Genomic DNA, 115343 nt, shown 5'->3' with positions numbered 1-115343 from the left:
CGCGCTGCAGTGCGTCAAGGACACCGATATTCATGAAAACATCGAGCCGGTGGACCTCAATGCACTGCTTGATTGCCTGGTCGAGCCCTGGCTGCTTGCTGACGGCAATGGGCGGGTCACGCAGCAAGGCGAGGCTCAGGCTGCCTATCCCGGCAAGCCGTTGGCGCTGCGGCGCTGTATGGGCAACCTGATCGACAATGCCCTTAAATATGGCCATCGCGCTCATCTGAAAGTCGAGGATAACGCCACGGCTTTCGTCCTGCATGTGGATGACGAAGGGCCTGGTGTGCCCGAACAACGTCTCGAACACGTTTTCGAACCGCATTTCCGTCTGGCAGGCAATCAGCAGCAGGGCTACGGTCTGGGCCTGGGTATCGCGCGCAACATTGCCCACAGTCACGGTGGCGAAGTCAGCCTGCAGAACCTGCGTGAGGGTGGGTTGCGGGTAACGTTGTACCTGCCGAGAACTGCGGAATGACGCGCTGCACAGTGGCTTTTAGCTAGCGATTGCACCGGGAGTTCAATTGTCACCATCCTGTGACAATCGCGCGTCCCTTCGTTACTGTCGGCGCTTCAGGCTTGGTTAGACTCCTACGAAGCGCAAGCATCAGACTTGCTCATGCATAACAACAAGAAAGGTCAATTCGATGAATTCCATGTCACGTCTCGCTGTTGTCATCTCTCTCGCTTCGTTGTTCCCTCTGAGCGCTACTGCCGCTGAATCCAAAGGCACTGTAGAAGTTGTGCACTGGTGGACGTCGGGTGGCGAAAAGGCTGCGGTCGATGTTCTGAAAGCTCAGGTTGAAAAGGACGGCTTTACCTGGAAGGGCGATGGCATCAGTGGTGGCGGCGGTGCCGCTGCCATGACAGTGCTTAAAAGCCGAGCAATGGCAAGTAACCCTCCCGGCGCTGCGCAGATCAAAGGACCGGATATTCAGGACTGGGCCAAAATGGGATTGCTCGACACTGACGCGTTGAAAGACGTCGCCAAAGCCGAGAAGTGGGACTCTCTGCTGGATAAGAAAGTCTCCGACACCGTTAAGTATGACGGCGATTACGTTGCCGTGCCGGTGAACATCCACCGCGTCAACTGGCTGTGGATCAACCCTGAAGTTTTCAAGAAGGCTGGCATTGACAAGGCTCCCACCACCCTAGAAGAATTCTACGCTGCGGGCGACAAGCTGAAAAAAGCCGGTTTCATTCCGTTGGCACACGGCGGTCAGCCTTGGCAGGACAGTACCGTGTTTGAAGCCGTTGTACTGTCGGTCATGGGCGCTGATGGCTACAAGAAGGCGCTGGTCGACCTCGACAAAGGCGCACTGACCGGCGAGGGCATGGTCAAGTCGCTGACTGAGCTGAAAAAGGTCGCCACCTACATGGATGTCGATGGCAAGGGCCAGGACTGGAACCTGGAAGCTGCCAAGGTCATCAACGGCAAGGCTGGCATGCAGATCATGGGTGACTGGGCCAAGAGCGAATGGACCGCCGCCAAGAAAGTCGCCGGCAAGGATTACCAGTGCGTAGCCTTCCCGGGTACCGACAAGGCATTCACTTACAACATCGACTCGCTGGCGGTGTTCAAGCAGAAAGACAAAGGCACCACTGCCGCTCAGCAGGACCTGGCCAAGGTCGCGATGGGTGAGGACTTCCAGAAAGTCTTCAGCATCAACAAGGGTTCGATCCCGGTTCGCCAGGACATGCTAGCCGACATGGACAAGTATGGCTTTGATTCCTGCGCCCAGACCGCTGCCAAGGACTTCCTGGCCGACGCGAAGACCGGTGGCCTTCAGCCAAGCATGGCGCACAACATGGCGACTTCGCTGGCAGTTCAGGGTGCCTTCTTTGACGTGATCACCAACTACATCAATGACCCGAAAGCCGACCCGGCAGAAACAGCCAAGAAGCTCGCTACCGCGGTCAAATCAGTCCAGTGATTGGTCTTTAATAGCCTGTAACCGCCGTCCGTGGTGTTGAAATCCGTCGTTGATTTCTCCCACGGCCTCGGCCTTGATTCGACACACCTGATGGGAAACGCCCGATGAGCTCTGTCGCTGCGATCAGCAAAGCCTCGCCAATGGATGCGCTGCAACGCTGGCTACCTAAACTGGTGCTGGCCCCCAGCATGTTCATCGTGCTGGTTGGTTTTTACGGGTACATATTGTGGACGTTCGTTCTGTCGTTCACTAACTCGACGTTTCTGCCTACTTACAGTTGGGCCGGTCTGGCGCAATATTCGCGACTGATGGACAACGACCGTTGGTGGGTGGCGAGCAAAAACCTCGCTGTGTTTGGCGGTATGTTCATCGCGATCAGCCTGGTGATCGGTGTACTGCTGGCAATTCTGCTGGATCAGCGTATCCGTCGTGAAGGCGTGATTCGCACTATTTATCTGTACCCGATGGCGCTGTCTATGATCGTCACCGGGACCGCCTGGAAGTGGTTGCTCAACCCCGGCCTGGGCCTGGACAAGATGCTGCGCGACTGGGGGTGGGAAGGCTTTCGTCTGGACTGGCTGATTGATTCCGACCGGGTTATTTATTGCCTGGTCATTGCTGCGGTGTGGCAATCGTCCGGCTTTGTAATGGCTCTGTTTCTGGCAGGGCTGCGCGGTGTGGATCAGTCGATCATCCGTGCTTCGCAAATGGATGGCGCCAGTTTGCCAATGATCTACTGGCGCGTGGTGCTGCCAAGTCTGCGTCCGGTTTTCTTCAGCGCAATCATGATTCTGGCGCACATTGCCATCAAGAGCTTCGATCTGGTAGCCGCTATGACGGCCGGCGGCCCCGGCTATTCTTCGGACCTGCCCGCTATGTTCATGTATTCCTTTACATTCAGTCGTGGCCAGATGGGTATGGGCTCGGCGAGTGCGATTCTGATGCTCGGCGCGATTCTGGCGATTCTGGTGCCGTACCTGTATTCCGAGCTGAGGGCCAAGCGCCATGACTAGTCATGTTGAAAAACCGGGCATCAGCGTCAGCCGTGTTCTGATTTACGCCGTGCTGATACTGGCCTGTCTGATTTATCTGGTGCCGTTGGTAGTGATGTTGCTGACAAGCTTCAAGACTCCCGAAGACATCGGCACCGGTAACCTGCTGAGCTGGCCAAGCGTGATCACTGTCATTGGCTGGATCAAGGCCTGGGATATCGTTGACGGCTACTTCTGGAACTCGATCAAGATTACGGTCCCGGCGGTGGTCATTTCCACGTCGATCGGCGCACTCAACGGTTATGTGCTGTCGATGTGGCGCTTCAAGGGCTCGGAGTTGTTCTTCGGCCTGTTGCTGTTCGGCTGTTTTCTGCCCTTTCAGACCGTACTGCTGCCAGCGTCCTACACTCTCGGCAAGATGGGGCTGGCCAGTACGACCGTCGGGCTGGTGTTCGTCCATGTGGTCTACGGGCTGGCGTTCACCACGCTATTCTTCCGTAATTACTACGTCAGCATTCCTGATGCACTGGTCAAGGCGGCGCGTCTGGACGGTGCCGGGTTTTTCACGATCTTCGGCCGCATCATTCTGCCGATGTCCACGCCCATCGTGATGGTCTGCCTGATCTGGCAATTCACCCAGATATGGAACGATTTCCTGTTCGGCGTTGTGTTCTCCAGCGGCGATTCTCAGCCGATCACTGTGGCTCTGAACAATCTGGTCAACACCAGCACAGGTGCCAAGGAATACAACGTTGACATGGCGGCGGCGATGATTGCCGGCCTGCCGACACTGCTGGTCTACGTACTGGCTGGCAAGTATTTCCTGCGTGGGCTCACTGCCGGCGCGGTCAAGGGGTAATCATGGCGACTCTCGAATTACGCAACGTCAACAAGACCTACGGCAGCAACTTGCCGGACACGCTCAAGAACATCGACCTGTCGATCAAGGATGGCGAGTTTCTGATTCTGGTCGGCCCTTCCGGCTGTGGCAAATCCACCTTGATGAACTGCATTGCCGGTCTGGAAAGCATCAGCGGCGGTGAGATTCTCATCGATGGCCAGGACGTCAGCAGCACCAGCCCCAAGGACCGCGACATCGCGATGGTCTTTCAGTCCTATGCCCTTTACCCGACCATGAGCGTGCGTGAAAACATCGCGTTCGGGCTGAAGATCCGCAAGATGCCGCAAGTCGACATCGACGCGGAAGTGGCTCGTGTAGCCAAGCTGTTGCAGATCGAGCACTTGCTCAATCGCAAGCCGGGCCAGATGTCCGGTGGCCAGCAGCAGCGTGTCGCGATGGGTCGTGCCCTGGCGCGTCGTCCCAAGATCTACCTGTTCGATGAGCCGTTGTCCAACCTCGATGCCAAGTTGCGCGTCGAGATGCGTACCGAAATGAAACTGATGCACCAGCGCCTTAAAACCACCACCGTCTATGTGACCCATGATCAGATCGAGGCCATGACGCTGGGCGACAAGGTCGCGGTCATGAAGGACGGTATCGTTCAGCAATTCGGTACGCCCAAGCAGATTTACACCGATCCGGCCAACCTGTTCGTCGCCAGTTTCATCGGTTCGCCGCCGATGAACTTCATCCCGCTGCGTCTGCAACGCAAGGATGGCCAATTGATTGCGCTGCTCGACAGTGGTCAGGCGCGTTGCGAGCTGCCGGTCGGGGTATCCGATGCCGGGCTGGAAGATCGAGAAGTCATTCTCGGTATCCGGCCGGAACAGATTATGCTTGCTGGCGCTGAGTCGAATGGCATGCCGACCATCCGTGCCGAGGTCCAGGTGACCGAGCCTACCGGGCCGGACACGCTGGTGTTCGTCACGCTCAATCAGAGCAAGGTCTGCTGTCGCCTTGCGCCTGATGTCGCACCGCAGGTGGGCGAAAGTCTGACCCTGCAGTTCGACCCTTCCAGGGTGCTGATTTTCGATGCTCAGAGCGGTGAGCGTCTTGGAGTTCTGGGAGCACCACCTTTGGCTGAACGTGCAAACAATGTTCCAGTTGAGCCGCAAGTGATAAATTGATTCAGCACCGAGCATCGCTGGCCGGCTGTCTACTGCCACAATGACGCGGCCGACCGGCGAAAACGAAGCAGTGAATGAAGCAAAACGTCTACCAAAGCTAATAACAATAAAACGAGGATTGATGGGATGAAGAAGATCAACAAAGGTAAATCGCTTTCCCGGTTCCAGTTGGTAAGCACGCTGTCGGTGTTGGGTGCGATGGGGCTGGCAGGCAGCGTTCATGCTGCCGACGCATTTTCTGTCGATTCACCGTGGATGACCGGCGACTGGAACGGCAAGCGTACCGAACTGCTCGACAAGGGCTATGACTTCTCGCTGGAATACGTTTCCGAGATGGCCAGCAACATCAAGGGCGGTTACAACGACGACAAGACCGGCCGCTACAGCGACCAGTTCGCGCTGGGCATGAAAGTCGATTTGCAGAAGGCTTTCGGCTGGCAGGACGCAGAGTTCAAGCTGGCAATCACCGAACGTAGCGGGCGCAACATCTCCAACGACCGGATCGGCGACCCTCGTGCCGGTACCCTCAGTTCCTCCCAGGAAGTCTGGGGTCGCGGCCAGACCTGGCGTCTGACGCAAATGTGGATCAAGCAGAAGTACTTTGACGGCGCGCTGGACGTCAAGGCTGGTCGTTTCGGACCGGGCGAAGACTTCAACAGCTTCCCTTGCGATTTCCAGAACCTGTCGTTCTGCGGCTCGCAGGTCGGTAACTATGTGAACACCTGGTACAACTGGCCAATCAGCCAGTGGGCCTTGCGCGTGAAGTACAACATCACGCCGGAAGTGTATGCACAGGTCGGCGTCTATGAGCAGAACCCGTCCAACCTCGAAACCGGTAACGGCTTCAAACTCAGCGGCAGCGGCACCAAAGGTATGATCCTGCCGGTTGAACTGGTCTGGACCCCGACCGTCAATTCGTTGCCCGGTGAATACCGTGTCGGCTTCTACAAGAGCACGCCCAACGCCGACGATGTCTATGAAGACGTTAACGGTCAGCCACAGGCAGCTACCGGCGCTGCGTTCAAGTCGCATGACAGCAAGCACGGCTGGTGGGTTGTTGCTCAGCAACAGCTGACGACTCACGATGGCGATGCATCGCGCGGCCTGAGCATTTTTGCCAACGCTACCGTGCACGACAAGGCCACCAATTTCGTCGATAACTACCAGCAGATCGGTTTCACGTACAAAGGTCCGTTCAACTCGCGTCCGAAAGATGACATCGGTATCGGTATCGCCCGTATCCACGTCAACGACGATGTGCAGGATCGTGTGCGTCTGGCCAACCAGATCAGCGGCATCAACGACTACGACAACCCTGGCTACCTGCCGGTCCAGAGCACTGAGTACAACTCGGAAATCTACTACGGCTTCCACGTTACCAACTGGCTGACCGTGCGTCCCAACCTGCAGTACGTCAAGCACCCTGGCGGTGTAGATCAGGTTGATGACGCGATTGTGGCGGGCATCAAGATCCAGTCGAAGTTCTGAGTACTGATTGACGCGTAACGCGATCAAAGGTCGTGTGTGCTTTGCGGGCAGCCTGGCTGCCCGTTTTTTTTGGCTTGATCCTTTTATTTTTCAGGGACGCGATTGGCGATGACCTCTCTCGACGCGCAACTGCCTGAACATCCATTGCAACGCTTCTTCCGATCCCGACGTGCCAGACCCACTTTCGAGTGGGAGCGTCACCAACTGCGCGATGTACTGGTTATCGATCATCCGCAGTGTCAGGCGGTCTTCAGTCGCCAGGGCGCGCAGTTGCTGCATTTTCAGCCGCAAGGCCAGAAACCCTGGCTCTGGTGCGCTGCACAATGGCCGCAGGTGGGGGCGATTCGGGGTGGCGTGCCAGTGTGCTGGCCCTGGTATGGCCGACACCCCGGTGAAAGCGGCTGGCCGGCACACGGCTGGGGACGCTTGCTGGACTGGAAACTGATCGACAGCAGCGAGAGCGAAAAGGGCGTCAGCCTGCACTGGCGCTTGCAGCTGTGGGACTGGCAGGTCGACCTGCATGCCGAGCTGGGGCAGGGCATGGAGTTGCGTCTGAGCACACGCCACGAGGACAGTGAGCCGTGTCATTTCAGCCATGCGCTGCATGCGTACTGGCGGATTGGCGATGTGGCTGAAGTCGCGCTTGAGGGCCTTGATGGGGCGCAGGGTTATGACGAACTCAGCCGACAGGTCTGCCAGCAACAAGGCGAATTACGTGTGGCAGGCGGCTGCCAGCGAGTCTTCGAACATGCCGGTGCCTTGCAACTGCAGGACCCGACCTGGCAGCGCAGGCTGAACATCGACACCGGCGACAGCGCCAATACCGTGGTCTGGCACCCCGGCAACAGACCGCTACTGGGAGTGTGTGGCAGCGAGACCGCAGGCTTTGTGCGCGTGGAAGCCGCTTCGGCTTCCGGCGACGCCTTCAGCCTGCAACCGGGCGAGCAGGTGCAACTCAAATTGCAGGCCAGCCTGGCGGGGTGATTTGCGTGTGACGCGGAGCGTCACGAACTGCATGCCGACGCGGAGCGTCGGCACGATAGTCAAGACCGCAGTCATTGCCGAAAAAGCGCTTTTCTATCGCGATGGCACAGACAACGCAGAGTGCGACGTTAGTGACGGCTGAGTCCTGGCGCTGATCCGGGGGATGCGAGGCAGGACGCCGAGCAAGCCGCATCGGGCCAAGGATGGCCCGTTGCGGCGACCCCCGGATCAGTGACAGGGCGAAGGAACCCGACGAAGTCGGGCCGGAAACAGGAGCGAGGGGATTTGCCTACTTTGGCCCCATCAAAGTAGGTCGCCGAGGGGCGAAAAGGTGAATCGAGTCGAGCCGAAATCTCGCTGAATCGCAGAACTGTGTGACGCAGAGCGTCACGAAGGGCATTACCACGCGGAGCGTGGGAACGAGAATCTGAGTCGAACGCCAATCCATTTGATGTCACAGATAGTGATATCTGAATCGTGCCTTTAACAAACTGCTCTAAGCGCTTTTCAACCACGATGGCACAGACAACGCAGAGTGCGACTTTAGTGACGGCTGAGTCCTGGCGCTGATCCGGGGGATGCGAGGCAGGACGCCGAGCAAGCCGCATCGGGCCAAGGATGGCCCGTTGTGGCGACCCCCGGATCAGTGACAGGGCGAAGGAACCCGACGAAGTCGGGCCGGAAACAGGAGCGAGGGGATTTGGTTACTTTGGCCCCATCGAAGTAACTCGCCGAGGGGCGAAAAGGTGAATCGAGTCGAGCCGAAATCTCACTGAATCGCAGAACTGTGTGACGCTGAGCGTCACGAACTGCATGCCGACGCGGAGCGTCGGCACGATAGTGATATCTGAATCGTGCCTTTAACCAAACTGCTCTAAGCGCTTTTCAACCACGATGGCACTGACGACGCAGAGTGCGACGTTAGTGACGGCTGAGTCCTGGCGCTGATCCGGGGAATGCGAGGCAGGAGGCCGAGCAAGCCGCATCGGGCCAAGGATGGCCCGTTGCGGCGACCCCCGGATCAGTGACAGGGCGAAGGAACCCGACGAAGTCGGGCCGGAAACAGGAGCGAGGGGCTTTGGTTACTTTGGCCCCATCAAAGTAACTCGCCGAGGGGCGAAAAGGTGAATCGAGTCGAGCCGAAATCTCGCTGAATCGCAGAACTGTGTGACGCAGAGCGTCACGAAGGGCATTACCACGCGGAGCGTGGGAACGAGAATCTGAGCCGAACACCAATTCACCTGAAGTCACAGAACCGCTGTGTGACGCTGAGCGTCACGAACTGCATGCCGACGCGGAGCGTCGGCACGATAGTGATATCTGAATCGTGCCTTTAACCAAACTGCTCTAAGCGCTTTTCAACCACGATGGCACTGACGACGCAGAGTGCGACGTTAGTGACGGCTGAGTCCTGGCGCTGATCCGGGGAATGCGAGGCAGGAGGCCGAGCAAGCCGCATCGGGCCAAGGATGGCCCGTTGCGGCGACCCCCGGATCAGTGACAGGGCGAAGGAACCCGACGAAGTCGGGCCGGAAACAGGAGCGAGGGGCTTTGGTTACTTTGGCCCCATCAAAGTAACTCGCCGAGGGGCGAAAAGGTGAATCGAGTCGAGCCGAAATCTCACTGAATCGCAGAACTGTGTGACGCAGAGCGTCACGAAAGGCATTACGACGCGGAGCGTGGGAACGAGAATCTGAGTCGAACGCCAATTCACCTGAAGTCACAGAACCGCTGTGTGACGCAGAGCGTCACGAAAGGCATTACGACGCGGAGCGTGGGAACGAGAATCTGAGTCGAACACCAATTCACCTGAAGTCACAGAACCGCTGTGTGACGCAGAGCGTCACGAAAGGCATTACTACGCAGGGTGAACGATAGTCAACGACACCCAGTCAGCCCTGATCCTCAATCGGATAGCGGCTGTCATTCAGGCTTTCCTTGATCTTGCGCAGGTGCGGCTGGAAGTCAACGCCGCGGCGCAGGGTCATGCCGGTGGCCAGCACATCAAGAACGGTGAGCTGGATGATCCGCGAGGTCATCGGCATGTAGATGTCCGTGTCTTCCGGCAATGGAATGTTCAGGCTCACAGTGCTGGCCTGCGCCAGTGGCGAGCCAGCGGCGGTCAGGCCCAGCACCGAAGCGCCATTTGCACGGGCGATGCGGGCCACTTCCACCAGCTCGCGCGTGCGCCCGGTGTAGGAAATGATCACGAACAATTCGCCGGTATGGGCCACCGACGCAATCATCCGTTGCATCAGCACATCGGCATGCGCCGTGACCGCCAGGTTGAAACGGAAGAATTTGTGCTGCGCATCAAGCGCCACCGGCGCCGAGGCACCCAGCCCGAAAAAGTGGATCTGCCGTGCCTGGATCAGCATGTCCACGGACTTGCTGATCAGCGCCGGGTCCAGTTGCTGGCATGCGCTGTCGAGCGAAGCAATGGCGCTACCGAAAATCTTCTGGGTATAGGCCTCGGGATTGTCGTCGGCTTCCACAGCGCGGCTGACATAGGCTGCGCCGCTTGCCAGGCTCTGGGCCAGTTGCAGTTTGAGCTCCGGATAACCGCTGACGCTGAACGAACGGCAGAAGCGGTTGACCGTCGGTTCGCTGACCTTGGCGGCCTGGGCAAGCGCTGCAATGCTCAGCCGCGTTGCCATCTGCGGGTTGAGCAGGATCACTTCGGCCACCTTGCGCTCGGCCTTGTTCAACTCATCGAGTCGGCCCTGGATTTGCTCCAGGAGGTTTCTTACGCGGTCCATTCAAAGTCCTTGTCGGGGGCTGATTCACCAACGGTTTTGGCCTGAGCTTTTTTTAGCTCTTTAGCCTGTAGCAAAGGTGGCCTATCGTACTGAGGGCCTGTGTTGATCACCACTGGAATATGCTTTTAGGCAGAATGTTGTGGTTATTACTACATATGGCCTTGAGTAACGCCTTTAAAAAAGGTATTTGTAGCCTAACTTGATAAAAGAACCAACATTATGCCCTTGATTACGGTTGAACCGTGCACATTTGCCCTGTTTGGTGCCCTGGGGGACCTGGCGGTACGCAAGCTGTTCCCGGCTCTTTATCAGCTTGATCGCGCTGGACTGCTGCACGAAGACACAAAAATTCTTGCCCTGGCGCGTGAACCCGGCGACGAACAGTCGCATCTGGCGTATATCGAAAAATCCATGCGCCGCTTCATTCCCGAGGCCGAACTCGAGCCCGACAACCTGGGCCGGTTTCTGGCGCGCCTCAGCTACCTGCATGTCGACTTCCTCAAGGCCGAGGATTACGTCGCACTCGCCGAGCGCGTCGGCAATGCCGAAACCTTGATCGCCTATTTCGCCACACCCGCCTCGGTCTACGGTGCCATCTGCGAGAACCTTGCGTCGGTCAACCTCGCTGAGCGCACGCGTGCCGTACTGGAAAAACCCATCGGTCACGACCTGGCCTCTTCGCGCCGGGTCAATGACGCTGTTGCGCAGTTTTTCCCGGAAAACCGCGTTTATCGTATCGACCACTATCTGGGCAAGGACACGGTACAGAACCTCATCGCTCTGCGCTTCGCCAACAGCCTGTTCGAAACCCAGTGGAACCAGAACCATATTTCGCACGTGGAGATCACGGTGGCCGAGAAGGTCGGCATCGAGGGCCGTTGGGGCTACTTCGATCAGGCCGGTCAATTGCGCGACATGATTCAGAACCACTTGCTGCAACTGCTTTGCCTGATCGCCATGGACCCGCCCAGCGATCTGTCGGCAGACAGTATTCGCGACGAGAAGGTCAAGGTGCTCAAGGCGCTGGCACCGTTCACGCCCGAGCGTCTGGCGACCCAGGTGGTGCGTGGCCAGTACACCGCTGGCTACAGCGAAGGCAAGGCGGTGCCGGGTTATCTGGAGGAAGAGAACTCCAACACCCAGAGCGATACTGAAACCTTCGTCGCGCTGCGTGCCGATATCCGCAACTGGCGCTGGTCGGGTACGCCGTTTTATCTGCGTACCGGCAAGCGCATGCCGCAGAAAATGTCGCAGATCGTGATCCATTTCAAAGAGCCGCCGCACTACATCTTCGCGCCTGAACAGCGTTTGCAGATCAGCAACCGCCTGATCATTCGCCTGCAGCCCGACGAAGGTATTTCCTTGCAGGTGATGACCAAGGACCAGGGGCTGGACAAAGGCATGCAGCTGCGCAGCGGGCCCTTGCAACTGAATTTTTCCGACACCTACCGCAGCGCTCGTGTCCCCGACGCTTATGAGCGGTTGTTGCTGGAAGTCATGCGTGGCAATCAGAACCTGTTTGTCCGCAAAGATGAAATCGAGTACGCCTGGCAATGGTGCGATCAGTTGATCGCTGGCTGGAAGAAGGCGGGCGACGCGCCCAAGCCTTATCCGGCCGGAACCTGGGGGCCAATGAGCTCCATTGCCCTGATTACTCGTGACGGGAGATCCTGGTATGGCGATATGTGACCTTGAGCTGCCAGCAGGGCTGGTAGCACGTGATTTCGACACACCGCAGCAACTGGCTGATGCGCTGGCTGCCAACGTCGCCGAGCGCCTGAAGCAGGCAATTGGCGAAAACGGTCTGGCGACCCTGGTGGTGTCCGGTGGTCGCAGTCCTGTGGCCTTTTTCAAGAGCCTGGCCGTGCAGCCGCTGGACTGGTCGAAAGTAGTCATCAGCCTGGCTGACGAGCGTTTCGTGCCGACCGAGCATGCCGACAGCAATGCGGGCCTGCTGCAGCGCCACTTGCTGCAGGGTCCTGTGGCGAAGGCGAAGTTTCTGGGGTTGTACAGCGTGGCGGGCAGTGTCGAGGAGGCAGCGCTGGCTGCCGATCAGGCGCTGGCCGAGCTGCCACCGATTGATGTATTGATTCTGGGCATGGGCGACGACGGGCATACCGCGTCGCTGTTCCCTGGTAGCCCGAACCTGAAAGAAGCCCTTGATCTGCAAGGTGAGCGCCGCTGCCTGCCGATGCTCGCACCGAGCGTGCCGCATCAGCGCCTGACCCTGACCCGCCGCCTGTTGGCGTCGGCACGTTCGCCGATCCTGTCGGTGTCCGGCCAGGCCAAACTCGACACCCTGCGCACCGCGCTGGCGGGCGATGACCTTGCCGAGATGCCGGTGCGTGCGTTTCTCAACCCGTCTCTCGAGATTTACTGGTGCCCATAAGCAAAGGAAACGTCGCCATGACACAGAACGAAAATAATCAGCCGCTCATCAGCATGGCGAACAAGATTGCCCAGATTGACGAACTCTGCGCCAAGGCAAAGATTCTGCCGGTCATCACCATTGCCCGTGATCAGGATGTGCTGCCTCTGGCCGATGCTCTGGCCGCTGGCGGCATGACTGCACTGGAAGTTACGCTGCGCTCGGCGTTCGGTCTGAGCGCCATCCGTATTCTGCGTGAGCAGCGCCCGGAGCTGTGTGTGGGCGCCGGCACCATTCTGGACCGCAAGATGCTGGCGGACGCCGAGGCGGCAGGTTCGCAGTTCATTGTGACCCCTGGCAGCACGCAAGACCTGCTGCAAGCCGCAGTCGACAGCCCGCTGCCCCTTTTGCCGGGCGTCAGCAGTGCTTCGGAAATCATGATCGGTTATGCCATGGGCTATCGCCGCTTCAAGCTGTTTCCGGCCGAGATCAGCGGCGGTGTGGCGGCAATCAAAGCCCTGGGCGGACCTTTCAATGAGGTGCGTTTCTGCCCGACTGGCGGCGTCAACGAGCAGAACCTGAAGAGCTACATGGCCTTGCCCAACGTCATGTGCGTGGGCGGGACCTGGATGATTGATAACGCCTGGGTCAAGAATGGCGACTGGGGCCGCATACAGGAAGCCACTGCGCAGGCAATGGCGTTGTTTGACTGATTTTCAGGATTTCGGAGTCAGCCCCTTTGCGGCTGACTCCGGCAAGGAAGTTGTTGTTGGTTGTATGGCTTTTCGGTGCTCCCTGGTCCGGAGCACCGTTTTTTTCTCCCCCGGACCGCCTCTTTGTTTATCCCTTGTCCTTGAACGACTGACGCGGACGTGTGCGCAATGGGTCCAATAGCGCGCCAAGGCCGTTGTGATCGATTTCCTGCATCAATGCCAGCAAACCTCCCAGTTCACCTTTCGGAAAGCCTTCTCGCGCGAACCAGTTCAGATAATGACCTGGCAAATCGGCGATCAGCCGTCCTTTATATTTGCCAAACGGCATTTCCTGCGTCACCAATAACCTGAGTTTCTCCGGGTTCACCTGCAAGCCTCCCATCAATACATGTCGAACAGCACGATACGTGCATTCTGCATGCAGGCCAAACGACAGATCATGCAGAAGTCACGAACAGCCAATTGTGAAAATTTCATAACTCATTGATTTTAAACAATTATCTCCATATAAAAAACTGGCACGGTGTCTGCAATTACCTATACATCGAACACTTTCGTATCAACCTGCCATTAGGTAATTATCAAATGACTGATATCAACAAAGAAACGATCTCTATCCTGAATGACCTGATCGAAACCAGCAAAGACGGTGAAGAAGGTTTCCGTACCAGCGCAGAACACGCAAAAAGCGCTCAGGTAAAATCGTTCCTTGCCAATCGTTCCACTGAAGTGGCTGCAGCCGTTCGTGAACTGCAAGCTGAAGTGACCGCACTGGGTGGCAAGCCTGAAGATTCTTCCAGCGTGTCTGGCGCACTGCATCGCGCATGGGTCAACCTGAAGTCGATGGTGACTTCGGATGACGACAAGGCTGTACTGGAAGAAGTCGAAAAAGGCGAAGACGTTGCCAAGAAGGCTTATCGCGAAGCGCTGGAAAAAGCCCGTGCCAAGAACGTTTCCCCTAACGTTATTGCGCTGATTGAAAAGCAGCAGGCTGGCGTTCTGGCCAACCACGACAAAGTAAAAGCACTGCGTGACGCAGCACGTGCAGCCCACGCCGCATCGTAATTCGATGTTGCAGCGGTAGCCGAAAACGCCAGCCAGTCTGGCGTTTTTTTATGCCCGCCGGTAGCTCATCAAACCTGATCAGTCATCTCTCTGGCAACCGAACTGCGATGCTCTACGCGGTTACGACCCTTGTGTTTGGCCTGATAAAGCGCCTTGTCGGCTATTCCGAAAAACGCCTCCAGTTTGTCTCCCTGACGCACCATCTCTGAAACGACACCGATACTCACGGTGATGGGCTGTTGTGCACCCGGAAACAGCGGCAGTGATTCAGCTGCCTTGCGGATCTGTTCGGCAATCATCATGGCTCCCGGCAAGTCGGTTTCCGGCAGCACTACCACAAACTCCTCGCCGCCATAGCGTGCAACCCGGTCACCGGGGCGACGGATATTGAAGGAGATGGTTTGTGCAATCAGGCGCAGTGCTTCGTCACCGCCCTGATGACCATGACGCTCGTTGAATGCCTTGAAATGGTCTACGTCGATCATCAGTAAAGACAGCTGTTTGCCTGAGCGCTGTGCCCGCGCCCATTCGGTTTCCATGGCTTCGTCAAGCTGGCGACGATTATCGAGCCCTGTCAAACCGTCCGTTGCAGCCAGGCTGGCCAGTGCATCCTCAGCGCGATGGCGTCGTCGCAACTCGCGACACAGCAGCCATGTCAGCCACAGGATTCCGAGACACAGTACGCTGGTAGCGGAGCCGACCAGCCAGGCATTGCGCCGCCATACGGCATACACCTCATCCTCGGACTGACCGATCACGACAACCAGCGGCAGATTGCCGACCCGGGAAAACGTATACAGCCGACGAGCGTTCAACTGCGTCGACATGGCAGCAAAGCTGCCATGTCCTTCCTGAAGTATGCGCTGAAAGTTGGGGCTGTGGCTGTAATCCTTGCCAATCAGATCTTCACCCTCCAGATCGGGGTAGCGGACGATCAGGATGCCTGCGGTATTGATCAGGTTGATACTGCTGCCGACGCCCAGATTCTGGCTCATGAACAAGTGTTTGAAATACACCAGTCGCATGGCCGCACTTACCATTCCGGTGAACTCTCCATTGGGGCCTGACATGCGACGGCTGAAACTGATGCACCAGTCCTTGTAACCCCAACGGCTTTTTTACGGTGCACTGACGTGCAGACCCAGCGAAGGGTCCGCCTTGTGGTCTTTGAAATAGGAGCGGTCGGAGAAGTTGTCGTTTCGAGGGATGACGGACAGTGAGTCAGCCAGGATGGCGCCCTTGTTATCGAGCAATACCAGATCGCCTTTGAAAGACGCCGCAGTGGAGCGATCAAACAGGACAAGTTGTCGCAGTTCAGGTGACAGGTCCTGAAGGTCCGGACGCTGCCATGCGCTGATCATGCCTTGCAGGGACGAGTCGTAAAGTTCTGCGTTATGCATGACGTCGGCATCAATCAATTGCACGATATTGGCCGCCGCACGCGCGGCAGTCTGCGCTGCGTCGTCACTCTCCCGGGCCAGTAAAGACGCCACAATCCCCAGTATGGCGAACATTGACAGTGAGCTGCCAAAGATCAGCATGAGTTCCGGTCGGGTCCATTTGAGCCGGTCTTGCCGAGATGACGCAAACAACATCATTGGTTGTTCTACCTGCAGACGAATGAATCTTGATAAATGGTTAAGACAGTTATCATTATTTTTATGCTTTGAATGCTGGGTGTATAGCACGCTCCTTATAGCCTCATATGAATGGAATGTGAATAAAGCAAGTGTATTTAAAATGATGCGAACAGACGCACACGGACGACTGTAAAAAACAGGGGGGAGTAATTTATTTCTTGAAGGGATCAGCGGGGCAGCTGTATGCCGAACGTATTGACACCCTTGTCGCTGTTCACGAACACGGTGCCGCCGTGCATCAATGCAATGGCCTTGACGATGGCCAGCCCCAGGCCATGATTGGCGCCGCTGTTGCTGCGTGAGGCATCGACCCGATAAAAACGCTCGAACAGCCTGGGCAAATGTTCCGGGGCTATCTGCACGCCAGGATTGGTCACGCTGATACTCACATCGGCATCGCGCGACTCGATAGTTACCTCGATGACCTGACCGGCGTCGGTATGTTGCACGGCGTTGTGCAGCAGGTTGATCAACGCGCGGCGCAAGTGGGGCTTTTCAATCGGCGCGCTGGCGTCGCCCTGAACCTGGACTTGTACGTGGGCATCTTCCAGAATGAAATCCAGGTAATCCAGCGTGGTGGCGACTTCGTCTGCCAGTGACGCGCAGGTCTGTGCTTTGACCTTGGTGCCTTGATCCGCGCTGGCCAGAAACAGCATGTCGTTGATGATCGAGCGCAAACGCTCCAGCTCTTCGAGGTTTGATTGCAACACCTCGAAATAATGCTCGGCAGAGCGGCCGCGGGTCAGCGCCACCTGGGTCTGGCCGATAAGGTTGGTCAGCGGTGAGCGAAGCTCATGTGCCACATCGGCATTGAACGACTCGAGTCTTGAGTAGGCCTGCTCGACCCGTTCCAGCGTGGAGTTGAACGAGGCTACGAACTGTTCAAGCTCCGGTGGCAGCGGCGACAGCTGCAAGCGTCCGGACAGCCGTGGCGGGGCGAGCTTCTGGACTTCCTGCGATAGGCTGGTCAACGGACGCAGGCCAATACGCGCGACCCAGTAACCAAGCGCCGAAGCCAGCAAAATACCCAGCGTGGCCAGGCTGATCAGCGCGACCAGCAGCGAGTGTTGGGTATGCCAGAATGTCTCGGTATCGATGGCGGTCAGAAAACGCAGTGCCGGGCGCTGTTCCTTGGCCGGGAATTCGCTGACCAGCACCTTGAATGCGAACGGGTGATCGGCCAGCTTCAGGTCATGCATACCCGGTGCGCCTTGCGCGAAACGACGAATGTTCGCGTCCGGGTTGCCGAATTCGTACAGCGGGTTGTCGCTGACTACCCAGAAACGCAAGCGCTTGTCTTCCTCGCTGAGCAACTCCAGTTTTGCCTTGATCTTGCCCCAGTGCTCCGGGTTGCCGAAACGTCCGACAGCCGATTCCAGAACACTGTAGCGCGCATCGACTTCGGCACGCGGCAACAGGTCCAGGCTCTTGTCGACCTGCAGGTACAAGGCCCAGCCGATCAGCAGGAATACCACCAGTGCCACCAGCGCGAACAGCCCGCTGAGGCGCAGGGCGATCGAATCAACCCGCACTGCGGTTCTCCAGCACGTAGCCCATGCCACGAATGGTGTGCAGCAGTTTGTGTTCGTGAGGACCGTCCAGCTTGGCCCGCAAGCGTTTGATCGCGACTTCGACCACGTTGGTATCACTGTCGAAGTTGATGTCCCAGACCATCTCGGCGATTGATGTCTTGGAGAGGATGTCGCCCTGGCGTCTGGCCAGCACGCTGAGCAGCGAAAACTCCTTGGCGGTCAGGTCCAGACGCATTCCGGCGCGGGTCGCCTTGCGGCTGATCAGGTCGATCCACAGGTCGGCGATGGTGATCTGCACCGGTTCGTGGCCGCCGCTGCGGCGGGTCAGGGCCTGCAGGCGGGCGACCAGTTCCAGAAAGGAAAACGGTTTGCCGAGATAGTCATCGGCACCTTCGCGCAGGCCGCGAATGCGGTCATCGACCTGCTCGCGAGCGGTCAGCATGATGACGGGCGTCTGCTTGCGCGCACGCAACGCACGCAACACGCCAAAGCCGTCCAGGCCGGGCAACATCACATCAAGAATGATGATCGCGTGGTCGTTCTCCAGCGCCAGATGCAGACCTTCGATGCCATCGCGCGCCACGTCGACGGCGTAGCCCTGTTCGGTCAGGCCGCGACGCAGGTAGTCTGCGGTTTTCTCTTCGTCTTCGATAATCAGCACGCGCATCGGGTGACTCTCACTTGTGAAGGACCAGCGCGGGTGCGGCGGGCGCCGGGTGGCGTTTATGAAACAGCCGCTCCAGTTGCAGGTAAATGACCGGCGTAGTGAACAGGGTCAGCATCTGGCTCACCAGCAGGCCGCCGACCACTGCGATACCCAGCGGTTGACGCAGTTCGGCACCGACCCCGAAACCCAGCATCAGCGGCAGTGCGCCGAGCAGGGCGGCAAGGGTGGTCATGATAATCGGTCGGAAGCGGGTAATGCAGGCCTCATAAATGGCCTCCTGTGGCGACAGGCCCTGCTCACGCTGCGCTTGCAGGGCAAAGTCCACGAGCAGAATGCCGTTCTTCTTGACGATGCCGATCAGCAGCACGATGCCGATCAGGGCCATGATCGAGAAGTCCTGCCCCATCATCCATAGCAGCAACAGCGCGCCGATACCTGCCGAGGGCAGGGTGGAGATAATGGTCAGCGGATGCACGAAGCTTTCATAAAGCACACCCAGAATGATGTACACCGCCACCAGCGCGGCGAGAATCAGCCACGGCTGGTTGGCCAGCGAACTCTGGAATGCCTGCGCCGCACCCTGAAAACTGCCGATGATCGAGGCGGGCATGCCGATCTCTTTCTTGGCCTGATCGAGCATGCTTACCGCGTCGCCCAGCGCGACTCCGGGCGCCAGGTTGAATGACAGGTTGGCAGCCGGGAACATACCGTCGTGGCTGATCGACAGCGGGCCCATGCGCGGCGCACTGACTTTGGCCAGCGCCGAAAGTGGCACCATTTCATTGGTCAGCGGTGAGCGCAGGTAGAAGTAAGCCAGGCTTTCGGCCTTGCCACGCTGCTGGGCGTCCAGTTCGAGGATCACCTTGTACTGGTTGACCTCGGTCTGATCTGCCGCTGGCCGAACGCATCGTACAGCGCCTGATCGACGTCGGCGGTGGTCAGGCCGAATCGCGCGGCAGCACTGCGATCAATATCGATATGGGTGACGCTGCCGCCCAGTTGCAAGTCGTTGGACATATCGCGAAACGCCGGATTGCTACGCAGCTTTTCAGTCAGCCGTTGCGTCCAGGTGTTGAGCAATTCGCCGTCGTTGCTCTTGAGCACGTACTGATACTGACTGCGACTCGGCCCGGAACTCAGGTTGATGTCCTGCCCGGCGCGCAGATACAGAACGATGCCGGGGACCTTTGCCAGTTTGGGGCGCAGGCGGTCAATGAACTCACTGACCGACACATCGCGTTCAGAGCGCGGTTTGAGCGAGATCCAGAAGCGACCGTTGGCGATGGTCTGGTTGCTGCCTGACACACCGACTGAATGAGAGAACGCCAGCACTGCCGGGTCTGCACCGACGATTTTTGCCAGTTGCAGGTGTTTTTCCACCATGTCCGGGTAGGAAATGTCGGCAGCGGCCTCGGTGGTGCCGAGTGCAAAAGCAGTGTCCTGAACCGGAAAGAAGCCCTTGGGTATGAGGATGTAGCCGACCACCGCAAGCGCCAGGGTCAGGCCGAACACGCCGAGCATCAGTCGCTGATGGGCCAGCGCCTTACGCAAGCCTCGATCGTAGGAAGCCAGCAAACGTTCACCGAAGCCCGGTTTCTGATGCGGGTTGTGCGTGGGGGCGCGCATGAACAATGCCGCAAGGGTCGGCGCCAGGGTCAGGGAGACGACCACCGAAATCAGAATGGTCGCAGTGGCGGTCAGGGCGAATTCCTTGAACAGTCGCCCGACCACGCCGCCCATGAACAACAGCGGGATGAACGCCGCCACCAGCGAGAAACTGATCGACACCACGGTAAAACCGATTTCCCCCGAGCCTTTTATGGCAGCCTCGCGCATGCCTTGTCCGGCTTCAAGGTGGCGATGGATGTTCTCCACCACCACGATAGCGTCGTCCACCACGAACCCGACCGCGACCACGATGGCTACCAATGTCAGGTTGTTCAGGCTGAAGCCGAACAGGTACATCATCGCAAAGCTGGCGATCAGCGATACCCCGAGCACCGCGCTGACGATCAGCGTGGCCGACAGCTGGCGCAGAAACAGTGCCATGACCGCCACCACCAGCAGCACCGCGATCATCAGGGTCAGTTCCACTTCGTGCAGCGAGGCACGAATGGTGCGGGTCCGGTCGTTGAGTACCGAGACGTCAACGGTGGCCGGGAGCATTTCCTGCAACCGTGGCAGTTCACGCTGGATGCGGTCCACGGTGTCGACAATGTTGGCGCCCGGCTGACGAAAAATAGCGATGTTGACGCCTTGCTGGTCGCCGGACCAGGCCTTGACGTAGGCGTTTTCCGAACCCGCGACCACCCGCGCCACATCCTTGAGCTGGACGGGGGCGCCGTTCTTGTAGGAAACGATCAGTTGCGCGTAGTCCTGCGGCTTGAACAACTGGTCGTTGGACGACAGTGTCGAAATGCTGTCCTTGCCGTATAAGGCACCTTTGGCCAGGTTAAGGCTGGTCTGTTGCACCGCCAGGCGAATGTCGGCCAGGGTCAGCCCCAGCGCGGCCAGTTTTTCGGGGGCGGCCTGCACACGAATCGCTGGCCTTTGCTGGCCGGTGATGAACACCTGGCCCACGCCTTCGATCTGGCTGAGCTGGCGCGCCAGGATGGTTTCGGTGACGTCGCTCAATTCGGTGCCGGGGATCAGACTGGAACTCACACTGAGGATCAGCACCGGGCTGTCGGCCGGGTTGACCTTGCGCCAGGTTGGCAGACTGGGCAGATCGGCCGGCAGGCGTCCGGCTGCGGTATTGATGGCGGCCTGGACTTCCTGGGCCGCAGTGTCGATGCTTTTGTTGAGGGTGAACTGCAGCGTAAGGTTGGTGGAGCCCAGTGCGCTGCTGGAGGTCATCTGGGTCATGCCCGGTATCGCACTGAACTGCACTTCCAGTGGCGTGGCAACCGAAGACGCCATGGTTTCCGGGCTGGCACCGGGCAGCTGCGCGGTAACCTGTATGGTCGGGAACTCCGCTTCCGGCAACGGCGCAATCGGCAGTCGTGGAAAGGCAATGCCCCCTAGCAGTACCAGTGCGAAGGTCAATAACAAGGTGGCCACCGGGTGGTCGATGCACCACGCCGATACCGAGCCTCGGCCACTCATCGTGCGTGCTCCACTTGCGCGCTTGCCACATCCGGGGCGGGTGCGCTGACCACTTCGACAGTTGCCCCCGGCCGCAGCCGCGACTGGCCGTCGCTGACCAGTACATCTCCGGCGTTTGGCCCGCTGATCAACGTCTGCTCGCTGTCCTGATAAAGCACCTTGACCGGTACGACTTCCACTTTTTTATCAGCAGTCAGTCGATAGACGAAGTGCTGATCGATGCCGCGCTGCACTACTTGTGGCGGTACCTTGAGCGAGTTGAGTTCGACACCGGTCTGGATCTTCACCGTGACCAACTGCCCAGGCCAGAGTTGTTCGCCGGGGTTTTTGAATTGAGCCTTGGCGCGGATCGTGCCGGTGGTTGCCGAAACCTGATTGTCGATCAGCGAAAGCGTGCCTTCACCCAAAAGCAGTCCGTTGGCCGCACCGTCGCCCTGATACGCCTTGACAGTCGCAGCGCTACGCTCGGCAATCAGCCCCTGCAGGGTCGGTAACATCTGCTGAGGCAGAGAGAATTCCACCGCAATCGGGTCAATCTGTGTCACCGAAAACAGACCGGTAGCATCGCTGACGCGCAGGAAGTTGCCTTCATCGACATTGCGGATGCCGACCCTGCCAGTGACCGGCGAGCGAATCTGGGTGTAGGAGAGCTGCACCTGTGAGGCGTTGATGCTCGCTTCGTTGCCTTTCGCTGTGGCTTCGAGTTGCCTGACCAGTGCCTGCTGCTGATCGAATGTCTGGCGCGAAATGCCATTGTCCTGAGTGAGTTGGCGATAGCGCTTCAGGTCCAGTTGCGCGACATCAAGCTGCGCCTTGCTCTGCGCCAGCTGCGCGCGTGCCTGCTCCAGCGAGGCGCGGATCGATCGATCATCCAGCGTCGCCAGCAACTCGCCGGCCTTGACCTGTTGACCTTCCTTGACCAGCACGCGCGTCAGTACGCCATCTACCTGAGGACGGATCACCACACTTTGCAGTGACAGCACCGAACCGATACCTGTGACGAAACGTGGTACGTCCTCAATGCTGACCGTGATCACCTTCACAGGCACCGCAGTCACGGAGTTTTTCGGGAGTGTAGCGGGGCGTGTCAGTTTCCATCCGGCAATGGCCGCGCAGGCTATCAGCAGGACTACAGCGGTGACGGTCAGGGTCTGTCTGCGCATATGAAGAAAACGCCAAATGTCGGTACGGGAGTAATATTTTTTTAGGGCTTCCTTATAGCCTGCAAACCCGGTCAGCAGAATGACTTTTAGCTGTCAGGTTTGTCAGGAAGCCTCCACCGCGCATGGCGTGCAGTCAAGAAAATCCGCTAACGGACGATATCTATGTTGAAGAGATATTTGTCCAGATGTTTATAAAGTCCTAAGAGTTTTCCTACATTTTCCTAGGTCGGCTTCTGGCAGCTAATTCTCCCATCAACTTAACTCACTGTATGAGCCTATGAGTGGAGAACGCCATGAACAGTAAAAAATCGACCTGGAAATTTATGTTGAGGTGTTTGTTTCTTCGTCAAGGTTTGGGGGCCGTCATGGTGTCGATTCCCTTGCTGGCTGCGCCTGCTTTTTCATGGGCAAAGGACGGCGCATTGACGTTGCATGGCAGTATCGTCAACAGCAGTTGCGTGATTTCCGACATTAATGTGAATACGCCTGTTGCTCATGCGCGCATTTTGCAAGTTGCACCGGGCATCAATATGCAGGTGAGCACTGAACACAATGCATGTGGTGATCAGGCCGTGCCCTTTGTCGCGCAGTATCAGGTACTTCCGGTCGCCGAGACCGACGGCGAGGCCCTGCAGGCCCGCGCTGGAGTCATCACGTTGAGCTATCAATAAATACAGATCTGTATTATTTTTTCGACCGGACTGTCACCCACGCTTAAGTGACGGTCCGGTGTCCGGTCAGCCCTTTCAAAACTGAAAGCGCCGTGATTTAAAACATCGGCGCCACACTGTTTAACAGCCGTAATTAGACTACTTGCGCAAGACGCCTGGTTATTCCTACAGACCTGTCCTGCGTGTCGTGTTGTGTTGTCTGCGGGTTAAAAGTTATCCAGCTGACAGCATCGAAATAGGTCTGGATCTATAGTGCTCACCGTCCGATAGCGGGCACACACGACATAACACAAGGAAGGTCGTTAGCATGAAAAAGCTTTCTCTTACATTGGCAGTTCTGGGCGTAATGGGCGTTGGCATGGCGGGTAACGTCAGTGCAGCGAACAACGGAAAAATGGTCTTCAATGGGACACTGACCAATATCTCCTGCGATGTGGGACCGGGCACAGGCGTCAGTTCGGGCACCAACCCTGGCGAAATCAATGTCGACCTGGGTAACGTTTCCTTCTCCGATATTGGTGTATCGAGTGAAAGTCGATTCGAAACGGCTGCGCCTATTCAGCTGCTGGTCAACTGTAGCGCGGGCGCAGATCAATACAGCATGGTCAAGATGCGCCTTACTGCCCGTAACGGCAGCGGCCTGGACAATAACGATGCCAAACTTCTGCGCACCACCGGCGCGGCAGATGGTGTCGGTATCGGCCTGCTCAATACCTCCAGCGTTCTGATGGACCTGAGCGGTGCTGAAACCGTCGACACCACGCTCATCAAGGATGGTGCCGGCGGCGCGACTGCTGAAATAAATTTTGGCGCGGTCTATGTGCTTAACGGCACGCCGACCAATCCGGGTAATGCCGATGGCTTCCTGCCGTTCGTGATGGATTACGAGTAACCGTGTCGGACAGGGCGGGCACGGCTCGCCCTGTCCCTTATCGAATTCAAGGCGAACGCCAGTATGTTTCCTGTTTTTTTTCGCTACACGATGCTTGTTGCGCTAGGGTCTGTTCCCGTTTCGACGTAACCCATTGATCTCTATGAGAACAGGCCCGTATTGTTGGAGTTCTCACACAACACCAATACGAGCCTGCAATGCCCCGATTAATGCTCAGTGATGAGCACTGGCCGAAGCTTCGAGAAATTTTGCTGCACGAATCGATCTACAACAAGCGAGATTTGCGCACCACGGTTGAAGGCATGCTGTACCGCATGCGTGTGGGTTGCCCTTGGCGAGACCTGCCGAAAGCGTTTGGAAACTGGAGCAAGGTCTACAAGCGGTTCAATGCCTGGTCTGCTTCAGGCAAGTGGGTCAAGGTGCTTGAGGTGCTGATGACCGATCCTGACATGGAGTGGGTTTTCATTGATGGCAGTTATGTAAAGGCTCATCAGCACAGTGCAGGTGCTGCCAGCACGCAGGACCAGGCCATCGGAAAAAGCCGAGCCGGTAACACCAGCAAGATTCACCTGGCTGTAGACGCTTGTGGGCTGCCCATTGCATTTGACGTGACCGGAGGCCAGACCAATGATTGTTCGCAGGCGGCCTCGTTGATTGCCAAGATGCCCAATGCAGAAGTGATCATTGCGGACAAGGGCTACGACACTGAAGCGATACGCGCTCAGGTCGAGCAGCAAGGCAGCAAAGTGGTGATTCCACGAAAGCGCAATTCTCTGAAAGGGAACGCAGATCTGGACAAAGGGTTATATCGCAATCGACATCTCGTAGAAAACGCCTTTGCCCGGTTGAAGCATTTCCGGGCGGCGGCTTCTCGGTTCGACAAACTCAAGAGAAACTATGAAAGCGTCATAGCAATGGCCTGCGCTTTTCTGTGGCTGCCAATGTGAAACGGGAACAGACCCTAGGGTCTGTTCCCGTTTCGACGTAACCCATTGATCTCTATGAGAACAGGCCCGTATTGTTGGAGTTCTCACACAACACCAATACGAGCCTGCAATGCCCCGATTAATGCTCAGTGATGAGCACTGGCCGAAGCTTCGAGAAATTTTGCTGCACGAATCGATCTACAACAAGCGAGATTTGCGCACCACGGTTGAAGGCATGCTGTACCGCATGCGTGTGGGTTGCCCTTGGCGAGACCTGCCGAAAGCGTTTGGAAACTGGAGCAAGGTTTACAAGCGGTTCAATGCCTGGTCTGCTTCAGGCAAGTGGGTCAAGGTGCTTGAGGTGCTGATGACCGATCCTGACATGGAGTGGGTTTTCATTGATGGCAGCTATGTAAAGGCTCATCAGCACAGTGCAGGTGCTGCCAGCACGCAGGACCAGGCCATCGGAAAAAGCCGAGCCGGTAACACCAGCAAGATTCACCTGGCTGTAGACGCTTGTGGGCTGCCCATTGCATTTGACGTGACCGGAGGCCAGACCAATGATTGTTCGCAGGCGGCCTCGTTGATTGCCAAGATGCCCAATGCAGAAGTGATCATTGCGGACAAGGGCTACGACACTGAAGCGATACGCGCTCAGGTCGAGCAGCAAGGCAGCAAAGTGGTGATTCCACGAAAGCGCAATTCTCTGAAAGGGAACGCAGATCTGGACAAAGGGTTATATCGCAATCGACATCTCGTAGAAAACGCCTTTGCCCGGTTGAAGCATTTCCGGGCGGCGGCTTCTCGGTTCGACAAACTCAAGAGAAACTATGAAAGCGTCATAGCAATGGCCTGCGCTTTTCTGTGGCTGCCAATGTGAAACGGGAACAGACCCTAGTGTGCTGTGCGTCCTCTGTTCAGGCGGGCATCGTATTGAATACGACGCGTGTCATTTATCAGGGTAATGAAAAAGAGGTCAGTCTGGGTGTTCATAACAGTGGCGGGGGAGAGATTCTCCTGCAGTCCTGGCTTGAATCTCCGACAGTGGCGACCAACAAGACTGATAACAACGACACCCCAGCGTATTTGCCTTTTATCGTCACGCCTGCGCTGACGCGCATGGCCGGAGGTGGCAAGCAACTGTTGCGCATCATTCATTCCGGTGCAGACATGCCCACTGATCGTGAATCAGTGTTATGGCTCAATGTGCAGGAAATCCCCCAGACTGCTGCCGAGAACACACTGCAGATTGCGATACGTCAGCGCATAAAAGTGTTCTTTCGGCCTGACGGTTTGCAGGGCGATCCGCAGCAGGCACCTGAACAGCTGAACTGGCAATCAATCGATAACGCGGGTGTGCAGGTGGAAAATCCAGGGCCCTATCACGTGTCCATGCTGAGGATTTCCATACGCCAACACGATAGTGAACTTGCCCGTCTCGACAGTCAGATGCTTGCCCCCCATCAACAGCTGCGTATCCCGTTGCTGCACACACCGGGAAGTGCGCCGTTGCTGGTGAGTTTCGTGAGTATCAATGACTACGGCGGGCAAGTGCCTTATCAAGTGACACTGGCCGATAAAGAACCGGGTCATGCCCACAAGGCCTTGCCTCGGTAACCTGCCACATCACACATCAGCGTTAACTGTTCAAACCGTTGGGCCTGCGTGACAAACCGGCCCGGCAGACCTGCGTCTGTGTAAAGGATTGCGCGGCGCGCGCGACAGCCGAAGTAGAGTGAAGACCGCTATGGAATGGCGCAAAAAAGATCACAAGGGAGTCATTGCACAGTTCGCTCTGCCTCACCCACGACACTGTCCGCTGGGTATCGGCCTGGGGTTGACGTTGATGTTTTCGCTCAGCGCGTTCGCAGCCTCGCCTGGCGGTACTCGGGCTGACGGGACAGTCAAATTCAATACGGCATTTATCCAGGGAAGCGATCAACCACCTGACCTCCAGGAGTTTCTGCGTACCAACAGCGTACTGCCCGGCACTTATCGGGTTGATATTTACGTCAATCGCAAACTGAGCGGCAGGCGAGATATCGCCTTTTCAAAAAATCGGGTGTCAGGCCTGATTGAACCCTGTCTGTCGCTTGAAATGCTACAGAGCTTCGGTCTGGACCTGAGTCGCCTGCCTTCAGATGAAGGCGCTGCTCAGGGCTGTTTCGATTTGCCTGCGCGTGTCGAGTTTGCGCGCGTCGACTATCAGTCCGGTGCGCTGCGACTCACTATCAGTGTGCCGCAAGCCGTTATGTCGCGGGGCGCTCGCGGTTATGTTTCACCGGAGCTTTGGGATCAGGGTGAGACGGCAGGTTTTATCAATTACAACGCCAATGGCAGCAGACGCCGTAACAAGGGTCTGGAAACGGACCAGTATTATCTCGGGATGCGAAATGGCCTGAACCTCGGGGCCTGGCGATTGCGCAATGAGTCCTCGCTGGTCGGCGGCAGTGATCGGCCCTGGCGTTATCGCAGCAATCGTACTTTCGCGCAGCGTGACATCACTTTCCTGAAAAGCCAGTTCACGGTGGGGGAGACCTTCAGCGACTCGCAGGTTTTCGACAGTGTTCGCTTCAAGGGCGCAGCACTGGCTTCTGACGATGGCATGCTGTCCGACAGCGAGCGCGCCTATGCCCCGGTCATCCGCGGGATTGCCGAGACCAACGCGACGGTGGAAGTTCGTCAGAACGGTTTTCTGCTGTACAGCGGCAGTGTTTCACCGGGGCCTTTCGAAATGGCCGATATCTACCCCAGTGGTTCCAACGGTGATTTGTCGGTGTCGGTCATTGAGGCCGATGGGCGCGTACGGACTTTTACCCAGGCCTACGCATCGCTGCCGATCATGGTCCCCTGGGGATCCTTGCGCTACAGCCTGGCCGTCGGGCAGGTCGATAACAGTAATGATGTTCAAGCCTCTCCCGACTTTGCCAGCACAGCCCTGATCTATGGGCTTTCCGAGCGGATTACCGGGTTTGGGGGGCTGCAGCTGGCCGAAGATTATCAGGCCGCGAATATAGGTGCCGGGATCAATACCGGCCAGAGCATACGGGTGCGCTATGCCAACACGCTGGACGTTACCGACACCACTCTGGCCGTGGCAGGTTACCGCTATTCCACTGAAGCGTACCGGACCCTGAGCCAGCACATCAGCGATACCGACCCGCAGAGACATGCGCTGTCCACTGGCCTGGCTCGGGATCGGCTTGAGCTAAGTGTTACCCAGATAGTGTCGAGCCACGCCGCATCGCTGAGTCTGACCGCTTCCGAGCAGCGCTACTGGAATCTGCCCGGCAAGACCCGGCAACTTTATCTGTCCTATAACGCTGCCTGGCAGACCGTCAATTACAGCCTGTCCATTGAACGCAACGAGGACTTCGGGCGAAACGGTGAAGCGAGCACCGACAATCGTGTTGCCTTGAGCGTGACCCTGCCACTCGGATCGAGCCCTGGTTCGTCGCGACTGTCTTTCAATGCCGTGCGCGACAGCACCGGTGAGTACAACGCTCAGACCGGGCTCAACGGCCAGGTGCTGGGGGATCGTGATACGTTTTATTCGGTACAGGCCGGGCATGACAGCAGCTCCGGCAGTTTCGGTGCCGGGAAGATCAGTACCACCACCGGGTTCGGTCGCTTCGAGGCAGGTTATAGCCAGGGCCAGGACTACGATGCATTCAGCCTGTCTGCGGCGGGTTCGCTGGTGGCTCACCCCGGAGGTGTGAACCTGGGGCAGGCGCTGGGTGAAACCTTCGCCCTGGTTCAGGTTCCGGACGTCAGCGGGGCTCGGTTGAAGTCCTTCAGTAACGTCGAAACCGCAGGCAACGGCTATGCGGTTCTGCCCTATGCGCAGGCCTACCGAACCAATTGGGTCAGCCTGGATACCCGCCAGTTGGGTGCTGATGTCGACCTGGAAAATGCCATCACCCAGCTCGTACCGCGCCGGGGAGCGATACCGTTGGTGCGCTTCAAAGCCGTTGTGGGCCGCCGGGTCCAGTTTGAACTGGTGCGCGCCGACGGCAGCAAGGTACCGCTGGGTGCCAGTGTCGAGGATGAACAGGGCAGGGCGCTGGCGGTGGTCGACCCTGGCAGTCAGGCGCTGGTGCTCAGTGAGCAGGATGTCGGCAGCTTGCGGGTTCGCTGGTCTGATCAAAGTTGTCAGGCAGCATTCTCGCTGCCGCCCAGAGATCCGACCCGTGCCTACGAGCGGATCAGGGTGACATGCCAATGAGCGCCCTTGCTGATTCATGCCCGGCAATGTTGGCGGTGCTGCTGATGGGCAGCGTTGGCGCACAAGGGGCTATTTCGCTGAGCGGAACACGGCTGGTCTTTGATGGCCAGTATCACGAAGCCAGTATCGAGGTGCGCAATCGAGGTGATTCGGAGGCGCTTTTTCAGGCCTGGCTAAGTGATGCCCAGGATGACGACGACACTCCACTGGTTCGGCGTAGAACGCTGCCGTTCGTGGTCACGCCGCCGCTTTCACGTCTGCCGGGCGGCGGCAGGCAGGTCCTGCGCGTTTTATATCAGGGCACAGGCATGCCGCAGGGGCGCGAGTCGCTGCTGCATTTGTATGTGCTTGAGGTGCCTCGACGGCAGGCAGGCACTCGTCAGTTGAATGTCGCCGTGCGTCAGCGCATCAATGTGTTTTACCGGCCCGTTGGTCTAGAGGGGGATCCGGCTGACACTGGCGCAAAGTTGCAGTGGACACTGACCCATGACGAGGCAGGCGTTTCCTTGCTGACGGTCCGTAACCCAATGCCTTATCACGTGTCTCTGCAAGCGTTGCGCATTGACGCTGTTTAACTCAGCGAGTACCTGCTGCTGGCACCGGGCGCCCATTTTGAAATGGTTGTACCAGCGAGCGTTCTGCCCTCCGCAACCCATCGTTTTTCATACAAGGCGCTGACCGACTATGGCGGTCAGCGTACTTATTGCACACCGCTCAAGGGGCAGGCGGCCTTTACGGCCCGCTTGCTGGAGCCCCATTCCTTTCAGGACGAATGCTGATATGAAACGACTGTCTGCCAGACGCTGGCTGCTATCCACTGTGGTGTTGCTGATGCTGAATCCGGCCTCCGTCTTCGCGTTGGTCTGTACCACTCAAGGGGGCGGTGAAACCGAAATTCACGATGATCTGGGCAGTACGGTGGCGATTCCGGAGTCGATTCCCAACGGGGAAGTGGTGTGGCGTTCCGAGCCTGTGAATGTTCAGGTCGAATGTGCCAAGGACGGCTCGCAGTCTGTCGAGGAAGAGATTTTCATCTACCTGAACCCGGACAATCGTTTGATCGGTCAGGGTATCCGCGCTGGCATGACACTTCAGGGTACCGATCATCTGCAAGGCAGCGGACGGGTCAGTACCGGGAGCTACTTGCCGGCCTGCCATGAAGGCGACAGCAATATCGAAAATTGTCCAAAGGTGCGCTTCAATCTGGCGTTTTCCGTGTTTATTCAGAAGTTCGGCGCAACACCACCCTCTGGCGTGGCAAGTGATCTGCTGGATTACCGGTTTTTTCAACTGGGTGGTGCGACGGACTCAAGCCGGGTGCCGGGGCGCAGCCTCAGTTACGTGATCAACAACCTGCGGGGCCTGCGGTTCGTGGCCTGCGACGCCGACCTGCAAGTGCTCCCCGAAACCGTGGAGTTCGGCGACGTTGCCATACACCAAGTGACCATTGGCAAGGTAATCGCCACGCAGACATTTTCTTTGCTGACCAGTCGTGCGTGCGATTCGCCGTTCAGCATTGATGCGCGTTTCAGGCCGGTGACAGGCAATCTGTCCGGCGAACTGCTCGTTCCCTCCGGCAATGACTCGCTGGGGATTCGTATTGCCAGCGCTGTCAGTGGCCAGCCATTACGTTACAACGAGCCGTTCCATCTGGCAGAACTGCTGGGTGAAACCAACGCTGCCAGTGCTGACTTCAATGCGCAGTTGCTGTGGAATTCCAATACACCGACGCCGGGACCTTTCAATGCCGAGATCATGGTCGATCTGTTCTACAAATGACGGCGACAGGAGGCTCGGGCGGTTACGCGGCGATTGATGTATGCTGCGCGACCGCGGGCATGTGCCCGGCCAATTCGACTTTCTGGTGACACCATGACCACTCCTGAACAACCCCCTGTTCAAGACGCCGCAGCCGACTCCGTCGCAGACACTGAAAAGAAGGCTGTCATTGCGCCTTTCAGCTTTCCGTTCAAGCCTTCGGAGTTTGCTCAGGCCAAAAAGGAACCCGCATGGCATCAGAAAGCCAACAAGCATGGCCATCACAAGACCCCCGGCGGGCACGCGCAGATCGATGGGCAAGCGCTGATCGCGTGAGTAATCCTGTTCAGGCTGCCTGCAAGGGTATGAACAGGTAGGAAACCGGCTCCCGATCCGTAACGTCGGCACCCTCCTGTTGCAGGGTGTCCAGAACCTGCTTTCCCGCCACATGAAATTCCCAGTGCGAGTCATTGGGTTGCATATCATGCGCACGGTTTGCGACCTCCGCGATGGCGGTCGCAAATGCGTTCATGTCTGGCAGATACGCGACGAAGCCGTTGCCCTTGAGGGCGGTGGTGCGTATGCCCAGTTTCTGGCAGATCAACTGTTTGGTCTCTATCTCATCCCGATCGGCCTGACGGGATTGTTCGATCAAGTCCATCAACTGCGTATCAACCAGCCTGTCGCCAATGATCAGGTCGGGGCCCTGCTCCCAGGACTCTGGCGGGCAGCCCTTGGTTTCGGGGCGCAAGGGAATGTGCGGATTGATTTCCATCGGATAGATCCGGCACACCAGCGGCCTGCGCTCGTAAATGCGACACAGGTTTTTCTCGTCAAGATTACGGCAACGCCCAACGTTGTAGGCCGCGAAGGTGATCGCCACAAAGGCTGTGGTGCTGCCGCTGTTCACCTGCGTCGAGCGACGGCTGGCATGGGTCAGTTGGGTCTCGGACACGCCATAGCCATTGCTTAGAAACGCTTCGGTCAAGACAATCACGTTGCCGCCGTCTGCCGCCCATTGCGCGGCTTCGCCGAGCGTGAGAGGCACGTGGTGGTCGGTGCAGCAACCGCCGCAACCCACACAGGAAAACTTGGTGTCCATTGTCTCGATGACCCTTTCAGAGCTGCGCGCCGAGCGACAACAATTGGTCACTCTCCCGGCTGATGCAGCTCGAGAAGCAAGTTGTGCGCCAGTCGCTGGTTGAGTCAACGGGCCCGTCAGGCTTCGGGGATATCGAAACGTTTCAGGTAGGACATCCCTGATTTCTCGTAAAGACGCCGTGCCTTGAGGTTGTTTTCCATGACGTGAAGATCGACCGCTGCTTCGCCACACTTACTCAAATGGGCGAACAGGTGGTTGAGCAGAGCGGAACCGATCCCGCTATGTCGCACATCGGGATGCACGACCAGGTCTTTGATGAATGCGCTGGTCCAGCAGACGATCACGCCCACCACTGTTTCGTCGAGCATGGCCAGAAAGCACCGCGACGTGTCGAATTCAGGGTCTTGTTCGAAGGCAGCTCGCCAGTGCGGATAATCCGGCACACTGCCTGTCGCGCTGGCATGACCCAATTTCAGCAGGCGGTGAACCTCTGGGGCTTGCTCAAGGGTGAAAGGTCGCGGCAGGACGCGCGGTGGCCAGACCGCGGATGGTACTGGCAAGGCGAGAGTCCGACGCATCAGCCAGTAGTGTCCGGCAGATGCATCGGTCAGGTTCGGACGTTGCGTCGGTGCGCGCTCCGGGATCAGAGCCCTTGGGCGACCACCGTACGTGCGGCCTCGATCAGGCATTTGGTCAGCTCGGGTGACGAGAACTTGGTCAGCACAGCGTTGGCACCGGCGATCTGCGACTTCTCGCTGTTCATCGCGCTGTCGAGCGAGGTGTGCAAGAGGATATACAGATCGCTGAAGTCGGGCGTGTCGCGAAGAGTACGGGTGAGCGCGTAGCCATCCATCTCCGACATCTCGATGTCGGAAACCACCACGTTGATCTGCCGATCAGTACCTTGAAGATCCAGCAGAACGTCGATGGCTTCCTTGGCACTGCGCGCCGTGTGGCATTCGATGCCCAGATTGCGCAAGGTGATGATCGACTGCTGCAGGGCAACCTGGCTGTCATCGACGACCAGAATTCGCGCCTTGCTGAGCATTTCGGCATCCTCTTTGGCCAGCTCCGTCGACTGCACGACGATTTGCCCCGGAGCAATACCGTGAATCACTTTTTCGATATCCAGAACCTGTACCAGCACGCCATCGACCTGAGTGACCCCGGTGATGAACGATTTGCTGCTCGACCCATAGGGTGGAGGACGGATATCGGTGGTCAGGCAGTGCACAATCTTGCTCACGGCCTGAACGTGCAGGCCCTGTTTGGAGCGGCTGACGTCGGTAACGATCAGGCAGCCACCGTCGGGATCGGCCAGAGGGCGCTCACCGATTGCACGACTCAGGTCAATGACCGACAGTGATGAGCCGCGCAACGTGGCGATACCTTTGACGTGCGGGTGCGATTCGGGAAGATGGGTCAGGGGAGGGCAGGGAATGATCTCACTGACCTTGAGCAGGTTGATCGCCATCAGCTTGCCGCTGCGCAACGTGAAGAGGAGCAGCGAAAGTGAATCTGCTCGGACGTTCTTGGACATATGAACCTTCTGGCTGTAGGTGTTTCGTCGCCTGGAAGCGGCAAACAACTTTCTATGACAGGTTATCGACCTGCGACGAGCAGGCTTGAGGATTTTTAACGGACGGCTGGCCGCGCCGCTCGCTGGTCCTTGAAAGTTGTTTCAACACGTAACGGCAGCCGGCATGAGCTGCCAGTGCAAGCGTGAATAGTGGCAGTCTGGCTCCGGTCCAGTCAAACCGGGCGAGATGCGGCACACTGTCGCTCTGCGCATTCCGACAGTCAGCGTCGCAGGTTCGTACGCGACTGTGCTTTGACATCAGCATGCCCTGCGGCAAAATACCGCAGCTATATATAGAAGAGGTGGTGCGACATAGTGACGCACCCTCTATATATAGAAGCGTTTTTCATCCAGCCCTTGGCGAAGACCGCCTGGTTGATCGCACAGGCACTACTCAGACCATCCAGCGGGCAAATGTGCCCGTATAGCTGGCGAGCGCTTGAGTTGCAGAATCAGACAGATGATCATCGCGCACGCTTCGGTACGGTCGGGCCGTGCACTCCTGTTTCAGGCTTCGCCCTTACATTGCAGGGCGTTGACCAACCACCTCATCAGTTCAGTAAGGTATGTGAATGAGCGACAACACGTTGTACCTGGGACGCGAAAAGCGCTTTCTGGTTTTGCTGGGGATTATCTGCCTGGCTCTGATCGGCGGTGCCCTGTACATGCAGATCGTGCTGGGCGAGGCGCCTTGCCCGCTATGCATCCTGCAGCGCTACGCACTGCTGTTCATCGCCATTTTTGCGTTCATCGGCGCTGCCATGTCCGGACGTCGCGGCGTTACGGTGTGTGAAACGCTGGTCACCCTCAGCGCATTGGGCGGAATTGCCGCGGCCGGTCGGCATGTATGGATACTTGCCCATCCGTCCGACAGTTGCGGTATCGACGTCCTGCAACCGATCGTTGATGGCCTGCCATTGGCTACACTGTTCCCAACAGGGTTTCAGGTCAGCGGTTTCTGTACGACGCCGTATCCGCCGGTCCTCGGATTATCACTCGCGCAATGGGCGCTGGCAGCGTTTGTCCTGACTGCAGTTCTGGTACCGGCGTGCATCATTCGTAACCGCCGCAAACCTTACTAAATACAGGGGCTTTCGAGAAAAAAGCCCAGTGATTACGGGGCTTTTTTTGGGTGAAATGACGTGTTTGGAGGGTGATTGTTACGAATTGAGAGAATAACTGTTACAAAATTAGGCATAGTCATTAAAAATTTACGTATCTACAATCCCCACCACTTGTCGTCCAGCCTGGCTGAACGATCAGCATTTTGAGGCTTGGAGCGTCCCCTGTGCACTCTGAACAGGCAGCGCAACGCTTGCCTCTGAGGGCGTATGATGGCCGCGTCGAAAGCGTCTGCCCGATATTTTGGGCAGTTCCAGCAACTCAAAAAACAAGAATCCATAGCTAAACCCGGACTTGTCGATATGCCGCTGTGCGTACTGGCAGGCCCTTGTTCAATTCAAAAAAATTAGCCGGCACTGGCAGGGCGAAGTGTTGGCGGTCGAAACCCAACTGCACCGCGCAAGCTGCTTTTAGAGGTCGTGAAATGAGTAAAAAAAGGTACCCCAGGTTTTTTGGCTTCTTGGCCCTTTTCTGTATGCTTTTGCTCAGTGGATGCGATGGCGTACCTCTGCTCGATCCAAAAGGGCAGGTGGGTATCGAGCAGCGGAACCTGATCGTAATCGCTACGTTGCTGATGCTGATTGTCGTGATCCCGGTCATTCTGATGACCCTGATCTTCGCATGGAAGTATCGCGCTTCGAACAAGGCCGCCAAGTACACGCCGGACTGGTCCCACTCCACCAAGATCGAAATCGCAGTCTGGGGCGTACCCATGCTGCTGCTGGTCTTCCTGGGGTACATCACTTACGTCTCTACTCACTCGCTGGACCCTTACCGTCCGCTTGAGTCGGACGTGAAGCCGATCACCATTCAGGCGATCTCGGTCGACTGGAAGTGGGTATTCGTCTATCCGGACTACGGCATCGCCACGGTCAACAAGATCGTGTTCCCGGCCAAGACCCCGATCAATTTCCAGGTTACCTCGGACAGCGTGATGAACTCCTTTTTCATCCCTGGTCTGGGCGGTCAGATCTACGCAATGGCGGGCATGCACACCAAGCTGCACCTGATTGCCAACGAAAATCACGAATTCAACGGTATTTCGGCCAACTACAGTGGCGCGGGCTTTACCGGTATGAAGTTCAAGGCTATCGCCACCAGCCAGGCTGATTTCGACAGCTGGGTCAGCGAAGTCAAGAGCTCACCTAAAAAGCTTGGCACGGCCGAATACGCCGAGTTGATCAAGCCGAGCGAACGCAACCCTGTCGAACTCTTTTCCTCGGTCACCCCGAACCTGTTCCAGATCGTCATCGACAAGTATGAAGGTATGAATCCAGGCAAGAAGGTTGTTGCTGGTGAGAAGGAAGTGGCCGGTGACGCTGGTGCGGAAAAAGGCAAAAATTCAGCTGCTGGGGCAGAGGAGTAAACGATGTTTGGCAAATTAAGTCTGGAAGCGGTGCCGTTCCACGAGCCGATAGTCATGGTGACACTTGCCATGATCGCGCTCGGCGGCATTGCGGTTGTCGGGTTGATCACCTATTTCCGCAAGTGGACGTACTTGTGGTCTGAATGGCTGACCTCTGTCGACCACAAGAAAATCGGCGTGATGTACATCGTCGTTGCCATGGTCATGCTGCTGCGCGGTTTTGCCGACGCCATCATGATGCGTACCCAACTGGCGATGGCCCAGAACGGTTCCGAAGGGTTCCTTCCGCCTGAGCACTATGACCAGATCTTCACCGCTCACGGTGTGATCATGATCATCTTCATGGCGATGCCGTTCTTCACAGGTCTGATGAACATCGTTCTGCCTCTGCAGATCGGCGCTCGCGACGTGGCGTTCCCGTTCCTGAACTCCCTGAGCTTCTGGCTGCTGGTCGCAGGTATGCTGCTGATCAACATCTCCCTGGGTGTCGGTGAATTCGCCAAGACCGGCTGGGTTGCGTATCCACCTCTTTCCGGGTTGCAATACAGTCCTGGCGTAGGGGTTGACTACTACATCTGGGCGCTACAGTTATCCGGGTTAGGTACGACGCTGACGGGGGTCAACTTCCTCGTGACCGTTCTGAAGATGCGTACCCCTGGCATGAAACTGATGGACATGCCGATCTTCACCTGGACCTGCACCTGGGCAAACATCCTGATCGTGGCTTCGTTCCCGATCCTGACCGCTACCCTGGCGTTCCTGACCCTTGACCGCTACCTGGACTTCCACATTTTCACGAACGAAATGGGCGGCAACCCCATGATGTACGTGAACCTGTTCTGGGCGTGGGGTCACCCTGAGGTGTACATCCTGATCCTGCCGGCTTTCGGCGTGTTCTCGGAAGTCATCTCCACGTTCTCCGGCAAGCGTCTGTTCGGCCACAAGTCGATGATCTTCGCCTCCGGTGCGATCTGTATCCTGGGCTTCATGGTCTGGCTGCACCACTTCTTCACGATGGGTGCGGGTGCCAACGTCAACGCCTTCTTCGGCCTGGCGACGATGCTTATCGCGATCCCGACGGGTGTGAAGCTATTCAACTGGCTGTTCACCATGTATCAAGGGCGTCTGCGCTTTACCGCGCCAGTACTCTGGACCCTGGGCTTCATGGTCACCTTCTCGATCGGCGGTATGACCGGCGTTCTGTTGGCGATTCCAGGTGCTGACTTCGTACTGCACAACAGCCTGTTCGTAATCGCTCACTTCCACAACGTCATCATCGGCGGTGCGGTATTCGGTTACATCGCCGGCTTCGCGTTCTGGTTCCCTAAAGCGTTCGGCTTCACCCTGAACGAGAAGTGGGGCAAGGCAGCGTTCTGGTTCTGGATCGTCGGCTTCTTCGTCGCGTTCATGCCGCTTTACGCGCTGGGCTTCCTGGGCATGACCCGTCGTCTGAACGCTACCGACATGCCAGAGTGGAACATCTACCTGGACGTCGCGCTGTTCGGTGCCGTGCTGATCGCCATGGGTATAGCTTCGCAGCTGATCCAGCTGTTCGTGAGTATCCGTGACCGCGACAACAACCGCGATCTGACCGGTGACCCATGGAATGGCCATACCCTGGAGTGGTCCACTTCTTCGCCACCGCCGTTCTACAACTTTGCCGAACTGCCAAAGGCTGACGACATCGACGCGTTCACCGATGCAAAACGTGCCGGCACCGCTTACAAGGTTCCTGCCCGCTACTCGGCGATCCACATGCCTAACAACACTGCAACCGGCCTGTACATGGGTATGTTGCTGACGGTCTTCGGCTTCGCATTCATCTGGCACATCTGGTGGCTGGTAGGCGCAAGCCTGGTGGCGACCATTGCAGTCTTCGTTGCTCACGCTGTCCGTGACGACCAGGGTTATATGGTGCCGGCTGAAGATGTAGCGCGTATTGAAGGTGAGCATCACAAGGTCCTGGCGGCCAACGGTGCATACACTCCTGTCAAGTCCTCGCTGGAACAGGTTTAAACAATGTCAAATATTGCAATCAACTCCGGAGCCCACGATCACGGTCACGACCATGATCATGGGCATGACGATCACCACGACAGCGGTGGCATGACGGTCTACGGCTTCTGGCTGTACCTGATGACTGACTGCGTGTTGTTCGCCTCGTTCTTCGCGGTGTACGCCGTGATGGTCAACAGTGTCGCGGGTGGCCCGTCGGGCCAGGACATCTTCCTGCTGCCATTCGTGGCTGTGGAAACCGCGTTCCTGCTGGTCAGTAGTATCACCTACGGCTTCGCCATGCTGGCGTTGTACAAGGGCAAGAAAAGCCAGGTTCTTGGCTGGCTGGCCCTGACCTTCCTGTGTGGTGCTGCGTTTATCGGTATGGAAATCTATGAATTCCATCACCTGATCCACGAAGGCTACGGTCCGAGCCGCAGCGGCTTCCTGTCAGCGTTCTTCGCGCTGGTAGGCCTGCACGGCGCACACGTGACCAGCGGTCTGATCTGGATGGCGATCATGATGTTCCAGGTCCAGAAAAAGGGCCTGACCAACACCAACAAGACTCGCCTGAGCTGCCTCAGCCTGTTCTGGCACTTCCTGGACGTTGTCTGGATCGGCGTGTTCACCGTTGTCTATCTGATGGGAGCTTTGTAATGTCAAATTCGCATCACTCCGCTGAAGACAATAGTCACGGCTCAGTGAAGTCGTACATCATCGGTTTCGTACTGTCGATCATCCTGACCGCCATTCCGTTTGCCCTGGTGATGTCGCCGTCGCTGCCGAAGGACATGACGATTGCAATCGTTCTGGTCTTCGCGATCATCCAGATCCTGGTGCACCTGCATTACTTCCTGCACCTGGATTTCACGAGCGTGCAGCGCAACAACGTGATGGCCTTCGCCTTTACCACGATGGTTATCGTCCTGCTGGTTGGCCTGTCGCTGTGGATCATTTTCAGCGTCCACCGCGAAATGATGGCGCATTGAGGAATACCAGATGTCACTGAAGCACTTTATCCAAATCACCAAGCCGGGGATCATTTTCGGTAACGTGCTTTCGGTGGCAGGTGGCTTTTTTCTGGCTTCCAAGGGAAATATCGACTTCGGCGTCTTCCTCGCTGCAGTAATCGGTACTTCCCTGGTCGTTGCGTCTGGTTGCGTGTTCAATAACTGCATCGATCGCGATATCGATCAGCGTATGGAAAGGACCCGTAACCGGGTCCTGGTGCAGGGCCTGGTTTCATTGAAACTGGCGCTGCTCTACGCAACCATACTCGGCGTTGCGGGCGTTGCCCTGCTGTACACCGAGGCCAACCCGTTGGCTGCCTTGTTTGCGGTCATTGGGTTTGTGATCTATGTCGGCCTTTACAGCCTGTACCTGAAACGCAGATCGGTTCACGGCACGCTTGTGGGCAGTCTCTCGGGGGCCATGCCTCCAGTGATCGGCTACTGCGCAGTGACCAACAGCTTCGACTTTGCGGCCCTGACGCTACTGGTGATGTTCAGCCTGTGGCAGATGCCGCATTCATATGCGATCGCCATCTTCCGTTTCAATGACTATCGTGCGGCGAAAATTCCGGTACTGCCGGTCAAGCGCGGCATTCTGGTCACCAAGCGCCACATCATGCTCTACATTCTGGCGTTCCTCGTGGCGACCCTGATGTTGACCGTAGGTGGTTATGCGGGCCTCAACTACCTGGCTGTTGCAGCAGGCATGGGGATGTACTGGTTGTACATGGCCTGGAAGGGTTACAAAGCCGTTGACGATACTGTCTGGGCTCGCAAGCTGTTCGTGTTTTCTATCTTCACCATCACTGCCTTGAGCGTGATGATGTCGGTGGACTTTCAGGTGACAAAAGAATTGTTGGTGACCTACGCCTTCTGATTTTCACCTGATGCACAAACCGAAACCCCGTTCTGCGAAGAACGGGGTTTTTTTTCGGATACAATCTACACTTGATGAATGTTCGGCGGTGGCAGCATTTTTTGCGGTCGGATATGCCTCGTTATAGGGCGTTTGTGACCTTCCATAGAAAAAACGGGCTGTTTACCGCATTTCGAACGCCTGTTATGGATAACCCGTTTCCCGAGCCCGTCAGGGCCGATAATGATTATGGCTATTACCCCATGATGCCCTCAGAAAGTCAGAGCCTCACGCCTCAACCCCTGGTCTCGATCGTCGCCCCTTGCTATAACGCCGAGCGCTTCCTTGAAGCTGCCCTTCAGAGCATCTTTGCTCAGGACTACGGTAATTTTGAAGTCATCATCGTTGACGATGGTTCGACCGACAACAGCATCGCGATGCTTGAGTCATTGCAGGCGCGTTACCCGTTCCAGCTCTATCGCCAAGCCAACCAGGGGGTCAGTGCCGCTCTCAATCATGGCCTGCGACATGCGAAAGGCGTCTATCTGTCCACACCGGACCTCGATGACATCATGCTCCCGTTTTCGCTGCGTATCCGTGCGCAGTATCTCGACGAGTACCCCGAAGTCGGCTGCGTAGGCGCACTGATCAGCTACATGGACTGCGACGGCAACACGATCAAATGCCAATCGCGCGACTATATCGAACGGCTGACATTCGACGACGTGTTGCGCGGTGCGGTCGTTGTCGGGGCGCCGGTGGCCCTGTATCGGATGCAGGCCATGCGCGACGCGAACGGCTACGATCCGGAGATAAAGGTTCAGGATTTCCAGGCCACGCTGAGAATTGCCCGCCTGGGCTATGAAATGCATGTGATCCCCGAAGTCGTGACACGCTATCGACGTCACCCCAACAACCTTTCACGCAAGTACAAGGTGCTGCTTGAGGCTGATCTCAAAAGTATCGAGCCCTACCGTGAGCATCCCGAATATCAGAGTGGCCGCACTCAAGTCGTCAACAAGGCATTGAAATACGCCGCTGTCGCGGATAAGCGATACGCCTGGAAACTACTGCTCTCTATCCCGTTTAAATATGCCGATCGTACAACCTGGCGGCGTTGCAAGCGTTTAATTTTCAGCTACCGGTAGCGCGGTGAGGCTGTTTGAAATGGAATTTATTCAAGGTAACCATGAAAATCATCGAGCTTCTGAAGGCAAGGAAAGTGCGCAGGCAACTGCGCAAAATGGACAAGCTGGAACGGCATGCCGAAAAAATCAGGTTGAAGTATCCGCGTGCGGTGGTAGGGGTGGGTACTTACGGGGTGCCGGAGATTGTCGATTTTGGTGATGACGCAATACTGAGGGTAGGTGCTTACACCTCGATTGCCGAGGGGGTGAAGATCCTGCTGGGCGGCGAACACCGCACCGACTGGATCACGACTTATCCGTTTCCGGCGATGGCCGAGCAAGTGGCGGATATCAAGGATTACGCTCCCAGCAAAGGCGATGTCGTGATTGGCAGTGACTGCTGGATATGCGCCAACGCTGTCATTGTTTCGGGCGTTAACATCGGCCACGGTGCAATCGTTGCCGCTGGTGCGATGGGTGTCAGGGATGTGGCCCCCTATTCGGTTGTGGGGGGCAACCCCTGCAAGTTCATCCGCTGGCGTTTTGAAGAGGATGTTCGCGACCTGTTGTTACAAACTGCCTGGTGGGACTGGCCGATGGAGGAGGTCAAGGCCGTAGCGCGAACGTTGTGCAGTTCTGACATGGATGCCTTTCTCGGCTACGTTCGCCAGCGTCAGGCATCGGCAACGCAGTCGGCCATTGGTTAGGACTCAGTTGATGACTGGGTGTGGACGTGCGTCAGAAATGCCATGTCGGTTTGCATTTATTTCGAGCCTCAGGGCCTGAATGATCTGGCAGAATAAGGCATTGGCCTGACTCGTCCAGGCAGTCGCTAAAATGATAGAGGGCGTTATGAGTCAAGAAAGCATCAACTGGGACACTCTGGGTTTCGATTACATCAAGACTGACAAGCGCTACCTTTCTCATTGGCGCGACGGCGCCTGGGATCAGGGGTCGCTGACCGAGGACAACACGCTGCATATCAGCGAGGGTTCGACCGCGCTGCATTATGGTCAGCAGTGCTTCGAAGGTCTCAAGGCCTATCGCTGCAAGGATGGCTCGATCAATCTTTTCCGTCCCGATCAGAACGCGCAGCGCATGCAGCGCAGTTGTTCTCGTCTGTTGATGCCTCATGTACCGACTGATGTGTTCATCGAGGCCTGCAAACAGGTCGTCAAGGCCAACGAACGTTTCATCCCGCCATATGGTTCAGGCGGCGCGTTGTATCTGCGCCCGTTCGTGATTGGTGTGGGTGACAACATCGGCGTGCGTACGGCCCCGGAGTTCATCTTTTCGATCTTCTGCATCCCGGTGGGCGCCTATTTCAAGGGCGGCCTGAAGCCAAACAATTTCGTGATTTCCGGGTATGACCGCGCTGCGCCCAATGGCACCGGGGCTGCCAAGGTTGGTGGCAACTATGCCGCCAGCCTGATGCCCGGCTCTGAAGCCAAGAAACACAGTTTTGCCGATTGCATCTATCTCGACCCGCAGACCCATTCCAAGATCGAGGAAGTGGGTTCGGCAAACTTCTTTGCCATCACCAATGATGATGTGTTCCTGACGCCGAAATCACCGTCGGTGCTGCCGGGCATCACCCGCCTGTCGTTGATCGAACTGGCAAAATCCCGTCTTGGCCTGACGGTCGAGGAGGGCGATGTATTCATCGACCAGCTCGACACCTTCAAGGAAGCGGGCGCTTGCGGTACGGCTGCGGTGATCACTCCGATTGGCGGGATTTCCTACAAGGACAAGCTGCATGTGTTCTACAGCCAGACCGAAGTCGGTCCGGTCACTCAGCGTCTGTACAAGGAATTGACCGGCGTGCAATCCGGTGACATCGAGGCGCCAGCCGGCTGGATCGTCAAAGCCTGATAGCTTGACCTGTATCGTTCCAGCGCCATGCGCTGGGACGATCACTGGATGCATGCTCAAGGTGCAGCGGCTTTCCCTTCCTCGACCAGGTCTTTCGCTGGGCCCAACACAATCGCCAGATGCCGCAAGTCATCGACTTCCAGGCCATAACTCTTGCCCGATGGACTTTGCGTGACCGTTCCCAGTGCATATACCGTGAAGAACTTCACGTCATCCGCGTGGCTTAACAACTCACTGATATAGCGGCTTGAACGGTAGGCCTGCATTTGCGCGGGCGATACGTAAAGCGTTACCAGTTTGCCGTCGATACGGTCAAAAAACCTGAACTTGAACCCCAGCCCGTAACGTTGCTCAATCAACCCTCCACCAAATAGCACACGGCCGTTGTAACCCGTTTGCGCGTACTTGATATGGCGGAAATACCCGCGTAGCGACACTTCGCCCTGACCGGGAATTCTCAGTTTCAACAGCTTGAAATCGTCCAGTGACAACTCGGCCTTGGCCTGTCGATAGCTGTCTACCAGGCGCTCCAGGTTGTTGGTGCGGGTTTCGCTGTAGCGGGCGGCCTTGGGTGATGCGGGTTCGGTCAAAGGCTGGCTGACGATGGGCTGCAGATTGCCTGCACCGGCTTTTTCTTCCCCGGACTTCTCTTTGACCGGTGCTTTGAGCGTCGGGTCGAATATGTCGATGTAGTCATCCAGCTTGCGCTTGGCCTGGCGCACACGCGTCTGAGCATCTGTTTCTTCGACACGAACGTCCGGCTTTTCGTCTGCGCTCTCATCCACCCACTCACACTCCGGATGGTGATCGTAGTGCGGGTTGGCGCGGAAGTGCGCAGCAACGAAGGTTGGGTTGTCCTGTGGTTTCACGTCATAGCGAACCCCGGTCACCTTTGCCCCCATTGCCCTGCAAGCCTCATTCGAGCAGAGAAACTCGAAGCGTTTGCGTGGCGGCTCCTGAGAGAAGTATTCGCGTCGGGCAGCCGCGATTGACAGCTCTTGCTGCAACTCGACACAGAATGCGCGTGTGATAGGTTTGCCGGGCTTCATGCGTGTAGTCCTTGTTCGTCCAGAACACCACGCTATTTCAGGCGCAACGGGCTTGCAACAGAATATGTACGCAGACGCGGATATAGGACGGCTAGGTCCGGAATTTGCGCACTCTGCGCGCTGTAGCAGCGCACAGAGTGTGCCTCGCATCAGGACAGACGGAAGCGCCCGACGATATTGTTCAGGTCCAGAGCCAGCGTCGACAATTCACGGCTCGCGCTGCTGGTCTGCTGTGCACCTGATGAAGATTGCGCAGACAGGTCACGAATGTTCACCAGATTGCGGTCCACTTCCCGCGCAACGTGTGCCTGTTGTTGTGCGGCGCTGGCGATGACCAGATTGAGGTCGTTGATTTCACTGACTGCTGTACTGATGACGCTCAGAGAATCATTGGCACCCTCGGCGATACTGAGCGTGTCGCTGGCCAGTTCCGTGTTGCTGCGCATGGAGCTCACCGCCCGATCAGTGCCGTTCTGAATATTGCTGACCAGGCGCTCGATTTCGCTGGTTGATTGCTGAGTGCGGTGCGCCAAGGCACGCACTTCATCCGCCACCACAGCAAATCCGCGTCCGGCTTCACCCGCTCGCGCTGCCTCAATAGCAGCGTTGAGGGCCAGCAGGTTGGTTTGCTCGGCGAGACCACGGATCACATCCAGAACCTTGCCGATGTCGCGCGACTGATCAGCCAGCTCGCCAATTAGCACGGCTGTTTTCTGTACGTCGGTGCTCATGGTATTGATTGCGCTGACGGTCTTCTTAACCAGCCCCAGACCTGCTTGTGCTGCGCTGGTCGCGTTGCTTGAAGAGCGTGCGGTGTGTTCGGCATTACGCGCCACTTCTTCTACCGCACTGGTCATTTCATTGACGGCAGTCGCGGCCTGGTCAATCTCGTTGTTCTGTCGCTGGATGCCCTGAACCCCGTCTTCAGTGATGGCGGTCATCTCTTCAGCAGCGGCAGCCAGCTGGGTCGCTGAGTTTGAAATCTGTTGCAGGGTGTCCCGCAGTTGAGTCTGCATGGCAACCACGGCAGCGGCGACGCTGGTGTTGTCATTGGCATTGACCTTGATAGTACTGCTCAGATCGCCTCTGGCGATGGTGCGGGTAATGGTGGCCACCGTATCCGGTTCGCCACCTATGGCTGCCAGAATGCTGCGTATGGTCAGTAGTGTCACCACGACACCCAGCACCGCAATCAAAAGTGTGGCGGTGATGGACAGGTTGTTGGTCCGGGTAGCACTTGCTTCCTGAGCATCAAAGCGCTCGCCTGCCTTCTGTTTGCCTTGCTCGCGCAGGGTTTGCAGGGTTTTGAAGACCTGCTCGGCGAAGGGTTTGACCTCGGTGCGATTGATGTTGGTGGCGGCGGCGATATCACCCGTCTGGATAACGCTCGTCTGGTGCCGCATACCATCACGCAACTTAGTGTAGTCGCGCTGCAACTGCTGGGTCAGCGTGACATCCAGCGTTTCAGCGGTGTTCTTGCCGAGCAGAACGGTCAGCTCATCAAGCTTGGCAAAAGCGGCCTCGTTCTCGTTTTTCCAGCCCGCAGTCTGCTCCGGATTGCCGATGGCGATCATGCGCAGGATATTGATGTCCACACGGGTCAGTGCACCGTCGATATTGTTCACGGCCTCGGTGGCCAGAAAATCCCGGTTGTACAAAGCGTCGACATTCTCAGTGGATGTCTTGAGTGTATGGATCATGAAAAACGACAAAGCGATAAACGCAACGATGATGGCGAAGGTCGAGGCCATCAATCGTTGTTTTATATTGAAACCGCCATGAGGCGCTTGAGTTCGGGACATGAAAGTTCCTCTTTAGGGTTTGTTCGCCTGCTGAATCGGGACCTTGCGAATGCATCGCTGGCCATCAACTATCGGCGTCTCGAACTCAAGCTTTAGGTATGGTGGCTAAATGATACTTTTTACAGTTGCGTAGGCACTGCCAGCCATTCCCCGAGCGCCTGCTGATACTCGCCAGTGGCCTTGCTCAAATGCAGCCATTGGTCAACGTAGCTTTTCCAGGTCACATCATCGCGGGGCAACAGGTAGGCCTTTTCGCCGTATTGCATGTACGCGGTCGGGTTGACCGCACACAAGCCAGGCATACGTTTCTGCTGATAAAGCGCTTCGGAGGCATCGGTGATCATCACGTCAGCCTTCTTGTCCAGCAGTTCCTGGAAGATGGTCTTGTTGTCGTGAAATGCCAGAGACGCCTTCGGCAGATGAGCGCGCGCGAAGGCTTCATTGGTGCCGCCAGCAGGTTCTATCAAGCGCACCGAGGGCTGATTGATCTGCTCGACCGTCTCGTACATGGCCTTGTCTTCACAGCGCACCAGGGGAATCTTGCCATCGACATCAAGCGTATTGCTGAAGAAGGCTTTCTTCTGGCGTTCCAGGCTGACCGAGATGCCGCCCATGCCTATGTCGCATTTGCCGGCAACCATGTCCGGCATCAGGTTTTTCCAGGTGGTAGGCACCCACCGCACGTTAACTCCCAGGCTCTTGGCCAGCGAGCGTGCCATGGTGATATCGATGCCTTCGTATTCACCGTCTTCGCGCAGCAGGGTATAGGGCTTGTAATCGCCAGTCGTGCAGACTGCCAACTGGCCGGCTTGCAGAACCTTGTCCAGATGCGAGGTGGATTCCTGAGCCTGAGCCATGCCTGTCATGCCCAGCAGCAGGGCGGTGAATGCGCTGTATTTAAGGTTCATCATGAGTCTGAGTGCTCTCAGCCGTGCAGTCGGTTTTGTTGGAGTCGACAGATTGCTTCATTTGTCAGGCCGATGTGAAGCTGTAATGAAATAGGCGTTCAGATGTACGGGCATAAATCAGGGGTTGAACATTTCGTAAAAAAGCGTAATGTTGTGCCCCATGATTCTTGAGCAAATCAAAGCGGTCGGCAATGACACTCGCATGTTGATCATGGAGTGGCTGAAAAACCCGCAAGCCCATTTCCCTCCACAGGACCACGGTGATCCGGCGATAGGCGTGTGCGTCTCGCACATTCAGGCCAAGGCCAGTCTGTCGGCTTCCACCGCGTCTGCGCACCTGGCGATTCTGCAACGCGCCGGGCTGGTTCAGGCAACAAGGATCGGCAAATGGACTTATTTTCGCCGCGACGAGCTAGCCATCGACCGGTTTGCCGATCGGCTCAAGAAAGAACTATGACCCTTTAGCGTTACTTACACATTTCGTCATTTTGCGTAATGTTGAATTGATAGGAGATTGACCATGAGCAATACAACCATCTACGTGCAGGCTGGCGGCGGCTACGATCAGGTCAGTGTTGGCGAAAGCGAAGTACTGGCACCGAAAGCCGGTGAGATCACTGTGCGTCTGCACGCAAATTCGCTCAACTATCACGACTTCGCAGTCGTCACCGGCATGTGGGCACCGACTGAAAAACGCATTCCCATGGCCGATGGCGCAGGCGTGGTAACCGCAGTAGGCGAGGGCGTCAGCGAGTTCGCTGTCGGCGACTCTGTCGTCAGCACGTTCTTCCCTGAGTGGATCAGCGGCGAGCCGCTGGTTGAAGGTTTCGTCACTGTGCCGGGCGACGGCGTTGACGGTTATGCCCGCGAGCAAGTGACTGCCCGTGCCACCTCATTCACCCACGCGCCACTGGGTTATACTCATGCCGAAGCGTCCACGCTGACCACCGCAGGCTTGACCGCGTGGCGCGCGCTGATGGTCGATGATGCGTTGAAAGCTGGTGATACCGTTCTGGTGCAAGGCACTGGCGGTGTATCGATTTTCGCGTTGCAGTTCGCCAAGATGGTGGGTGCGACCGTTATCGCGACGTCGTCGAGTGATGAAAAGCTGGAGCGTCTGAAAGCCATGGGCGCCGACCACCTGATCAACTACCGCAAGGACAGCAACTGGGGCGAGACGGCCCGCAAGCTGACTGGCGGCCGTGGTGTTGATCACATCATCGACGTGGGCGGCCCCTCGACATTGCAGCACTCCATGACAGCCGCACGGGTCGCTGGACATATCTCGGTCATCGGCATTCTGAGCGGTGTCGCCGGTCAGCTGGAATTCGTCCCGGCACTGGTCAAGCAACTGCGCATGCAGGGTGTATTGGTGGGTAGCCGCACCCAGCAGCAGGACATGATCCGCGCCATTGATGCCAATGGCATGCGTCCGGTCATGGATCGCTCCTTCCCGATGACCGACATTGTCGAGGCGTTCCGTTATCAGGAAACCAATCAGCATTTCGGCAAGATCTGCCTGGATATCTGAGTGGCGCCCCTGCGCCCATAGCTGAGCGCAAGTCAACGTCGCTGGTCTGCCAACTTTGGTGATGGCAGGCCAGTCGAGACGTTTTGCATAACTTTCCCCGGTCATCTTTTTGCATCAAGTGCGTTGGTCTGTGGTCACACCCTCTGTGACATCAAGGACGTTGCGTGGCATGCCGCTTCACGCTGCCCGTCGCGACGTTCAATCCGATTACCAGATCAGGGACGCATTGAAATCATGAAACCTCATCTTTGGCTAGGGTCTGTTCCCGTTTCGACGTAACCCATTGATCTCTATGAGAACAGGCCCGTATTGTTGGAGTTCTCACACAACACCAATACGAGCCTGCAATGCCCCGATTAATGCTCAGTGATGAGCACTGGCCGAAGCTTCGAGAAATTTTGCTGCACGAATCGATCTACAACAAGCGAGATTTGCGCACCACGGTTGAAGGCATGCTGTACCGCATGCGTGTGGGTTGCCCTTGGCGAGACCTGCCGAAAGCGTTTGGAAACTGGAGCAAGGTCTACAAGCGGTTCAATGCCTGGTCTGCTTCAGGCAAGTGGGTCAAGGTGCTTGAGGTGCTGATGACCGATCCTGACATGGAGTGGGTTTTCATTGATGGCAGTTATGTAAAGGCTCATCAGCACAGTGCAGGTGCTGCCAGCACGCAGGACCAGGCCATCGGAAAAAGCCGAGCCGGTAACACCAGCAAGATTCACCTGGCTGTAGACGCTTGTGGGCTGCCCATTGCATTTGACGTGACCGGAGGCCAGACCAATGATTGTTCGCAGGCGGCCTCGTTGATTGCCAAGATGCCCAATGCAGAAGTGATCATTGCGGACAAGGGCTACGACACTGAAGCGATACGCGCTCAGGTCGAGCAGCAAGGCAGCAAAGTGGTGATTCCACGAAAGCGCAATTCTCTGAAAGGGAACGCAGATCTGGACAAAGGGTTATATCGCAATCGACATCTCGTAGAAAACGCCTTTGCCCGGTTGAAGCATTTCCGGGCGGCGGCTTCTCGGTTCGACAAACTCAAGAGAAACTATGAAAGCGTCATAGCAATGGCCTGCGCTTTTCTGTGGCTGCCAATGTGAAACGGGAACAGACCCTAGGCCTGCTTGGCGTTTTCTCCCTCAGTGTCCAGGCTGCATCGCTGGACGTTCCCATCAATCTGGTCAGCGCTGACGGCGCGCCCAAACCTGTTGGCAACGTGACGGTGAGCGAAACACAGTACGGCTTGCTGTTTACCCCGAATCTGAAAGACTTGCCTGCGGGCATTCACGGTTTTCACGTACATGAAAATGGCAGCTGCGACGCCGGTACGAAGGACGGCAAGAAGGTCGCTGCGCTGGCCGCAGGCGGTCACTTTGACCCGGCCAAAACCGGCAAGCATCTGGGGCCTTACGCTGATGGCCATCTAGGCGATCTGCCTGCGTTGTACGTTAACGCCGACGGCACTGCAAACTATCCGGTACTGGCACCACGGTTGAAGAAAATCTCCGAAATCAAAGGCCATGCGCTGATGGTTCATGCGGGCGGCGACAACCATTCCGACCACCCTGCACCCTTGGGCGGTGGCGGTGATCGTGCAGCCTGTGGCGTGATCTGATGCGCCGTGCCTGTGTCCGGTTCGGGTGCAGGCATTTCGCGACCGATCAGCATCACCAGCGTTACAACTGGCCGTCAGTGCGTTCCTGAGAGTCAGGCGCGCCATAGGGGTCGCAAGTGGTTATCTATCATCCAGTGAGGTTGTCCGGGCTGAATACAGACGCCGCCAACCCAGCGCGCTTGATGGCAGTAGTTGGGCCAATAGGCTTTTGCGGCCAATACTTGCTGTCCCAGCGGGGTTAGCCTGAGCGAGCGGCGAGGCCATTCAAGTTGGGGGTCTGATTCGATCAGTAGCGCGGTCGGAGAATCAATCAAGGGGCGCATCATCGCGTGAAACATCATGTCGCCCAGAAACGGTAAAGGCTCGCGCTTGTCCGTCAGCTCAGCAAACACTTGGCCGAAGGTCATTGACCCGGCTTCGCTGATGCACTGCAACGACAGGCGCTCGGTGAGTGACAAGCCGTCTTCGACGCCTGGTAATTCCTGTAGCTGACGTAACAGGGCCGGGGCAAGGCAGGGTAATGATGGTTGCGAGGTGTGGGCCAGTTCGGCGAGGGCAACCGGCGAGGCGTTGCAGTAAGCCGCCCATGTCTGGCGGGCCAGATGCAGCATTTCTTTGGTCATCGCCTTGCGCTGCGGCCACAGCCAGGCAAGCAGGTCGGGCGCCAGTTGGCCAATGCCGATGAAGCGCTGGACGCCTGGAATCTGGCTCACCTGAATAATTTCAAGCCTGGCAGGCAGCTGCTCAAGGGTTGACAGCGTCCTGATCAGGAAAAGCTGATCGTAGGCATCTGCCTCGCACCACAGCACGCAGTGATCGGCACTGCTCATTTGCTGCAGGTCGGTGTATTCATCATCAAACCGGCGTGCGACATCCGTAAGGCTCAGCCCGAATGCCTGGCTGATGTACTGACTGCGCGCTGCCTGATATGCCTTTTCAGGCACAGCCTGAACCGGCCCCATGCACAAAGGGTCTGTCAGCATCTTGAACGAGCCTTTGAAGCCCGCGAGCTTGAGCGTATGGGCAATGTCGCTGCCGCATCGCCAATGCACGGTTTGCGCTTCGTCGCTTGCTTCGAAATCCGGATTCCGGGCTGCGAAGTCGACTGCATCGACATGGGCCTTTAGCCTGGGCCAGCTGCTGAAGCCCAATTGCCTCGCGATCAGCCATTGGGCATCAGATAAGGTCGGCGCCGTTTTGTCGAGCAGGATGGGCTGATCAGGTGCAGTGCCGTCTTTCATCCGCAGCAGAAGCTCTTTGGCACGCTTACGCTGCTGTTCGAGGTTGATACGGCCGTGATGGGACGAGGACGTTTTATTGCTGGGCATACGATCTCCTTGCAAAAACCTTGTCCGCTTGAAGGTCGGGAGTCGTAGTGACGGAATATCGAATCAGAATCCTGGGCGCAGCCCTTTCCGCGGTAGGTGGCGTAGATGGCGCCACGCCGGAATATAGGTAATCGGATGGGTGATTGCAACTCGGTCAGGTTGTATTGATCACGTGTGTTTCAAGGCACATTGATCATTCGAGCCCTTTAAGGCATTGCCTCATTTCAAAGCGGGGATTCTCGCATCATTGCTCATGGTGTAAGTTTGAAATCTTACTGATCAAGTGGTCAGAATTTTTGCGTGCTGTACCTGCCAAGGAATGCCCTGAACAATGAACCTTTCACTCAAGCAACTGGCCGCAACCGCGCTGATAATGGCCAGCCTTTCGTCCTTCACCTGCGTGGCGAATGCCAACGTCACTGCACAACAGAGCACGATCATTCTCAAGACTTTCAATGAGAAATCGGTCACGGATTTCAGGCAGTTTCTGAAAAGTCTGTCCGGCACTGATGGTGTCAAAGCTGCTGATTTTGGCCCGGCCATCAACACCTTTCTCGACAACAAAACACTTTCCGACGCACAACGGAATGACATTCATCGCCTGCTCGGTCTGTATACCCGGTTGAAGTATGGCAATGCGGCAACCGACACATTGCGTGAGCTGGTCGCCATTCCAACCGCCCGTGTTGACGGCGTTGCCCAGCATGAAAACCCGGAGTTCATCAAGATCGCCAACGCGATCAAAGGCCTTGCCGAACGCTTCGATCTGAAGTTTCGCAACGTCGATAACCGTGTTTATGAAGTCTCGCTCGACGGGGTGGGCGATGAAGTCGTGGGCATTCACGTCCATGCCGATGTTGTACCGGTCACGCCGGAAAACTGGGTGTTGCCGGACGGCACGCGGCTCGATCCGTTCAAGGTTACATTGATTGGTGATCGCCTGTATGGGCGTGGCACCGAAGACGATAAGAATGGCATTGTCGTGGCGCTCTATGCCATGAAGGTCATCAAGGAAGAAAAGCTGCCGCTGGCCAGAAACTTCAAGTTGCTGATCGATACAACTGAAGAGACCACGGGTGACGCAATCCCCTACTATTTTGAACGCAACCCGACGCCTGGTTACAACCTGGCGCTGGATGGCAGCTACCCGGTTGTCATCGCGGAAAAAGGTTATGGGACGGTCATGGCCAGTTTCGCGCGACGCAACGCTGACGGCGAGGGTGCTGAAATCGTTTCGATGACCGGAGGTGCGGCCACCAACCAGATTCCATCGAAATCGGTCGCTACTCTGTTAACCGACAAGCCTGCGCAACTGGCTGCCAGCCTGCAACAGGCCGGTGCGGATTACGTGAAAAGCAATGGCGGCAATTTCGCGGTCGATGCCAGCGTCGACGGCAATGACGTCAAGCTGACAGTGACGGGTGTTTCCGCGCACTCATCGGCGCCCCAGTCTGGAGTCAACCCGGTTGCGAGGATGCTTGACTTCATCAACAGCCTTCAAGGCAAGGTCGCGCTCAGACATAATCAGATTACTGACGCTGCTCGCTATGCAGCCGACAACTGGGGCCTTGATTATCTGGGCAACAAGTTGGGCGTTGGTTTCTCCGACGAGTTCATGGGGCCGCTGACCGCTTCTCTTACCTATGTCGCGATGGATGAAACAGCGTTCAAACTTGCGGTCAACTTGCGCGTGCCCAAGGGCAGGTCTCCGGAAGAGCTCAAATCCGAAATCTCCGAAAAACTTGCAGCGTGGAGCGTGAAAACCGGCATCAAGCCTGCGTTCGACTATTCCATTGCCAAGCCGATGTACCGCAATCCAGAGGGCGAATGGGTCAGGGCGCTGCTTGCGGTTGCCAGCGAAAATCTGGGTATGGAACATGCGTTCGGCACCTCGGCTGGCGCGACGTCGGTACATGAACTGCCCAATGGCGTGCAGTTCGGTCTGGCGAGGCCCGAAGTCAAATATACCGGCCACACGGACAACGAGTTCAAGACGACCGGACAGTTTCTGCTGGACCTGCAGATCGTTACCGAAATGATGGCGAGCATCGGTCAGTTACCGAAACTCTGATTTAACGTCCGGGCCTGTCAGGGCAGGTCCGGTTTCGATGAGTGATTGTTTGATCGCGCGTTATTACGCGACTGGCCTAGGGTCTGTTCCCGTTTCGACGTAACCCATTGATCTCTATGAGAACAGGCCCGTATTGTTGGAGTTCTCACACAACACCAATACGAGCCTGCAATGCCCCGATTAATGCTCAGTGATGAGCACTGGCCGAAGCTTCGAGAAATTTTGCTGCACGAATCGATCTACAACAAGCGAGATTTGCGCACCACGGTTGAAGGCATGCTGTACCGCATGCGTGTGGGTTGCCCTTGGCGAGACCTGCCGAAAGCGTTTGGAAACTGGAGCAAGGTCTACAAGCGGTTCAATGCCTGGTCTGCTTCAGGCAAGTGGGTCAAGGTGCTTGAGGTGCTGATGACCGATCCTGACATGGAGTGGGTTTTCATTGATGGCAGCTATGTAAAGGCTCATCAGCACAGTGCAGGTGCTGCCAGCACGCAGGACCAGGCCATCGGAAAAAGCCGAGCCGGTAACACCAGCAAGATTCACCTGGCTGTAGACGCTTGTGGGCTGCCCATTGCATTTGACGTGACCGGAGGCCAGACCAATGATTGTTCGCAGGCGGCCTCGTTGATTGCCAAGATGCCCAATGCAGAAGTGATCATTGCGGACAAGGGCTACGACACTGAAGCGATACGCGCTCAGGTCGAGCAGCAAGGCAGCAAAGTGGTGATTCCACGAAAGCGCAATTCTCTGAAAGGGAACGCAGATCTGGACAAAGGGTTATATCGCAATCGACATCTCGTAGAAAACGCCTTTGCCCGGTTGAAGCATTTCCGGGCGGCGGCTTCTCGGTTCGACAAACTCAAGAGAAACTATGAAAGCGTCATAGCAATGGCCTGCGCTTTTCTGTGGCTGCCAATGTGAAACGGGAACAGACCCTAGTGATTGGTAGTGGCACAGCGACGTTGTCTTCCCACCCAGTGTTCTCGCGAACAAGGATTTACCCATGAAAACGCTCTTTGCATTTGCACTGACCTTTGCTGCCGTTTGTGCGGCAAGCAGTAGCGTCAATGCGGCGGTACTGTCTGTACCCGCAAACTCTCAAGAAAGTACCACCAGCAACGGCAAGCTTCAGCCCCCCGTCAAGTACGCCACTGTCTGGGCTGACGAGACAGGGGCCACTCATGTCGAGCATTGCCGTATCGAGGGGCTGGAATTCAAAAGTTACGCGCCACCTGCCGAGCCTCAGTGGATCGGAGTATCGCCCGACGAAGTAGAAAGTATTGCCTACGCGGTACTGCCGCCGGGGTACGTCGGCAGTTGGCACCATGCGCCGGGCCCTCAGTGGGTGATCACCTTACAGGGTCAGTGGTCTGTGGAGACCACCGATGGCACGGTATTGGTTCAGGGCCCCGGGGAAATGCAGTTCAATGCCGACAGCAGCTCCAAAGCAAGGCCTGGCGACAACAGGGTCGGGCATCTGACTCGTACCGTGGGTGATCAGCCCAACGTTCAGCTCATCGTGAAACTCAAGCCGGATGCTGCCGCCAAACGTTCTTCTGGCCGATGTGCCTACTGATCAATTGGGACGAAATGCATGAATCGAGTCTTCCGTCATCCAGGCAAGAAAACCACTTCGCTCGTGTTGGCGGGCGCGCTTCTCGCCGCAGGCGCAGTGGTGGCTTCAGACGCGTCGCCAGTCACGGTGGTTGCCAGTAATCCGCGGTTTGCTGCACTCATCCAGCCCGGCGCGCAGGCACAAGTGCTTACCGCCGATGCGCAGTGGGCGGAAGGCCCTTTGTGTTTGACCGACGGTCGGTTGATCTGGAGTGATGTGAAGGCGAACAAGGTCATGAGCTGGAAAGAGCATGACGGCGTCACTGTATGGCTCGACTCCGCCGATTATCAGAACGGGCATGCTCTGGATGCCGAAGGCCGAGTCATCGCCGCATCCCATGGCGAACGCGCAATAGTACGACAGGAGGCGGATGGTCAATGGCGCACAGTGGTCGACGGTACGAGGGCAAGCGTTTGAACAGCCCGAATGACGTCGTGGTCGATAAGCGCGGTGGTATCTGGTTCAGTGATCCAACCTTCGGCGTGTTGAACAAGGCTGAAAGTTATGGCGGCAAACCGGAGCAGGGCGGCGAGTATGTATACCGCTACGATCCGGAACAAAACCAACTGGTAAGGTTGAATACCCCGGGACTTCATTCGCCGAACGGTCTGCGTTTTCACCCGATCAAAGCTTGCTGTATGTCGCCGACTCGCAACTGGCGCATGATTTCAAGAATCCGAAACTGGCACACAGCATCCGGGTGTATCAGGTGCGCGACGGGGCGCTGAGTAACGGCAAGGTGTTTGCCGAGATTGCCCCCGGCATCCCTGACGGACTCAAGGTCGACGCGCAGGGCAACGTCTGGAGCAGCAGCAAAGAGGGCATTCAGGTGTTCTCTGCCAGCGGCGAGTTGCTGGGGAAAATAAAGGTGACGGCGAAAGACACCGGCAATCTTGCATTCTGTTCTACCGGTTCACAGCACTGGATTTACATCACCGCTGCCAACAAGGTGTTGAGAATACCCGTTCTTGTTGGTGGTAGTCGGCCGTAAAGCGTCCGTCACGGTGAGATACCAATAGCGCCGTACGGTATTCCTGAAGACTCCGCTCGTAGCCAACCTCAATAAATCGTGTCGTCTGCCTGTGCGATATCGACACGGTTGCGGCCCAGGCGCTTGGCCTGATAGAGCGCTTTGTCTGCACGCTGAATCAGGCTTGCCGCTGTTTCTCCCGGGCTGAGTTGCGCAACTCCCAGAGAAATAGTCACTGAGCCTGTATTCGGTATCAACAGACCCTCAACGCCCTCGCGAATGCGATCGGCCAATTCAGCGGCATGATCCAGTGAGCTATCGGGCACGAGTATCAGAAACTCTTCTCCTCCCCATCGAGCCGCGACATCCTGCAGGCGGATCCGTTGTTTAAGGATGACTGCAACGCTGGTCAATACCCTGTCGCCAGCAGGGTGGCCGTATCGGTCATTGACCGATTTGAAATGATCGATGTCGCCGATGATAAGACTGAACGGCTTGCCCGATATTCGCGCGGTATCGATGAGCCGCTCAAGAGTGTGTTCCGCCGCCCTTCGGTTGTTCAGCCCGGTCAGCGGGTCGCTGTGAGCAATCTCCAGCAACTTCTGTTCACGGCCCAGCCTCGTGGTTACATCCTGGCTGATGCTGACGTAATGCGTGATGGTTCCTTCCAGGTTACACAGCGGGGAAATGCTGTGTTCTGCGTAGAACAGAGAGCCATCCTTGCGCTTGTTGATAAAGGTAGTACGAAAGGGCGTACCACTGGCCAGCGCTTCATTGAATTGCGCATAAAACATCTCATCATGTTTACCCGAGCTAAGCACTCGCGGGTTTTCGCCGATTATTTCCGACGCGCTGTAACCGGTGATGTGCTGAAAGGCCTCATTGGCAAAAACGATAGTGGCGTTGCAATCGGTAATCATGATCGGATCAAGCGCGGCGTTCAGCGCCTGAGCCAGCAAATGCTGTTCGCGCTCTGCTCGAATGCGCGGGCTGATGTTTTGCTGCACCGATACAAAGTTGCAAACCGCACCCGCATCGTCGCGCACCGGGGAAATTTTCCACTCGACGACATAGGGGCTTCCATCCGCGCGGTAATTGACTGTCGACCCTTCGAAAAAGAGGCTTTCGCTCAAACACTGACGCATACGCTCGATCACCTGACGATCGGTGTCGGGTCCTTGCAGGATCCGTGGCGAAAGGCCGATCAATGCCTCTGCTGCGTAGCCGGTCATCGCGCAGAATGCCGGGTTGACATACACAATGAAAGGGCCGCCATTGGTCAGATTGGCATCGGTGATCAAAACGGCATTGAATGACTGCTCGACAACTGCTTCAAGCAAGGCCAGGCGCTGGCTGGATGAGGTCATCTGATGTCCTGTCGAGTGATCCGTTGAATTGATCGCGGCTCTGATCAGATGATGGGTGACGCGATGCCGGGCGGGTAGTAAGTGCAGTGAGTTGGACCGCAAGCACCAAGCCTTGTTGCACAGGCACTATACCCACATGACTAAAATGATTTATTGCGCGCGTGACGACGATATCCAGTGCACTGCCGGGCGTTTGCGACCGTGGGGCTGATAGGTACGCTGTTGTTGTGGCATTGGCTGGTGTGAAACGGGGTTGTCCGCATCGGTAAAATGGCTGCTTGTACGAAAGGAATTGGCGCAGAGAGGTCTCTCGTTTGCGCCACATCTGCTAAACAAGGTTTAATCTGTCTCGTGTCGAAAAGCATTTTTTCGGGCTACTATGAAGTCGTTCACGCTCACCTAAGCACAAGGACCAGGAGGATTCATGCCTAAAGCCGTCAACAAAGCATTGTCTGAAGAGGCCACTCAAGAGCTTGAAGCTCGGATCCCGGCTCAGGCTTCTCTTGCGACACGGATGGCTTACGAAAAAGCCAAGGCAGCTGGTCGTACCGTTGTGCTTTCCAAGGGCGGATTTATCGTTGCCGAACGAGCTGACGGTACCGAGCAAATTGTTTGTGCTTCCAAACCCCGTCGCAGCGTGAAGGCTGGAGTTTGCTTCAAAATCGGCTCTGGGGCGTCCGCCAGTGCCGGTTCCTAGACTCCGTGTATTTGCAGGGCCAAACGGCTCTGGCAAAAGCACCATTAAGCGTCTTCTTGATCCTGATTTAATCTATATATACGTTAATGCTGACGACCTGGAACGTGAGGCGGGAGAGAACGGTTTCATAGACCTCTCGCCTTTCTCCGTGAGCCTCGATCAGCAAGCGTTTCAAGACTTTTTTACTTCTCATCCGTTGATCGTCAGAGAACAGCTGGGGGCTCAGGCTGAGCATTTCACTGTTGTCGGTCAATCCCTGATGATCGACGCGATCCAGATAAATTCGTACCACTCATCGGTCGTCGCTGATTTCATCCGGCATCAATTGCTTGAACAAGCCGCCAGCTTCACTTTTGAAACGGTTATGTCAGACCGCTCCAAGGTTGATTTCATCAAGAAAGCCAGGTCGTTGGGATACCGCACATACTTGTATTTCGTTTCAACCGAGGCCCCGGAAATCAATATCAACCGGGTTGCCATTCGTGTTGGCGAAGGAGGGCACGACGTTAAGCCAGAAACGATACGTGCTCGTTATCATAGGTGTCTGGCACTGCTTCCTGAGGCCATTCAAGCGTCAAGTCGAGCGTACTTGTTTGACAACTCCGGGGCGGAGGCAGAACTTGAAGTTGAAATCACCGACGCCTTGGCAGTGGAGTACAAATTCGATGATGTGACCGAATGGTGCAGCTCGGCAATTGATGCACTTGACCAGCTTGTCACTCACAGCTGACAGACACTGCAGACCGCAACAGACCTCATGACCTCCTCCAGAGCTTCCGACCTTCACGTCCTCGGCACATTCCTGCCTGACACCGAGCGACTAGGCCCAGCTCCGCACTGCAGGTTCGCTGGTTTTCAGATAATCAACGACCTATCGATGGTGAGGCAGTGGCGTCAGGCAGGTGATATCCAGCGCAATGTTGTTCATGTTTTACGCCCGGACAGTTCTAGATGGCCGTCGCAACTCAACAGCGCCTGTAATCTTTCCTGGCCGACGTCGACCGGAACTATCCACCAGTGGGTACGATTGTCGTAACGGGCGCCGTCAGGAATGGTCACGGCTTTACCGGCTTTTGGTGGATGTTTGTCAAAATACGCGTTGATGGATTCAGCAAAAAAATTCGCATCTTTGTCAGGGCATTGCATTTCGTCGCCATCACCACTTTGCGCCAGCCATGCAACCGAGAGGATCAACAGCACCAACAGTACGGCTCGTGTCATTGTGGGCTTCCATTTCCGGAAAGTGCCGAGGATAGCGTTAATAGCTGAACAACGACGAGCACGCTGTTTTCCTCTGAAAGGCGTTTTGTCCAACTCACGTATCGCAAGCCTGCCACCGGTGTACCATGTCTGACTTTTTCGCACCTGAGGATGCGGCTGCCATGCGTGAGTTTCTAGAGGTTTTTCGTAATCGCGCACTGGACGTCATGTCATCCGCTTTGCCCGCCCAACCGCTTCTTGAAGATTTTGCCATTGCGCTGCAAGTCAGATTGCCGGGTGCCGTCGTCGGCATCAACGTGCTGGATAAGGCCGGCAGAACATTTCGTCAATCTATTTTCCCGAACCTGCCGTCCGATTTTTCTCAAGCTCTGGTGGGTAACATCATCACCGGCAAGCGCGGCTCATGTGGACTAGGCATATTGACCGGGAAAACCATCGACGTTCCGGACGTGGCAAACGACCCGCGCTTTTCGCAAGAGTGGAAAGCGCTCTTCGCCCGACATGATCTGCACGCGATGATTTCGATTCCGGCACTGAGCGCTGATAACAACGCCCAGGGAAGTATCGCAATCATCCATCCGCTGGGCATGTCGCTGACTGTTGAACAGCGCGAGTTTCTGCAATTGGCATCATCGTTATGTGCGCGTATCTGTGCGTATAGCAGGTCGCAGGAATCCAACGCGCTTATTCTGGGCGAGCTTGAGCACCGTATTCGAAATCTGTTTCTGACGATTGGCGGTGTCGCCAATCTGACCTTGAAACGACACCCCGACGTAAGGCAGTTTCGGGCGGTGTTTAGCGAGCGGCTGATAATGATGCATCGCGCGCACTCGCTGGCACTGAGCACGTGCGAAATCGAAATGGCTGCCTTACTGCAGGAAATGCTCGCGCCTTATCAAAAAGACTGTGCTATCAGTTTTTCCGGCCCTGATGTTTTGCTGACCCAGGAGGCCGCATCGGCGCTGGCACTGGTGATACATGAGCTGTGTACCAACGCCACCAAGTACGGCTCGCTGTCTCGGGAAGCGGGAGAACTGAATGTGCAGTGGGGGATTGTTGCGCAGGGCAGTGATGACCTCGAGCCTGTTTTCAGGCTGGTCTGGGCGGAGAGCGGCGGCCCGCAAGTCGATCAGCCGAGCCGCAAGGGTTATGGCACGGCGATGATCAAGGGCAGCCTGAGTAATGCGTTTGATGGTTCGGCAACGTTCTTCTACGAACCGGTCGGGCTGAGGTGCGAGATATCCGCACCGTTCACCGGCAAACTCGGCAGAAGCAGCTGATAACCGTCAACGCTTCATGCCTCATGCCGCCGCCGCGCATCACTGAGCATCGATATCGTCAGCTTGCGCACTTCGAGTTTGCTGATTTCCACATGAGAGCGCAGTAGCAGCAGCGCTTCGTCCCGTTTGCGTGCCTGCAATGCATTGAGGATCGCGGCGTGCTCCAGATAGGTATGTTCGATACGGGCGCTTTTGAAGAAGTCCAGCCTGCGCACGATGCGAATGCGCTCGGTCACTTCCTGATGAACACGAGCCATTTCCAGATTGCCCGAGGCGGCCACCAGTTGGGTGTGAAACTGCTCATCGAGGTCGGCGACCACTTGCATGTCTATCTGCCACTGGCTGCGATCAATCAGCCAGTGCTGACGCAGCACATTGAGTTCCGGATGCACTTCGTGGGATGCACAGATACGTTCGACCGCAGCACATTCAAGCACGATGCGCAGATCGTACAGCTGGTCGATCTGGTCGAAATCCAGCGGCTTGACTGACCAGCCCCGTCGAAACTCGACGTCCAGATAACCCTCTCGCTGCAGCCGGTACAACGCGTCACGCACCGGCGTGCGTGAGACCTGATAACGATCAGCCAGCTGGGTTTCAGTGAAGCGGTCGTAGGGCAGTAGATAGAAGTCGAAGATCTCCTGCTTGAGCCGACGATAGACGTCTTCTGCCAGCGCGTTGGTGGTGTTGGGGGAATTCAAGGGCGTGGCTCCAGGCTGCTCAGGTCAATGCTGACATGTGCCGCAACGACTTTCCAGCCGCCGTCCAGGCGTGCCCAGGTTTGCATCTGCCGTCCCAGACGCTCAGTAACGCCATCGTGAAACTCGGTGCTGACGGTGGCGAAGTCTTCACCGAAGGTGCTCACCACGGTGCGCAATAACGTGCGACCGGGCCCGACTGGCTGACAGTGGCGTCGATAGCGCGCGATGGCTTCGGCACCGTGCAGGTTTTCCGCGACGCCATAGCGAACGGTCTGTTCGGAATTCCAGAAATACGCATCCAGTGTGGTCAGCTCGTTGGCCAGCAGGGCGCGCTCGTAATCAGTGAAAGCGTGGGTCACTTCGGCGACGATGTGCGCAAGATTGATGTCCATCAGGGTGTACTCCTTGTTTGCAGGGCCTGTTGCAGATCGGCCAGCGACGCTGCACGCCCGACAATCGCGTTTTGTGCGGTGATCATGTCCAGCGTGGCTTGTTTGAAGGTTGGGAAATAGCTTTCGGTCGCATCCTCGATCAGCAGGCAGCGATAACCCCGATCACTGGCTTCGCGCATGCTGGTCTGCACGCAAACTTCGGTGGTAACGCCTGCGAAGATCAAATGCGTGATGCCAGCGTCGGTCAGCCGCTGATGCAGGTCGGTGGCGAAGAACATGCCCTTGCCGGGTTTGTCGATGACCCACTCGCAGGCGAGCGGCGTCAGGCTGTCGATAATCTGATTGCCGGGTTCGCCGCGAATCAGGATGCGGCCCATCGGGCCAGAGTCGCCGATGCGCAGGCCTGGTGAGCCGTGGGCCAGCTTGGCGGGCGGGCAGTCGGCAAGGTCCGCGCTGTGTGATTCACGAGTATGTATGACCACTATGCCCTGATCACGGGCCAGCGCCAGCAGTTGTTGCACCGATGGCACGATGGCCTGCAACGGTGCGACATCGTTGCCCAGCGCGGCACCAAAGCCGCCGGGTTCGAGGAAGTCGCGCTGCATGTCGATGATCACCACAGCGGCACAGGAGGGGGCGAACGTGAAACAGTCCGGACGCGCATTGACGCTGATCATGCCGGTTCTCCGGCCAACTGCTCGGCACCGGCCATGTGTCGACCCAACTCGGTTCGATCAGCGGCCGCTGCGCTGGTTTCAAAAACCAGTTCGCCGTCATGAATGACCACGATGCGGTCTGCCAGGCTCAGCAGCTCGTCGAGGTCTTCACTGAGCAGCAGGACCGCTGTGCCGCTGTTACGTGCGTCAATCAGGCGCTGGTGGATAAGCGCGACGCTGGCAAAGTCCAGGCCGAATACCGGATTGGCGACGATCAGCACCGCGACGTCAGGGGGCAGTTCTCGCGCCAGTACGGCACGCTGCACATTGCCTCCCGACAAGGTGCCGATAGGGCGGTTCGGGTCGTTGGGCGAGACCTTGAACTGTTCGATCAATGTGCGTGCCTGTGCGCCTATTGCACGACGATCAAGACGCCAGCCCTGACGGCACAGTGGCGCCTGGTCGAAGTTGCGCAGGGCCAGATTGTCGGCCACGCTGAAATTGCCGATACAGGCGTTGCGCAAGGGCTCCTCGGGCAGGCTGAATACGCGCAGGCGCTGCATTTGTTCACGCTGCACATGGTAGGGCTGGCCATCGACCGATATCTGTCCGGCACTGAATGGTCGCTGGCCGAGCAGGGCTTCGGTGAGTTCGCGCTGGCCGTTACCGGAAATACCCGCAACCCCGACGATCTCTCCCGGCTGCACCGCCAGAGAAAGGTTTTTCACCGCCAGCGTGCCTTTGTCGCCAGGAACATCCAGACCTGCCACCTGCAACTGCGGCGGACGAGCCGCCATCACCGGGCGCTCGGTGCTAACCCCGCGCACCTGTGCGTCGCCCATCATCCACGCTGCCATCTGTTGTGTGGTGGTGTCAGCCACTGCTGCGCTGCCCACCCAGCGACCTTTGCGCAGCACAGTAACGTCATCGGCATAGGTGCTAACCTCGCGAAACTTGTGGGTGATCATCAGCACGGTGAGTTCACCGCGATGCGCCATCGCCTGCATCAGCCCCAGCACTTCATCGGCCTCTTGCGGCGTGAGTACCGAGGTCGGTTCATCGAGAATGATCAGCCGACGCTGCAGATACAACTGCTTGAGGATTTCCAGTTTCTGTTTTTCACCGGCGGCCAGGCTGCTGACCGGCCGATGGATATCCAGACGAAAAGGCATCTTTGCCATGAAGGCTTCGAGACGCTCGTGCTCGCGGGTCCAGTTGATACGCCACGGCAGATCACCGCGTGAGAGCACCAGGTTTTCAGCCACGCTCAGGCCCGGCGCGACGGTGAAGTGCTGATACACCATGCCGATATGCAACTGATGAGAATCGCGCGGGGTGCTGATCGAATGCTCGCGGTTGTTGACCAGAATACTGCCCGATTGCAGCGGGCTGTAGCCGATGATGCCTTTGACCAGCGTGCTTTTGCCGGCGCCGTTCTCGCCGAGCAGGGCGTGGACGGTGCCGGCGCGGACCTTGAACGACACCTCGTCGAGTGCGCGAAACGTACCGAAATGCTTGCTGGCACCAATCGTCTCAAGGCTTGGGGCGTGCATGTTCATGCTCCAAACAGGTCGCGAAACATTGAGGAATGTCCCACTGCGCCGAACACACCGCCCTGCATTTTGACCATGCTCAGTGCCGCCGCATGGTTGGCGGGATCGGTCGCGCCGCAGCAGTCTTCCAGCAGCAGGCACTCGAAGCCGCGGTCATTGGCTTCGCGCATGGTGGTGTGCACGCAGACGTCGGTGGTGATGCCGGTCAGGATCAGGTTGTCGATGCCGCGTGTGCGCAGGATCAGTTCCAGATCGGTGGCGCAGAAGGAGCCTTTGCCGGGTTTGTCGATAATGATTTCGCCAGGCAATGGTGCCAGTTCTTCGATGATTTCCCAGCCCGGTTCGCCACGCACCAGAATCTTGCCGCACGGGCCAGGGTCGCCAATGCCGGCACCGATGCGTTGCGAGCGCCAGCGTTTGTTGGCTGGCAAGTCACTGAGGTCCGGGCGGTGGCCTTCTCGGGTATGAATAATGGTGAAGCCGAGCGGGCGCATCACCGCCAACAGTGCCTTGATCGGCTCGATGGGCGCACGGGTCAGCGACAGGTCGTAACCCATGCTGTCGACGTAGCCGCCGACGCCACAAAAATCGGTCTGCATGTCGATGACGATCAGCGCGGTGTTGTGCGCATGCAATTGCCCGTTCCAGGGCCAGGGGTAGGGCGCCGATGCAATATGACGTTCGCTCACGGTGTTATTCCTTCCAGCTGCTGGGGGTGGGTTTGAAGTCACGCTGGGGAGCCGCAAAACCGCACGAGCCGCCATCGGTATGTACGACATCGCCTTCCCACGGCAGACGGTACTGGCCTGCGGTCAGATCATGCATATAGGTGTAAGGACAGTCGCGCGCGCCACCCTTGACCGCCACATAGCCGCGATGGCCGAATTGATAGATATTGTTCTCCACGCCCCAGTGCACACGGGCCTCACGGACCAGATCGGGGCGTAGTTCGCAGCAGACGATTTCGTCGGCCCGACCGCCGCCTTCAGCCATGATCGTGCCGTCGAAATCGACGAACATGGCCTCGCCCATGGAATCGAACGTGCCGTCGGAGCCACACATACAGACGCTTGCGGTCTGCATCAGGTTGGTGAAGGCATTGCTCTGGTTGGTGATCTTCCACGAGTGACGGATCGGTGCGGTGTAACCCGCGGTGCGCAGCATGATGTCGGCACCCTTGTAGGCGCACTCGCGGGCCATTTCCGGAAACATGCCGTCGTGACAGATGATCAGCGCCAGCTTGCTGCCACGCGGCCCATCGCAGACCGGAATACCCAGATCGCCAGGTTCCCAGGGCTCGACCGGCACCCACGGATGGAGCTTGCGGTAATACAGGCGAATCTCGCCGAGATCGTCGACGATCAGGCCGCTGTTGAATGGATTGCCGTGCGGGTTGGCCTCCATGATCGAGAAACAACCCCATATGTGCTGCTCCCGGCACGCCTCGCGCAGCGCCATTACTTCCGGCCCGTCGAGGCTGCACATGATCTCTGGCGCGGTGCTCATCGACAGGCCATGCAAGGAGTACTCGGGAAACACGATCAGGTCCATGCCCGGATTGCTGCGTCGCGCCTTGGCCACCATGCTGACCACTTTCTGCGTTTGTGCCCACAACGCCTCACGGGTGTGCGGATCAGGCAGCGCCAGTTGCGCCAGGCCGATCACCACACCATTGGGCGACTTGTTCAAACCACCAAGACCACTGGCCATGTGCATGCCTCCTCGAAAAGATCAGTTCATCGCGTCAGGCTGAGCTCGCCAGGTGCGCCGTTCAGGGTGCGACCACGGCGGCAAGTGGCATACATCACCACCAGCGTCAGCGCATAAGGTGCTGCGGCAAACAGGTAGTAGCCGGTGCTGATACCGACCGCTTGCAGGGCCGGGCCGATGGCTCCGGCAGCGCCGAACAGCAACGACGCCCACAGGCACGCCAGTGGACGCCAGCGGGCAAAGATCACCAGCGCGACGGCCATCAATCCTTGCCCGCTGGACAGCCCTTCATTCCAGCTGCCGGGGTAGTAAAGCGACAGGTAAGCGCCGCCTATTCCGGCCAATCCGCCGCCGACCGCTGTCGCCAGAATGCGCACCTTGAGCGGTCGATAGCCCAGCGCCTGAGCGGTTTCGGCGTGGTCTCCGACCAGGCGCAGCATCAGCCCCCAGCGTGTGGTGCGCAGCCCCCAGTGCAGTACGAATGCCAGCGCTGCGCCGACGAAGAACAGCACATTGATTTTCAGCGCCGAACGCACCCGTTCTTCGTCGCTCCAGGCACCCAGCGCCAATGAAGGCAGCATGGGCGCTTGCGGCTGGATAAACGCCTTGCCTAGAAAAAACGCCAGCCCGGTGCCGAGCAGAATCAGCGCGATGCCGAACGCGATGTCGTTGACCCGAGGTAACGAGCACGCCAAGCCGTGCAGCAGCCCCAATAAAATGCCGACCCCGGCGGCAGCGCCAAGGCCCAGCCACGCCGAGCCGCTCAGGCACGCCACGGCGTATCCGGACATCGCGCCGGCAACCAGAATGCCTTCCAGCCCCAGATTGATCCGGCCACTTTTCTCGGTCAGGCATTCGCCCAGGCTGACGAACAAAAAAGGTGTGCCGACGCGGATAGCTCCGGCTAGCAGGGCGAGGAGAAAGGTAGTCAGGTCGATATCAGCCATGTTGCAGTGCTCCCTTGTCGAGTGACGCGGGCGACGCCGTCAGCCTGATCTTCCAGGCGGCGATACGCCCACCCAGGGCTTCCCAGAGCAGCAGATTGGTGAACAGCAGACCTTCAAGAATCAGCGTGGTGGCGTCTGGCAGGCCAAGCCGTCGTTGCAGCAGCCCACCACTGGCTTCCAGACCACCCAGCAAAATGGCACAAACGATAATGGCCAGCGGATGATGGCGTGCGGCAAAGGCGACCAGGATGCCGCTGGTGCCGTAGCCGGCAATCAGCGCGGCGTTGGCGCTGCCCTGCACAGCAGTGACCTCGAACATTCCGGCCAGACCCGCTGCCGCGCCGCCCAGCAGGCAACTAAGCAGGATCAAGCGGTCTACCGGAAGACCGATCATCAACGCCGTGCGTACGTTGCCGCCGACCACGGCGAGGGCAAAACCCTTGATGCTGTGGCGCACCAGCACATAGGCCAGCAGACACGCGACCACGCCCGCCACCAGTCCCCAATGCACCTCGAAACCGTCGCTGATCGTGCCGAGCCTATAGGCATCGTCCAGCGGTGGAGTCGAAGGCTTGTTCAGGCTTGCCGGATCGCGTAACGGCCCTTCCACCAACTGCCGGAACAGCGCCAGAGCGATGTAGGAAAGCAGCAGACTGCTGATCGTTTCGTTGACTCCGCGACGCTGGCGCATCCAGCCACTCAGACCGATCCACAGCGCGCCGACGCTCATTGCGGCCAGGGCCATGCAGACGAGCATCACCCCGGGTGACAAAGGGCCGAGCCACAAGGGTGTCACTGCCGCTGCCAGACCGCCCAGTACCAGCGCGCCTTCGCCGCCAATAATGATCAGCCCGGCCCGGGCGGGCAGGGCCACACAGAGTGCGGTCAACATCAATGGCGCTGCACGCTGCAAGGTATTTTCCAGGGCGAACCATGAACCAAACGCGCCTTCGCCGACCAGTTGCAGGGCTTGCCAGGCAGGTTTGCCCTGAACCGCCAGAAACAGCCCGAACAGCACGCACGAGGAAAACACCGCCAACACCGTAGGCAGCCCCGGCAACAGCGCGCTGGCGAGGCGACGCAGACTAATGGATAGGCTCATGAACATTCCTCAGAGCTGGCCAAGTACACCTTCGACCAGGTAATTCATGCTCTCCAGGGCGATGTCGGTCTGGCCTTGTGACACACCATCGGCAATCACCACTGCGCCTTTGTTGTCCTTGAGCGGGCCTTTGAAGATCACGAACTGCCCGGCCATCATTTGCGCCTTGATGGCATCCGCTTTCTGTTTGGCGTCGTCTGTTACCGCAGGCCCATAGGCGGAAGTCTTGACGAAGCCTTCCTTGAGCCCGCCACGCAGGAAGTTGATCATCGGCGCGCCGCTCTGGGCTGCCGCGACATGGGCGCGATAAGGTGTTTCCCAATTCCATTCGGCACCGGTCAGGTAACCTTTTGGTGCCAGCGCGGCCTGGCTGGCGTGGTAGCCACAGGTCATCACACCGCGCTTTTCAGCCGTCTCGACGATCACCTTGGGGCCGTCGACATGACAGGTAAGTACGTCACAGCCCTGGTCGATCAGGCCGTTGGCAGCTTCTGCTTCCTTGACCGGCAGCGACCAGTCACCGGTGAAGATCACCGTGGTCACGATGCTCGGGTCGACCGAGCGGGCACCCATGGCGAACGCGTTCAGGTTGCGCAGTACCTGAGGCACAGGCTTGGCGGCCACGAAACCGAGTTTTTTGCTCTTGCTCATGTGCCCGGCTATCACGCCGTTCAGGTATTGCGCTTCGTCGATGTAACCGAAAAAGCTGCCCGCGTTGATCGGGTCCTTACCTTTCTGCCAGAGGCCGCCGCAATGCGCGAAGCGCACGTCCGGGTACTTTTTCGCGACCTTGACCACATGCGGCTCGAAGTAGCCGAATGAGGTCGGGAAAATCAGTGTCGCACCGTCCTGACGGATCATGGCTTCCATGGTCTTCTGCACGGCCACGGTTTCCGGGACGTTTTCCTCTTCGATCACTTTGACGTTGGGCAGCGTCTTGATGATGGCTGCTGCTTGGGCGTGGGCCTGGTTGTAGCCAAAGTCGTCGCGAGCGCCGACGTAGATGAAACCCACCACCAGCGGCGCGTCGGCTGAGTAGGCACGACCAAACGGCAGTGCTGCGCTCAGGCCGATAATGCCTGCCAACTTGATGAAACTGCGACGATCAACGTTCGACATGCGTGCTACCCCTGATCAATGAGCGATGGAAGATGTGTGCGCGGCGCGGTAGGCGCGCCAGCCTTTGAAATCAGTGATGTCCAGCGCGCCCTCAAGGCCGGCTGGCTCACAGATGAAACCCTTGACCCACTGGCCGTCGGCCAATTGCAGAGAACCGATGCCCAATGGCGCGGGAATCGCGGCGACGAAGGCCCCGAACAGGTTCAGCGGCATTTCCCAGACCTCGACTTCGATGCGCTCGCCCTGTTCAGGCACACGCACCAAGCCCGGCTTCGGTGGCGAAGTCCCGGCCAGTGCATACAACCGGTAATCTGCGCTGGTGGTTGTGGTACGCAGCAGACGGGCACTGCCTTCGAGCAATTGCCAGTTGAGCGGCTGGCCGACGAGGTGCGCGCCGACAACCGCGACCTGCACGACAGGGCTGTTGCGGGGCAGGGGTGCCATCGCGACGGCTTCGCTCTGGTCTGCCTTGCCGAAGAGTGGCTGCCAGGCTGCGGCTATTTCTGCCAGGCGTTGGTCGGCACCAGCGGGGCCGATCAGCGTGATGCCTGCAGGCAAACCGTCGGCACGGCGCTCTGTCGGGACGGCGAGGGCGCACATATTCATCAGGTTAACGAAGTTGGTGTAATAGCCGAGCTGTGAATTGAGCTCGACCGGGTTGGCGAGCACTGCATCAATGGTCGGCATGCAGGGCGCCGTCGGGACCACCAGCACATCGACCCCGGCCAGCAATTGCTGGGCTGTTCGCGTCAGTTCCGCCAGTCGATAGCGGGCATTGAATGTGTCCACGGCATCAAACGAAGCGGCGCTCTGCAGGATGCCGCGCACCACTTGATGAATATCGTCAGCATGGGTGGTAAAGAATCTGCCTACTGCTGCCCGCCGCTCGGCCACCCATGGGCCTTGGTACAGCAGGGCCGCGGCCTCGGCGAAGACATCGAAGTCGATGGGTTCGATAGTCACCAGCGGGTCGCTTTGCAGGGTTTGATGTAAGCCGTTTGCGCCTGAGCATCACCGAAGAACTCGCAGTGCCTTGGCACCGCGACACGCCGAGCCCTGCGCTGCACCGCCAATGCCTGCACGGCCACACTGGCCGGGTCGAGCGGATCGTAAGCCGCGATGACCTGCGCCACTTGCCAGGCTTGTAGCACATCCCCGGCAAATATCGACGGGCAGTCCAGCGTGCGGCAGGCAGGCACGACGCCTCGGCTGCTGAACAGGCCAAGGCTGGGCTTGAGCCCCACGATACCGTTGAAACCGGCGGGTACTCTGCCTGATCCTGCCGTGTCCGTGCCCAGTGCAAAACTCACGTAGCCACGCGCGACGGCAACCGCCGAGCCGGAGCTTGAACCGCCGCTGACGTAGGCCGGGTCGTGGGCATTGCGCACGGCCCCGTAGGGCGAGCGGACACCCACCAGACCGGTGGCGAATTGATCGAGATTGGTCTTGCCCATCAGTATCGCGCCACTGTCGAGCAGTAGCTGGACGACGTGAGCATTTTCCTTGGGCGTGTAGGCGAAAGCCGGGCACGCAGCCGTGGTCGGCATTCCGGCCACGTCAAAATTGTCCTTGACCGCAAACGGCACGCCGAACAGCGGCAGTTGCTCATAGACCGAATCGCCCGCTTCTGCGGCAATGCTTTCCAGTGTCTTCGCCCTTTCAAGAAGCTGCGTCACGGGCACGCGATGAATCCAGACTTCCGCCCGGTCATCCGCATCGATGTGCGCCGTCAGGGTTTGCACAAGTGCCGTCAGGGTTGTTTGACCTGAATGTAACGCCGACTGAAGTTGGGAAATATCGAGTGCGGTCATAGTGGTGTTCATTCATGTATACAAGATGAGCTGGCACGTTTGCACGTTATGGGCCAAGGTTGACCGAAGGCGGATTGGCAGGGGATTAAAGGCTGTTAGCGAAGTTTTTTGACGCAGTCATGCGTCATCTTTGCGCTTGAACGCGGCAATGTGCACAACGATGGATCACGGCATATCCATTGTGCAGGCAGTGGTGGCGTCAGCCGGACAACCGGTTTATCGGTCTCCGCTGACGTTAATGCGTTTGCCTCAACTCTGGCAGAACCTGATGCGGTTGCCGAACGGATCGCAGACTTCAAGTACCTGGCCCCAGCCCTGCTGAACAATGTCGGGTCGTGCATAACCGTACTGCTTGCCAAGCAGCTCATCGCGCAATTGCTCGATGTTTTGAGTGGGAATAAACACCGCAGCCCCCGGACAGGCGTCGCCGTGATGTTCGGAAAGGTGCAAATGCAGGCCATTGCGGCTGATCCCCAGATACAACGGCAGATCGGCCTCGAAACGATGCTCGAATTCGACGCTGAAACCGAGAAAGTCGAGGTAGAACTCACGCGCTTTGCGTTCGTCGAACATCCGCAGGATCGGGATGGCACTGTCGAAAGTCACAGTGGCTTGCTCGGTCGTGGACATGACTATTCCTTTATTGAAAACGATCGATTGTTTGATGTTTGCAGGCGATGCATGTTTGCTGACCCGAACTTGCCATCCAGGGCCTAAGCCTGATGCGGTCAGGCCGCAGGTTTGACCGGAAATGAGACGAAAGGCTTTATCTCCTTCAAGACGAACATGCTCTGCATCTCTTTAATCCCGGGGAGCCTTCTGACCACCGTCATGGCGAAGTCGGCAAAAGAATCCAGGTCGCGTGCCACCACCTGAAGCAGAAAGTCGGCATCTCCGCCGATGCTGTAGCACGCCACGACGTTCTCCAGTTGCATGACTTCCTGCTCGAATTTTCTTGCCTCGGCTTCACTGTGAGAGTCGATGCTGACCCGAATGAACACCATGACACCCAGCCCGATCTTGCGACGGTCCAGCACCGCTCTGTAACCCAGCACATAGCGATGCTCTTCAAGTTGTTTGACCCGTCGCCAGCAGGGCGAGGCAGACATGCCGATCTGATCGGCCAGGGTCTGATTGGTGATCCGGCCGTCCTGTTGCAGGGCCGTGAGGATCCTCATATCAATTGAGCTTAACGTCGGTGAGGTCATAAATACCGTTACTCCGCCTGGATGGGGAAACTTATACCGATTTCAGCCGCTCAGCCAGTAAGAACAGGTGATTTTTTCCGGCTTCAAGCGCGTAGTATTTTTGAACATGGAGCTTGAGCAGGCTCTGTATTCAAGCTGGCTGTTACATTTCAAGGAGTGCTACATGCTGGATCTGACTCAGGTTCTTACGTACTCGGCAGCGCTGGGCATTGCCGCAGCCATTCCCGGCCCTGGCATGGCTGCGCTGGTTGCGCGCAGTGTCAGTGGCGGTGCGCTGTCAGGCTTCTGCCTGCTGGCCGGTCTCATCCTGGGGGATCTGACCTATCTGTCATTTGCGGTATTCGGCCTTGCAATGATTGCCGAACACTTCAATGCGTTGTTTCAGGTCGTGCGTTGGGGGGCCGCGATTTATTTGTGCTACCTGGCCTGGCAGTTCTGGTTCGCAGACCATCAAGCCATAGAAATCGGAAAATCAGCAAAGAAAAAAGAGTTGCTGTCTGCGGTCGCTTCAGGATTGACCATCACCTTGGGCAACCCCAAGACCATTGCCTTTTATCTGGCGCTTTTACCGTTGGTCATCAATCTCGAAACGGTTTCTTTGCAGACGTGGGGGTTGGTTCTGGTGCCGCTGACTGTACTGGTACTGCTGGGGGTAGGGGCAGTGTTCATATTTGCCGCATTGCGCATTCGACATTTATTGTCGAGTGAGCGTGCTCAAAGGAAACTGTTTCGCGGTGCGGCAGCAATCATGGTAGCGGCGGCAGCGTCGATGCTGGTGCGCTGATCTGCCTGGAGGGTAGATGAGGCCGTTGATGGCCTCATCCGGTCAGCCGTTACAGCTCCTTTTTCAGATGCTTCTCGATCTGCTCAAGCGATTTGCCTTTGGTTTCCGGAAGGCACAGGAAGACAAATATCAACGAGCCGACGTTGATGGCCGCAAAGATGAAGAACGTCGGGTTGCCGATGGTATCGACTGCAATCGGGAAGGTGAATGCCACCGATGCGTTGAACAGCCATTGCATCGATACCGCTGTGCCGGTCAGCAATCCGCGCACCTGCATCGGGAACAATTCCGACATCAGTTGTCAACGCCAACTAAAAAGTGACCCCCTTCCGTGCTAAATCGCCAACTTAGTTTTGACCCCCCTCGGGTTCATATTTTCGAGCCGGTTCGGCCCGAGAAGATTTGGTTCCTGCTTTGCGCTTGTCCTTGAGTCGATAGCTTTCACCTGTCATCTGCACGATATGGGCATGATGTAACAGCCTGTCCAGCATGGCCGCTGTCAGTGTTTGATCATCCGCAAAGGTTCCGGCCCACTGGGTAAACGGCAAGTTACTCGTGAGGATCAGGCTGCCTTGCTCGTAGCGCTTGGCGACAACATTGAAGAACAGGTTGGCTTCATCACGACCAAACGGCAGGTAACCGATTTCATCGATGACCAACAACCCGGGGGCCATCACCACACGACTGAAGTATTCCTTGAGCCGTTCCTGGCGGTGCGCAGCGGTCAGTTGCAGCATCAAGTCAGCCGCAGTGACGAAGCGGGTTTTGATACCGGCCATCACTGCCCGGTAGGCCAGGGCGATGGCCAGGTGGCTCTTGCCTACACCACTAGGCCCCAGGAACACGATGTTCTCGGTACGCCCAACAAAACTCAATGCTGCCAGCTCCTGGAGCTGTGCCCGGGGGACGCCGGTGGCAAACGCGAAGTCGTATTGCTCCAGCGTTTTCACGGCGGGCAGCGCGGCAGTTTTCAGCAGGGCCTGTCGAGAGCGTTCACTTCGGGCATCGGTCTCGGCAGCCAGCAGCTTTTCGAGGAAGTCGGCAAAGCTGTCTTCGCCGCTTGCTGCTTGTTGGGCAAGGTGCGGCCAGTCCACCCCGACGCGCTCAAGCTTTAGCCCCTTGCATAGTTCTGTCAGGCGAGCATGTTGAAGGTTCATGCTCTCACCTCCAGCAGTTGCTCATAAACCGACAGCGGATGCTGCAAGCTCTCGTACGGCAGGACCCGTCCCAGGCGTAGGCCTTGGGCGGGTTGTGGGCGCAGGCTCTGTGTTGGCAGTGGTAATAGTACCTGCTGCTCTTGGGCCAGACGTACCGCCGGTTGAACACCCGTCGTGCCGTGAATCCGCTGATGAGCGACTTCGTCGAGCCATTGGCCGATATGTGCGTTGGCCGTCACCACATCCAGCGTCAGACCCGCACTCTTGAGCGTAGCGGCCAACGGGGTAATGAAACTGCCCTTCAGATACCCGTTGAAGCGCTCAACCTTGCCCTTGGTCTGGGCACGGTAAGGGCGGCAGACCTTGGGAATAAAACCAAACTCATCGGCCAGCGCAGCCAATCGGGGATGCCAACGGTGCTGGCCCTCCCCAAAAGCATCTCGCTCGGTGATGATGGTTCCGGCGTTATCAAACAATGCCTGCTCGGGCACGCCGCCAAAGTAAGCGAACGCCTCCCGAAGCCCTGTCAGCCAGGCTTCGCTGTCCTCTCGCTCGGAGAAACGGACAAAGCTTGCTCGACTAAAACCAAGTGTCGCCACGAACGCCTTAAGCGGCTGACGGCCTCGTCGAATGGTGGTGAAGTCCACCTGTATCTGCTTGCCGGGCAGTGTCTCGAAACGTACCACCGGCTCTTCTGCCTTACGTTTGAAGGGGCGAATATAAGCCTTCAGACGACTGACGCCGCCGCTGTACCCCAATGCCGTGATCTCACGCAGCAGGACGGTCGCCGGAATCCAGTGTGGGCGCGCCGCCTCAATACGCTCGTGCAGGTAGTCCTTGAAGGGGTCGATTTTGCACGGACGTGCGGGTCTCACCTTGTCACTGGGTAGCGACCGGGCCTTTCGCAGGTACTTGCGCACGGTGTTACGCGAAATACCCAGCTCACGGGCGATGAATTTGATGCCATGGCCCTGACGGGCCAACACTTTAATTTCCACAGACTGCTCCTGGGTCAACATATTGGCAGCTCAAAGCCGCCAGTTTTACCCAGGGGGGTCAATTCTAGGTTGGCGTTAGGGGGTCATTTTTACAGTGGCGGTGACAATCAGCAGCCAGTAGACCGGCGAGATGCACATCTGCATGAACAGCAGGAACACCAGAATGCAGGCGAGGGCGGTGTAGCTCTGGGTCAGGTTCTGCGGCATGAATTGCAACACGCAACCCAGCGCTGCCTGCATCAGGATGACCATCACCAGCCCGGTCATCAGCAAGTGCCGACGGCCATAACGGCCAATCGCCCAAATGCCGAGCAGGGTCGCGATAACCGATACCACGCCGTTGCCGATGGTGGCGGTCAGCGCGGCGTTGGTGCCCATGCCGGTATTCTTGAGAATGATCGGGGTGTAGTACATAAAGGCGTTAACGCCTGTGAGCTGCGCGGTAAAGCCTAGACCGATGCCGATCAGCAACAACTTGATCACCCAGCCCTGACGCAGCAACTCCCTGGCTTTCGGGCGGTGACGAGCCTCCTCGTCCTGCGCTTTCATCTCGTCCACTTCGCGCTGCGCATCCTGCTTGTTGGTGCGCAGTTGCTCCAGCACATCCTGCGCTTCATCGAAGCGGCCTTTGGACGCCAGCCAGCGCGGCGACGGCGGTACGAAGAATGTACCGACCAGCAGCAACACTCCCGGGACCATGGCGATGGCCAGCATGTAGCGCCAGATGCCAGGTGTGTGCAGCAGAGCGGCCATGACCGCGCTTAGAACGTAGGCGAGCAACTGGCCGCTGACGATCATCAGTTCGTTACGGCTGACCAGTCGCGCACGACGCGACGGCCCGGCGATTTCGGCAATGAACACCGGCACCGTAGCCGAGCCGCCACCCACTGCGATACCCAGCAGGAAGCGCGCAGCAACCATGAACGGAATGGAAGGCGCGATGGCCGTGCCCAGTGCGCCAGCAATGAACAGCACCGACAACAGGCGCAAGGTCAGACGGCGTCCGAAACGGTCGGAGATGTAGCCGCTGGCAAGCGAGCCAAACGCAGCGCCGACGATCAGTGAGGCGGTGATCATTCCTTCGCTGTAGGCATCCAGGCCCAGCCCGCCCTGATCGGTGGGGAGCGTCATGAAAGGCAATGCACCGGCGATGATGCCGGTGTCATAGCCGAACGCCAGCGCACCCATGGTGGCCACGAGCACGGATATAAAAATGAGTCGATTCGGTGAAGCGCTTTGCCGACCTTGCGGATCGGCCGCTGCTGAGGTGCTACTTGAAGACATGAATCTGAAGTCCTTCGTTTGAAACCAGCGTCGCGCCAGTACGTAGATGTCAGGCTTAGGGCGATGTGTTGCGCGCTAGTTCCCTACAAACCCGGTCGGGATTGAATTCTTGAAGGCGCTCTGCGTGCGAGGATGGCTGAAACGATTAACTGCGTCTGGTCATAATGACCATATTTTTCCATTTTTTTGGTCAATAAGACTCAGTCTTTTTGACTGGTAAGTCTGCTATTAATTGATTTTAAAGAGGTTTTTATCTGGCACGCGCGTTGCTCTGACTCCATGAACGAAACTGCACACTCTGGAGTGGATCATGCTCAGCACTGCCCATCGCGACATCATCAAAGCCACCGTACCGATCCTTGAAACAGGCGGCGAGGCACTGACCACTCATTTCTATCGCATCATGCTCGATGAATATCCTCAGGTTCGTCCGCTGTTCAATCAGGCCAACCAGGCTAGTGGCGCACAGCCACGGGCGCTGGCCAATGCGGTGTTGATGTACGCGCGCAATATTGATCGCCTCGAAAACCTCGGGCCGCTGGCGGCGCAGATCGTCAACAAACATGTCGCGCTGCAGATACTGCCGGAGCATTATCCGGTTGTCGGTGCCTGCCTGCTGCGCGCCATTCGCGAAGTGCTGGGCGCAGAGATCGCAACGGATGCAGTGATCGATGCATGGGCTGCGGCGTATCAGCAACTGGCTGACATGCTGATCAATGCCGAGCGCGATGTGTATGAAAGCATCGCCGCAGCACCGGGTGGCTGGCGTGGCGGACGGCTGTTCAAGGTTGTTCGCAAGGTGCCGGAAAGCAGCGAGATCATGTCGTTCTACCTGCAGCCTGTTGATGGTAAACCGGTCATCGCGCACAAGCCCGGTCAGTACATCGGTATCCGGTTGAACACCGAAGGCGGAGAAATTCGTAGAAATTACTCGCTCTCTGCGCCTGCCAACGGTGTGAGCTATCGCATCAGCGTCAAGCGAGAGCAGGGGGGCGTTGCGTCCGGTTACCTGCACGATCAGGTCGCAGTGGACGACACCGTAGAATTGTTCCCGCCCTCTGGCGAGTTCGTGCTTGTCGAAGGCAGCAAACCGCTGGTACTGATCAGCGGCGGTGTCGGCATCACCCCGACGCTGGCCATGGCGGAAGCGGCGTTGCAGGCAGGTGGCCGACACGTCGTGTTTATCCACTACGCGCGTAATGCCAGCGTGCAGGCGTTCCAGGCGGTCATTGATGATTGGCGCGAGCGATATGCGCAGTTTGCGGCGCACGTGGTTTACAGCGAAGCTACGGCCGGTGATGTACCGGCAAATACCGTGACGGGGCTTGCTTCGACGGAGCATCTGCAGCAATGGTTGCCGGAGGACACGGATGTCGAGGCATACTTTCTTGGTCCGAAGCCGTTCATGGTGTTCATCAAGCGCGCGCTGCACGAGCTGGGTGTTCCGGACCGGCAGAGCCATTATGAGTTTTTTGGTCCGGCCGAGGCGTTGGCCTGAGCGCATTCAGATGCGCAGAAGCGCATATCTTTTGAAGCATCCCCTTAAAAAGGCTGCTTCAAGTATTTTTTGAACAGGAGGGCGCACCATGAATCTGGCCGAGCAATATCGAGCTTACATCGCCTGTCTTAACGAACGCCGCTGGCAGGATCTCGGCGATTTCGTCGACGACGATGTGCAATACAACGGCGAGCGGATCAGCGTGGCCGGCTACCGGGCGATGCTGGAAAACGACGTCAGGATTATCCCTGACCTGCGTTTCAACATTGACTTGCTGGTGGTTGAGGCGTCACAGGTTGCTGCCCGCCTGATATTCAACTGCTCGCCGCAGGGGCGATTTCTGGGGCTGGATGCGCATGGCCAGCGTATTACCTTTTCTGAAAACGTGTTCTACACATTCAGCGACGGCAAGATTGTCAGCGTCTGGTCGGTCATTGATAAAGCCGCAGTGGAGCGAGAACTTCGTGGCGGGCCAGCGGCCGTCTCCAGTGACAGAGGCGCCTGAAATTTTCATCGGTGCCTAGCTCATCAGCGCAGTCTTTCCGGCACGCTCGTGGAAGTAACAGCATTTCAGGGCACTCCCCGGTGGCAGCGCAGTCTTTTCTAGACACTTTCACCCCGCGGAGCCCGACATGATCACTGTCCACCACCTGAACAACTCACGTTCGCAGCGCATTTTGTGGCTGCTCGAAGAGCTCGACCTGCCCTACGAGATCAAGCGTTATCAGCGCGACCCGAAAACCAACCTTGCGCCACCCGAGCTCAAGACCGTGCATCCGCTGGGCAAATCACCTGTCATCGAAGATGGCCCGCATGTCGTCATCGAGTCCGGTGCCATTGTCGACTACCTGATTCGCCGTCATGGCGACGGTCGTCTGCAGCCGGACCCGGCCAGCGCTACCTACGATGAGTACGTGCAATGGCTGCATTTCGCGGAAGGCTCGGCCATTCTCCCGCTGATGCTCAACCTGTACGTAGGACGTCTGGGTGACGCTGGCGCACCGCTGCATCCGCGAATCCAGTCAGAGCTGGCCAATTATCTGGGTTACCTGAACGACTCTCTGGGGTTGACGCCTTATCTGTTGGGAGAAGATCTGAGTGGCGCGGATATTCAGATGAGCTTCATTGGCGAGTTCGCCAAGGCTCAGGGAATGCTGCAGCCGTACCCGAATGTGACGGCGTGGGTTGAAAGACTGCAGAGCAGGCCTGCGTACCGCAAGGCTTTGGAGCAGGGTGGGGAATATTCTTTCGCCAAGTAACCGCCATGCCAGAGGCGTTTGCGCCGCGCATAGTCACGAGAAGTGTTCTCCCGGACACCTCTCGTTCCCATGCTCCAGCGTGGTAACGCAGCCCGGAACGGCATGCGACGCGGAGCGCCGCACGATAGTTGCGATGATCGTTCCGCACGCTCTGCGTCGCCAAGGCGCGTACGTTGCCGGTCAGCCTTCGGACAGGCTTATCGAGTCCTGATCCGCTTCGGCCGCCAGCTTCAAGCGGTCGGCCTTGCTGATGTATTTGGCCTTGCTCTGCGGGGCCAGTTTTGCGCTGGCCTTTTTTGCGTGGGCTTTCAGTAGCTGCTGTATTTTTTTACGACGATTCATGCTCTTCAACTCGCTTGCAGATGCGTGGATGATACCAGCTGGAATATCTGCTCATACACGCGTCGATTACCCTACGTTTCCAACCATCTGCCACAGCGACGCCCCGACACCGGTGATGCTCTCTCCGGCAATCAGGCCTGCCGCTGCGGTAATGGCGAAGCGTTCTGTAAGGGACGGCCAGCGACAGTTCACCAGCCAGGTGAGCACCGCGCCAAGGGCCATCATCAGAGATACTGAGGCTGGCAGGACAAAAGCCAGGCCCAGGGCGGCGGCGCTCGGCATGTACCGGGTGCGATGGGCGGGTAACGTGCTGTCGAGGATGCCCAGCAACAACCCCGCCAGCCCGCCGATGAAAATTGCCCAGCGGATACTCGCTGACAATGAATCCAGGCCGTGGGTCAGCGTTTGCGCGACGGCTTTCCAGGTGGCTACCGCCGGGGCGGGCCATTCTTCGGTAAGCAGCATCGATTGCGGGTCCGGGATCAGCGCCATGTAAGCCAGGACGCCGACGATGCTGCCGACGAAAATCCCCAGTGTCTGGGCGATCAACTGTTTACGCGGTGTGGCGCCAATCGCCCGGCCGACCTTGAAGTCGTTCATCAGGTCCGTGCATTGCCCGGCAGAACCTCCGGCCGTGTTGGCGCTCATCAGGTTGATCGGCACCTGCCCGGGCGCGACGATGCCGAAGCTCAGTTGGGATAACTGCCCGATTGCCCCAATGGGAGGAATGCCGGTGGCACCGACCACTCGAGCCGCCACGGCCGCCAGGCAGATTGCCAGGGGAATGGTCAGCAACGCCATCCACAGGTTAATGCCGAACAACAGCGCCTGCAGGCTAACGACCAATATGATCGCCAGTACGAAACCGGCGGCAGGCCCTGCCTTTGGCATTGACCACGTCGTCCCGCCACTGGCTCTGGTGGATTTGTGCAGTGCCCACAAACGAATCACCAATGAGGCCAGGGTCGAGCAGACCATCAGGCTTACACCCGGCCACAGCAACCATTCCACCAGTGCTGCGAACTGCGGGCCGCTGCTGTCGGCCGGTAATATCACCAGCCCCTGTTCCAGCAGCCACGGCCCCACGCCGCCCCAGGCCAGCAGAGCACCGAGCAGCAGGGTCATGCCGACGCGAATGCCGATAATTGCGCCAAACCCCACCAGCAGCAGCGAAGGGTCGGCGGTAAAGGTCAGACGCTCCAGGTGAGCGCTCGGCGACCAGCGCGGGAAGGCCCATATGAACGTGTCGACCCACTTGGCCAGCGCAGACAGCAACGCGGTGCTGAGCAGCACCTTCAAGCGTATTGCGGCTTCGCGCCCATGGTTGTAGATGTGTAGCAGGGTTTCCAGAGTGGCCATGCCTTCGGGAAACTTCAGCGACTTGTCGTTGAGCAGTGATGGGCGCAAGTACCAGGCAATCCAGATCCCCAGAAAACTTACCGAAAAGACCCAGGCGATCATCGGGACGGCATCCAGTTGCTGACCGGTCAGCAAGGTATAAGCCGGAATCGGCGCGACCAGCCCACCGGAAATGATCGACGCAGCCGCCGACGCCACGGTCTGATTGATGTTGCTCTCATGCAGCGTCCACGGTAGGTGCGCGGACGAACGCTTTGACAGGCCTTGCCATATCGCATAACCGATCAACAAGGCGATGATCGACATATTGAACGACCAGCCAATCTTCAACCCGGAGTACACATTGGAAGGTGTCAACAGGATACCGAGCACGACCCCGGTAATGACCGCGCGCAGACTAAGTTCACGCTCGACAGGACTGGCAAGAGGGATCGATGGCGAGGTTGAAAGCATGCGAGTTCCTTTCGGCAATGAGACAAGGCAACCTATAAAGTGAGCGTCATATCGGCCGAAGGTTCATATGGCAGGCTTCGTTGTTGAGTGGCGTTAAGGCATCCGTTTGTCCCGATCTTTGCCGACCGGCTACGCAGGGTGCCTGTTGCGGGAGCATCAGAAATCAGACTCTTAGAAGGACATCGCCACGCGCCCTCTGATGAATTACAGGCGGTGAACCAGAATATCCAGCCCCTCGCCAGTGTGTGGAGTCTGGAAGTAGCGCGTGATCAGCCTGAACTCCGCATCTGTAGCCGCAAAGTCATGCTCTGCTGTTTCGTTACGAGCATGCAGTCTGGCAAGGCAAATATCATCTTCCACATCGAGATAGTGCAGTCGATGCTTAACCTGAGCGTCTTCAGCCAGGCTGCGAAGCCATTGGCGGTCTGCAAGCGTATTGGCTGGGAAATCCAGAACCACGCACATGCCGGACTTCAGCATGTCGATGACCAGAGGGCCGATGATGTCGCGAATCCGATGGGCCAGACGCACGTAGTCCGCCACTGATTTGATCTCGTCAGGGTAGAGCCGAGAGAGCCATTGATCTTCACTGAGCAGGATCGCTGAATGCTCGGTCGCGATTGATTTTGCCAGTGTCGATTTACCGGATGCGATCTTGCCGCACAGCAGGTGAAGTTTCGTGGCGAGCATCAAGGCGTGTCCCTTTTCCAGTCTTAAGGTGTGCATTCCTGAGCAGAGGCGAGGCCGTGACCCTGCGGGAGCCTCTCAGCCAAGCACATTCAGCGCATCATTGAAATGGCACTCGCGATCGTCACCGCAACATGCGCGTCATTCTAGTCGCATAACCCTGCGGCGATCATCCTGCGAACGGCGCGGGCAATATCTTGCGTCGCCTGTCCGGTCTGCTCGCCTGGCAACTGATCGAACATATGCGGCACGCCTGGATAGACGTGCATTTCAACAGGCACTCCCGAACGCGACAGGGTCAGTGCGAATGCCAGGTCCTCTTCAAGAAACAGATCGAGTGCGCCAACGCAGATGAAAGTGGGCGGCAGATCGCTCAGGTCGGTGGCCAGTGCGGGGGAGAACAGGGTCTTGCGATCATCGTCCAGTGCGTAGGCACCGCGCAGGCTTTCCCAGCAAAAATGATTGGCCTGGCGCGACCAGCTGAAAGTGCCGGTAGTCGGGTTGGCTGGCGGAGCGTCAGGCGCGCCAGTGCGGTGATCGAGCATGGGGTAGATCAGCACCAGACCGGCGAGTGTCCGCAGCCCTTTGTTTCTTGCCAGCAGAGCGAGCGCGGCAGCAAGCCCGCCGCCGGCGCTGTGGCCCATGATCACCAGGTTACCGGTGTTCATGCCCAGCGTCGGCCCGTGGCTGAATATCCACTCCAGCGCTGCGTAACAGTCTTCCAGCGGGATCGGGAATGGATGCTCGGGGGCGAGCCGATAATCGACAGCGACGATGATTGCCTTGAGCTCGACGGCTAGCTCTGCGAGGTAATCATCGGCCATCTCCGGGCTGCCCAGAACAAAGCCGCCACCGTGGATATACAGGATGACGGGGGGGGGGTGGGGTGTTCAAGCGGCGGGCCGGGCCGGTAAAGGCATAACCTGATGCCGACGTCCGAAACGCCTGTGGTCCAGTGCTGCTCGCTACGGGCCGCAGTGGCTGCCGTCCAGGCGGCACCGACGCGAGCCCTGATCCCGGGCAGGGTCTGATGTGTCCAGCTACCCGCAGGCTCATCCATGAACGAGTGATAGGCCGGGTCCAGCAATTCATTTGCGTTCAACGGTTGTCCCCGATGCGCAGGAGGTGCACAGGAAAGTGCCCTGTGCACCTTCAGTGCCTAGAGCCAGGCTTTGATCTGCGTGCAGACTGCCGGCGTGGAAATGCCATAACGATCATGCAGTGTAGGCAGCGCTCCAGCGTCGAGAAAAGCGTCCGGCAGGGCGATCTGCCTGAAGGTCGGTGTAACGCCATTGCGCAGCAACACCGTCGCCACTGCTTCGCCCAGCCCGCCGATAATCGAGTGGTTTTCGGCGGTCACCACCAGACGGCCTGGTTTTCTGGCTTCCGCCAGAATGGTCTGCTCGTCCAGCGGCTTGATGGTCGGCACGTGCAGCACCGCAACATCGACACCGTCGGCCTGGAGTGCCTTGGCCGCTTCCAGGGCACGCATGGTCATCAGGCCGGTGGAGATGATCAGCACGTCGTTGCCGGTGCGCAGGGTCTTGGCTTTGCCGATCTCGAATGTGTAACCGTATTCGTCCAGCACCAAGGGCACGTTACCGCGCAGCAGGCGCATGTACACCGGGCCCTGATGCGCTGCGATCGCAGGGACCGCCTGTTCTATTTCCAGTGCATCACAGGGGTCGACGATCATCAGGTTGGGCATGGCGCGAAAGATCGCCAGGTCATCGGTGGCCTGATGGCTGGGGCCGTAGCCGGTGGTCAGGCCCGGCAGGCCGCAGACGATTTTGACGTTGAGGTTGTCCTCGGCAATCGCCATGCAGATGAAGTCGTAGGCGCGACGCGAGGCGAACACCGCATAAGTGGTCGCAAACGGTACGAAGCCTTCCCGAGCCATGCCCGCAGCCGCGCTCATCAGCAACTGTTCGGCCATGCCCATTTGGTAGAAACGTTCAGGGTGCGCTTTGGCGAAGATATGCAGGTCGGTGTATTTCGACAGGTCAGCCGACAGCCCGACGATATCCTGACGTTGCTCCGCGAGCGCCGCCAATGCATGACCGAACGGAGCCGGGCGGGTGGCCTGACCCTCGGAGGCGATGGACGCGATCATCGCCGAGGTAGTGAGTTTTTTCTTCGGGGCAACGGACGGAGCCGAGGTGTTATTGGCAGAGCTCATACGGTTTTCCCCTCGTCGAGGTTGTTCAGTGCGACGTCCCATTCGTGCTCATCCACGCGGATGAAGTGGGTCTTTTCACGGGTTTCCAGAAACGCCACGCCCTTGCCCATTTTCGTGTCGCAGATGATGACCCTGGGCTGAGCGCCGACGTGTTGGCGGGCCGCGTCGAAGGCTGCGACCAGTGCGTTCAAGTCGTTGCCGTCGACGCGCTGGGTAAACCAGCCAAACGCCTGCCAGCGATCCACGATAGGTTCGAAAGCCAGCACTTCACTGGAGTGGCCATCGGCCTGCTGGTTATTCACATCGACGATCGCGATCAGGTTGTCGAGTTTCCAGTGCGAGGCGGACATGGCCGCTTCCCAGGTCGAGCCTTCGTTCAGCTCGCCGTCCGACAGCAGGTTGTAAACGAAAGATCTTGAGGCCTTGCGCTTCAGCCCCAGGCAGGCACCTACCGCAATGCCCAGACCATGACCTAGGGTCTGTTCCCGTTTCGACGTAACCCATTGATCTCTATGAGAACAGGCCCGTATTGTTGGAGTTCTCACACAACACCAATACGAGCCTGCAATGCCCCGATTAATGCTCAGTGATGAGCACTGGCCGAAGCTTCGAGAAATTTTGCTGCACGAATCGATCTACAACAAGCGAGATTTGCGCACCACGGTTGAAGGCATGCTGTACCGCATGCGTGTGGGTTGCCCTTGGCGAGACCTGCCGAAAGCGTTTGGAAACTGGAGCAAGGTCTACAAGCGGTTCAATGCCTGGTCTGCTTCAGGCAAGTGGGTCAAGGTGCTTGAGGTGCTGATGACCGATCCTGACATGGAGTGGGTTTTCATTGATGGCAGTTATGTAAAGGCTCATCAGCACAGTGCAGGTGCTGCCAGCACGCAGGACCAGGCCATCGGAAAAAGCCGAGCCGGTAACACCAGCAAGATTCACCTGGCTGTAGACGCTTGTGGGCTGCCCATTGCATTTGACGTGACCGGAGGCCAGACCAATGATTGTTCGCAGGCGGCCTCGTTGATTGCCAAGATGCCCAATGCAGAAGTGATCATTGCGGACAAGGGCTACGACACTGAAGCGATACGCGCTCAGGTCGAGCAGCAAGGCAGCAAAGTGGTGATTCCACGAAAGCGCAATTCTCTGAAAGGGAACGCAGATCTGGACAAAGGGTTATATCGCAATCGACATCTCGTAGAAAACGCCTTTGCCCGGTTGAAGCATTTCCGGGCGGCGGCTTCTCGGTTCGACAAACTCAAGAGAAACTATGAAAGCGTCATAGCAATGGCCTGCGCTTTTCTGTGGCTGCCAATGTGAAACGGGAACAGACCCTAGCGAACCGCCGGTTATTTCCATTCCGGGGGTGTAAGTCGCCATCCCGGACATGGGCAAACGGCTGTCATCCGAGCCGTAGGTTTCCAGTTCATCGAGCGGGACGATTTCCGCCTCTATCAATGCCGCGTACAGCGCAATGGTATAGTGGCCGATCGACAGATAAAAGCGGTCGCGCTGCTCCCATTCAGGGTCTTCAGGCCGATAGTTCAGCGCGTGAAAATAGGACACGGCGAGCAGGTCCGCAGCGCCCAGTGCCTGTCCGACATAACCCTGGCCCTGAACCTGGCCCATGCGTAATGCGTGCCGGCGAATGTTATGGGCACGCTGCGCCAGCGAGGTTGAAGGCGCAGATAAAGTAGTGGCTGTCATGGTGATTACTCCGTTGACTCAACGATTGACCGAGGCGGCAGGGATGCGCAGCACCAGATAGGCGCCGATGAACAGCACGCCAGTAATCAGGTACATGCCAATGGCGCTTGAGCCGGTCGTGGTGGTGATCCAGCCGATCAGGTAGGGCGAACAGAAGCCCGCGAGATTGGCGAAACTGTTGATTCCGGCGATCCCGGCGGCCGCCGATACCCCGCCCAGCAGGGTGGTAGGCAGCATCCAGAACAGCGACGATGCCGAGAGAATGCCTGCTGCGGCGAGGCACAGGCTGAGCACCGACAGCAGCAGATTGCCGCCGAACAGCGCTGCCAGGCTCAGCCCGAGCGCGCCTGCGATCATCGGCCCGACCAGGTGCCAGCGGCGTTCTCGATGCTTGTCGCCGCTGCGCCCCATCAACAGCATCACGACGATTGCGCACAGGTAGGGAAGGCTGGTCATCAGGCCGATATGCAGCGGGTCGGAAACGCCTGCATTGCGAATCAGCGTCGGCAACCAGAAGGTGATCGCGTACTGGCCCATCACCACGCAGAAGTAGATGCATGCCAGCAGCCACAGACGCTTGTCGCGAATGAAGGCGCCTACCGACGCGTGTACCACTTTCTGGCTGTTGTCCTCTTGCAGTTCCTTGTTGACCAATTCCTTTTCTTCAGCAGACAGCCATGTCGCCTGATGCACGCCATCCTTCAGATAGCTCAGTACCAACAAGCCGACGATCACCGTCGGGATCGCTTCAAGGACGAACATCCATTGCCAGCCGGCCCAGCCATGAACGCCTGCGAAGCGGGTCATGATGTAGCCCGACAGCGGACCGCCGATCATGCCGGACAGCGGGATGGCGATGAACCAGAGCACGGTCATGCGCGCGCGGCGATAAGAGGGGAACCAGTACGTCAGGTACAGCAGCAGGCCCGGTGCCAGACCGGCTTCCGCCACGCCGAGCAGAAAGCGCAGGGCATAGAACTGCCAGGCGGTTTCGACAAAGGCGAAGAGGGCGGAAATGATGCCCCAGGAGATCATGATGCGGGCGATCCAGCGTCTTGCCCCGACGCGATGAAGGATCAGGTTGCTGGGCACTTCGCAGAGGAAATAGCCGATGAAGAACATGCCGGCACCGAGGCCGTAGACGGTCTCGCTGAACGACAGGTCGTTCATCATCTGCAGCTTGGCGAAGCCGACATTGACACGGTCCAGGTACGCGCACAGGTAGCACAGCATCAGGAACGGCATCAGTCGCCAGGCGGTCTTGCGGTAGGCATTGGCGCGCGTGGTCGACACCGCGTCGAGGGTCATGGTGGTTATCATGATGGTCTGATCTCTTGTTTTTATAGACCGCCAGGCATTCGCCCGGCGTATCGTCGATCCAGAACAAACACGGGCTGTTTGCCAGCCCGTCCACACGCGGTCAGTGAATCAGCATGCCGCCGTTCACATCCAGCGTGATACCGGTGAGATAGGACGACAGGTCGCTGGCCAGAAACAGCGCGGCATTGGCCACGTCCTGCGCTGCGCCCAGGCGGCCCAGCGGAATGCCGTCGATGATCGCGTGGCGTCGCTCATCCTGCATCAGACCGCCGGTGATATCGGTATGAATCAGGCCGGGGGCGATGGAATTGACACGCACCTGATCAGGCCCGAATTCACGTGCCATCGCCTTGCCCAGCCCCAGCACGCCGGCTTTCGCTGCACTGTAGTGAGGGCCACCGAAAATGCCTCCGCCACGCTGGGCGGAAACCGAAGACATGCAGACGATGCTGCCCGAGGATTGGGCGCGCATGGTCGGGATCACCGCTTGCGACATGAGCAGAGTGCCGCGCAGGCTGACGTCGAGCACCTTGTCGTAATCGCCAGGGCGGATGTCCAGAGTCTTGATGGGCTGTGTGATACCCGCGTTATTCACCAGAATGTCAATACGACCGTAGTGCGCGATGATTTTGCTGACGGCTTCGTGAACCTGTTTTTCATCGGCGACGTTGGCTGCCACGCCCAAGTGGCCTTCACCCAACGCGGCAGCGGCATCGTGTGCAGCGGATTCGTCCAGATCGATAATGACCACGCGTGCGCCATGGCGGGCGAACGTGACCGCGGTTGCGCGACCGATACCGCGCTCCGACGCCGCGCCGGTGATGACTGCGATTTTGCCTTGAAGAAGCATGAGGGATACCTCTGATTATTGTTGTTGGGTTCGATTCGGGTGATCGATGACTTCAGAGTGTTCCCGGTGCCGGTTCTGAGCAATGCCGCAAAAATCACTGGGTGCTGAAAAAAATTCACCTCTCGTCAATCCGCAATACCAGTGGTTGAATGCATGAAACTCGAATAATCGGACACATCGGAGTGTTCATGCAGCCTGATGACGATGCACCTCTGAGCCTGCCACCGCTGAAAGCGCTTCAGGCCTTCGAACAGACTGCCCGCTTCGGCAATCTGGCCAGAGCAGCCGAGGTCCTGGACCTGACACCCTCGGCAGTCAGTCACCAACTGGCCAGACTGGAGGCTTTGATCGGACGGCAATTGTTCGTCCGGGCCGCGCGTGGTGTCACGCTCACGCCGGTCGGCGAGCAGTATCTGAAAGATGTCTCGGGGGTGTTGCACAGCCTTGCCGTCGCGACCGAACGTGCGGCAAGCGATGTCAGTCTCGATTGCTTGCGCCTGCATTCCGCGCCCAGTTTCGGGCTGCTCTGGCTAATGCCGAGGCTGGAGGCGTTTCGGGTAAGCCACCCGGATATCCAGATCAACCTGTCGTGCTCTTATGAGTCGCTGCATTTCAGCCGGGACAAGATCGATGTCGATATCCGTCATGGCAGACCAAACTGGCCGAGCTACGAAGTGCGCACCCTGCGTGACGAGAAATTCGCTGTGCTGGCGTCTCCGCAACTGCTGGCGCGTCGCCCGGTGCACAGCGCAGCGGACTTGCTCGACCGCGAATTGATTCTCTCCGAAGCCACGTTGCTCAAATGGCCCGAATGGTTTGCCCGGCATGGACTGGCTCGCCCGGAAAAGCCTTATGCGCTGAGTTTCGACCGTTCGTACATGACGCTGGAAGCCGCCAGTCACGGCTTGGGTTTTGCGCTGGAAAGCACCTTGCTGGCGCAAAAGTATCTGGGCACTGGCGAACTGATCGAAGTTGCGCCTCAAGAATTGACTGCACCGGTTGCAGCGCATCATCTGGTCTTTCCCAGGGCCCATTCCGGCTTCCCCAGAGTCAGAAGATTTCTTGAATGGATGGAGCATGAGTTAGGGCAGGGGTTTGTGTTTTGAGCCGCCCCGCTTATGTTTTAGCCTCTTTGCCAAGCGTGAGCATGGCATAGGGCATGGCTTCATTCTCATGCGGTCTGAATAAGCCTCACCATGGAGATGTCATCATTTATGGAAAATAAACTGGTTTCCAGGACCGCAGTCGTTACCGGCGCGGCTCAAGGCATCGGTGCCGCCATTGCAAAACTCTTTGTGCAACAAGGCTGCTTCGTTTACGTCACTGATATTAACGACGACCTTGGTAATGCGGTTGCAGGCAACTCGATTCATCCAGCGGCCATCCTCACCCCCATGTGGGAACCCATGTTAGGTAGCGATGCCGGTCGTGAGGAACGAATGGCTGCGCTGGTTCAAGACACTCCGCTCAGGCGATTCGGAATGCCTGAAGAAGTGGCCGCTCTGGCCTTGCTGCTCGCGTCGGATGACGCCACCTACATCACGGGCAGTGAGTTCAACATTGAGGGTGGTCTGTTGGCTGGGACGGCTGCTACTCCGGCAGTCCTGAACGACAGCTAAACTAGGGACATTAAGATCGCGCCTGCGAAAGACAGTTTTTTACCGATTCTGTTGAATAAGTCGTCTACCAATGATCAGCCCGTTTGAGAAAACCAGTTTTTTCAACACAGCCGGCCCAAAGCTGCCCTTCGCGGGGAAAAAAATCATGGCTAAGTGCTACCGGTCGCAAAATACCGCAGCGGTGATGCTTGATAATCGTTTTTCTGAGAGACTGAAATTCGACAAATACGAAAAGAGAGTCGCGCTTCAGTAACTCTTTTCCTCCTTCAATTTGAACCACGCCGCGGAACAGGATTCTGCGGCCGTTGGGAGATCCGTTTGCTTAATGTCCCCAAGGATCTGATCGGTGATGACCGCCTGTCTCATGTGCTGAGTGCCAGCGAGAGACTGACCTGTGCGGCCTCGGTGGAGGAGGTCGTCGCTGTGTTGAGGGACACGGCGCGCGCTGCGGTAGGCGCGGAGGGCATTGCGGTCGTCATAGAAAATGAAGGCCGCTGTTCTTATGTAGCCGAAGATGCGGTCTCTCCCCTTTGGCAAGGACAGAGCTTCCTGATTGACCATTGTGTATCTGGTTGGACGATGCGCCATGGTGAGACGGTTGCGATCCGTGACGTTTGGCTCGATCCACGCATCCCGCAGGACGCTTACGCGCCGACCTTTGTCCGAAGCCTCGTGATGGTGCCCATCGGTAGACCTGTTCCGTTCTCGGCGCTTGGCGCTTACTGGTCCGATGTTCGCGATCATGATCCCGATACGATCAAACTGTTGGAAAGTCTGGCGCGACTGGCAACCATCGCAATCGAGAATGCGCGCCTGACCCAGGCACGCAATCGCGGGGCGGCACTAAGGACCACTCAGAATCGAATCCTGGAGCTGGCTGTAGAAGTAACAACCCTGAACGTTACCCTGGATGCAATCGTCCGCGAAGTGGAAGCGCTGTCAACGTCGGGATTCGTGGGGAGCATCGTGCTCCTGGATGAAGACATGTATCACGTGGAGCATTGTGCCGGCCCGAGTCTGCCTGACGCTTACACTGACGCTCTCAATGCCATTGCTGTCGCCCCGTTCCAGGGCTACCAGAGCGCATTAATGGCAGTGGCCGACATCATGATCGACCCACGCTGGAGCGAGTTCCGCGATCTGGCCGTCGGACATGGGCTGCTCGTCTGCTGGTCGGTTCCTATCCGTTCGGCGCAGGGCGCACTGCTCGGTGCGTTCGTCCTGTACCACCGTGAGCTGCGTGAGCCATTGCCAGCGGATATTGAGATCATCAACTTCGTGGCTCATACGGTCGGACTGATTGTTCACCGTGCACGAACGGATTCCGCGATCCGTATCAGCGAGTCGAGATTGCGTCTTGCCGTCGACCACGCCGATGTGGGTTTCTGGGACGTGGATCTGGTTCATGACACGCTGGTTTGGCCTTCACAAACCAAGGCGATGTTCGGCATCTCGGCTAACGTGAAGGTCACGTTGCAAGATTTCTATGATGGTTTGCACCCCGAGGATCGTGATGCGACGATCGACGCCTTCCTGGCGGCCGCAGATCCAGAGCGTCGCGCGCTCTACGAGGTCGACTACCGCACGGTTGGCCGAGAGGACGGCATCGTTCGCTGGATCGCGGCAAAGGGGCGCGGGGTGTTCAATGCAGCCGGTGTCTGTTTGCGCGTCACCGGCACCGCAATCGAAATCACTGCTCGCAAGGCTGCCGAGGAGGAGTTGAGGGAGCTTAACGACACCCTTGAAAGGCGAATTGTCCAGGCCATCGCCGAGCGCGAGGAGGTCCAGCAGACGCTGCGCCAGAGCCAGAAGATGGAAGCAATGGGGCAGCTTACCGGCGGCGTTGCGCATGACTTCAATAACCTGCTCACGCCCATTGTGGGCACGCTCGATCTGCTTCTGCGACGTGGCGTGGGTGGCGATCGAGAGCAACGTCTCATCTCGGGCGCAATGCAATCGGCGGAGCGTGCCAAGACGCTGGTACAGAGACTGCTAGCCTTCGCGCGCCGTCAGCCGTTGCAGACGGTTCCGGTCGATGTGGCCAAATTGCTGAGCGATATGGGCGATCTGGTGGCCAGAACGGCCGGGCCGAAAATCAAAGTGGTCGTCGACGCTCCAGAGAATCTGCCCGCTGCCATTGCCGATCAAAACCAGCTGGAGATGGCTGTTCTCAACCTTTCTGTGAACGCGCGTGACGCGATGATCGGGGGCGGCACCCTGTGCATATCTGCCGGTACGGTGCTGGTAGGCGATGGGCATCGTTCGAAGCTGCCGAAAGGCGAATACCTCTGTTTAACCGTCGCAGATACGGGCACTGGCATGGACGCTGCCACGCTTGGCCGAGCGGTGGAGCCATTCTTCTCCACAAAGGGTGTCGGCAAAGGGACTGGTCTGGGTCTTTCGATGGTGCATGGGCTGGCATCACAATTGAACGGTGCTCTCACGATTCAGAGTTCGCCAGGTTTCGGGACGAAAGTGGAGCTGTGGTTGCCGCGCAGCATGACCGTGCCAGCAGCGGCTTTGCACATTGTCGAGGCGTCAGAGCCGCAATTGACGCGCGGGATCGCGCTGCTGGTCGACGATGAGGAACTGGTACGGGCAAGCACCTGTTACATGCTGGCCGAGCTGGGTTACCGCGTGATCGAGGCCGGGTCAGGTGAAGAGGCCATGCAACTGATAGCCAACGGGCAGGCATTTGATCTGCTGATCACTGACCACCTCATGCCGGGTATCAACGGGACCGATCTGGCCCGGGTGGTCCGCTCCTCAAGGCCTGGAACCGCGGTCCTTCTGGTCTCCGGGTATGCCGAACGTGAGGGCCTTGATCCGGATCTTCCGCGGCTCACAAAGCCGTTTCGCAAAAGCGAACTTGCAGCATGCCTTGCCCCGCTTCACGGCAAGGGCGGCGGCCCCGCGTCAGAAGCTTATGGCTTGGCACCCTGACCTTCGCCAGAGTACGGGGTGAAGGCCGTCGTTCCTGTCAGCTCGGCTTTGGCAGTCAATGATGTGCCGCTCATCCCAGGCTACGGCCTCGCACCTGCCGACGGGATGATCATCGACGCTACGCCTCTAAACCTCCTTGGGCTGTGAAAATTTGCAGGGTTGGCCGCTAGCGCTTATATCCGCCCCTCAAACGGCCAGCCGATGCGCTTTCCAAGCATCACCGTCCTCGCTTTGCGAGCCTGTCCACAGCAGCTGCTTTTCCGGCGCACTAAACATCGAACGCAGGTTTTTTTCGATGGTGTTGCACAAGTCTTCCATGCGAATCTGGTGCTGACTGCTGCCGAAGGGCGCTTGCAGGTCGGTGCCGATACGGTCCATTGCCAGTAGGAGGCTGCCGACTACTGTGGATATCGCCGGGGTGAACCAGCCCAGGGTGGTTACCATGCTCAGTGGCATGATGACGCAGAACAAGGTGCTGAACAGCTTCGGAAAATAGACGTACGGGTAGGGCAGAGGTGTGTTGGCGATGCGTTCCATGCCGCCCTGGCAGTTGGACAGTTCGACCATGGTCGACTCCAGTCGTGCCAGACGAATGCTGTCGATGCGTCCCGCTGCAAACTCTTCGGAGATGATGGCTGCCGAGCCGTTCAGAATGTCATTGGGAAAGTTATTGCTATCAGAGGCCCGACGAATTTCGGCGTCCGACAACAGTCCGTCGAGTTTTGCGGTGCCGACATCGCCTTTGAGATGGGCCCGCAGTGCCCGCAGGTAGGCCACGTGGCGATGAAACAGCACTTCTTTCACCGAGTTGTTGCGATCATCGGTATTACCTTCAATCAGTGTAATCACCTGGCGGCCAAAGCTGCGTGAGCTATTGACCATCGCGCCCCACAACGTACGCGCTTCCCACCAGCGGTTGTAGGCACTTGTGTTGCGAAAGCTGATCAGCACGATCAATGCCGAGCAAAGCAGCGTGAGAGGCATCAGCGGGAAATCGATGCCCTTGCCTTCGATCAGCATGACATCCATCGTCACAGCCAGGTCCCAGAGCAGAAGCCAGAACAGCGACCAGCCAACATAGGTCACTGTTCTGCTGATGCACCGCCATTTTTTTTCGAAAAGACCCGTCATTACGGCACTCCCTTGCTGGGTTGGAAAAAGGCTGTGCATGTTCATTGAACACGCTATGCCGCGAACTTACGCCGCTTGCCTTAAAGCCCGCTTAATTTCCAGGTGCGTAATCTTCAACACGGTTTGCTGTGCTGTTTCGGCTGGAGCCTTTGAGTTCGGCATGCACAGGTCATGCACTGGAACCGTCAACGGATCCGGGACCACACAGCCTTTGTCGATCCTGTTCAATTGGCGGGTAGCCGGACGTTTCGCTGTTTCTGGCGTTGTTTGATCGACACTTCGCTGCATTGCTTTCGCGCAACTACTCGTTCCGGACAAGCCCGCCTCAGCGTTTTGCTGTTCAAACTCCGTAGACCGAGAGGGAATTTCCATGCACATCAACCGATCCGCCCCACAACCGCCCGGTATCGAGATGGAGAGCTTTCGAATCGCGTCTGACGCGCCTCTTGCTTCCAGTTCTGTGCGGTCCGTCAGCTCCCGGTGCGCAGGACAATCTGCATGCGATTACTGATTACCTGAAGGATCATGTGTTCGCTGCACACAAATTGCCGTTGACCGACTCATTGGAGGACCACGCTGCCATTCATGCTCATAACGAGCAGATCGATGCGCTGATCGATGCGCGCGCCAGGCGTTTGAGCGAGCAGGGCGAAACCCGTGCAAGCATCGGAGAAACATTTGCCAAGGCGGAAAAGTTCGACCGATTGGCGACTACGGCATCAAGCGCGTTACGGGCCACGCCATTTGCCGCGGCTTCGGTGCTTCAGTACATGCAACCGGCGATTAACAAGGGCGATTGGCTACCTGCTCCACTCAAGCCGCTAACCCCGTTTATTTCCGGGGCGCTGTCGGGAGCGATGGACCAGGTGGGCACCAAGATGATGGATCGCGCGACGGGTGATCTGCATTATCTGAGCACCTCGCCGGACAGGCATCCATGATGCGATGGCTACTTCCGTGAAACGCCACTCGCCAGGGCTTGGCAGGCAGGTTGTGGACATGGGGATTGCGGTGCAAACGTACTCGGCGCGCAACGCAGTACGCACGGTATTGGCGCCGGCACTGGCGTCCAGACCAGCAGTCCAGAGTGCTGTTGACATCAGCGTGTCGGCGGCGGGTGGTCTGGCTGCCAACGCAGGCTTTGGCAACCGCATGCTCAGTGTGCAGTCGCGCGATCACCTGCGTGGTGGTGCATTCGTGCTCGGCCTGAAGGATAAAGAGCCCAAGGCTGACCTGAATGAAGAAACCGACTGGCTCGATGCTTACAACGCGATCAAGTCGGCCAGCTACTCAGGTGCGGCGCTTAACGCTGGCAAGCGGATGGCCGGCCTGCCACTGGACATCGCGACTGACGGGCTCAAGGCGGTGAGAAGTCTGGTCTCGGCAACCGGTCTGGTACAAAACGGTGTTGCCTTGGCGGGCGGTTTCGCAGGGGGAGGCAAGTTGCAGGAGATGGCGACGAAAAACATTACCCATCCGGCGACCAGTGCTGCGGTCAGTCAGTTGACCAACCTGGCGGGTTCGGCAGGCGTTTTCGCAGGCTGGACCACCGCTGCACTGGCGACTGACCCTGCGGTTAAAAAAGCCGAGTCGTTCATACAGGACACGGTGAAGTCGACTGCGTCCAGTACGACAGGTTATGTCGCCGACCAGACCGTAAAACTGGCGAAAACCGTCAAAGACAAAGGCGGGGAAGCGCTCGTCAATACCGGTGCCAGCTTGCGCAACACGGTCAATAACCTGCGTCATCGTCCCGCTCGTGAAGCGGATATCGAAGAGGGTGGTATTGCGGCTTCTCCAAGTGAAACACCGTTTCAGCCTGGGCGGTCGTAAGCAAACTGTAAGTTGCAATTAGACGGTAAAAAGGGGTGGGCTCAACGAGTGAGGCCACCCCTTTTTTCCAGCTGTCCGGTTGGGATTCAAAGCTCTGTGTGTTGGGTCGAGGCCTTGGTTTTATCATAGGCATGTTTGACATCGGTCATGGCGATGTTGCTGGTCTCCAGCTGCAGGTCTTCGCTGTCGCTTTTTACCAGTGCGAACTTGCCGTGATTAGCGTCTACACCGTCCAGCTTGATATTCATGTCATCAAACTGCTTTTCACCATTGGTGCGAACCAGCGTTCCGAAATTGTTGGCTTCGAAACCAGTGATGTTCAAATGAGTGTTCGCGTTAAGTTGGACAACCTTATCGTCTGCGTTTTCAGCACTGCTGTTTTTGATTTGCAGATTGGTCACCTTTGCGCCTCCCTCGCCCTTGACGGTGATCATGTCCTCCCCGACGTTTTCGGCGTGCACGTTATCGATGGTGACTTGCTGGGCGTCCTTGGCTTTCACGTGTATGCCATCCACTTCGTTCTCACCCAGGTTAGCGTTTTTCAAGGTGGCGCCTTCTGCCAGTTCGAACAAAGGCTTCTGGTTTTCGCTCTGGTCTCCGTTACCCATCGACTTGTCGGCGGTGAAGGTTGCGCCGTGTGCGTCATAGACTGTGTTGGCAGCGACTTTGATGGTGTCTTTCACCACAATGACCTTGCCTGCCTGGTCGTTGGCGCCCGCTGTATCCGAAACCGGACCCGTGCCTGAGGTATGGTTGGGGTTGGCCAGTTGCGGTGTGATTTGCGGTGTTACGCCACCATCGTTCTCGCTGCTGCCTTCGACAGAAGGCGTGTTGCCACCTGTTGCAGTGGGTGCAGGGCTATCGCCGCCGTCACCGCCTGTTGCAGTCGGCGTATCGCCACCGCCATCGCCCGTTGCGGCTAGCGTACTGCCGTCACCGCTGTCCCCGCTATCGGTTGAAGGCGTACCGAGCCCGCCATTGTTCTGAAAAGGGTCCTGCCACTCGCTCGAGTCCTGATCTGTGTCCTGTTTTTTATTAAGGTTCATGAGCATCTGCAGCAGTGAAACAATCAATGCACTGAACAGCTTGATGAGGTTGGACTCGGGGTTTGCTGTGTTGTTGGCATCCTGCGGGCTCTGCACGCTGTTGTCAGGTTGCCCGAAACTGACGTTTTTCGGTGCGGCGCTGTTGAACAGCATGGCACCAGCGTCTACGGCCTGTGGGGCGTTCTCATCGTGGAAGGTGTTTGTCTGCGGGCTTTTTTCACTCAGCGCCGAGAAGTCCAGCGCGGCTGACGTGGGTTGGTAGGGTGTGGGGGTGATACCGATGCTCATGATGTTTTACCTCGATGGGGTGGACATATGAACCAGCGTCGTCTTCCGGATTTACCAGCGTCGGTCGCCGTGTCCCTGTCAGTTCTATAGGTCGACGAGGAATTCGCCAGATGTCGCTCGAAGTGAGTGGCAAAGCGAGGTGAGCGGTTCCCGTTTCGCCGCTATTGATGGCGATGTTTTCAATACGCCATCCCTGGTGCGCTTGACGAGCACACGGAACCAAAACGCCTTTACATTCGACTCAGTGCGGAACACACCGACAGAAAAACGGTGTGGTCTCATATCGCACTCAGAGGCCGTGAAATGAACAATAATGACTCGTACCACACCCTGATAAATGAAATCTGCGCGCTCAGCCTTATTTCCACGCCTGAACGTTTTTACGAGTCTGCCAATTTCAAAATCAGCGAAGTGGACTTCACACTTCAGTATCAGGATCGCGATGAGGGCCGTGCTGTTTTGATTTACGGCGACATGGGAGCGTTGCCGACACGCAATCGTGACGCTGCATTGCTGGCGTTGATGGACATTAATTTTCATATGTTCTCGGGTGCCCATAGCCCGGTTTTCTCCTGGAATGCTCAGACCAGTCGGGTATTGCTTATGGGTTCCGTGAGCCTGGAGCGAGCCTCTGCCGAAGGCGTGCTGCTGTTGATGAAGTCGTTCGCTGATTTGGCGAACGAGTGGCGCGAGCATGGGTTCATCGGGCGGGTCAAAACAGCAGGTGCCCCGGTTGAGCAGCCTGTTGCCACGGCAGCCAAACGCGAGAGCCTGTCGGCCTCAGGGAGGTTTCAATGAACACTCCGCGAATCGGTGGATCGGGCGGCATCGAGCTGGCCCGGATAAACCAGCAGCACGATGCTATTTCCGCCCAGACCGCTCACCCGAATGCAGTGACGCCAGGCATGAATCCGCCGCTGACTCCCATCAGGCAAGGCCGCACGCAGCAGAAAGCTCGGCTACCGGTGCCGCGCGGCTGAATGTTGCGGCGCGACACACGCAGCTTTTGCAGGCCTTCAAGGCTGAGCCTGCGACGGCTCCGGTCAGCGGCGCGCCGATGATCAGCTCGCGTGCCGCGTTATTGATTGGCAGCTTGCTGCAAGCTGAAAAGCTGCCTTTTGAAGTCATGGCCGAGCGTCTCTCCCCTGAGCGCTATCAACTGAAGCAGTTTCATGGTTCGGACTTGCAACAACTGCTGGACAAGTTTACCCAGCCGGGTCAGGCCCCCGACAAAGCCGAAGTCGGTCAACTGATCAAGGGCTTCGCGCAATCGGTCGCCGATCAACTGGAGCACTTTCAGTTGATGCATGACGCTACGCCCACCAAGACAGGCCCGCATGCCAACGAGGATCGGGCGACTCTTGCCGTCAGTCAGACAGCCGTTGGCGAGTACGCCGGTCGTGCGAGCAAGGCAATCGGCGAAGGGCTGGGCAAAGGCATCGTGTCGCTGGATGATCACATCGCTGCACTGGATGTGAGCCTGCAAAGTGCCGAAGAGGGCGCCAAGGACGCTTTGCACGCTAACAGACAGGCGCTGGTTGATGCGAAAACCACTCTGGTCGGCCTGCACGCCGATTTCGTCAAGTCGCCAGAGGCCAAACGCCTTGCTTCGGTCGCCGCACATACACAACTGGACACCGTCGTCAGTGATCTTGTCACTGCCCGCAACTCGGTTGGCGGCTGGAAAGGTGCCGGGCCGGTTGTTGCGGCTGCGGTTCCGCAGTTCATGTCGTCAATGACGCACCTGGGTTATGTGCGTTTGTCTACCAGTGACAAGCTGCGAGAGGAGGTGCCTGAGACCAGCAGCGACGCCAGCATGCTCAAGGCGGCGATAACCGGAATGGTCGCGGGCATTGCCCACGAGACAGTCAACAGCGTAGTGAAACCGGTGTTTCAGGCTGCCTTGCAGAAGACTGGCCTGAACGAGCGCTTGAACATGGTGCCACTCAAGGCTATCGATACCAATTCGGTGATTCCTGACCCCTTCGAACTGAAAAGCGAGCACGGTGAGCTGATCAGAAAAACGCCCGAGGAAATCGCTCAGGACAAGGCTTTCGTCAAGGGCGAACGCGCGGTGCTGAACCAGAAGAAGGTCCAGGGTTCGTCCACCCATCCGGTGGGTGAACTGATGGCTTACAGTGCCTTTGGTGGTTCACAGGCCGTGCGCCAGATGCTCAACGATTTACACCAGATCAATGGTCAGACGCTGAGTGCAAGAGCCTTGGCATCCGGCTTTGGCGGGGCGGTGTCTGCCAGTTCGCAAACGCTTTTGCAGTTGAAGTCGACGTATGTCGATCCCGCAGAGCGCAAAATTCCGGTAGTCACGCCAGACCGAGCCGAGACAGAGCTGAAAAAGGACCTGGCCAAAGGTATGGACCTGCGCGAAGCCTCGGTACGTACCACGTTCTACAGCAAGGCAATATCGGGTATTCAGAGCTCGGCGCTGACCTCGGCACTGCCGCCCGTGACAGCCCAGCCGGAAGGCGCGCGGGGTACGCTCAGTGCGGGGAATATCCTGCGCAATATGGCTCTGGCCGCAAAGGGCTCGATTTCCTATCTGTCCACGCGTTACGCCAACCAGTCTGTCACCGCCGAAGCCAAGGCGTTGAAGGATGCGGGGATGGGAGGCGCAACGCCGATGCTGGATCGTACCGAAACAGCCTTGAACAACATCCGCCACCCGAACAGGGCATCGCTGCCACATACCTTCCAGCCGAGCACGTTGAGCGGTATTCCAAGGGCTATGGAAAGCGCTTATCACATGGGCCGAGGCGCGTTGCAGCTGCCAACCCAGATCGCCGTGGACACGGTTCGAGTGTTGGCAGACGGTGCGCTGAACGGCGTGTCGTCAGCACGCGCTGCGCTTACGCCAGCAAAACCGCCTGAAGCTCGCGGGTCCGTCGACGAGCTCCGGAACACGGCCCCAACGCCGCCATCCAGCCCCACAGTGCAGCGGCCGGCACCCTCCGTTCCGTTTGACGACGAGCAGTTGCGGGCGCTCGAAGAAGGCTTGCTCGCTCCGCGTTGATTCCAACGCCGGGCACAGTCCGTACCTGTCTGCTGTCCGGCTGATTCAGACTGCTTTAACTTTAAAGGACTATAACGATGAGAAACCCGACACCCGATTTTGCCCGCTTCATCAACGCTCTGGGCGTCCAACTCGGTACATCACTGGCCTTGCAGAATGGCGTATGCGCCCTTTACGACGGCCAGAACAACGAAGCGGCGGTCATCGAATTGCCCGAGCACAGCGAAATGGTCGTCTTTCATTGCCGAGTAGGCCGTTGTCCGGAGCGTTCCACTGATCTACAGCGCCTGTTGAGCCTGAACTTCGACGTCGCCCGTTTGCACGGTTGCTGGTTTGCTGTCGATCAGGGCGATGTACGTCTATGCGCCCAGCGTGAACTGGCATCGCTCGATGAGCCGGCGTTCTGCGACGTGACTCGCGGCTTCATTTCCCAGGCTCGTGAGGCTCGCGCATTTCTACAGGCTTGAATAAAAAAGCGCCGCGTAAAAGCGGCGCTTTTTTCACTGTTTGCGTTTTCAGCTTTTCAGTTCAAACCCTTCTTGCTTCAACTTGCTCGCCGCTTCCTTGAGCGACGCCGATGGCCGCGACAACTCGCCGTCAAAGGTGTAACCAATCGGTTTGTCCTGGTCTGCGCCATAAATGAAGTTGATGCGCCCCAGCGTTTTAGTGACGCTCATATTCGCTCCGCTGTTATAGCTGACCAAGGGGGTGGGTGAGGTGAAGTTTTCAGCCTGAGTCGCGGTGTGGAATACCACCAGGCGCTTGATGCGCATCTGGTTGCGGTCTCCCAGAAGGGCGGAGAAGTCGCTTTGGGTCATGGTGCCGTCCAGGCTACCTTCGTCGATTTTATCGACCAGCGAGTCCTTCGGTTCCAGCCGTACGCGCGCCAGTGTCCCTATGCTGCCCTCCATGTCCTTGAGCATGGCGCGGAGTTTCGGGTCCTGGCGCATGAACTCGGCAACCCTGGCCGCATTGCCGGGGGCGCTCGCTTCACGCACTGAGCCCATGATTTTGGTGAGTATGCTTTCACTGCTCAGGCCGGAGAGGTTGGTTTTGCTGGTCTCAAAACGTGCGTTATCCATCACGCTGTGCTTATTGACTGATGCCCGATGCTCGACCGCCCCGCGTTTCAGACCACGAAGCGCTTTGTACTGCTTGTCGTTCTGCCATTGAGTGTCGGCAAACAGTTCTTCAAGGCCGTCGAGGTGCGCCTGAATAACCTCATCCGGTTTCTTGCCTGCGTAACGCGCATTCAGCGGGTCGGCCAGTTCGGCCAGTTTTGCTTTGGTCGTGCTGTCCTTGAATGCCTCGCCGAGGCTTTTAGACAGCTTGCCCAAACCTTCGGTGGTTATCGGCTTGGCGACGTTATAGCGAAACTTGACCCGTTTGACAGTCCTGTTCTCTACGCTGAAATTGACCGCTACTCCCAGATTGTTGGCGGCTGACTGTGACGCGGGCGTCGGTCCCGGGGCGGAGGCCGGTGTGCCTGTGGGGGCCGTGTGGGTGCCGCCGATCTGCCCGCGAAGCTGCCCGCGAAGCTGCCCGCCAAGCGTTGCGTTGTTGAGAAAACGCGGGCGGTTCTTGCCGCCTTCGCGCAACTCGGTCTTGTCGTTTTTCTGGGTCAACGAGTAATCGGTGTAGGTCATCAGGTTAACGGTGATGTTCGCCGCGAATCCGCCGCGTACCACCGCAGAGAACGAATTGCTATTGGGATCGGCATCCGGGTCTCTGTCTTCGGTCAGGTTTATCCCAGAGCGTAGATCGGCAGTTCCGCCCGCCGTAAGGTCGAAGTTGAATCGCCGAGCCTGGTAGGTCTCATGGTCTACTGCTTTTTTAAGCACCTGCAATGGATTCAGCTTGCCTTCAAACAGGTCGTCGACGAATGCGTCGATGTCTTCATCCGGAACATTGAAGACCACGCCGGCACGTTGGCTGGCAGCGACGGTGGCTGTCACGTCCACGCCCAGGCGAAAGTTGGGGGTCAATGTGCGGTTGTTACCGACGTCGACACTACGAGCAGGATGGTTTTCGTCAAAAAAGCCCGGCCAGTAGTCTTTGCCGGCACCGAAGCCACCGCTTACGTTTCCCGCACCTTCGCTGATCAGGTACAGGGTAACGCCGCCCTCGCAACGCTCGGCATTGAGTATGTAGTTACGGTTGCCGGTGGTACCTGCCGTTGGCCATATTCCTGTGGCCTTGTCGGCAAGAATGATGAACGGGGTGGTAAGGTTCAGTCCGTAACTGCGTTGCAGCCCGATTTCATCGTCGCCATGCTCCAGTTGCTTGAGCATGCTTTTGAATTTCCCGGCCAGTTCCGCCTGGTCCTTGCTGCCTGTGGCTGCGCGCATGTTGACGCTCACCGCATGATCAGCTTTTTTGAATGACTTGAGGAATGTCTTGACCGCTTCATAACCGCTTTCCAGCGCTTTGTTATCGGTAAAGCCCATGTCTGTAACCACCTTGACCGGGTTTTCGCCGTAAGTCACATCACGCAGCGTCGCCAGTTTGTTTTGTAACGGATCTATGTCGGCTTGCGGCGGTAGCTGTTCGACCTCGTCGAGCAGCGCGCCGAGGCTTTTCAGCGTGACCAGATCCAGCGCCAGACGCGCTTTACTCAGGCCATGCTCCTCACTGGCATCGCGGCGCTGCCCCAAGGGTACATCGGCTTTCTGGTGGCTGAGTTTCAGCCCTTGATACTTCAGCGTGCCGAGTAACTTTTTGGTGGGGTTTTCAGCAGACGGAGCAACTTGAGTCAAGGCGTCCTGAAGCTCCTTGACCAGGTCATGTCCAGAGCTTTTGAAGTTGAGCTTTGTGCCCAGCTCAGCAAGTTTCTTGCCGAACTGGGTGCGCACCGACGGCTTGGCCAACTCACCGTGCTGGTTAAGAATGCCATCTTGTTGCCTGAGGTTTTTCACCTTGCCATAGCTTTGGCCGATAGACATCAGCGCCGTATAGCTGTGATTTTCCAGCTCTTCGCGCAGGGTTTCCAGTTCCTTGACCAACGTAGCGCCTTGAGGCCCCAGTTTTGATTCCAGTGCGGCAATGCGCGCTTTCAAATCCTTGCCCGGGGCTGGCGGCCTGCCGCCGGACTCATTGATCAGCTCCAACTGCTTGAACAGCATGGACTCGGTTTCATAAACCTCATTCAGACCCAGACGACCGTGGTGGCGATGTTGAATACTGTTGCCAACGTTCTTCATCCAGCGGGGCACTTCTGCGGTGTTTTTGTAGACGTTGGCGCGCATGAATTCGCGGGTGCTGGCTTTTTTGGATTTCTCCACACCGCTGCGCCCGAATGCATTGATGTCCATTCTGAGCGTCAGCCCGGTTTTTGGAATTCGCCAGGTCTTGTTCGATCCCGTGATTCGCGAGTGCACATCATTCAAACCGTTTTCTTCTACCGGGCGCTGCTCGAAAGCTTGCCATTTGCCTGCACTGAGCCGCATCAGACCCTGGCCCTCGGCGTCTTCGACCTGGGCGCTGAGCACGTTGTCGTCATTGGCGAAAAGTGCCTTGACCGGCTGACCCCCAGGTAGGGCAACCGGCGTCCAGCGGGCGCGCATCTGATCCCCCAGCTTTGTCGATTGCCAAGCTTCCTTGGGCAGGCAATAAAGCCCGCCGGTACTGGTGAGCGCATGAAGGTTCTGTTTTTCATCCAGAGCAAGGCTCTTGATATCGCCTTCCAGGCCGGGGATATCGAGAGTGACGGGTTTGTGATCCTTGCTGTGGGCGGTCAGCTTGTTCTGGTCATCAAGGGCGACGAAGCTTTTGTTGCTGACCATTGCAAAGGCTGTGATCACCCGGTCGTCGAGGCCTTCGATTTCCTTGCCCATCTCGACTGTTGTCGAGCGCGCGGTCTGGGCCAGCGCTGTGTTGTGGTCAAAGGCCATGTTGGGGTGTTCAGGAGTCACCTTGAGCGCGTGCAGTTTGCCGCCCTTGAGCACATAGGCGTTACTGTCGGCACCGCGTTGCAGGCGGTCAATATCTTTTATACCGGCGTCTTTCCAGCATTCGGGCGTCGCATCCCAGCGCTGAATGCGTCCTTCGCTCAGGCCAACCAGACCCGCACGATCAAGGTTGAGCCGGTCAGCGGCGGTGGGCGCCGGGGGCATGGTCAGCCCGCGATTGTTGCTCAGTACCAGAGCATTGGTCAGGTTCCAGCCGCTTTCCAGTTTTGAATCCTGCTCATTGAGTGCGTGGGAGTGAATCTCGCCCTGGCGGTTTTTGATCAATGCATGCACACGGCCGTCATCCCCGTTGATGAATCCGGTGACGCTGTCGTGGCCACCCAGCGGCAGGCCTGCCAGTTGAAAGTTTGCCTGATCGGGCGTCAGCTTCAATTGCGGGTCATTGCTTTCAAATGCACTACGGTCCGCGCTGTAAAGTCTGCCTTGGGTGTCTGCTATGAACAGCTTGTTGTCGCTCAGGCCGACCGCAGCCGCTTGCGCCTTGCCGCCGTCGAGTTCGAGCGCTTTTGTTTTCTTCTCGGTCAGATCGCCAATCACCGGGCTCATGTCTGTGAGCAGGATCGCCTGAGTCTCCTTGCCGCTGAGCAATGCCGCTCTGTTGTCCGGTGCCACCGAAAATGACTGCAGATCCTTGACTTCGATGTGCGGCATGAAAGGGCTCGTGAGGTCGACTACCACATCGTCGCTTTTCGCATAGACCGAGCCGTTGCCGCCTGTGGCCAGACTATTGAAAGCAATGTCCTCCGTGCCTTCAGGCGCTTTCCAGCGAGCACTGAGCGGGTCGAACTGATAGAGCCGGTCTTCATGCACACGCATACGCTCGCCGTCGTGCCTGAGAAGCCCGCCGGTGATGTGAGCGATGTGCGCCTTGCCGGGCAACTCTTGAGTCTTGCGTCCGCTGGCGGTGTCGATGTGAATGTTGCCGTCTTCACGCTCCAGTTTCACCGCTGGCGGTTTCTTTCCTTCTATATGCAGTGCTTCTTTGCTGCTGCGGATCAAGGCTAGCGAACTGTCGTCCTGCGCCAGGTGCAGCAGGTGCCCGTTGGCCTGTAGCAACTGATGGCCGTGCACGCCGTCTTTGCTTTGATGGGCCAGGTAGGTTTGCATGGGGGTGGCGAGAATGGAATCCAGCAATGGGGCCAGGCCGGGAGTATTGAACGTGGAGAAGTCAGGCTTTCCCTTGGCGTCCAGTTGAATGCTGCCTTGTGGCTCTGAGTTGCGAACCAGTTTTTCGTCTTTCAGCTCGAAACGGCCTCCGTTGCTGCGCGTCATCATCGATTGCCGAGAACTCTGGAGCGTCGCCGGCTCGTCCGGGTCTTGGGCTTTGGTGCCGGAAGTGCTGGCGCCGCTATGCCCCGCACGCGTCACTGGCTGGCGCGTATCCTCCAGGTCATCAAGACTATTGCTCGATAACTGAGATACAGGCGCTTTGTCTTTGGCTGTCTTCGAATTTGAAGTGGGCTGTGAAGGCTTGACGTTTTTTACGGTGGGAGGCGTGGCCGCTTTCTGCTGCGGTGCCTTGGATTTCTGGAACAGTTTGCTGACGTTCTTCAGCGCTCGCTTGCCGACACTGCTCAGTGAGTGCGAGGAGCGTTGTTTGGGTTGTTCGATTTTTTGCTGTAGATCCGTTGCAGCGTTCGTGTTTGCCGGGACTGGCGGCTGAATGATGCTCCCGGTGTTGCGGTGGATCGATGATGAATGCACGGTGAATCTCCCTCTCCATGTGCCACTGATGACAGCCTGATGCAAAGCTTGGAAATTCATTCATTGGCTGAGTGGCACCTGATAATGGAGGGTTCCATCGCAAATACTTATGGCTGAAATGATTCAGCAAGATGCCTGGCGCGGCTGATATCGGTTTCAAAGGGAACCGTAACAGTGAACGTGCCACGTAGGATGGACACGTTCAGGACATTCCTCCCATGCCCGCCGTTGCCTCCATCGTATCGAGCCCCCGCTTGCTGGCTCGCGCTATTCAAATCGCTGTCCTCGCCCTGGGCTCGCTGTGTGTGGGTTGTCAGTCTGTGGACTACTCAGCACCCCGGCAGGAACGCAATCCGCGGCTGGTTACGGGCCTGGTCTACTGGGGAGGAGATGATCAGGAAGGTGCGCGGGCGGCAGAGAAAATTTCCGATTTGCCCGTCTATAACGGCGAGGACGTGTGGCAGCGAGTTGCGCAACGCAGCAGGCTGGCCGATGGCCAGGGTATGAATGAGCGTATCGCTCGCCAGCGCGATTGGCTGCTGAGCAATCGTGGGTTTATCAGTGGGGCAAGTGTCCGGGCCAGCCCCTATCTGCATTTTATTGTCGAGCGCCTGGACGAGCGCAACATGCCGTTGGAGCTGGCGCTGTTGCCAATGATCGAAAGCTCCTACAACCCGATGGCCAATTCACCGGCTGCGGCGGCTGGCCTGTGGCAATTCATGCCTTCTACCGGGCGCAGCTTCAATCTTTATCAAAGCGCTACGTACGACGCTCGCCGTGACGTGGTGGCCTCAAGCAAGGCAGCGATGGATTACCTGACCCGCCTGCATGATCAGTTCAATAATGACTGGCTGCTGGCACTGGCGGCCTACAACTCGGGCGAAGGCACAGTCGGCCGGGCGATTGAGGCCAATCGGCGGCGCGGACTACCTGTTGATTACTGGCACCTGAATTTGCCCAGGGAAACCCTGGATTACGTGCCCAGGCTGCTGGCGCTCTCGCTGATCGTGCGCAACGCCGCTACCTATGGTGTAAAACTCACCCCGGTCGCCAATACGCCATATTTTGACGTGGTCGAACTCAACCATGCGGTAGACCTGACCCAGCTTGCGGCCACTGCGGGTGTGGATGAGGGCCAGTTGCTGAGACTCAACTCGGCGTTTCTGCGCAAAAAAACGCCAGATGGACCAGGGCGGTTGCTGTTGCCCAAGACTCAGAAGCAAGTGCTGACAGCCGGTATCGCGCGAATAACCGGGGAATCTCCTGTGACTACGGGCACCCCTCAGCGCATTGATAAGCCTGTGGTCGAACACTTGGCATTACCCCAGACGGCACAGCCGGTGAGGGTGGTCGAGCGAACGCCGGTGCCCAGGCCAGCGCAGCCGGTTGAGGTAGCTGAACGGGCACCTGTGCCCAACCCAGTGGAACCCATGCGGGTAGCAGAGCAGTCTTCTGCGCCGCAAACACCACCCTTGGTACCGGCTGTCGAGCATAAAGAGCCGCCGATGACCCCGCGGACACCGGCAAGGGAGGCATTATCGGTGCCTAGCGTGGTACAAGTCGGGCGCTACGTGGATGACCGCTCGTCGCCTCGCAGGCGTGATGATATCGAGGATCGTACGGGCCCGCGCGAGCTGCCAAGCGGCCCGCGTATCGTGGTCTATGCCAGCGGGTCACGCTAATAACCTGCGGTTTTAAAGCCGGATGTATAACAAAATCACCTGAAAAATGCCCTTTTTTGGTGCTTTTTCTTGTTGGCGTTTCGGTGTGACTCGCCGTTAAGACGCTATATTTCAACGCTGATACGTCCTTGTTTTTGTTCTCGTTCGTGGCAGGTAGCCATGAACTTTTTACGCTCGCAGACTATTTTTGCTGAACTTTTTTAAAGTTTTGTAAGCTAGTGCTTACACACATTTAGAAACATTCTTCCGTGATGACGAGGTATCACCGTTCGTTATGGTCACCGCCTTTGGCGTGGTGACAGCTTGCGATTGACGGATTGTCCTACACTGAATCCTTTCAGTTAACTATCTCTTCGATCAAATTTTGAGACCGCATGCCATGAAACCCACCCGTTCGGATAGCCGAATGGGTGGGTGGCAAAAAGCTATCTAGTTTCGAGCCCAAAAACCGGGAGGATTTTGTAACCCTCCATGCCAAGGGTGAGCGGCGTTCGGAAAACCGAATGTATAAAAACCCATGAGTCACCCTGTCGAGCGTTACGTGTAACGTCTTCCGTTCCCCATCAGTAAGTTAAGTTTCAATGTCGAACTTTTCGTTTTGGTCAGGTAGTTTGTTAAGTTTATTTTCCTTGAAAGGGGACTGCTTGAGTATGGGTTTCCCGTTTTAATTTCTTTCAGCCCGTTATTAAGTGAGCCCTTGTAAAACGGCCTATAACGTTAAATTTATTTTTATAAGTCGAGTGACTTTTCTGTGAAGTTTTTTTAATAATAAACCGTGTGGTTATATAGTTTTTTGCCAGGGTCCAGGACGGGGCAGTGCGGTTAACTCCCCGGAAGCCGGGGGTTTTAGCGTTTTTTGAGCGGTAAGCGCTTGATCGGAATAGAGTATCGATAGATTAAACTAATCATCCCAACAGTCTGGCTCTATGCGGGTGTTGCTCGTCATATGACGATATTACTATGATAATAATTCTCAACTTTGTGAGCTTTTTCTCATTTCATGGGGAACTAAATTACTATATGTGTGCCTTGTAAGACGTGGTATTAATAGTCCGCTTGCCACCCACAGTGAGAGTGATCGATGAGCACAGACATTGATAAGGGCGTCCGAGAGTATTGGGACGTAACTGCATTATCCGCTGGTCATCAAATTGTAATGAACAGCGCGTTTCTTGATATGGACTTACTGCTGTGCGGGGAAACCGGGACGGGTAAAGACACCCTGGCCAATCGCATTCATGAGCTGTCCAGCAGGTCCGGGCCCTTTGTCGGCATGAACTGCGCCGCCATCCCCGAATCGTTGGCAGAAAGCCAGTTATTCGGTGTCGTCAATGGCGCATTTACCGGTGTCTGCCGCGCTCGCGAGGGCTACATCGAAGCGTCCAGCGGCGGTACGCTTTACCTCGATGAAATCGACAGTATGCCGCCTAGCCTCCAGGCCAAGTTACTTCGCGTTCTGGAGAGCCGGGGGGTCGAGCGGCTGGGCTCAACCGAATTCATTCCACTGGATCTGCGCGTGATTGCTTCCGCCCAGCGCCCTCTGGATGAACTGGTGGAACAAGGACTTTTTCGTCGCGACCTGTTTTTTCGGCTCAACGTGCTGACGCTTCACTTGCCAGCCTTGCGCAAACGTCGCGAACAGATCCTGCCATTGTTCGACCAGTTCACCCAGGAGATTGCCGCTGAGTTCCAACGTCCCGTTCCTGTACTGGACAACGGTCGTGTGCAGATCCTGCTCAGCCATGACTGGCCGGGCAACGTGCGCGAACTGAAATCCGCAGCCAAGCGGTTTGTATTGGGGTTCCCGCTGCTGGGGGCCGAGCCAATGGATGCGCGCGATCCGGTGACAGGTCTGCGCATGCAGATGCGCGTGATCGAAAAGATGCTTATTCAGGATGCGTTGAAACGGCATCGACACAATGTCGACGCCGTGCTTCAGGAGCTCGAACTGCCGAGACGTACGCTTTACCACCGCATGAAGGAGTTGGGAGTTGCTGCATAGATCGCAGCAACGGCTGGAGTCCAAAAAGCTGATGTCTCGGGGGTCATGTGATGGATCTTGATGAGGGGTTTGATGACGACCTGGACGAGGAGCGTGTTCCAAATCTGGGGATCGTCGCTGAAAGCATTTCGCAACTCGGTATCGATGTGTTGCTGTCAGGCGAGACCGGGACTGGCAAAGACACTATTGCCCAGCGCATTCACACAATGTCTGGCCGTAAAGGTCGCCTGGTTGCGATGAATTGCGCTGCGATTCCGGAGTCGCTGGCAGAGAGTGAGCTGTTTGGAGTGGTCAGCGGTGCGTACACCGGTGCTGACCGCTCCAGAGTCGGCTACATCGAAGCGGCACAAGGCGGAACGCTGTATCTGGATGAGATCGACAGCATGCCGCTCAGCCTGCAGGCCAAGCTGCTGAGGGTGCTGGAAACCCGAGCACTGGAACGACTGGGTTCGACATCGACGATCAAGCTGGATGTCTGCGTGATCGCTTCGGCCCAGTCGTCTCTGGATGATGCCGTCGAGCAGGGGAAATTTCGTCGGGATCTGTACTTTCGCCTTAACGTGTTGACACTCCAGCTGCCACCCTTGCGCACACAGCCTGAGCGCATTCTGCCCTTGTTCAAGCGCTTTATGGCCGCGGCTGCCAAAGAACTGGACGTCGCCTCTGCCGATGTCTGTCCGCTGCTTCAGCAGGTGCTGTTGGGGCATGAGTGGCCCGGCAATATCCGTGAGCTCAAGGCTGCTGCAAAGCGCCATGTATTGGGTTTCCCGGTGTTGGGTGTCGACCCGCAGAGTGAAGAACACTTGGCCTGTGGGCTCAAATCCCAGCTGAGGGCGATTGAAAAGGCCCTGATTCAACAGTCACTCAAGCGCCACCGTAACTGCATTGATGCGGCAAGCCTGGAGCTGGACATGCCACGCCGCACGCTCTATCGACGTATCAAGGAGTTGCAGATCTGATTTTTTGCAGAGCGCTGGAACCGATTTAAGGGTCGTTACCACCTATATGTACCAAGCAATTACGCTGGTACAGACCAAGGGGTATCACGTTATGAGCATCATAAGTTCTCTGACTAACGCGGGTCGCGGTGTCGTTAACACAGTGGGTGGCGCTGCGCAGGGTATCAACAGCGTCAAGAGCAGCGCCGACCGCAACATTGCACTGACCAAAAACACGGGCAGCACTGACAGTATCGACGCTACCCGCTCGAGCATCAGTAAAGGTGATGCAAAAAGCTCCGAGCTTGACGGCACTGCGAACGAAGAGAACGGCCTGCTGCGTGAGACGAGCATGCTGGCGGGCTTCGAAGACAAGAAAGAAGCCCTTTCCAACCAAATCGTTGCGAGCAAGATCCGGAACTCGGTCGTCCAGTTCTGATTTCTTGAATGCCCCCTTCACACAGAGGGGGCTGCTACTTTGAGGAGGTTGTGATGCAGAGTCTCAGTCTTAACAGCAGCACGCTGCAAAGCCCGGCGATGGCGCTCGTTGTGATCCGTCCTGAAACCGAGACAACCGGGCCGAGTACATCCAGCCGGGCGCTTCAGGAAGTGATTGCGCAGCTTGCCCAGGAGCTGACTCACAATGGTCAACTGGACGAGAGTTCGCCATTGGGCAAGTTGCTCGGCAAAGCGATGGCCGCAAGTGGCAAGGCTGGCGGCGGCCTCGAGGACATCAAGGCTGCGCTGGACGCGCTTATCCACGAAAAGCTGGGCGACAATTTTGGCGCTTCTGCCGACAACGCCTCGGATACCGGACAACCCGACTTGATGACACAGGTGCTCAATGGCCTGGCCAAGTCGATGCTGAATGATCTTCTGACCAAGCAGGATGACGGAACTCGTTTTTCCGAGGACGACATGCCGATGCTGAAAAAGATCGCGGAGTTCATGGACGACAACCCCGCACAGTTTCCCAAACCGGACTCGGGTTCGTGGGTGAACGAACTCAAGGAAGATAACTTCCTCGACGGCGACGAAACAGCGCAGTTCCGCTCGGCACTCGACATCATCGGCCAGCAATTGGGCAGTCAACAGAATGCAGCCGGCGGTCTGGCGGGCGATGGCGGTAGCAGCGGTGGTGGCCTGGGCAGCCCTGTGAGCAATACGGAAAATTCGCCTGGTTCACTGGGTGATCCGCTTATCGACGCTAACACCGGCCCCGCCAGCAACAGCAATTCCAATGGTGATGTGGGCCAGTTGATCGGTGAGCTGATAGACCGGGGACTGCAATCGGTATTGGCCGGTGGCGGCTTGGGAACACCTGTGAGCACCGCCAATACTGCCCTTGTGCCTGGCGGCGAACAGCCGAATCAGGACCTGGGTCAGTTACTCGGTGGCTTGTTGCAGAAAGGTCTGGAAGCGACGCTTCAGGATGCTGGCCAGACCGGGACCGGCGTGCAGTCCAGCGCTGCTCAAGTTGCCTTGCTGCTGGTCAACATGCTGCTGCAAAGCACTAAAAACCAGGCTGCTGCCTGACTGATACCCGCCTGACGGAGAACTCAAGTGACCGTTTCCCACCTTGGTAATGTTAAAAACATCTCGCCGGAACTTGGGCAGGATGTGCCACAAGGGCTCGTTTCAGAACCTCCCCAGGCGGATGTCGATATCTTCACCGCCGCAACGCGCCCGGATAATGTTTCAAGCGGTGCACCGCTTTCCGAGCATATCGCCAGCGCGATTTCCGGCGGTCTGGGCGAAACCGAAAAAATGTCCCAGCAAGCCATGCGCTCCATGAAAAAGGCCTCGGGCAGCGGAGAGGCACTGGATATCGCGGCGATGACTCGCACATTGTCGCAATGCTCGCTGCAGACAGCGCTCACGACCAAAGTCGTCAGCAAGACTGCGCAGGCAATCGACAAGCTGACCAACCTGCAGTAGAGGTTCTCGTGAAATTTCTGAGCGCAGGGCTGCTGTTGTTTTGCATGTTGTTGCTTGGCGGGTGCAGTGATGAAACCGATCTTTTCACTGGCTTGTCCGAGCAGGACTCCAACGAGGTGGTTGCACGCCTTGCGGATCAGCACATCGATGCGCGCAAGCGCCTTGAAAAGACCGGTGTCGTGATTACGGTCGCAACCAGCGACATGAACCGCGCCGTACGTGTGCTTAACGCTGCCGGCCTGCCACGCCAGTCGCGCGCCAGTCTGGGCGACATCTTCAAGAAAGAAGGGGTCATCTCGACTCCTCTCGAAGAGCGTGCCCGCTACATCTATGCCCTGTCTCAGGAGCTTGAAGCCACGTTGTCGCAGATAGACGGTGTCATCGTGGCCAGAGTGCATGTGGTGCTGCCGGAGCGCATCGCTCCGGGCGAGCCGGTGCAACCTGCTTCCGCGGCCGTATTCATCAAGCACTCGGCTGCGCTGGACCCGGACAGTGTGCGTGGGCGTATTCAGCAGATGGTCGCCAGCAGCATCCCCGGCATGTCTGCGCAATCGGCAGAATCGAAGAAATTTTCCATCGTTTTTGTACCGGCCACCGAGTTTCAGGAAACGACGCAATGGGCCAGCTTCGGACCGTTCGAGCTCGACAGCGAAGAGTTGCCGTTCTGGCACCTGATGCTTTGGCTGGTACCGGCCGGTGTTGTCGTATTGCTGCTGATTATTGCGCTGCTGCTGCGCAGTGACTGGCGTGCCGCGCTGCTTCGTCGGATCGGGTTCGGCGCGCGGAGTCGCTCAACCGTACCGGCGCGTGCCTGATGGAGCTGATTGCCGAGGACCACTGGGTTCAATGGTGGTGCAACCCCTGGCAGTTTGCGCATCCGGACTGGCAAAGCCGTTTTGCCTTGAACTGCGGCCTGACACTCAGTGACTGTGATGGGCTGATAGCCAGTCGTCACAGCGTATTTTTGCAGAGTGTCGGCATTGAACCCGATCAACCGCCGATGCCTGCTGAGCCGGTGTTGCGCTGGCTGGCGCTGACACCTTTACAGCGTGAGCAGGCGCTGGATCTTGCCCGGCGCATCTGCTTTTGCCGAAATGAAAGCGATGGCGCTGACGGGCAATGGTGCTGGGCGCTGACCAAAGCGCTGCGTCCCGGCGTCTGGCTGGAACTTGCCAACGAAGACCCTCGCTTGCTGTTGGGGGCCTGGCTGGGGCCTGAGTATTGGTCGCGATTGCGTCTGGCCTGGGCGCCAGATGAGCTTCCCGACACCCCGTGCGAGGCACCCGAGAATAAACTTCAGACGATGTGGCAGGCCATTTTATGGCGTGTCACGGCGGTTTGAATTCGATCCGGTTCGCTCTGTATCAGGAATTCCCCATGCTCGCCAAACGCAGTATTACGCTGACTGCCACTGCGCTTCTGCCTGAACCTGTGCTGCGTCGTGAAGACATTGCCAACAGCCTGCTGGCTCGTGATGTTCTAGCCGACGCGCAGCGCCAGGCAGAGCAAATGCTGGTTCTCGAACAACAGAAGGCCGACCTTGTGCATCAGCAGGCGCTGGCCAGCTTCTGGGAAAACGCCAATGCGTTCCTCGCTGAACTGCAGGTGCAGCGTGAAGTGTTACAGCAGCAAGCAATGGCTGCCGTAGAGGAATTGCTCAGCGAGTCGCTTCGGCACCTGCTTGACGACACGACGCTGGCCGAGCGCGCCAGGGCACTGGTGAAAAATCTCGCGGCCAGTCAGCTCAACGAAGCGGTGGCGACCCTCAGCGTTCATCCCGACATGGCCGAGCCGGTCGCCGAGTGGCTGGCTGACAGCCGGTTTGCCCAATACTGGCAGCTTAAGCGCGACGCATCGCTGACCACCGAACGCCTGCGTCTGAGCGATGCCAATGGCGCGTTCGACATCGATTGGGCGACGCTGCGCAACGGGCTGGCAGGCCGTGACTCGTCTGCCTGAAACAGGCTCTTGCGCCGAAAATGGAACCGCTCCAGCCGTTTGCTCCACTCAAGGTTTGAACCTTCCTGCTGGAGTAAAAGGACATGATAAGTTTCAAATCTCTGCAAAATAACCTCGACAGCACGCTGAATCGCGCCTTGTCCGACGTGGATGACGTGCTTGAGGGTGGCAACGGACATTTCACTGCCGATGACATTGATGCCTTCGGTGAGGCAAGTCAGCAAGCCGCTGTCAGTTCCAACATCGCTGACCAGTGCCAGCAAGCCGGCTACAAAATGACCAAAAATGTCATCGATGGATTTCAGTGAGTTCGCTGAGGTCGTCGGCCAGTGGTGTGATCAGCGTCCAGCGACTGCGCTGGACTGCTGGGTCGACGACGCCAACGTCCGCCTGGAAGTGGTTGGTCATGGAATACGTTGCAGCATTGAGCTGCTCGATCCCTACGATGCCAATGACTCCCAACGCATCGAGGCGTTGCTCAGCCACGGGGGTGCCAGCCTTGCGTGTGCCTGTGATGGCGCCTTCGCCATTGATCCGCAGACCCGCTGCATAGTCCTGGTCACCTGGATACCCAACCCCTGCAACCTCGCCGATCTACTCGATCGCCTTGAAAGCCTGGCCAATCAGCGTGCGGCCTTGCTCAGCCTGATGCAGACCACCATTGGCGACATGACGCCCGCGATATCCGGGCGCACGACCCTCAATCACCGGCAACCGGGAGTTTGAAATGCGCAAGGCCTTGATGTGGTTGCCTTTATTGTTGATCGGGTTGACCCCTGTTACATGGGCGGTCACCCCCGAAGCCTGGAAACACACGGCTTACGCCTACGACGCCCGGCAGACTGAACTGACCACGGCGCTGGCTGACTTTGCCAAAGAGTTCGGCATGGCGCTGGACATGCCGTCCATTCCAGGAACGCTCGATGGCCGGATTCGTGCCCAGAGCCCGGAAGAGTTTCTCGACCGGCTTGGTCAGGAATACCACTTCCAGTGGTTTGTCTATAACGACACGCTCTACGTCAGCCCGTCCAGCGAACACACCTCGGCGCGCGTAGAAGTCTCATCCGATGCGGTAGATGACTTGCAGACGGCGTTGACTGATGTAGGCCTGCTGGATAAACGCTTTGGCTGGGGCGTCCTGCCTAACGAGGGTGTGGTGCTGGTTCGCGGCCCGGCAAAATACGTGGAACTGGTTCGTGACTACAGCAAAAAAGTCGAGACGCCGGAAAAGGGCGACAAGCAAGACATTGTTGTGTTTCCGCTCAAATACGCCAACGCGTCGGACCGGACCATTCGTTATCGTGATCAACAACTGACGGTAGCGGGTGTCGCCAGCATTCTTCAGGATTTGCTCGACACGCGTTCTCGCGGCGAAGCCATCAATGGCATCAACCTGTTGGGGCACGGTGGCGCAAATGCCGGACTCGCGGGTGGCGACGCGGACACTCAAAGCCTGCCTCTGGATTCCAGCGGCATCGATACCGGCGCCTTGCAACAGGGCCTTGATCGGGTGTTGAGCTATGGCAGCGGCAGCAAGAAATCCGGGAAAAGCCGTTCCGGTGGCCGCGCGAACATTCGTGTAACAGCCGATGTGCGCAACAACGCGGTACTGATTTATGACTTGCCGTCGCGCAAGCCGATGTACGAGAAACTCATCAAGGAACTGGACGTCTCACGCAACCTGATCGAAATCGATGCGGTGATCCTCGACATTGATCGCAACGAGCTGGCGGAGCTCTCCAGTCGCTGGAATTTCAACGCAGGCAGCGTCGGCGGAGGCGTCAACCTGTTCGACGCGGGC

At 57.6% G+C, this 115343-nt stretch carries 96 protein-coding genes and 13 pseudogenes (2 of these 109 running past the window's edge); 64 read left to right on the top strand and 45 right to left on the bottom strand.

Going from position 1 to position 115343, the window contains the following annotated elements:
* From AC4ANK_RS22950 to AC4ANK_RS22920, 7 genes are all read left to right on the top strand, one after another.
* Positions 1 to 478 carry the final stretch of an ATP-binding protein gene (locus AC4ANK_RS22950; RefSeq protein ID WP_002552318.1) on the top strand. It extends 929 nt beyond the left edge of the window, so 478 of the gene's 1407 nt are visible here — the last part of the coding sequence; its start codon lies beyond the left edge, outside the window; its stop codon occupies positions 476 to 478.
* 169 nt (positions 479 to 647) lie between these two features.
* On the top strand, positions 648 to 1934 hold the full coding sequence (locus AC4ANK_RS22945; RefSeq protein ID WP_002552319.1) for an ABC transporter substrate-binding protein: 1287 nt from the start codon (positions 648 to 650) through the stop codon (positions 1932 to 1934).
* Between the two features lie 104 nt (positions 1935 to 2038).
* On the top strand, positions 2039 to 2947 hold the full coding sequence (locus AC4ANK_RS22940; protein WP_002552320.1) for a carbohydrate ABC transporter permease: 909 nt from the start codon (positions 2039 to 2041) through the stop codon (positions 2945 to 2947).
* Positions 2940 to 3785, top strand: a complete 846-nt coding sequence (locus AC4ANK_RS22935; RefSeq protein ID WP_002552321.1) for a carbohydrate ABC transporter permease — start codon at positions 2940 to 2942, stop codon at positions 3783 to 3785. Before AC4ANK_RS22940 ends, AC4ANK_RS22935 begins: the two co-directional genes overlap by 8 nt.
* A 2-nt stretch (positions 3786 to 3787) precedes the next feature.
* Positions 3788 to 4954, top strand: a complete 1167-nt coding sequence (locus AC4ANK_RS22930) for an ABC transporter ATP-binding protein (RefSeq protein ID WP_031598683.1) — start codon at positions 3788 to 3790, stop codon at positions 4952 to 4954.
* A 126-nt stretch (positions 4955 to 5080) separates the two neighbouring features.
* Positions 5081 to 6442, top strand: a complete 1362-nt coding sequence (locus AC4ANK_RS22925) for a carbohydrate porin (RefSeq protein WP_002552322.1) — start codon at positions 5081 to 5083, stop codon at positions 6440 to 6442.
* A 108-nt stretch (positions 6443 to 6550) separates the two neighbouring features.
* Entirely contained in the window at positions 6551 to 7426 is an 876-nt protein-coding gene (locus AC4ANK_RS22920) for a D-hexose-6-phosphate mutarotase (protein ID WP_002552323.1), read from the top strand.
* A 1892-nt stretch (positions 7427 to 9318) separates the two neighbouring features.
* Here the strand turns inward: AC4ANK_RS22920 and AC4ANK_RS22915 are convergent.
* The gene (locus AC4ANK_RS22915; RefSeq protein WP_002552324.1) at positions 9319 to 10185 is read right to left on the bottom strand and encodes a MurR/RpiR family transcriptional regulator; all 867 of its coding nucleotides are present in this window, start codon (positions 10183 to 10185) and stop codon (positions 9319 to 9321) included.
* 219 nt (positions 10186 to 10404) lie between these two features.
* Here AC4ANK_RS22915 and zwf point away from each other — a divergent pair, with 219 nt between their 5' ends.
* From zwf to AC4ANK_RS22900, 3 genes are read left to right on the top strand one after another with little or no spacing between them, the layout of a single operon-like run.
* Positions 10405 to 11874: a glucose-6-phosphate dehydrogenase gene (zwf, locus tag AC4ANK_RS22910; protein WP_005732729.1), complete on the top strand. Its 1470-nt coding sequence runs from the start codon at positions 10405 to 10407 to the stop codon at positions 11872 to 11874.
* Complete coding sequence (pgl, locus tag AC4ANK_RS22905; RefSeq protein WP_002552326.1) at positions 11861 to 12574, top strand: 6-phosphogluconolactonase; 714 nt, start codon at positions 11861 to 11863, stop codon at positions 12572 to 12574. The genes zwf and pgl overlap by 14 nt, the downstream gene beginning before the upstream one ends.
* Positions 12575 to 12591: 17 nt before the next feature.
* Positions 12592 to 13266: a bifunctional 4-hydroxy-2-oxoglutarate aldolase/2-dehydro-3-deoxy-phosphogluconate aldolase gene (locus tag AC4ANK_RS22900; protein WP_002552327.1), complete on the top strand. Its 675-nt coding sequence runs from the start codon at positions 12592 to 12594 to the stop codon at positions 13264 to 13266.
* 127 nt (positions 13267 to 13393) lie between these two features.
* Here the strand turns inward: AC4ANK_RS22900 and AC4ANK_RS22895 are convergent, their stop codons facing one another.
* On the bottom strand, positions 13394 to 13648 hold the full coding sequence (locus AC4ANK_RS22895; protein ID WP_004656040.1) for a DUF3820 family protein: 255 nt from the start codon (positions 13646 to 13648) through the stop codon (positions 13394 to 13396).
* A gap of 203 nt (positions 13649 to 13851) precedes the next feature.
* Between AC4ANK_RS22895 and AC4ANK_RS22890 the strand changes: the two genes are divergently transcribed.
* Positions 13852 to 14331: a PA2169 family four-helix-bundle protein gene (locus tag AC4ANK_RS22890; protein ID WP_002552329.1), complete on the top strand. Its 480-nt coding sequence runs from the start codon at positions 13852 to 13854 to the stop codon at positions 14329 to 14331.
* Between the two features lie 68 nt (positions 14332 to 14399).
* Here AC4ANK_RS22890 and AC4ANK_RS22885 read toward each other — a convergent pair.
* From AC4ANK_RS22885 to AC4ANK_RS22865, 5 genes and pseudogenes are all read right to left on the bottom strand, one after another.
* A pseudogene (locus tag AC4ANK_RS22885) lies at positions 14400 to 15929 on the bottom strand (sensor domain-containing diguanylate cyclase).
* 209 nt (positions 15930 to 16138) lie between these two features.
* Positions 16139 to 17503 (bottom strand): heavy metal sensor histidine kinase, encoded by a 1365-nt coding sequence (locus AC4ANK_RS22880; RefSeq protein WP_460384419.1) that lies wholly within the window; start codon positions 17501 to 17503, stop codon positions 16139 to 16141.
* Positions 17493 to 18170 carry a heavy metal response regulator transcription factor gene (locus AC4ANK_RS22875; protein WP_002552331.1) on the bottom strand — a complete coding sequence of 226 codons (678 nt, stop codon included), beginning with the start codon at positions 18168 to 18170 and terminating at the stop codon, positions 17493 to 17495. Before AC4ANK_RS22875 ends, AC4ANK_RS22880 begins: the two co-directional genes overlap by 11 nt.
* Positions 18171 to 18180: 10 nt before the next feature.
* A pseudogene (locus AC4ANK_RS22870) lies at positions 18181 to 21275 on the bottom strand (multidrug efflux RND transporter permease subunit).
* Positions 21272 to 22438 (bottom strand): efflux RND transporter periplasmic adaptor subunit, encoded by a 1167-nt coding sequence (locus AC4ANK_RS22865; protein ID WP_031597850.1) that lies wholly within the window; start codon positions 22436 to 22438, stop codon positions 21272 to 21274. The pseudogene AC4ANK_RS22870 and the gene AC4ANK_RS22865 overlap by 4 nt, the downstream one beginning before the upstream one ends.
* Before the next feature lie 293 nt (positions 22439 to 22731).
* Between AC4ANK_RS22865 and AC4ANK_RS22860 the strand changes: the two genes are divergently transcribed.
* The 9 genes and pseudogenes from AC4ANK_RS22860 (at position 22732) to AC4ANK_RS22820 (ending at position 31238) form a co-directional block, all read left to right on the top strand.
* Positions 22732 to 23109, top strand: coding sequence for a hypothetical protein (locus AC4ANK_RS22860; protein ID WP_002552333.1), 378 nt, complete (start codon positions 22732 to 22734; stop codon positions 23107 to 23109).
* Between the two features lie 307 nt (positions 23110 to 23416).
* The gene (locus tag AC4ANK_RS22855) at positions 23417 to 24001 is read left to right on the top strand and encodes a fimbrial protein (RefSeq protein ID WP_002552334.1); all 585 of its coding nucleotides are present in this window, start codon (positions 23417 to 23419) and stop codon (positions 23999 to 24001) included.
* 197 nt (positions 24002 to 24198) lie between these two features.
* A complete protein-coding gene (locus tag AC4ANK_RS22850) occupies positions 24199 to 24948 on the top strand; it encodes an IS5 family transposase (RefSeq protein WP_460382697.1) in 750 nt (249 codons plus the stop codon).
* A gap of 109 nt (positions 24949 to 25057) precedes the next feature.
* Entirely contained in the window at positions 25058 to 25807 is a 750-nt protein-coding gene (locus AC4ANK_RS22845) for an IS5 family transposase (protein ID WP_460382697.1), read from the top strand.
* Positions 25792 to 26544, top strand: a complete 753-nt coding sequence (locus AC4ANK_RS22840; RefSeq protein WP_460384422.1) for a fimbrial biogenesis chaperone — start codon at positions 25792 to 25794, stop codon at positions 26542 to 26544. The genes AC4ANK_RS22845 and AC4ANK_RS22840 overlap by 16 nt, the downstream gene beginning before the upstream one ends.
* 130 nt (positions 26545 to 26674) lie before the next feature.
* A complete protein-coding gene (locus AC4ANK_RS22835) occupies positions 26675 to 29152 on the top strand; it encodes a fimbria/pilus outer membrane usher protein (protein ID WP_080718885.1) in 2478 nt (825 codons plus the stop codon).
* Positions 29149 to 29931, top strand: a pseudogene (locus tag AC4ANK_RS22830) (fimbrial biogenesis chaperone). The gene AC4ANK_RS22835 and the pseudogene AC4ANK_RS22830 overlap by 4 nt, the downstream one beginning before the upstream one ends.
* 1 nt (position 29932) lies before the next feature.
* On the top strand, positions 29933 to 30931 hold the full coding sequence (locus tag AC4ANK_RS22825) for a fimbrial protein (RefSeq protein WP_002552337.1): 999 nt from the start codon (positions 29933 to 29935) through the stop codon (positions 30929 to 30931).
* A gap of 93 nt (positions 30932 to 31024) precedes the next feature.
* Positions 31025 to 31238, top strand: a pseudogene (locus AC4ANK_RS22820) (hypothetical protein).
* Between the two features lie 18 nt (positions 31239 to 31256).
* Here the strand turns inward: AC4ANK_RS22820 and AC4ANK_RS22815 are convergent.
* The 3 genes from AC4ANK_RS22815 to AC4ANK_RS22805 form a co-directional block, all read right to left on the bottom strand.
* Entirely contained in the window at positions 31257 to 32012 is a 756-nt protein-coding gene (locus tag AC4ANK_RS22815) for a YkgJ family cysteine cluster protein (protein WP_002552339.1), read from the bottom strand.
* Positions 32013 to 32128: 116 nt separating this feature from the next.
* The gene (locus AC4ANK_RS22810) at positions 32129 to 32590 is read right to left on the bottom strand and encodes a GNAT family N-acetyltransferase (RefSeq protein ID WP_031595610.1); all 462 of its coding nucleotides are present in this window, start codon (positions 32588 to 32590) and stop codon (positions 32129 to 32131) included.
* 65 nt (positions 32591 to 32655) lie between these two features.
* Positions 32656 to 33552: a chemotaxis protein gene (locus AC4ANK_RS22805; RefSeq protein ID WP_031595611.1), complete on the bottom strand. Its 897-nt coding sequence runs from the start codon at positions 33550 to 33552 to the stop codon at positions 32656 to 32658.
* A 611-nt stretch (positions 33553 to 34163) separates the two neighbouring features.
* On the opposite strand from AC4ANK_RS22805, the gene AC4ANK_RS22800 reads away from it, so the two are divergent.
* From AC4ANK_RS22800 to AC4ANK_RS22760, 9 genes are all read left to right on the top strand, one after another.
* Positions 34164 to 34673 carry a disulfide bond formation protein B gene (locus AC4ANK_RS22800; protein ID WP_002552341.1) on the top strand — a complete coding sequence of 170 codons (510 nt, stop codon included), beginning with the start codon at positions 34164 to 34166 and terminating at the stop codon, positions 34671 to 34673.
* 464 nt (positions 34674 to 35137) lie between these two features.
* Complete coding sequence (cyoA, locus tag AC4ANK_RS22795; protein WP_004656081.1) at positions 35138 to 36079, top strand: ubiquinol oxidase subunit II; 942 nt, start codon at positions 35138 to 35140, stop codon at positions 36077 to 36079.
* 3 nt (positions 36080 to 36082) lie between these two features.
* Complete coding sequence (gene cyoB, locus AC4ANK_RS22790; protein ID WP_004656083.1) at positions 36083 to 38095, top strand: cytochrome o ubiquinol oxidase subunit I; 2013 nt, start codon at positions 36083 to 36085, stop codon at positions 38093 to 38095.
* Positions 38096 to 38098: 3 nt separating this feature from the next.
* Entirely contained in the window at positions 38099 to 38731 is a 633-nt protein-coding gene (locus AC4ANK_RS22785) for a cytochrome o ubiquinol oxidase subunit III (RefSeq protein WP_002552344.1), read from the top strand.
* A complete protein-coding gene (cyoD, locus tag AC4ANK_RS22780) occupies positions 38731 to 39063 on the top strand; it encodes a cytochrome o ubiquinol oxidase subunit IV (protein WP_002552345.1) in 333 nt (110 codons plus the stop codon). Before AC4ANK_RS22785 ends, cyoD begins: the two co-directional genes overlap by 1 nt.
* A 10-nt stretch (positions 39064 to 39073) precedes the next feature.
* Positions 39074 to 39961, top strand: coding sequence for a heme o synthase (gene cyoE, locus AC4ANK_RS22775; RefSeq protein WP_002552346.1), 888 nt, complete (start codon positions 39074 to 39076; stop codon positions 39959 to 39961).
* A gap of 242 nt (positions 39962 to 40203) precedes the next feature.
* Positions 40204 to 41088 (top strand): glycosyltransferase family 2 protein, encoded by an 885-nt coding sequence (locus AC4ANK_RS22770; RefSeq protein WP_031595613.1) that lies wholly within the window; start codon positions 40204 to 40206, stop codon positions 41086 to 41088.
* A gap of 41 nt (positions 41089 to 41129) precedes the next feature.
* Positions 41130 to 41774 (top strand): CatB-related O-acetyltransferase, encoded by a 645-nt coding sequence (locus AC4ANK_RS22765; RefSeq protein WP_002552348.1) that lies wholly within the window; start codon positions 41130 to 41132, stop codon positions 41772 to 41774.
* Between the two features lie 145 nt (positions 41775 to 41919).
* Positions 41920 to 42939: a branched-chain amino acid aminotransferase gene (locus AC4ANK_RS22760; RefSeq protein WP_002552349.1), complete on the top strand. Its 1020-nt coding sequence runs from the start codon at positions 41920 to 41922 to the stop codon at positions 42937 to 42939.
* Positions 42940 to 42995: 56 nt separating this feature from the next.
* On the opposite strand, the gene AC4ANK_RS22755 is transcribed toward AC4ANK_RS22760, so the two are convergent.
* The 3 genes from AC4ANK_RS22755 to AC4ANK_RS22745 all read right to left on the bottom strand — a co-directional run bounded on the left by AC4ANK_RS22755 (position 42996) and on the right by AC4ANK_RS22745 (position 46701).
* Positions 42996 to 43988: a hypothetical protein gene (locus AC4ANK_RS22755; RefSeq protein ID WP_002552350.1), complete on the bottom strand. Its 993-nt coding sequence runs from the start codon at positions 43986 to 43988 to the stop codon at positions 42996 to 42998.
* Positions 43989 to 44137: 149 nt separating this feature from the next.
* The gene (locus AC4ANK_RS22750) at positions 44138 to 45790 is read right to left on the bottom strand and encodes a methyl-accepting chemotaxis protein (protein WP_002552351.1); all 1653 of its coding nucleotides are present in this window, start codon (positions 45788 to 45790) and stop codon (positions 44138 to 44140) included.
* A 119-nt stretch (positions 45791 to 45909) separates the two neighbouring features.
* Positions 45910 to 46701 carry a transporter substrate-binding domain-containing protein gene (locus AC4ANK_RS22745; protein WP_002552352.1) on the bottom strand — a complete coding sequence of 264 codons (792 nt, stop codon included), beginning with the start codon at positions 46699 to 46701 and terminating at the stop codon, positions 45910 to 45912.
* Positions 46702 to 46846: 145 nt separating this feature from the next.
* Between AC4ANK_RS22745 and AC4ANK_RS22740 the strand changes: the two genes are divergently transcribed.
* From AC4ANK_RS22740 to sodC, 4 genes are all read left to right on the top strand, one after another.
* Complete coding sequence (locus AC4ANK_RS22740; RefSeq protein WP_016980457.1) at positions 46847 to 47155, top strand: ArsR/SmtB family transcription factor; 309 nt, start codon at positions 46847 to 46849, stop codon at positions 47153 to 47155.
* Between the two features lie 63 nt (positions 47156 to 47218).
* Positions 47219 to 48229 carry a zinc-dependent alcohol dehydrogenase family protein gene (locus tag AC4ANK_RS22735; protein WP_002552354.1) on the top strand — a complete coding sequence of 337 codons (1011 nt, stop codon included), beginning with the start codon at positions 47219 to 47221 and terminating at the stop codon, positions 48227 to 48229.
* 347 nt (positions 48230 to 48576) lie between these two features.
* Positions 48577 to 49326 (top strand): IS5 family transposase, encoded by a 750-nt coding sequence (locus AC4ANK_RS22730; RefSeq protein WP_460382697.1) that lies wholly within the window; start codon positions 48577 to 48579, stop codon positions 49324 to 49326.
* Complete coding sequence (sodC, locus tag AC4ANK_RS22725) at positions 49323 to 49841, top strand: superoxide dismutase family protein (RefSeq protein WP_134930950.1); 519 nt, start codon at positions 49323 to 49325, stop codon at positions 49839 to 49841. Before AC4ANK_RS22730 ends, sodC begins: the two co-directional genes overlap by 4 nt.
* A 92-nt stretch (positions 49842 to 49933) precedes the next feature.
* On the opposite strand, the gene AC4ANK_RS22720 is transcribed toward sodC, so the two are convergent.
* Positions 49934 to 51169 carry a DUF1835 domain-containing protein gene (locus AC4ANK_RS22720; RefSeq protein WP_002552356.1) on the bottom strand — a complete coding sequence of 412 codons (1236 nt, stop codon included), beginning with the start codon at positions 51167 to 51169 and terminating at the stop codon, positions 49934 to 49936.
* Between the two features lie 331 nt (positions 51170 to 51500).
* Between AC4ANK_RS22720 and AC4ANK_RS22715 the strand changes: the two genes are divergently transcribed.
* The 4 genes and pseudogenes from AC4ANK_RS22715 to AC4ANK_RS22700 all read left to right on the top strand — a co-directional run bounded on the left by AC4ANK_RS22715 (position 51501) and on the right by AC4ANK_RS22700 (position 55846).
* Positions 51501 to 53240 (top strand): dipeptidase, encoded by a 1740-nt coding sequence (locus AC4ANK_RS22715; RefSeq protein WP_002552357.1) that lies wholly within the window; start codon positions 51501 to 51503, stop codon positions 53238 to 53240.
* A 171-nt stretch (positions 53241 to 53411) separates the two neighbouring features.
* The gene (locus AC4ANK_RS22710; protein WP_460382697.1) at positions 53412 to 54161 is read left to right on the top strand and encodes an IS5 family transposase; all 750 of its coding nucleotides are present in this window, start codon (positions 53412 to 53414) and stop codon (positions 54159 to 54161) included.
* An 82-nt stretch (positions 54162 to 54243) separates the two neighbouring features.
* Positions 54244 to 54816: a cupin domain-containing protein gene (locus AC4ANK_RS22705; RefSeq protein ID WP_002552358.1), complete on the top strand. Its 573-nt coding sequence runs from the start codon at positions 54244 to 54246 to the stop codon at positions 54814 to 54816.
* 18 nt (positions 54817 to 54834) lie between these two features.
* Positions 54835 to 55846: pseudogene (locus AC4ANK_RS22700) on the top strand (SMP-30/gluconolactonase/LRE family protein).
* A 68-nt stretch (positions 55847 to 55914) separates the two neighbouring features.
* Here AC4ANK_RS22700 and AC4ANK_RS22695 read toward each other — a convergent pair.
* Positions 55915 to 57192: a sensor domain-containing diguanylate cyclase gene (locus AC4ANK_RS22695; protein ID WP_002552361.1), complete on the bottom strand. Its 1278-nt coding sequence runs from the start codon at positions 57190 to 57192 to the stop codon at positions 55915 to 55917.
* A 424-nt stretch (positions 57193 to 57616) separates the two neighbouring features.
* Between AC4ANK_RS22695 and AC4ANK_RS22690 the strand changes: the two genes are divergently transcribed.
* On the top strand, positions 57617 to 57889 hold the full coding sequence (locus tag AC4ANK_RS22690) for a hypothetical protein (RefSeq protein ID WP_002552362.1): 273 nt from the start codon (positions 57617 to 57619) through the stop codon (positions 57887 to 57889).
* Positions 57876 to 58619, top strand: a complete 744-nt coding sequence (locus AC4ANK_RS22685; RefSeq protein ID WP_031595620.1) for an ATPase — start codon at positions 57876 to 57878, stop codon at positions 58617 to 58619. Before AC4ANK_RS22690 ends, AC4ANK_RS22685 begins: the two co-directional genes overlap by 14 nt.
* 194 nt (positions 58620 to 58813) lie before the next feature.
* Here AC4ANK_RS22685 and AC4ANK_RS22680 read toward each other — a convergent pair whose 3' ends face one another.
* A complete protein-coding gene (locus tag AC4ANK_RS22680) occupies positions 58814 to 59110 on the bottom strand; it encodes a hypothetical protein (protein WP_031595622.1) in 297 nt (98 codons plus the stop codon).
* Positions 59111 to 59271: 161 nt separating this feature from the next.
* Between AC4ANK_RS22680 and AC4ANK_RS22675 the strand changes: the two genes are divergently transcribed.
* Positions 59272 to 60390, top strand: a complete 1119-nt coding sequence (locus AC4ANK_RS22675; protein ID WP_031595624.1) for an HWE histidine kinase domain-containing protein — start codon at positions 59272 to 59274, stop codon at positions 60388 to 60390.
* A 14-nt stretch (positions 60391 to 60404) separates the two neighbouring features.
* On the opposite strand, the gene AC4ANK_RS22670 is transcribed toward AC4ANK_RS22675, so the two are convergent.
* The 12 genes and pseudogenes from AC4ANK_RS22670 to AC4ANK_RS22615 all read right to left on the bottom strand — a co-directional run bounded on the left by AC4ANK_RS22670 (position 60405) and on the right by AC4ANK_RS22615 (position 71589).
* The gene (locus AC4ANK_RS22670) at positions 60405 to 61091 is read right to left on the bottom strand and encodes a GntR family transcriptional regulator (protein ID WP_002552364.1); all 687 of its coding nucleotides are present in this window, start codon (positions 61089 to 61091) and stop codon (positions 60405 to 60407) included.
* Complete coding sequence (hpxZ, locus tag AC4ANK_RS22665) at positions 61088 to 61483, bottom strand: oxalurate catabolism protein HpxZ (protein WP_002552365.1); 396 nt, start codon at positions 61481 to 61483, stop codon at positions 61088 to 61090. Before hpxZ ends, AC4ANK_RS22670 begins: the two co-directional genes overlap by 4 nt.
* On the bottom strand, positions 61483 to 62160 hold the full coding sequence (locus AC4ANK_RS22660; protein ID WP_002552366.1) for a cysteine hydrolase family protein: 678 nt from the start codon (positions 62158 to 62160) through the stop codon (positions 61483 to 61485). The genes hpxZ and AC4ANK_RS22660 overlap by 1 nt, the downstream gene beginning before the upstream one ends.
* A complete protein-coding gene (locus AC4ANK_RS22655; RefSeq protein ID WP_161938517.1) occupies positions 62157 to 63698 on the bottom strand; it encodes an ABC transporter ATP-binding protein in 1542 nt (513 codons plus the stop codon). The genes AC4ANK_RS22660 and AC4ANK_RS22655 overlap by 4 nt, the downstream gene beginning before the upstream one ends.
* Entirely contained in the window at positions 63695 to 64381 is a 687-nt protein-coding gene (gene biuH / locus AC4ANK_RS22650) for a biuret amidohydrolase (protein ID WP_031595628.1), read from the bottom strand. Before biuH ends, AC4ANK_RS22655 begins: the two co-directional genes overlap by 4 nt.
* 4 nt (positions 64382 to 64385) lie before the next feature.
* The gene (locus AC4ANK_RS22645; RefSeq protein WP_002552370.1) at positions 64386 to 65402 is read right to left on the bottom strand and encodes a formamidase; all 1017 of its coding nucleotides are present in this window, start codon (positions 65400 to 65402) and stop codon (positions 64386 to 64388) included.
* A 26-nt stretch (positions 65403 to 65428) separates the two neighbouring features.
* A complete protein-coding gene (locus AC4ANK_RS22640; RefSeq protein ID WP_002552371.1) occupies positions 65429 to 66349 on the bottom strand; it encodes an ABC transporter permease in 921 nt (306 codons plus the stop codon).
* A complete protein-coding gene (locus AC4ANK_RS22635; protein ID WP_002552372.1) occupies positions 66342 to 67451 on the bottom strand; it encodes an ABC transporter permease in 1110 nt (369 codons plus the stop codon). The genes AC4ANK_RS22640 and AC4ANK_RS22635 overlap by 8 nt, the downstream gene beginning before the upstream one ends.
* Before the next feature lie 9 nt (positions 67452 to 67460).
* Positions 67461 to 68570, bottom strand: a complete 1110-nt coding sequence (locus tag AC4ANK_RS22630) for a BMP family ABC transporter substrate-binding protein (RefSeq protein WP_002552373.1) — start codon at positions 68568 to 68570, stop codon at positions 67461 to 67463.
* Between the two features lie 15 nt (positions 68571 to 68585).
* A pseudogene (atzF, locus tag AC4ANK_RS22625) lies at positions 68586 to 70381 on the bottom strand (allophanate hydrolase).
* Positions 70382 to 70630: 249 nt separating this feature from the next.
* Complete coding sequence (locus tag AC4ANK_RS22620; protein ID WP_002552375.1) at positions 70631 to 71011, bottom strand: glyoxalase superfamily protein; 381 nt, start codon at positions 71009 to 71011, stop codon at positions 70631 to 70633.
* Positions 71012 to 71109: 98 nt separating this feature from the next.
* Complete coding sequence (locus AC4ANK_RS22615; RefSeq protein ID WP_002552376.1) at positions 71110 to 71589, bottom strand: Lrp/AsnC family transcriptional regulator; 480 nt, start codon at positions 71587 to 71589, stop codon at positions 71110 to 71112.
* A gap of 163 nt (positions 71590 to 71752) precedes the next feature.
* Here AC4ANK_RS22615 and AC4ANK_RS22610 point away from each other — a divergent pair, with 163 nt between their 5' ends.
* Positions 71753 to 72373: a LysE family translocator gene (locus AC4ANK_RS22610; RefSeq protein WP_002552377.1), complete on the top strand. Its 621-nt coding sequence runs from the start codon at positions 71753 to 71755 to the stop codon at positions 72371 to 72373.
* A gap of 49 nt (positions 72374 to 72422) precedes the next feature.
* Here the strand turns inward: AC4ANK_RS22610 and AC4ANK_RS22605 are convergent.
* From AC4ANK_RS22605 to AC4ANK_RS22590, 4 genes and pseudogenes are all read right to left on the bottom strand, one after another.
* A pseudogene (locus AC4ANK_RS22605) lies at positions 72423 to 72671 on the bottom strand (MFS transporter); the annotation flags it as partial.
* Between the two features lie 49 nt (positions 72672 to 72720).
* Complete coding sequence (gene istB, locus AC4ANK_RS22600) at positions 72721 to 73530, bottom strand: IS21-like element ISPsy4 family helper ATPase IstB (RefSeq protein ID WP_460383631.1); 810 nt, start codon at positions 73528 to 73530, stop codon at positions 72721 to 72723.
* Positions 73527 to 74549 carry an IS21-like element ISPsy4 family transposase gene (gene istA / locus AC4ANK_RS22595; protein WP_002551322.1) on the bottom strand — a complete coding sequence of 341 codons (1023 nt, stop codon included), beginning with the start codon at positions 74547 to 74549 and terminating at the stop codon, positions 73527 to 73529. Before istA ends, istB begins: the two co-directional genes overlap by 4 nt.
* An 84-nt stretch (positions 74550 to 74633) precedes the next feature.
* A pseudogene (locus AC4ANK_RS22590) lies at positions 74634 to 75812 on the bottom strand (sugar porter family MFS transporter); the annotation flags it as partial.
* A gap of 310 nt (positions 75813 to 76122) precedes the next feature.
* Here AC4ANK_RS22590 and hmpA point away from each other — a divergent pair.
* From hmpA to AC4ANK_RS22575, 3 genes are all read left to right on the top strand, one after another.
* Positions 76123 to 77310 carry an NO-inducible flavohemoprotein gene (hmpA, locus tag AC4ANK_RS22585; RefSeq protein WP_031595633.1) on the top strand — a complete coding sequence of 396 codons (1188 nt, stop codon included), beginning with the start codon at positions 76123 to 76125 and terminating at the stop codon, positions 77308 to 77310.
* A gap of 88 nt (positions 77311 to 77398) precedes the next feature.
* The gene (locus tag AC4ANK_RS22580; protein ID WP_002552380.1) at positions 77399 to 77815 is read left to right on the top strand and encodes an ester cyclase; all 417 of its coding nucleotides are present in this window, start codon (positions 77399 to 77401) and stop codon (positions 77813 to 77815) included.
* A 127-nt stretch (positions 77816 to 77942) separates the two neighbouring features.
* Positions 77943 to 78569: a glutathione S-transferase family protein gene (locus AC4ANK_RS22575; RefSeq protein ID WP_002552381.1), complete on the top strand. Its 627-nt coding sequence runs from the start codon at positions 77943 to 77945 to the stop codon at positions 78567 to 78569.
* Between the two features lie 180 nt (positions 78570 to 78749).
* Here AC4ANK_RS22575 and AC4ANK_RS22570 read toward each other — a convergent pair whose 3' ends face one another.
* The 6 genes and pseudogenes from AC4ANK_RS22570 to AC4ANK_RS22545 all read right to left on the bottom strand — a co-directional run.
* Positions 78750 to 78911, bottom strand: coding sequence for a DUF2986 domain-containing protein (locus AC4ANK_RS22570; RefSeq protein ID WP_002552382.1), 162 nt, complete (start codon positions 78909 to 78911; stop codon positions 78750 to 78752).
* A gap of 66 nt (positions 78912 to 78977) precedes the next feature.
* Positions 78978 to 80723 carry an OPT family oligopeptide transporter gene (locus AC4ANK_RS22565; RefSeq protein WP_002552383.1) on the bottom strand — a complete coding sequence of 582 codons (1746 nt, stop codon included), beginning with the start codon at positions 80721 to 80723 and terminating at the stop codon, positions 78978 to 78980.
* Between the two features lie 204 nt (positions 80724 to 80927).
* On the bottom strand, positions 80928 to 81413 hold the full coding sequence (locus tag AC4ANK_RS22560) for a P-loop nucleotide/nucleoside kinase family protein (protein WP_031595635.1): 486 nt from the start codon (positions 81411 to 81413) through the stop codon (positions 80928 to 80930).
* Positions 81414 to 81556: 143 nt separating this feature from the next.
* A pseudogene (locus AC4ANK_RS22555) lies at positions 81557 to 82512 on the bottom strand (alpha/beta hydrolase).
* Between the two features lie 57 nt (positions 82513 to 82569).
* On the bottom strand, positions 82570 to 83589 hold the full coding sequence (locus AC4ANK_RS22550; protein ID WP_011167980.1) for a transketolase family protein: 1020 nt from the start codon (positions 83587 to 83589) through the stop codon (positions 82570 to 82572).
* Positions 83586 to 84068 (bottom strand): annotated as a pseudogene (locus tag AC4ANK_RS22545) (thiamine pyrophosphate-dependent enzyme); the annotation flags it as partial. The pseudogene AC4ANK_RS22545 and the gene AC4ANK_RS22550, both read right to left, overlap by 4 nt.
* 88 nt (positions 84069 to 84156) lie before the next feature.
* On the opposite strand from AC4ANK_RS22545, the gene AC4ANK_RS22540 reads away from it, so the two are divergent.
* Positions 84157 to 84906 carry an IS5 family transposase gene (locus tag AC4ANK_RS22540; RefSeq protein ID WP_460382697.1) on the top strand — a complete coding sequence of 250 codons (750 nt, stop codon included), beginning with the start codon at positions 84157 to 84159 and terminating at the stop codon, positions 84904 to 84906.
* A gap of 12 nt (positions 84907 to 84918) precedes the next feature.
* Here AC4ANK_RS22540 and AC4ANK_RS22535 read toward each other — a convergent pair.
* The 3 genes and pseudogenes from AC4ANK_RS22535 to AC4ANK_RS22525 all read right to left on the bottom strand — a co-directional run.
* Positions 84919 to 85293, bottom strand: a pseudogene (locus tag AC4ANK_RS22535) (transketolase); the annotation flags it as partial.
* An 18-nt stretch (positions 85294 to 85311) separates the two neighbouring features.
* On the bottom strand, positions 85312 to 86613 hold the full coding sequence (locus AC4ANK_RS22530) for an MFS transporter (RefSeq protein ID WP_044323372.1): 1302 nt from the start codon (positions 86611 to 86613) through the stop codon (positions 85312 to 85314).
* A gap of 100 nt (positions 86614 to 86713) precedes the next feature.
* The gene (locus AC4ANK_RS22525) at positions 86714 to 87463 is read right to left on the bottom strand and encodes an SDR family NAD(P)-dependent oxidoreductase (protein WP_002552388.1); all 750 of its coding nucleotides are present in this window, start codon (positions 87461 to 87463) and stop codon (positions 86714 to 86716) included.
* Between the two features lie 188 nt (positions 87464 to 87651).
* On the opposite strand from AC4ANK_RS22525, the gene AC4ANK_RS22520 reads away from it, so the two are divergent.
* Both AC4ANK_RS22520 and AC4ANK_RS22515 read left to right on the top strand, forming a co-directional pair.
* Positions 87652 to 88569: a LysR substrate-binding domain-containing protein gene (locus AC4ANK_RS22520; RefSeq protein WP_002552389.1), complete on the top strand. Its 918-nt coding sequence runs from the start codon at positions 87652 to 87654 to the stop codon at positions 88567 to 88569.
* 108 nt (positions 88570 to 88677) lie between these two features.
* Complete coding sequence (locus AC4ANK_RS22515) at positions 88678 to 89082, top strand: SDR family oxidoreductase (protein ID WP_002552390.1); 405 nt, start codon at positions 88678 to 88680, stop codon at positions 89080 to 89082.
* A gap of 64 nt (positions 89083 to 89146) precedes the next feature.
* Here AC4ANK_RS22515 and AC4ANK_RS22510 read toward each other — a convergent pair whose 3' ends face one another.
* A complete protein-coding gene (locus AC4ANK_RS22510) occupies positions 89147 to 89362 on the bottom strand; it encodes a hypothetical protein (protein WP_161937912.1) in 216 nt (71 codons plus the stop codon).
* 143 nt (positions 89363 to 89505) lie between these two features.
* Here AC4ANK_RS22510 and AC4ANK_RS22505 point away from each other — a divergent pair, with 143 nt between their 5' ends.
* Positions 89506 to 92025, top strand: a complete 2520-nt coding sequence (locus AC4ANK_RS22505) for a GAF domain-containing hybrid sensor histidine kinase/response regulator (protein ID WP_002552391.1) — start codon at positions 89506 to 89508, stop codon at positions 92023 to 92025.
* 186 nt (positions 92026 to 92211) lie between these two features.
* Here AC4ANK_RS22505 and AC4ANK_RS22500 read toward each other — a convergent pair whose 3' ends face one another.
* On the bottom strand, positions 92212 to 93156 hold the full coding sequence (locus AC4ANK_RS22500) for a bestrophin family protein (protein ID WP_460384440.1): 945 nt from the start codon (positions 93154 to 93156) through the stop codon (positions 92212 to 92214).
* A gap of 460 nt (positions 93157 to 93616) precedes the next feature.
* On the opposite strand from AC4ANK_RS22500, the pseudogene AC4ANK_RS22495 reads away from it, so the two are divergent.
* Positions 93617 to 94989, top strand: a pseudogene (locus tag AC4ANK_RS22495) (type III effector).
* A gap of 86 nt (positions 94990 to 95075) precedes the next feature.
* On the opposite strand, the gene AC4ANK_RS22490 reads toward AC4ANK_RS22495, so the two are convergent.
* Positions 95076 to 96323, bottom strand: coding sequence for a pectate lyase (locus AC4ANK_RS22490; RefSeq protein ID WP_002552393.1), 1248 nt, complete (start codon positions 96321 to 96323; stop codon positions 95076 to 95078).
* A 303-nt stretch (positions 96324 to 96626) separates the two neighbouring features.
* On the opposite strand from AC4ANK_RS22490, the gene AC4ANK_RS22485 reads away from it, so the two are divergent.
* The 3 genes and pseudogenes from AC4ANK_RS22485 (at position 96627) to AC4ANK_RS22475 (ending at position 99818) form a co-directional block, all read left to right on the top strand.
* Positions 96627 to 97121 (top strand): CesT family type III secretion system chaperone, encoded by a 495-nt coding sequence (locus AC4ANK_RS22485; protein ID WP_002552394.1) that lies wholly within the window; start codon positions 96627 to 96629, stop codon positions 97119 to 97121.
* Positions 97118 to 99351 (top strand): annotated as a pseudogene (locus AC4ANK_RS22480) (restriction endonuclease). Before AC4ANK_RS22485 ends, AC4ANK_RS22480 begins: the two are co-directional and overlap by 4 nt.
* Positions 99352 to 99428: 77 nt before the next feature.
* Positions 99429 to 99818: a type III secretion system chaperone gene (locus tag AC4ANK_RS22475; RefSeq protein ID WP_002552395.1), complete on the top strand. Its 390-nt coding sequence runs from the start codon at positions 99429 to 99431 to the stop codon at positions 99816 to 99818.
* Positions 99819 to 99866: 48 nt separating this feature from the next.
* Here the strand turns inward: AC4ANK_RS22475 and AC4ANK_RS22470 are convergent, their stop codons facing one another.
* Positions 99867 to 105023 (bottom strand): AvrE-family type 3 secretion system effector, encoded by a 5157-nt coding sequence (locus AC4ANK_RS22470; RefSeq protein WP_460384443.1) that lies wholly within the window; start codon positions 105021 to 105023, stop codon positions 99867 to 99869.
* A gap of 218 nt (positions 105024 to 105241) precedes the next feature.
* Here AC4ANK_RS22470 and AC4ANK_RS22465 point away from each other — a divergent pair, with 218 nt between their 5' ends.
* The 12 genes from AC4ANK_RS22465 to sctC form a co-directional block, all read left to right on the top strand.
* On the top strand, positions 105242 to 106705 hold the full coding sequence (locus tag AC4ANK_RS22465) for a transglycosylase SLT domain-containing protein (RefSeq protein WP_002552397.1): 1464 nt from the start codon (positions 105242 to 105244) through the stop codon (positions 106703 to 106705).
* 1081 nt (positions 106706 to 107786) lie between these two features.
* Positions 107787 to 108707 carry a sigma 54-interacting transcriptional regulator gene (locus AC4ANK_RS22460; protein WP_002552398.1) on the top strand — a complete coding sequence of 307 codons (921 nt, stop codon included), beginning with the start codon at positions 107787 to 107789 and terminating at the stop codon, positions 108705 to 108707.
* A 50-nt stretch (positions 108708 to 108757) separates the two neighbouring features.
* Positions 108758 to 109666 (top strand): sigma 54-interacting transcriptional regulator, encoded by a 909-nt coding sequence (locus AC4ANK_RS22455; protein ID WP_002552399.1) that lies wholly within the window; start codon positions 108758 to 108760, stop codon positions 109664 to 109666.
* 91 nt (positions 109667 to 109757) lie between these two features.
* A complete protein-coding gene (locus AC4ANK_RS22450; RefSeq protein ID WP_002552400.1) occupies positions 109758 to 110084 on the top strand; it encodes a type III secretion system major pilin HrpA in 327 nt (108 codons plus the stop codon).
* Between the two features lie 53 nt (positions 110085 to 110137).
* Positions 110138 to 111181 (top strand): type III secretion system effector HrpZ, encoded by a 1044-nt coding sequence (gene hrpZ, locus AC4ANK_RS22445; protein ID WP_002552401.1) that lies wholly within the window; start codon positions 110138 to 110140, stop codon positions 111179 to 111181.
* Positions 111182 to 111208: 27 nt separating this feature from the next.
* On the top strand, positions 111209 to 111583 hold the full coding sequence (gene sctI, locus AC4ANK_RS22440) for a type III secretion system inner rod subunit SctI (protein WP_002552402.1): 375 nt from the start codon (positions 111209 to 111211) through the stop codon (positions 111581 to 111583).
* Between the two features lie 8 nt (positions 111584 to 111591).
* The gene (sctJ, locus tag AC4ANK_RS22435) at positions 111592 to 112398 is read left to right on the top strand and encodes a type III secretion system inner membrane ring lipoprotein SctJ (RefSeq protein WP_460384447.1); all 807 of its coding nucleotides are present in this window, start codon (positions 111592 to 111594) and stop codon (positions 112396 to 112398) included.
* Positions 112398 to 112925 carry a hypothetical protein gene (locus tag AC4ANK_RS22430; RefSeq protein ID WP_002552404.1) on the top strand — a complete coding sequence of 176 codons (528 nt, stop codon included), beginning with the start codon at positions 112398 to 112400 and terminating at the stop codon, positions 112923 to 112925. The genes sctJ and AC4ANK_RS22430 overlap by 1 nt, the downstream gene beginning before the upstream one ends.
* Positions 112926 to 112960: 35 nt before the next feature.
* Complete coding sequence (gene sctL / locus AC4ANK_RS22425; RefSeq protein ID WP_002552405.1) at positions 112961 to 113542, top strand: type III secretion system stator protein SctL; 582 nt, start codon at positions 112961 to 112963, stop codon at positions 113540 to 113542.
* Positions 113543 to 113625: 83 nt separating this feature from the next.
* Complete coding sequence (locus AC4ANK_RS22420) at positions 113626 to 113850, top strand: type III secretion protein (protein WP_002552406.1); 225 nt, start codon at positions 113626 to 113628, stop codon at positions 113848 to 113850.
* Complete coding sequence (locus AC4ANK_RS22415) at positions 113837 to 114268, top strand: type III secretion system protein HrpG (protein ID WP_002552407.1); 432 nt, start codon at positions 113837 to 113839, stop codon at positions 114266 to 114268. The genes AC4ANK_RS22420 and AC4ANK_RS22415 overlap by 14 nt, the downstream gene beginning before the upstream one ends.
* A 1-nt stretch (position 114269) precedes the next feature.
* On the top strand, positions 114270 to 115343 hold the 5' portion of the coding sequence (gene sctC, locus AC4ANK_RS22410) for a type III secretion system outer membrane ring subunit SctC (protein WP_002552408.1). The gene runs 1026 nt beyond the window's last position; 1074 of the gene's 2100 nt are visible here — the first part of the coding sequence; the start codon lies at positions 114270 to 114272; the stop codon falls past the right edge of the window.

Source organism: Pseudomonas sp. Pmew2, from assembly GCF_058129885.1.
The sequence above is the reverse complement of the archived record's forward strand: the minus strand, read 5'-3'. Positions and strand labels throughout refer to the sequence as shown.

Coding starts and splice junctions, on each gene's coding strand:
- AC4ANK_RS22490 (WP_002552393.1), bottom strand. CDS start 96,323: ATGAGCATCGGTATCACCCCCACACCCTACCAACCCACGTCAGCCGCG.
- AC4ANK_RS22520 (WP_002552389.1), top strand. CDS start 87,652: ATGCAGCCTGATGACGATGCACCTCTGAGCCTGCCACCGCTGAAAGCG.
- AC4ANK_RS22805 (WP_031595611.1), bottom strand. CDS start 33,552: ATGTCCAAGAACGTCCGAGCAGATTCACTTTCGCTGCTCCTCTTCACG.
- istA (WP_002551322.1), bottom strand. CDS start 74,549: ATGTTGACCCAGGAGCAGTCTGTGGAAATTAAAGTGTTGGCCCGTCAG.
- AC4ANK_RS22900 (WP_002552327.1), top strand. CDS start 12,592: ATGACACAGAACGAAAATAATCAGCCGCTCATCAGCATGGCGAACAAG.
- AC4ANK_RS22800 (WP_002552341.1), top strand. CDS start 34,164: ATGAGCGACAACACGTTGTACCTGGGACGCGAAAAGCGCTTTCTGGTT.
- AC4ANK_RS22415 (WP_002552407.1), top strand. CDS start 113,837: ATGGATTTCAGTGAGTTCGCTGAGGTCGTCGGCCAGTGGTGTGATCAG.
- AC4ANK_RS22420 (WP_002552406.1), top strand. CDS start 113,626: ATGATAAGTTTCAAATCTCTGCAAAATAACCTCGACAGCACGCTGAAT.
- AC4ANK_RS22565 (WP_002552383.1), bottom strand. CDS start 80,723: ATGCTTTCAACCTCGCCATCGATCCCTCTTGCCAGTCCTGTCGAGCGT.
- AC4ANK_RS22655 (WP_161938517.1), bottom strand. CDS start 63,698: ATGAACATGCACGCCCCAAGCCTTGAGACGATTGGTGCCAGCAAGCAT.
- AC4ANK_RS22635 (WP_002552372.1), bottom strand. CDS start 67,451: ATGAGCCTATCCATTAGTCTGCGTCGCCTCGCCAGCGCGCTGTTGCCG.
- AC4ANK_RS22450 (WP_002552400.1), top strand. CDS start 109,758: ATGAGCATCATAAGTTCTCTGACTAACGCGGGTCGCGGTGTCGTTAAC.
- AC4ANK_RS22455 (WP_002552399.1), top strand. CDS start 108,758: ATGGATCTTGATGAGGGGTTTGATGACGACCTGGACGAGGAGCGTGTT.
- AC4ANK_RS22500 (WP_460384440.1), bottom strand. CDS start 93,156: ATGACGGGTCTTTTCGAAAAAAAATGGCGGTGCATCAGCAGAACAGTG.
- AC4ANK_RS22630 (WP_002552373.1), bottom strand. CDS start 68,570: ATGTCGAACGTTGATCGTCGCAGTTTCATCAAGTTGGCAGGCATTATC.
- AC4ANK_RS22550 (WP_011167980.1), bottom strand. CDS start 83,589: ATGAGCTCTGCCAATAACACCTCGGCTCCGTCCGTTGCCCCGAAGAAA.
- AC4ANK_RS22825 (WP_002552337.1), top strand. CDS start 29,933: ATGAAACGACTGTCTGCCAGACGCTGGCTGCTATCCACTGTGGTGTTG.
- AC4ANK_RS22850 (WP_460382697.1), top strand. CDS start 24,199: ATGCCCCGATTAATGCTCAGTGATGAGCACTGGCCGAAGCTTCGAGAA.
- AC4ANK_RS22930 (WP_031598683.1), top strand. CDS start 3,788: ATGGCGACTCTCGAATTACGCAACGTCAACAAGACCTACGGCAGCAAC.
- sctL (WP_002552405.1), top strand. CDS start 112,961: ATGCTCGCCAAACGCAGTATTACGCTGACTGCCACTGCGCTTCTGCCT.
- pgl (WP_002552326.1), top strand. CDS start 11,861: ATGGCGATATGTGACCTTGAGCTGCCAGCAGGGCTGGTAGCACGTGAT.
- hrpZ (WP_002552401.1), top strand. CDS start 110,138: ATGCAGAGTCTCAGTCTTAACAGCAGCACGCTGCAAAGCCCGGCGATG.
- AC4ANK_RS22875 (WP_002552331.1), bottom strand. CDS start 18,170: ATGCGCGTGCTGATTATCGAAGACGAAGAGAAAACCGCAGACTACCTG.
- AC4ANK_RS22530 (WP_044323372.1), bottom strand. CDS start 86,613: ATGATAACCACCATGACCCTCGACGCGGTGTCGACCACGCGCGCCAAT.
- zwf (WP_005732729.1), top strand. CDS start 10,405: ATGCCCTTGATTACGGTTGAACCGTGCACATTTGCCCTGTTTGGTGCC.
- AC4ANK_RS22770 (WP_031595613.1), top strand. CDS start 40,204: ATGATGCCCTCAGAAAGTCAGAGCCTCACGCCTCAACCCCTGGTCTCG.
- AC4ANK_RS22465 (WP_002552397.1), top strand. CDS start 105,242: ATGCCCGCCGTTGCCTCCATCGTATCGAGCCCCCGCTTGCTGGCTCGC.
- AC4ANK_RS22640 (WP_002552371.1), bottom strand. CDS start 66,349: ATGGCTGATATCGACCTGACTACCTTTCTCCTCGCCCTGCTAGCCGGA.
- AC4ANK_RS22705 (WP_002552358.1), top strand. CDS start 54,244: ATGAAAACGCTCTTTGCATTTGCACTGACCTTTGCTGCCGTTTGTGCG.
- AC4ANK_RS22740 (WP_016980457.1), top strand. CDS start 46,847: ATGTTGTGCCCCATGATTCTTGAGCAAATCAAAGCGGTCGGCAATGAC.
- AC4ANK_RS22430 (WP_002552404.1), top strand. CDS start 112,398: ATGGAGCTGATTGCCGAGGACCACTGGGTTCAATGGTGGTGCAACCCC.
- AC4ANK_RS22735 (WP_002552354.1), top strand. CDS start 47,219: ATGAGCAATACAACCATCTACGTGCAGGCTGGCGGCGGCTACGATCAG.
- AC4ANK_RS22835 (WP_080718885.1), top strand. CDS start 26,675: ATGGAATGGCGCAAAAAAGATCACAAGGGAGTCATTGCACAGTTCGCT.
- AC4ANK_RS22915 (WP_002552324.1), bottom strand. CDS start 10,185: ATGGACCGCGTAAGAAACCTCCTGGAGCAAATCCAGGGCCGACTCGAT.
- AC4ANK_RS22610 (WP_002552377.1), top strand. CDS start 71,753: ATGCTGGATCTGACTCAGGTTCTTACGTACTCGGCAGCGCTGGGCATT.
- AC4ANK_RS22940 (WP_002552320.1), top strand. CDS start 2,039: ATGAGCTCTGTCGCTGCGATCAGCAAAGCCTCGCCAATGGATGCGCTG.
- AC4ANK_RS22765 (WP_002552348.1), top strand. CDS start 41,130: ATGAAAATCATCGAGCTTCTGAAGGCAAGGAAAGTGCGCAGGCAACTG.
- AC4ANK_RS22810 (WP_031595610.1), bottom strand. CDS start 32,590: ATGCGTCGGACTCTCGCCTTGCCAGTACCATCCGCGGTCTGGCCACCG.
- AC4ANK_RS22560 (WP_031595635.1), bottom strand. CDS start 81,413: ATGCTCGCCACGAAACTTCACCTGCTGTGCGGCAAGATCGCATCCGGT.
- AC4ANK_RS22475 (WP_002552395.1), top strand. CDS start 99,429: ATGAGAAACCCGACACCCGATTTTGCCCGCTTCATCAACGCTCTGGGC.
- cyoB (WP_004656083.1), top strand. CDS start 36,083: ATGTTTGGCAAATTAAGTCTGGAAGCGGTGCCGTTCCACGAGCCGATA.
- AC4ANK_RS22815 (WP_002552339.1), bottom strand. CDS start 32,012: ATGGACACCAAGTTTTCCTGTGTGGGTTGCGGCGGTTGCTGCACCGAC.
- cyoA (WP_004656081.1), top strand. CDS start 35,138: ATGAGTAAAAAAAGGTACCCCAGGTTTTTTGGCTTCTTGGCCCTTTTC.
- AC4ANK_RS22620 (WP_002552375.1), bottom strand. CDS start 71,011: ATGTCCACGACCGAGCAAGCCACTGTGACTTTCGACAGTGCCATCCCG.
- AC4ANK_RS22675 (WP_031595624.1), top strand. CDS start 59,272: ATGCGTGAGTTTCTAGAGGTTTTTCGTAATCGCGCACTGGACGTCATG.
- AC4ANK_RS22925 (WP_002552322.1), top strand. CDS start 5,081: ATGAAGAAGATCAACAAAGGTAAATCGCTTTCCCGGTTCCAGTTGGTA.
- AC4ANK_RS22920 (WP_002552323.1), top strand. CDS start 6,551: ATGACCTCTCTCGACGCGCAACTGCCTGAACATCCATTGCAACGCTTC.
- AC4ANK_RS22895 (WP_004656040.1), bottom strand. CDS start 13,648: ATGGGAGGCTTGCAGGTGAACCCGGAGAAACTCAGGTTATTGGTGACG.
- AC4ANK_RS22945 (WP_002552319.1), top strand. CDS start 648: ATGAATTCCATGTCACGTCTCGCTGTTGTCATCTCTCTCGCTTCGTTG.
- AC4ANK_RS22485 (WP_002552394.1), top strand. CDS start 96,627: ATGAACAATAATGACTCGTACCACACCCTGATAAATGAAATCTGCGCG.
- hpxZ (WP_002552365.1), bottom strand. CDS start 61,483: ATGGACATCAATCTTGCGCACATCGTCGCCGAAGTGACCCACGCTTTC.
- cyoE (WP_002552346.1), top strand. CDS start 39,074: ATGTCACTGAAGCACTTTATCCAAATCACCAAGCCGGGGATCATTTTC.
- AC4ANK_RS22615 (WP_002552376.1), bottom strand. CDS start 71,589: ATGACCTCACCGACGTTAAGCTCAATTGATATGAGGATCCTCACGGCC.
- AC4ANK_RS22660 (WP_002552366.1), bottom strand. CDS start 62,160: ATGATCAGCGTCAATGCGCGTCCGGACTGTTTCACGTTCGCCCCCTCC.
- AC4ANK_RS22865 (WP_031597850.1), bottom strand. CDS start 22,438: ATGCGCAGACAGACCCTGACCGTCACCGCTGTAGTCCTGCTGATAGCC.
- AC4ANK_RS22855 (WP_002552334.1), top strand. CDS start 23,417: ATGAAAAAGCTTTCTCTTACATTGGCAGTTCTGGGCGTAATGGGCGTT.
- AC4ANK_RS22760 (WP_002552349.1), top strand. CDS start 41,920: ATGAGTCAAGAAAGCATCAACTGGGACACTCTGGGTTTCGATTACATC.
- AC4ANK_RS22540 (WP_460382697.1), top strand. CDS start 84,157: ATGCCCCGATTAATGCTCAGTGATGAGCACTGGCCGAAGCTTCGAGAA.
- istB (WP_460383631.1), bottom strand. CDS start 73,530: ATGAACCTTCAACATGCTCGCCTGACAGAACTATGCAAGGGGCTAAAG.
- AC4ANK_RS22720 (WP_002552356.1), bottom strand. CDS start 51,169: ATGCCCAGCAATAAAACGTCCTCGTCCCATCACGGCCGTATCAACCTC.
- AC4ANK_RS22935 (WP_002552321.1), top strand. CDS start 2,940: ATGACTAGTCATGTTGAAAAACCGGGCATCAGCGTCAGCCGTGTTCTG.
- hmpA (WP_031595633.1), top strand. CDS start 76,123: ATGCTCAGCACTGCCCATCGCGACATCATCAAAGCCACCGTACCGATC.
- AC4ANK_RS22710 (WP_460382697.1), top strand. CDS start 53,412: ATGCCCCGATTAATGCTCAGTGATGAGCACTGGCCGAAGCTTCGAGAA.
- AC4ANK_RS22570 (WP_002552382.1), bottom strand. CDS start 78,911: ATGAATCGTCGTAAAAAAATACAGCAGCTACTGAAAGCCCACGCAAAA.
- AC4ANK_RS22680 (WP_031595622.1), bottom strand. CDS start 59,110: ATGACACGAGCCGTACTGTTGGTGCTGTTGATCCTCTCGGTTGCATGG.
- AC4ANK_RS22860 (WP_002552333.1), top strand. CDS start 22,732: ATGAACAGTAAAAAATCGACCTGGAAATTTATGTTGAGGTGTTTGTTT.
- AC4ANK_RS22730 (WP_460382697.1), top strand. CDS start 48,577: ATGCCCCGATTAATGCTCAGTGATGAGCACTGGCCGAAGCTTCGAGAA.
- AC4ANK_RS22515 (WP_002552390.1), top strand. CDS start 88,678: ATGGAAAATAAACTGGTTTCCAGGACCGCAGTCGTTACCGGCGCGGCT.
- AC4ANK_RS22690 (WP_002552362.1), top strand. CDS start 57,617: ATGCCTAAAGCCGTCAACAAAGCATTGTCTGAAGAGGCCACTCAAGAG.
- AC4ANK_RS22645 (WP_002552370.1), bottom strand. CDS start 65,402: ATGGCCAGTGGTCTTGGTGGTTTGAACAAGTCGCCCAATGGTGTGGTG.
- AC4ANK_RS22890 (WP_002552329.1), top strand. CDS start 13,852: ATGACTGATATCAACAAAGAAACGATCTCTATCCTGAATGACCTGATC.
- cyoD (WP_002552345.1), top strand. CDS start 38,731: ATGTCAAATTCGCATCACTCCGCTGAAGACAATAGTCACGGCTCAGTG.
- AC4ANK_RS22695 (WP_002552361.1), bottom strand. CDS start 57,192: ATGACCTCATCCAGCCAGCGCCTGGCCTTGCTTGAAGCAGTTGTCGAG.
- AC4ANK_RS22575 (WP_002552381.1), top strand. CDS start 77,943: ATGATCACTGTCCACCACCTGAACAACTCACGTTCGCAGCGCATTTTG.
- AC4ANK_RS22460 (WP_002552398.1), top strand. CDS start 107,787: ATGAGCACAGACATTGATAAGGGCGTCCGAGAGTATTGGGACGTAACT.
- AC4ANK_RS22580 (WP_002552380.1), top strand. CDS start 77,399: ATGAATCTGGCCGAGCAATATCGAGCTTACATCGCCTGTCTTAACGAA.
- AC4ANK_RS22755 (WP_002552350.1), bottom strand. CDS start 43,988: ATGAAGCCCGGCAAACCTATCACACGCGCATTCTGTGTCGAGTTGCAG.
- AC4ANK_RS22525 (WP_002552388.1), bottom strand. CDS start 87,463: ATGCTTCTTCAAGGCAAAATCGCAGTCATCACCGGCGCGGCGTCGGAG.
- AC4ANK_RS22745 (WP_002552352.1), bottom strand. CDS start 46,701: ATGATGAACCTTAAATACAGCGCATTCACCGCCCTGCTGCTGGGCATG.
- AC4ANK_RS22845 (WP_460382697.1), top strand. CDS start 25,058: ATGCCCCGATTAATGCTCAGTGATGAGCACTGGCCGAAGCTTCGAGAA.
- AC4ANK_RS22715 (WP_002552357.1), top strand. CDS start 51,501: ATGAACCTTTCACTCAAGCAACTGGCCGCAACCGCGCTGATAATGGCC.
- AC4ANK_RS22750 (WP_002552351.1), bottom strand. CDS start 45,790: ATGTCCCGAACTCAAGCGCCTCATGGCGGTTTCAATATAAAACAACGA.
- AC4ANK_RS22785 (WP_002552344.1), top strand. CDS start 38,099: ATGTCAAATATTGCAATCAACTCCGGAGCCCACGATCACGGTCACGAC.